99 protein-coding genes and 2 tRNA genes (2 of these 101 running past the window's edge) are annotated in these 115343 nt (G+C 42.4%); 51 read left to right on the forward strand and 50 right to left on the reverse strand.

Annotation, left to right across the window (positions count from 1 at the left end):
• The 27 genes from AB8P51_RS11105 to AB8P51_RS11235 all read left to right on the forward strand — a co-directional run.
• A protein-coding gene (locus AB8P51_RS11105; RefSeq protein WP_369748902.1) for an NAD(P)-binding protein crosses the window boundary here: on the forward strand, positions 1-846 show its 3' portion. Its footprint begins 798 nt before the window's first position; only the last 846 of its 1644 coding nucleotides appear in the window; its start codon lies beyond the left edge, outside the window; it ends in the stop codon at positions 844-846.
• A gap of 2 nt (positions 847-848) precedes the next feature.
• On the forward strand, positions 849-4421 hold the full coding sequence (gene nifJ, locus AB8P51_RS11110) for a pyruvate:ferredoxin (flavodoxin) oxidoreductase (RefSeq protein ID WP_369748903.1): 3573 nt from the start codon (positions 849-851) through the stop codon (positions 4419-4421).
• 27 nt (positions 4422-4448) lie between these two features.
• Positions 4449-4613, forward strand: a complete 165-nt coding sequence (locus AB8P51_RS11115; RefSeq protein ID WP_369748904.1) for a hypothetical protein — start codon at positions 4449-4451, stop codon at positions 4611-4613.
• A 95-nt stretch (positions 4614-4708) separates the two neighbouring features.
• Positions 4709-7135, forward strand: a complete 2427-nt coding sequence (ppsA, locus tag AB8P51_RS11120; protein ID WP_369748905.1) for a phosphoenolpyruvate synthase — start codon at positions 4709-4711, stop codon at positions 7133-7135.
• A complete protein-coding gene (locus AB8P51_RS11125) occupies positions 7125-8279 on the forward strand; it encodes an NAD(P)/FAD-dependent oxidoreductase (protein WP_369748906.1) in 1155 nt (384 codons plus the stop codon). The genes ppsA and AB8P51_RS11125 overlap by 11 nt, the downstream gene beginning before the upstream one ends.
• A gap of 46 nt (positions 8280-8325) precedes the next feature.
• A complete protein-coding gene (locus tag AB8P51_RS11130; protein ID WP_369748907.1) occupies positions 8326-9378 on the forward strand; it encodes a pesticidal protein Cry7Aa in 1053 nt (350 codons plus the stop codon).
• Positions 9365-11689 (forward strand): glycosyltransferase, encoded by a 2325-nt coding sequence (locus tag AB8P51_RS11135; protein ID WP_369748908.1) that lies wholly within the window; start codon positions 9365-9367, stop codon positions 11687-11689. Before AB8P51_RS11130 ends, AB8P51_RS11135 begins: the two co-directional genes overlap by 14 nt.
• Before the next feature lie 63 nt (positions 11690-11752).
• Positions 11753-13027, forward strand: a complete 1275-nt coding sequence (locus tag AB8P51_RS11140; protein ID WP_369748909.1) for an MgtC/SapB family protein — start codon at positions 11753-11755, stop codon at positions 13025-13027.
• Positions 13028-13031: 4 nt separating this feature from the next.
• Complete coding sequence (locus tag AB8P51_RS11145; RefSeq protein WP_099543691.1) at positions 13032-14045, forward strand: 2-hydroxyacid dehydrogenase; 1014 nt, start codon at positions 13032-13034, stop codon at positions 14043-14045.
• A gap of 30 nt (positions 14046-14075) precedes the next feature.
• Positions 14076-14906, forward strand: coding sequence for a universal stress protein (locus tag AB8P51_RS11150; protein WP_369748910.1), 831 nt, complete (start codon positions 14076-14078; stop codon positions 14904-14906).
• 14 nt (positions 14907-14920) lie between these two features.
• On the forward strand, positions 14921-15475 hold the full coding sequence (locus tag AB8P51_RS11155; RefSeq protein ID WP_369748911.1) for an ion channel: 555 nt from the start codon (positions 14921-14923) through the stop codon (positions 15473-15475).
• Entirely contained in the window at positions 15468-16307 is an 840-nt protein-coding gene (locus tag AB8P51_RS11160; protein ID WP_369748912.1) for an ATP cone domain-containing protein, read from the forward strand. Before AB8P51_RS11155 ends, AB8P51_RS11160 begins: the two co-directional genes overlap by 8 nt.
• 38 nt (positions 16308-16345) lie before the next feature.
• On the forward strand, positions 16346-16600 hold the full coding sequence (locus AB8P51_RS11165; protein ID WP_369748913.1) for a hypothetical protein: 255 nt from the start codon (positions 16346-16348) through the stop codon (positions 16598-16600).
• 198 nt (positions 16601-16798) lie between these two features.
• Entirely contained in the window at positions 16799-18175 is a 1377-nt protein-coding gene (locus AB8P51_RS11170) for an MBL fold metallo-hydrolase RNA specificity domain-containing protein (RefSeq protein WP_369748914.1), read from the forward strand.
• A 20-nt stretch (positions 18176-18195) separates the two neighbouring features.
• A complete protein-coding gene (locus AB8P51_RS11175; RefSeq protein ID WP_369748915.1) occupies positions 18196-19698 on the forward strand; it encodes a thymidine phosphorylase family protein in 1503 nt (500 codons plus the stop codon).
• A gap of 7 nt (positions 19699-19705) precedes the next feature.
• The gene (locus tag AB8P51_RS11180) at positions 19706-20599 is read left to right on the forward strand and encodes a ribose-phosphate pyrophosphokinase (protein WP_369748916.1); all 894 of its coding nucleotides are present in this window, start codon (positions 19706-19708) and stop codon (positions 20597-20599) included.
• Positions 20596-21240, forward strand: coding sequence for a hypothetical protein (locus tag AB8P51_RS11185; protein ID WP_099543713.1), 645 nt, complete (start codon positions 20596-20598; stop codon positions 21238-21240). The genes AB8P51_RS11180 and AB8P51_RS11185 overlap by 4 nt, the downstream gene beginning before the upstream one ends.
• 7 nt (positions 21241-21247) lie before the next feature.
• Positions 21248-21541, forward strand: a complete 294-nt coding sequence (locus tag AB8P51_RS11190; RefSeq protein ID WP_369748917.1) for a phosphoribosylpyrophosphate synthetase — start codon at positions 21248-21250, stop codon at positions 21539-21541.
• 113 nt (positions 21542-21654) lie between these two features.
• Positions 21655-22422 carry an outer membrane lipoprotein-sorting protein gene (locus AB8P51_RS11195; protein ID WP_203583834.1) on the forward strand — a complete coding sequence of 256 codons (768 nt, stop codon included), beginning with the start codon at positions 21655-21657 and terminating at the stop codon, positions 22420-22422.
• Positions 22423-23634, forward strand: coding sequence for an FtsX-like permease family protein (locus tag AB8P51_RS11200; protein WP_119648638.1), 1212 nt, complete (start codon positions 22423-22425; stop codon positions 23632-23634).
• A gap of 100 nt (positions 23635-23734) precedes the next feature.
• Positions 23735-24964, forward strand: a complete 1230-nt coding sequence (locus tag AB8P51_RS11205; protein WP_129759431.1) for an FtsX-like permease family protein — start codon at positions 23735-23737, stop codon at positions 24962-24964.
• 11 nt (positions 24965-24975) lie between these two features.
• Positions 24976-25686 (forward strand): ABC transporter ATP-binding protein, encoded by a 711-nt coding sequence (locus tag AB8P51_RS11210; RefSeq protein ID WP_119648640.1) that lies wholly within the window; start codon positions 24976-24978, stop codon positions 25684-25686.
• On the forward strand, positions 25683-26825 hold the full coding sequence (locus AB8P51_RS11215) for a hypothetical protein (protein WP_119648641.1): 1143 nt from the start codon (positions 25683-25685) through the stop codon (positions 26823-26825). The genes AB8P51_RS11210 and AB8P51_RS11215 overlap by 4 nt, the downstream gene beginning before the upstream one ends.
• A 36-nt stretch (positions 26826-26861) precedes the next feature.
• Positions 26862-29012, forward strand: coding sequence for a copper-translocating P-type ATPase (locus AB8P51_RS11220; RefSeq protein ID WP_369748918.1), 2151 nt, complete (start codon positions 26862-26864; stop codon positions 29010-29012).
• Positions 29012-30220: an MFS transporter gene (locus tag AB8P51_RS11225; protein WP_369748919.1), complete on the forward strand. Its 1209-nt coding sequence runs from the start codon at positions 29012-29014 to the stop codon at positions 30218-30220. The genes AB8P51_RS11220 and AB8P51_RS11225 overlap by 1 nt, the downstream gene beginning before the upstream one ends.
• 2 nt (positions 30221-30222) lie before the next feature.
• Complete coding sequence (locus tag AB8P51_RS11230; protein WP_369748920.1) at positions 30223-31413, forward strand: phosphatidylserine/phosphatidylglycerophosphate/cardiolipin synthase family protein; 1191 nt, start codon at positions 30223-30225, stop codon at positions 31411-31413.
• 60 nt (positions 31414-31473) lie between these two features.
• A complete protein-coding gene (locus AB8P51_RS11235) occupies positions 31474-31998 on the forward strand; it encodes a hypothetical protein (RefSeq protein WP_369748921.1) in 525 nt (174 codons plus the stop codon).
• 102 nt (positions 31999-32100) lie between these two features.
• Here the strand turns inward: AB8P51_RS11235 and AB8P51_RS11240 are convergent, their stop codons facing one another.
• The 20 genes from AB8P51_RS11240 to AB8P51_RS11335 all read right to left on the reverse strand — a co-directional run bounded on the left by AB8P51_RS11240 (position 32101) and on the right by AB8P51_RS11335 (position 53273).
• The gene (locus tag AB8P51_RS11240; RefSeq protein WP_369748922.1) at positions 32101-32820 is read right to left on the reverse strand and encodes a hypothetical protein; all 720 of its coding nucleotides are present in this window, start codon (positions 32818-32820) and stop codon (positions 32101-32103) included.
• Between the two features lie 439 nt (positions 32821-33259).
• Complete coding sequence (locus AB8P51_RS11245) at positions 33260-33745, reverse strand: heavy-metal-associated domain-containing protein (protein ID WP_369748923.1); 486 nt, start codon at positions 33743-33745, stop codon at positions 33260-33262.
• A 29-nt stretch (positions 33746-33774) separates the two neighbouring features.
• On the reverse strand, positions 33775-34644 hold the full coding sequence (locus AB8P51_RS11250) for a hypothetical protein (protein ID WP_369748924.1): 870 nt from the start codon (positions 34642-34644) through the stop codon (positions 33775-33777).
• Positions 34645-34659: 15 nt separating this feature from the next.
• Positions 34660-34932: a thioredoxin family protein gene (locus AB8P51_RS11255; RefSeq protein WP_369748925.1), complete on the reverse strand. Its 273-nt coding sequence runs from the start codon at positions 34930-34932 to the stop codon at positions 34660-34662.
• Positions 34933-35089: 157 nt separating this feature from the next.
• Entirely contained in the window at positions 35090-35452 is a 363-nt protein-coding gene (locus tag AB8P51_RS11260; RefSeq protein WP_369748926.1) for a metal-sensitive transcriptional regulator, read from the reverse strand.
• Between the two features lie 66 nt (positions 35453-35518).
• A complete protein-coding gene (locus AB8P51_RS11265) occupies positions 35519-35728 on the reverse strand; it encodes a GDCCVxC domain-containing (seleno)protein (protein WP_369748927.1) in 210 nt (69 codons plus the stop codon).
• Between the two features lie 9 nt (positions 35729-35737).
• The gene (locus tag AB8P51_RS11270; RefSeq protein ID WP_369748928.1) at positions 35738-37084 is read right to left on the reverse strand and encodes an NAD(P)/FAD-dependent oxidoreductase; all 1347 of its coding nucleotides are present in this window, start codon (positions 37082-37084) and stop codon (positions 35738-35740) included.
• Positions 37085-37708 (reverse strand): mercuric transport protein MerTP, encoded by a 624-nt coding sequence (merTP, locus tag AB8P51_RS11275; protein ID WP_369748929.1) that lies wholly within the window; start codon positions 37706-37708, stop codon positions 37085-37087. It lies immediately after the preceding gene.
• A 12-nt stretch (positions 37709-37720) separates the two neighbouring features.
• Entirely contained in the window at positions 37721-38092 is a 372-nt protein-coding gene (locus AB8P51_RS11280) for an ArsR/SmtB family transcription factor (protein ID WP_369748930.1), read from the reverse strand.
• Positions 38093-38246: 154 nt separating this feature from the next.
• Complete coding sequence (locus AB8P51_RS11285) at positions 38247-39461, reverse strand: hypothetical protein (protein WP_369748931.1); 1215 nt, start codon at positions 39459-39461, stop codon at positions 38247-38249.
• On the reverse strand, positions 39451-39891 hold the full coding sequence (locus tag AB8P51_RS11290; protein WP_369748932.1) for a ubiquinol-cytochrome c reductase iron-sulfur subunit: 441 nt from the start codon (positions 39889-39891) through the stop codon (positions 39451-39453). Before AB8P51_RS11290 ends, AB8P51_RS11285 begins: the two co-directional genes overlap by 11 nt.
• Positions 39892-41091: a di-heme oxidoredictase family protein gene (locus tag AB8P51_RS11295; protein WP_369748933.1), complete on the reverse strand. Its 1200-nt coding sequence runs from the start codon at positions 41089-41091 to the stop codon at positions 39892-39894. It abuts the gene before it with no gap.
• A 194-nt stretch (positions 41092-41285) separates the two neighbouring features.
• A complete protein-coding gene (locus AB8P51_RS11300; protein WP_369748934.1) occupies positions 41286-43250 on the reverse strand; it encodes a heavy metal translocating P-type ATPase in 1965 nt (654 codons plus the stop codon).
• A 44-nt stretch (positions 43251-43294) separates the two neighbouring features.
• A complete protein-coding gene (locus AB8P51_RS11305; RefSeq protein ID WP_369748935.1) occupies positions 43295-43711 on the reverse strand; it encodes a Fur family transcriptional regulator in 417 nt (138 codons plus the stop codon).
• A 6-nt stretch (positions 43712-43717) separates the two neighbouring features.
• A complete protein-coding gene (locus AB8P51_RS11310) occupies positions 43718-44914 on the reverse strand; it encodes an efflux RND transporter periplasmic adaptor subunit (protein WP_369748936.1) in 1197 nt (398 codons plus the stop codon).
• Positions 44915-44917: 3 nt separating this feature from the next.
• Positions 44918-49279, reverse strand: a complete 4362-nt coding sequence (locus AB8P51_RS11315) for a CusA/CzcA family heavy metal efflux RND transporter (protein WP_369748937.1) — start codon at positions 49277-49279, stop codon at positions 44918-44920.
• Positions 49280-49404: 125 nt separating this feature from the next.
• A complete protein-coding gene (locus AB8P51_RS11320; RefSeq protein ID WP_369748938.1) occupies positions 49405-49713 on the reverse strand; it encodes a DUF6660 family protein in 309 nt (102 codons plus the stop codon).
• Between the two features lie 845 nt (positions 49714-50558).
• Positions 50559-50948 (reverse strand): nuclear transport factor 2 family protein, encoded by a 390-nt coding sequence (locus AB8P51_RS11325; protein ID WP_369748939.1) that lies wholly within the window; start codon positions 50946-50948, stop codon positions 50559-50561.
• Between the two features lie 9 nt (positions 50949-50957).
• Positions 50958-52079 (reverse strand): hypothetical protein, encoded by a 1122-nt coding sequence (locus AB8P51_RS11330; protein ID WP_369748940.1) that lies wholly within the window; start codon positions 52077-52079, stop codon positions 50958-50960.
• A 336-nt stretch (positions 52080-52415) separates the two neighbouring features.
• Positions 52416-53273, reverse strand: a complete 858-nt coding sequence (locus AB8P51_RS11335; RefSeq protein ID WP_369748941.1) for a sugar phosphate isomerase/epimerase family protein — start codon at positions 53271-53273, stop codon at positions 52416-52418.
• 187 nt (positions 53274-53460) lie between these two features.
• Here AB8P51_RS11335 and AB8P51_RS11340 point away from each other — a divergent pair, with 187 nt between their 5' ends.
• From AB8P51_RS11340 to AB8P51_RS11350, 3 genes are all read left to right on the forward strand, one after another.
• The gene (locus AB8P51_RS11340; RefSeq protein ID WP_369748942.1) at positions 53461-53934 is read left to right on the forward strand and encodes a hypothetical protein; all 474 of its coding nucleotides are present in this window, start codon (positions 53461-53463) and stop codon (positions 53932-53934) included.
• Positions 53935-54068: 134 nt separating this feature from the next.
• The gene (locus tag AB8P51_RS11345) at positions 54069-54632 is read left to right on the forward strand and encodes a YeeE/YedE family protein (protein ID WP_369748943.1); all 564 of its coding nucleotides are present in this window, start codon (positions 54069-54071) and stop codon (positions 54630-54632) included.
• Positions 54629-55042, forward strand: a complete 414-nt coding sequence (locus tag AB8P51_RS11350; RefSeq protein ID WP_369748944.1) for a DUF6691 family protein — start codon at positions 54629-54631, stop codon at positions 55040-55042. Before AB8P51_RS11345 ends, AB8P51_RS11350 begins: the two co-directional genes overlap by 4 nt.
• Before the next feature lie 25 nt (positions 55043-55067).
• Here the strand turns inward: AB8P51_RS11350 and AB8P51_RS11355 are convergent, their stop codons facing one another.
• The 9 genes from AB8P51_RS11355 to AB8P51_RS11395 form a co-directional block, all read right to left on the reverse strand.
• A complete protein-coding gene (locus AB8P51_RS11355) occupies positions 55068-58541 on the reverse strand; it encodes a hypothetical protein (RefSeq protein ID WP_369748945.1) in 3474 nt (1157 codons plus the stop codon).
• A gap of 79 nt (positions 58542-58620) precedes the next feature.
• Positions 58621-59931, reverse strand: coding sequence for a glycoside hydrolase family 2 TIM barrel-domain containing protein (locus AB8P51_RS11360; RefSeq protein ID WP_369748946.1), 1311 nt, complete (start codon positions 59929-59931; stop codon positions 58621-58623).
• A gap of 8 nt (positions 59932-59939) precedes the next feature.
• Positions 59940-61454: a sugar porter family MFS transporter gene (locus AB8P51_RS11365; protein ID WP_369748947.1), complete on the reverse strand. Its 1515-nt coding sequence runs from the start codon at positions 61452-61454 to the stop codon at positions 59940-59942.
• Positions 61455-61585: 131 nt separating this feature from the next.
• On the reverse strand, positions 61586-61840 hold the full coding sequence (locus AB8P51_RS11370) for a hypothetical protein (RefSeq protein ID WP_369748948.1): 255 nt from the start codon (positions 61838-61840) through the stop codon (positions 61586-61588).
• Positions 61841-62120: 280 nt separating this feature from the next.
• On the reverse strand, positions 62121-62396 hold the full coding sequence (locus AB8P51_RS11375; protein WP_369748949.1) for an ATP-dependent Clp protease adaptor ClpS: 276 nt from the start codon (positions 62394-62396) through the stop codon (positions 62121-62123).
• 114 nt (positions 62397-62510) lie between these two features.
• Positions 62511-63347, reverse strand: coding sequence for a 50S ribosomal protein L11 methyltransferase (gene prmA / locus AB8P51_RS11380; protein WP_369748950.1), 837 nt, complete (start codon positions 63345-63347; stop codon positions 62511-62513).
• Between the two features lies 1 nt (position 63348).
• A complete protein-coding gene (gene tpiA, locus AB8P51_RS11385; protein WP_369748951.1) occupies positions 63349-64101 on the reverse strand; it encodes a triose-phosphate isomerase in 753 nt (250 codons plus the stop codon).
• Positions 64102-64116: 15 nt separating this feature from the next.
• Positions 64117-65778, reverse strand: a complete 1662-nt coding sequence (locus tag AB8P51_RS11390; RefSeq protein WP_369748952.1) for a BT_3928 family protein — start codon at positions 65776-65778, stop codon at positions 64117-64119.
• 17 nt (positions 65779-65795) lie between these two features.
• Positions 65796-66341, reverse strand: coding sequence for a DUF1599 domain-containing protein (locus AB8P51_RS11395; protein WP_369748953.1), 546 nt, complete (start codon positions 66339-66341; stop codon positions 65796-65798).
• A 110-nt stretch (positions 66342-66451) separates the two neighbouring features.
• Here AB8P51_RS11395 and folP point away from each other — a divergent pair, with 110 nt between their 5' ends.
• From folP to AB8P51_RS11410, 3 genes are read left to right on the forward strand one after another with little or no spacing between them, the layout of a single operon-like run.
• Positions 66452-67285 (forward strand): dihydropteroate synthase, encoded by an 834-nt coding sequence (folP, locus tag AB8P51_RS11400; RefSeq protein ID WP_369749157.1) that lies wholly within the window; start codon positions 66452-66454, stop codon positions 67283-67285.
• Positions 67286-67328: 43 nt separating this feature from the next.
• Entirely contained in the window at positions 67329-68114 is a 786-nt protein-coding gene (cdaA, locus tag AB8P51_RS11405) for a diadenylate cyclase CdaA (RefSeq protein ID WP_369748954.1), read from the forward strand.
• A 1-nt stretch (position 68115) separates the two neighbouring features.
• Entirely contained in the window at positions 68116-68883 is a 768-nt protein-coding gene (locus tag AB8P51_RS11410) for a DUF3667 domain-containing protein (RefSeq protein WP_369748955.1), read from the forward strand.
• Positions 68884-68897: 14 nt separating this feature from the next.
• Here AB8P51_RS11410 and AB8P51_RS11415 read toward each other — a convergent pair whose 3' ends face one another.
• Both AB8P51_RS11415 and truA read right to left on the reverse strand, forming a co-directional pair.
• Positions 68898-70664 (reverse strand): ABC transporter ATP-binding protein, encoded by a 1767-nt coding sequence (locus AB8P51_RS11415; protein WP_369748956.1) that lies wholly within the window; start codon positions 70662-70664, stop codon positions 68898-68900.
• Positions 70657-71409 carry a tRNA pseudouridine(38-40) synthase TruA gene (gene truA / locus AB8P51_RS11420; RefSeq protein WP_369748957.1) on the reverse strand — a complete coding sequence of 251 codons (753 nt, stop codon included), beginning with the start codon at positions 71407-71409 and terminating at the stop codon, positions 70657-70659. Before truA ends, AB8P51_RS11415 begins: the two co-directional genes overlap by 8 nt.
• 41 nt (positions 71410-71450) lie before the next feature.
• Here truA and AB8P51_RS11425 point away from each other — a divergent pair, with 41 nt between their 5' ends.
• Positions 71451-71945 carry a metallophosphoesterase gene (locus AB8P51_RS11425; protein WP_369748958.1) on the forward strand — a complete coding sequence of 165 codons (495 nt, stop codon included), beginning with the start codon at positions 71451-71453 and terminating at the stop codon, positions 71943-71945.
• A gap of 119 nt (positions 71946-72064) precedes the next feature.
• On the opposite strand, the gene AB8P51_RS11430 is transcribed toward AB8P51_RS11425, so the two are convergent.
• Positions 72065-72475: a DUF4293 domain-containing protein gene (locus tag AB8P51_RS11430; protein WP_369748959.1), complete on the reverse strand. Its 411-nt coding sequence runs from the start codon at positions 72473-72475 to the stop codon at positions 72065-72067.
• A gap of 190 nt (positions 72476-72665) precedes the next feature.
• Between AB8P51_RS11430 and rho the strand changes: the two genes are divergently transcribed.
• Positions 72666-74285, forward strand: coding sequence for a transcription termination factor Rho (gene rho, locus AB8P51_RS11435; protein ID WP_369748960.1), 1620 nt, complete (start codon positions 72666-72668; stop codon positions 74283-74285).
• A gap of 136 nt (positions 74286-74421) precedes the next feature.
• On the opposite strand, the gene rpsT is transcribed toward rho, so the two are convergent.
• The 4 genes from rpsT to proS form a co-directional block, all read right to left on the reverse strand.
• Positions 74422-74673: a 30S ribosomal protein S20 gene (rpsT, locus tag AB8P51_RS11440; RefSeq protein WP_369748961.1), complete on the reverse strand. Its 252-nt coding sequence runs from the start codon at positions 74671-74673 to the stop codon at positions 74422-74424.
• Between the two features lie 48 nt (positions 74674-74721).
• Positions 74722-74793: transfer RNA gene (locus AB8P51_RS11445), tRNA-Glu, on the reverse strand.
• Between the two features lie 48 nt (positions 74794-74841).
• Positions 74842-74913, reverse strand: a tRNA-Glu gene (locus tag AB8P51_RS11450).
• A gap of 82 nt (positions 74914-74995) precedes the next feature.
• On the reverse strand, positions 74996-76471 hold the full coding sequence (proS, locus tag AB8P51_RS11455; protein ID WP_369748962.1) for a proline--tRNA ligase: 1476 nt from the start codon (positions 76469-76471) through the stop codon (positions 74996-74998).
• Between the two features lie 95 nt (positions 76472-76566).
• On the opposite strand from proS, the gene AB8P51_RS11460 reads away from it, so the two are divergent.
• Positions 76567-77946 (forward strand): hypothetical protein, encoded by a 1380-nt coding sequence (locus AB8P51_RS11460; protein WP_369748963.1) that lies wholly within the window; start codon positions 76567-76569, stop codon positions 77944-77946.
• 33 nt (positions 77947-77979) lie between these two features.
• On the forward strand, positions 77980-79488 hold the full coding sequence (locus AB8P51_RS11465) for an OmpP1/FadL family transporter (RefSeq protein ID WP_369748964.1): 1509 nt from the start codon (positions 77980-77982) through the stop codon (positions 79486-79488).
• A gap of 48 nt (positions 79489-79536) precedes the next feature.
• Here the strand turns inward: AB8P51_RS11465 and AB8P51_RS11470 are convergent, their stop codons facing one another.
• The gene (locus AB8P51_RS11470) at positions 79537-80949 is read right to left on the reverse strand and encodes a T9SS type B sorting domain-containing protein (protein ID WP_369748965.1); all 1413 of its coding nucleotides are present in this window, start codon (positions 80947-80949) and stop codon (positions 79537-79539) included.
• 128 nt (positions 80950-81077) lie between these two features.
• Positions 81078-82883 carry a T9SS type B sorting domain-containing protein gene (locus AB8P51_RS11475; RefSeq protein ID WP_369748966.1) on the reverse strand — a complete coding sequence of 602 codons (1806 nt, stop codon included), beginning with the start codon at positions 82881-82883 and terminating at the stop codon, positions 81078-81080.
• 139 nt (positions 82884-83022) lie between these two features.
• Between AB8P51_RS11475 and folE the strand changes: the two genes are divergently transcribed.
• The 5 genes from folE (at position 83023) to AB8P51_RS11500 (ending at position 86987) form a co-directional block, all read left to right on the forward strand.
• The gene (gene folE, locus AB8P51_RS11480; protein WP_369748967.1) at positions 83023-83703 is read left to right on the forward strand and encodes a GTP cyclohydrolase I FolE; all 681 of its coding nucleotides are present in this window, start codon (positions 83023-83025) and stop codon (positions 83701-83703) included.
• A gap of 15 nt (positions 83704-83718) precedes the next feature.
• The gene (gene cysS / locus AB8P51_RS11485) at positions 83719-85200 is read left to right on the forward strand and encodes a cysteine--tRNA ligase (RefSeq protein WP_369748968.1); all 1482 of its coding nucleotides are present in this window, start codon (positions 83719-83721) and stop codon (positions 85198-85200) included.
• Complete coding sequence (gene yidD / locus AB8P51_RS11490; RefSeq protein WP_369748969.1) at positions 85197-85418, forward strand: membrane protein insertion efficiency factor YidD; 222 nt, start codon at positions 85197-85199, stop codon at positions 85416-85418. Before cysS ends, yidD begins: the two co-directional genes overlap by 4 nt.
• A 106-nt stretch (positions 85419-85524) precedes the next feature.
• Entirely contained in the window at positions 85525-86481 is a 957-nt protein-coding gene (lgt, locus tag AB8P51_RS11495; protein ID WP_369748970.1) for a prolipoprotein diacylglyceryl transferase, read from the forward strand.
• An 11-nt stretch (positions 86482-86492) separates the two neighbouring features.
• Entirely contained in the window at positions 86493-86987 is a 495-nt protein-coding gene (locus AB8P51_RS11500; protein ID WP_369748971.1) for a DUF192 domain-containing protein, read from the forward strand.
• 71 nt (positions 86988-87058) lie between these two features.
• Here the strand turns inward: AB8P51_RS11500 and AB8P51_RS11505 are convergent, their stop codons facing one another.
• A complete protein-coding gene (locus tag AB8P51_RS11505; protein WP_369748972.1) occupies positions 87059-87535 on the reverse strand; it encodes a hypothetical protein in 477 nt (158 codons plus the stop codon).
• Between the two features lie 95 nt (positions 87536-87630).
• Entirely contained in the window at positions 87631-88707 is a 1077-nt protein-coding gene (locus tag AB8P51_RS11510) for a hypothetical protein (RefSeq protein ID WP_369748973.1), read from the reverse strand.
• A 117-nt stretch (positions 88708-88824) separates the two neighbouring features.
• Between AB8P51_RS11510 and AB8P51_RS11515 the strand changes: the two genes are divergently transcribed.
• The 5 genes from AB8P51_RS11515 (at position 88825) to AB8P51_RS11535 (ending at position 94584) form a co-directional block, all read left to right on the forward strand.
• Positions 88825-89349 carry an RNA polymerase sigma factor gene (locus AB8P51_RS11515; protein ID WP_369748974.1) on the forward strand — a complete coding sequence of 175 codons (525 nt, stop codon included), beginning with the start codon at positions 88825-88827 and terminating at the stop codon, positions 89347-89349.
• A 47-nt stretch (positions 89350-89396) separates the two neighbouring features.
• Entirely contained in the window at positions 89397-90308 is a 912-nt protein-coding gene (locus tag AB8P51_RS11520; protein WP_369748975.1) for a FecR family protein, read from the forward strand.
• Entirely contained in the window at positions 90298-92808 is a 2511-nt protein-coding gene (locus tag AB8P51_RS11525) for a TonB-dependent receptor plug domain-containing protein (RefSeq protein WP_369748976.1), read from the forward strand. The genes AB8P51_RS11520 and AB8P51_RS11525 overlap by 11 nt, the downstream gene beginning before the upstream one ends.
• A 121-nt stretch (positions 92809-92929) precedes the next feature.
• Positions 92930-94168 (forward strand): ATP-binding cassette domain-containing protein, encoded by a 1239-nt coding sequence (locus AB8P51_RS11530; protein WP_369748977.1) that lies wholly within the window; start codon positions 92930-92932, stop codon positions 94166-94168.
• Between the two features lie 38 nt (positions 94169-94206).
• Positions 94207-94584 carry a hypothetical protein gene (locus AB8P51_RS11535; protein ID WP_369748978.1) on the forward strand — a complete coding sequence of 126 codons (378 nt, stop codon included), beginning with the start codon at positions 94207-94209 and terminating at the stop codon, positions 94582-94584.
• A 61-nt stretch (positions 94585-94645) separates the two neighbouring features.
• On the opposite strand, the gene secDF is transcribed toward AB8P51_RS11535, so the two are convergent.
• Positions 94646-97597 carry a protein translocase subunit SecDF gene (secDF, locus tag AB8P51_RS11540; protein WP_369748979.1) on the reverse strand — a complete coding sequence of 984 codons (2952 nt, stop codon included), beginning with the start codon at positions 97595-97597 and terminating at the stop codon, positions 94646-94648.
• Positions 97598-97791: 194 nt separating this feature from the next.
• The gene (mdh, locus tag AB8P51_RS11545) at positions 97792-98718 is read right to left on the reverse strand and encodes a malate dehydrogenase (RefSeq protein ID WP_369748980.1); all 927 of its coding nucleotides are present in this window, start codon (positions 98716-98718) and stop codon (positions 97792-97794) included.
• Between the two features lie 312 nt (positions 98719-99030).
• On the opposite strand from mdh, the gene AB8P51_RS11550 reads away from it, so the two are divergent.
• Positions 99031-99402: a hypothetical protein gene (locus AB8P51_RS11550; RefSeq protein WP_369748981.1), complete on the forward strand. Its 372-nt coding sequence runs from the start codon at positions 99031-99033 to the stop codon at positions 99400-99402.
• A gap of 81 nt (positions 99403-99483) precedes the next feature.
• Here the strand turns inward: AB8P51_RS11550 and AB8P51_RS11555 are convergent, their stop codons facing one another.
• Together AB8P51_RS11555 and gyrB are read right to left on the reverse strand one after the other, a co-directional pair.
• Entirely contained in the window at positions 99484-100497 is a 1014-nt protein-coding gene (locus tag AB8P51_RS11555; protein ID WP_369748982.1) for a DUF6588 family protein, read from the reverse strand.
• Between the two features lie 72 nt (positions 100498-100569).
• Positions 100570-102507 (reverse strand): DNA topoisomerase (ATP-hydrolyzing) subunit B, encoded by a 1938-nt coding sequence (gene gyrB / locus AB8P51_RS11560; RefSeq protein ID WP_369748983.1) that lies wholly within the window; start codon positions 102505-102507, stop codon positions 100570-100572.
• Positions 102508-102834: 327 nt separating this feature from the next.
• Here gyrB and AB8P51_RS11565 point away from each other — a divergent pair, with 327 nt between their 5' ends.
• A complete protein-coding gene (locus AB8P51_RS11565) occupies positions 102835-104280 on the forward strand; it encodes a DASS family sodium-coupled anion symporter (protein WP_369748984.1) in 1446 nt (481 codons plus the stop codon).
• 88 nt (positions 104281-104368) lie between these two features.
• Here AB8P51_RS11565 and asnB read toward each other — a convergent pair whose 3' ends face one another.
• The gene (asnB, locus tag AB8P51_RS11570) at positions 104369-106039 is read right to left on the reverse strand and encodes an asparagine synthase B (protein ID WP_369748985.1); all 1671 of its coding nucleotides are present in this window, start codon (positions 106037-106039) and stop codon (positions 104369-104371) included.
• A gap of 240 nt (positions 106040-106279) precedes the next feature.
• On the opposite strand from asnB, the gene AB8P51_RS11575 reads away from it, so the two are divergent.
• Positions 106280-106825, forward strand: coding sequence for a DUF2911 domain-containing protein (locus tag AB8P51_RS11575; protein WP_369748986.1), 546 nt, complete (start codon positions 106280-106282; stop codon positions 106823-106825).
• 57 nt (positions 106826-106882) lie between these two features.
• Here AB8P51_RS11575 and AB8P51_RS11580 read toward each other — a convergent pair whose 3' ends face one another.
• Positions 106883-108505, reverse strand: coding sequence for an amidohydrolase (locus AB8P51_RS11580; RefSeq protein ID WP_369748987.1), 1623 nt, complete (start codon positions 108503-108505; stop codon positions 106883-106885).
• A gap of 96 nt (positions 108506-108601) precedes the next feature.
• On the reverse strand, positions 108602-109363 hold the full coding sequence (locus tag AB8P51_RS11585; protein ID WP_369748988.1) for an NYN domain-containing protein: 762 nt from the start codon (positions 109361-109363) through the stop codon (positions 108602-108604).
• Between the two features lie 159 nt (positions 109364-109522).
• Here AB8P51_RS11585 and AB8P51_RS11590 point away from each other — a divergent pair, with 159 nt between their 5' ends.
• Positions 109523-110320 carry an NIPSNAP family protein gene (locus tag AB8P51_RS11590; RefSeq protein WP_369748989.1) on the forward strand — a complete coding sequence of 266 codons (798 nt, stop codon included), beginning with the start codon at positions 109523-109525 and terminating at the stop codon, positions 110318-110320.
• A gap of 6 nt (positions 110321-110326) precedes the next feature.
• Here AB8P51_RS11590 and AB8P51_RS11595 read toward each other — a convergent pair whose 3' ends face one another.
• From AB8P51_RS11595 to AB8P51_RS11605, 3 genes are all read right to left on the reverse strand, one after another.
• Positions 110327-111436 carry an OmpA family protein gene (locus AB8P51_RS11595; RefSeq protein WP_369748990.1) on the reverse strand — a complete coding sequence of 370 codons (1110 nt, stop codon included), beginning with the start codon at positions 111434-111436 and terminating at the stop codon, positions 110327-110329.
• Positions 111437-111591: 155 nt separating this feature from the next.
• Positions 111592-113340: a TonB-dependent receptor gene (locus AB8P51_RS11600; protein WP_369748991.1), complete on the reverse strand. Its 1749-nt coding sequence runs from the start codon at positions 113338-113340 to the stop codon at positions 111592-111594.
• 15 nt (positions 113341-113355) lie between these two features.
• Positions 113356-115343, reverse strand: the 3' portion of a protein-coding gene (locus AB8P51_RS11605; protein ID WP_369748992.1) for a tetratricopeptide repeat protein. Its footprint extends 1033 nt past the window's final position; 1988 of the gene's 3021 nt are visible here — the last part of the coding sequence; its start codon lies off the right edge, out of view — the gene reads right to left on this strand; its stop codon occupies positions 113356-113358.

Consider the following 115343-nt stretch of genomic DNA (forward strand, 5'->3'; position numbering starts at 1 on the left):
GCCATGGATGCCGCAAGAACGGCAAAGCGGATGGGAGCATCCGAGGCGACCATAATCTACAGACGCGACCGTAAGCACATGACTGCCCATGATTTTGAAGCTCAAGAAGCGATCGAAGAAGGTGTAAAGATTAACTGGCTGCGCACCATAAAAGCGATGGATGAGGACACATTCACCGTTGAGGTCATGCGGTTGGTAGATGGCCGCCCCGTGGGCACAGGGCAATTCGAAACCCTGGAAGCAGACACCCTCATACTAGCCGTGGGACAGGATACCGACACGGGTTTCTTAAAAAAGGTGCCCGGCATTGGGTTCAAGGAAGATGGAACGGTCATCGTTGGTCCGGATATGATGACCGGCTGTGAAGGTGTCTTTGCCGGAGGCGATATGGTTCCAAGTGAGCGTAGCGTTACGGTGGCGATAGGGCATGGCAAGAAAGCGGCGCGTTATATTGACGGCTTTTTGCGGGGAACACCCTACCAAAAACCTTCCAAACACCCGGTGGTGGGGTATGAACGGTTGCACCTTTGGTATAAAACAAATGCTCCACAAAAGGAACAGGCCATACTCCCTGTCGAAAAGCGGGTGGAAGGATTTGATGAGATAAAGGCAGGCCTGAGTAAAGAAGAAGCGTTGTTTGAATCACAACGCTGCCTCTCCTGTGGCAATTGCTTTGAGTGCGATGGCTGCTATGGTGCCTGCCCCGAAGATGCCATAATCAAATTGGGGCCAGGCAACGGGTATCAGTATAACTTCGATCGTTGCACCGGCTGCGCGATATGTTATGAGCAGTGCCCTTGTCACGCCATAGAAATGATTCCCGAACCAAAAAACATAGATCTGTGATTATGAAGGAGCAAACAAAAATGGTGACCATTGACGGCAATGAAGCCGTAGCATATGTGGCCTACCGCGTTAATGAGGTATGTGCCATCTACCCAATTACCCCGGCCTCCCCCATGGCCGAACACACCGATGAATGGTCCGCTGCAGGGGTGAAAAATATTTGGGGCAATATACCCGATGTTGTTGAGATGCAAAGCGAAGGAGGGGCTGCCGCTACCGTTCATGGGGCCTTGCAGACAGGGTCGTTGGCCACCACCTTTACAGCCTCACAGGGATTGATGCTCATGTTGCCCAATATGTACAAGATCGCGGGGGAACTCACCGCTACGGTCTTTCATGTGGCGGCTCGTTCCCTCGCCGCCCAGGCATTGTCTATCTTCGGTGACCACAGCGACGTAATGGCCGCAAGGACAACCGGATTTACCATGATTACCTCGGCTTCCGTCCAGGAAGCACATGACATGGCTCTTATCTGCCAGGCGGCAACACTAAAATCGAGGATACCTATTATGCACTTTTTCGACGGGTTCCGTACTTCCCATGAAGTGAACAAGATCAACCTTCTCACGGACGGGCAGATTAGAGCCATGATCGATGATAAATTGGTTTATGCCCACAGACAACGTGGTCTAAACCCCGATAAACCCTTTATCCGTGGTACTGCGCAAAATCCCGATGTGTACTTTCAAGCCAGGGAAACCGTTAATCCTTATTATTCAAGGATACCGGAAATTGTTCAAAAAACAATGGACGATTTTGGCCATCTTACCGGTAGGAATTACAAACTTTATCAATACTATGGCGATGCCGATGCAGAAAGGATCATCGTCATCATGGCTTCCGGGGCGGAAGTAGTTAGAGAAACGGTTATAAAGCTGACCGAAACAGGGGAAAAAGTGGGAGTGGTACAGATCCGGCTCTACCGTCCTTTTTCCGCCAAACATTTCCTGGAAGTGCTTCCGGAAACCGTAAAAAAAATAGCCGTACTGGATCGCACCAAGGAACCCGGCAGCATTGGCGAACCCTTTTATCAGGATGTGCTAACCATTATGGCGGAAGCGTACCGTCTTGGAAATATTAGCATGTTCCCACAAATTGTAGGAGGCCGTTACGGGCTTTCTTCCAAAGAGTTTACCCCCGGTATGGCTAAAGGCGTTTTTGATGAATTGAAAAAAGCTTCTCCTAAAAATAGTTTTACAGTGGGTATCATTGACGATGTTTCACATAGCAGTATAGCATACGACCCTGCATACGATATCATTCCCGAAGGAACCATCAGTGCCATATTCTTCGGGCTGGGATCTGATGGAACTGTAGGTGCTAATAAGAACAGTATTAAGATTATTGGGGAAGGAACGGGTTTATACGCTCAGGGTTACTTTGTATATGACTCCAAAAAATCCGGAACGCAAACGGTTTCCCATCTGCGGTTTGGTCCCGAGCCCCTTCCGGCCCCCTATCTTATCCGCAAGGCAAACTTTCTTGCCTGCCATAAATTTACGTATATCGGGAAGGTACAAATGCTTCGCATCGCCGGACAGGGAGCCACTTTTTTATTGAACAGTCCTTATGGAGTTGACGAAGTTTGGGATCACCTCCCATTGCCGGTCCAGGAACAGATTGTAGAAAAGAAGTTGAAATTTTATGTCATTGATGGATCGGGTGTGGCGCAAGCTTCTGGGCTGGGTACGAAAATCAACACTATTATGCAGGCTTGTTTTTTTGCGCTTTCCGGAATATTGCCAAAAGGGGAAGCAATAGAAAGGATAAAAAATTCGATAAGAAAAACCTATGGCAAGAAAGGAAAAGCCGTTGTTGAGCAGAATTTCCGTGTGGTGGATGCCACCCTGGAAAATTTGCATGAAGTAAAAGTCCCGGCAAGGGCCACAGGCGACATTCCGCTTCCTCCAACGGTACCGGCCGAAGCGCCTGAATTTGTTCAGCAGGTCACCGCTATGATGATGCGAGGCGATGGCGATGAACTGCCAGTGAGTAAACTCCCGGTAGATGGCACTTACCCCAGTGCTACCACTCGCTGGGAAAAACGCAACTTATCCGATCTCGTTGCGCAGTGGGAGAAAGATATATGTATCCAGTGTGGCAACTGTAGTTTTGTGTGCCCGCACAGCGTTATCCGTTCTAAATTTTATAACAAGGAATATCTGGAACAGGCACCGGAGGAATTTCCGTCTGCGACCATCAATGCCCGCGGATTCCCTGAAACACGCTATACCCTACAGGTATACGTGGAAGATTGTACCGGTTGCAACCTCTGTGTGGAAGTGTGTCCGGTTACCGACCCGGATGATGAAAGCACCAAGGCCATCAACCTCAGACCAAGGAAACCCATACTGCAAAAGGAAAGGGAGAACATCCAATTCTTTGAAAGCCTTCCCATGAATGACCGTGACAAAGTAGATTTCTCTTCCGTACGGGGTACCCAATTTCTTGAACCACTGTTCGAGTTTTCCGGGGCCTGTGCCGGTTGTGGTGAAACGCCATATATAAAAGTGCTCACTCAGTTGTTCGGTGACCGTCTCATCGTGGCCAATGCCACGGGCTGCTCTTCTATTTATGGGGGCAACCAGCCCACAACGCCCTGGGCGACTAATAAAGAAGGCCGGGGACCTGCCTGGTCCAATTCCTTGTTCGAGGACAATGCCGAATTCGGCCTGGGAATGAGAATAACGGCCGATAACCACCTGGCTATGGCAAGAGGGCTGGTACAGTACTTGAGCACTGAATTAGGCGAAGAATTGGCAGACCAGCTACTTGACAATGACCAACTCTATGAATCGGAAATAAGCAAGCAAAGCGAAAGGGTTGCCGTTCTTAAAAAAAAATTGACCCTAATGGATAAGGACGAGGCTAAAATGCTACTGTCTGTGGCAGATCATCTGGTAAGAAGAAGCGTATGGTTGGTGGGGGGTGATGGTTGGGCATACGACATAGGGTCCGGAGGGTTGGATCATGTCCTTTCCACGGGCAGGAATGTAAATGTACTGGTTTTGGATACCGAAGTCTATTCCAATACGGGCGGGCAGATGTCCAAAGCTACCCCGACGGCCGCTACCGCCAAATTTGCCGCTGCCGGTAAGAAAGTGGGCAAGAAGGACCTGGCCCTACAGGCTATTTCCTACGGCAATGTGTATGTGGCGCAGGTAGCCATGGGTGCCAACCCACAGCAAACCCTCTTGGCCATGCGCGAGGCGGAAGCCTATCCCGGTCCTTCGATCATATTGGCGTACAGTCAATGTATCGCGCACGGCATAGATATGCAAAAAGGAATGACCCAGCAAAAACTGGCGGTGGATTGCGGACATTGGCCCTTGCTGCGTTACAATCCCACGTTGAGAAAAATGGGCAAAAGCCCTTTTGTCCTGGATTCCCCCACCCCCACCATAAAATTAAAGGAGTATGCCTACAATGAACTGCGCTATAGGATTTTGACCCGTACCAATCCCGAAGAGGCTGAACGCCTTATGAAAGCCGCCCAGGAACTGGTAGATCTACGGTGGAAAACCTATGTGGATATGTCGGGATGGGGCGCCAAGGAATTTAACCCCGTAATGTAACCGAAATACTACTTAAAAGCATAAAATATGAAAGGGAACAAATTAGAAATACAAAGCTTACTGGAAACGGCGAATATAGGGATAAACGGTAGTCGCCCATTGGATTTTGGGATCAAGGATGAACGACTGTACAAAAAATTGCTGATAAAGGGTTCACCGGGATTGGGCGAGGTCTATATGGACAGTAGGTGAAATGTGGATGCCCTTGACAAGTTTTTCCATCGTGTCTTAGGCTCCGGACTCGACAAGAAATAAACCATAATATTGAATGCCTTAAAGAAGATAATATGAAAACATACATCAAATACTTCGACGAGATAGGGATAAACGATATTCCACAGGTAGGGGGGAAAAACGCTTCCCTAGGTGAAATGTATCAAAATCTATCAAGTAAGGGTATTGCGGTCCCAAATGGTTTCGCTATTACATCTGATGCCTATTGGGATTTCCTTGACCATAACGATTTTAGGAGTCAATTAAGTACAATACTTTCCTTTCTTGATACCGACAACTTCTCCAATTTACAGGAGGTTGGTAAAAAGTGTAGACAATTGATGCTAAGTGGTTTATTTCATCAAAAATTGGAAGATAAAATCAAAGAGGGCTACGAATATCTAACGAATCAAAATGGAGAGAATATTTCTTTTGCGGCCCGCAGCAGTGCCACCGCCGAAGACCTCCCCAATGCCAGTTTCGCAGGTCAGCAGGAGTCATATTTGAATGTGCGTGGCATTGAAAATTTGCTAAAAGCATGTCATCGCTGCTATGCCTCGCTTTTTACCGATCGGGCCATTAAATACCGTATCGATAATGGCTTTGACTATAACAAAGTGGCCCTTTCTGTCGGGGTACAATTGATGGTGCGTTCTGATAAAGCCTGCTCAGGTGTGATGTTCTCACTTGATCCCGATACCGGCTTTGAAAAAGTGGCTTTGGTTGCCGGTGCTTGGGGTTTGGGTGAAAACGTAGTACAGGGAAGCGTAAACACCGATGAGTTTTTGGTGTTCAAGCCTTTTATAGGTAAGGTTAGGCAAGCCATTATTTCCCGAAAGTTGGGCACCAAGGAAAAGACGATGATCTACTCTAGGAAATCGGTACATGATATCGTAAGACCGGAAGAAGCCATCATTAACACAAACACTCCCCTGGATCAACAACAGAGATTTATATTAAGCGATGACGAAGTGACCCAACTGGCAGAATGGGCAGTGCTAATTGAGCAATATTATAAAAGGCACATGGATATAGAATGGGCAAAAGACGGTACGAGTGGCAAGCTCTTTATTGTGCAGGCCAGACCCGAAACGGTACATAGCCAAAAGGCAAAAAAGACATCATTTAAAGAATATACGATTAAAGAAAAAGGCAAACTTATTTGTAAGGGAATTGGCCTTGGCAATAGTATTATTTCAGGAAGGGCAAGGTTGCTGAGATCCCCATCCGAGATGGACAAGCTGGCAAAGGGTGAGATACTCATAACCGGCAGAACCGACCCAGATTGGGACCCCATTTTGAAAAAAGCAGGTGCCATCATAACGGACCAAGGAGGAAGAACCTCACATGCGGCCATTGTTGCGCGTGAAGTTGGCACAACCGCTATTGTGGGTTCTGGTAATGCTACCCGGACGATAAAGGACGGACAGCTTATTACGGTATCCACAGCCGAAGGCAATACAGGCTATGTTTATGTGGGCGAGGCAAGCTGGGATGAAACGGAAATTGACCTTTCTCGGATCGAAGTACCTCAAACTGACGTGATGCTCATTCTGGGTCATCCCGATATGGCCTTTAAATATGCTGTTCTTCCCAACAAGGGTATAGGTCTGATGCGTATGGAGTTCATAATCAATAATGCCATTCAGATACACCCTATGGCACTGCGCCATTTCGAAAAAATAACCGATAAGGAGGTGCGACGGCAGATAGAAGGCCTAACGCATCATTATATAGACAAGCCGGATTATTTCATCCATCGGCTCGCTGAAGCAACGGCCAACATCGCAGCAGCATTCTATCCTAAAGATGTGATTGTAAGAATGAGCGATTTTAAATCCAACGAATACGCCAACCTGATCGGGGGGCATCCGTTTGAACCCAAAGAACAAAACCCAATGATCGGATTTAGGGGTGCTTCGCGCTATTACCACCCATTGTATAGTGAAGCGTTCGAAATGGAATGCGAAGCCATGAAAATGGTCCGGGAAGATATGGGTTTGACCAATGTTAAATTGATGCTGCCTTTTGTAAGGAATGTAGCCGAAGCCAAAAAGGTCATCAAACTGATGGCTAAAAAGGGATTAAAACGAGGCGTTGACGGACTGCAACTGTATATGATGGTAGAAATACCGAGCAATGCTCTGTTGGCCGAGGAATTTTCCAAATATTTCGACGGGTTTTCCATAGGCTCCAATGATCTTACGCAACTTACTTTGGGAGCCGACCGTGATTCAGAATTGTTGAGCGAAGTGTTCGACCCTTTTGACCCGGCCGTCATGCAACTGATTAAAATGGCCATTGAAAAGGCGAATAAACATGGAGTGAAAATAGGTTTATGCGGACAGGCACCCAGTGATTATCCTGAATACGCTAAATTTTTGGTGGAATGTGGCATTGATAGTATTTCATTTAACCCCGATGCACTGTTAAAAGGCATTGAGAATATAAACGCAGCAGAAAGGAACCAGTTAAAACAAAACATAAATAATGAAGTCTAAACCCGTAAATATCATTGGAGCAGGTCCTGCAGGTTTAGTGGCGGCAATCACCCTTGCAAAAAATAACTACAAGGTGACTGTTCATGAAATGAAAACAAATGTAGGCACACGTTTTAATGGTGATTTTCAGGGTATAGATAACTGGTCAACCCAAGAAGACGCAAAAGAGTTCCTGGAATCAATAGGTGTGTCTATAAACTTCAGGTTTGCGCCTTACAGTAATGGGGAATATTTTGATGCCTCGGCGAAAAAACACAAGATTAAAACCTCGCGTCCTTTATTTTATTTGGTAGAACGTGGCATAAATGAATGGTCCCTGGACCAAGGATTAAAAAGACAAGCTTTAGAAGCTGGGGTTCATATAAAATGGGGTTCACGCATAAAAAAAGTACCTGATGGACAAGTCATTATTGGTACAGGACCCAAGGCGGCCGATGCCATTGCTAAAGGCATTGTTTTTGAAACTAATCATAAAAATTACTATGCGGGTTTTTTAGACGATGATATGGCACCTCAGGCTTATGCCTATCTATTGGTAGATGAAGGCAGAGCCACATTTGCAACCTGTATGTTCAAATCATTTACAAATGCACAGGAATTTTTTGAACGTGCCTTGAAGCGGCTTCATGAAACCGTGGATATTGACATTATCAACCCCAAGGAGTTTGGTGGGTATGTCAACTTCTTCTTCAACAAGACGTTAACCAAAGACAACCGGATTTATTACGTAGGGGAAAATGCAGGATTCCAGGATGCTTTGTGGGGTTTTGGTATGCGCTATGCGATGCATTCCGGATATTTGGCAGCCCAAAGTATTATTGAAGGCAGCTCCTATCCCGATCTTTGTAAAACACACATTCAGCCTAAAATGGAAATTGGGTTAATAAACCGATGGATGTTTACCAGATTGGGTAATAAAGGGTATGGCAAAGTACTTAAAATGATTTCAGAAAAAGAAGACCTCATCCCTATTATGGTTAAAAAATACAGCCACTATGGCATAGGCAACCGCATCCTGTTACCCTTTGTAAAACTGTGGTTTCGCCCCAGATTAAAAGACAAACAGTGCATGCACAAAAACTGTTCGTGTTTATGGTGTAAACACGGCAAGCATGAGGCGATGGAAACTGAAATAGATTGCTAAAAGTATTACATGAATACAATGACTCATTTTTAAATCACTTTCAATTATGATAACAATAGAAAAACAAGGCATACTATTAAGTCCAACCCAATTGGAATTTGAAAACAATGGGGTTTTAAACCCTGGTATATATCAGCAAAATGGAGACGTACACATTTTTTACAGAGCTGTGGAAGATGGCAACTATTCTACCATTGGATATGCCAAAACCAATGAGCATTTAGATCTCATAGAAAGGAAATCAAGCCCGTTAATAACTCGTGATTTTGATTATGAAAAACATGGTGTGGAAGATGCTCGTATTGTTAAAATTGAAGATATCTATTATTTAACTTATACAGCTTATGACGGCATCAATGCCATGGGTGCTTTGGCAACTTCAAAAGACCTGAAACATTTTGAGAAAAAGGGGATAATCACACCGTTCATTACCTACAATGAATATAAATACCATTTGGAGCATTGTAATCAGGAAAGATTGAATCCTAAGTATTATTATTACTACAACTTGTTTGCACAAATTGGATTGGTAGATGAAAAACATAGGTATCTGAGGGATAAGGACATTGTCTTATTCCCAAAAAAAATCAATGGTAAATTTGTAATGCTCCATCGTATATGGCCAGGAATACAAATAGTACATTTTGAAAAATGGGAAGACCTTACCAAAGAGTTTTGGGAAGATCATATAAAGAACCTTCATGATCATATCCTCATGGATCCCCTATTTGATTTTGAAGTGAATTATCTCGGTGCCGGATGCCCTCCCATACAAACAAAAGATGGTTGGCTGATGATATACCACGGAGTTTGTGAAACCCCCGTTGGAAAGACCTATCACGCCGCCGCTGCATTACTGGATATTGATGACCCCTCAAAAGTAATTGGACGATTGCCCTATCCCCTATTTTCCCCGGTAGAGGAGTGGGAACTGAAAGGTGTAGTAAACCACGTGGTGTTCCCAACAGGTACGGCATTGTTCGGGGACGACCTCCATATCTATTATGGAGCGGCCGACAAGCATACGGCTGTAGCCAAAGTAAGGCTGAAAGCATTATTAAATGAATTAAAAAAACAGCTATATCATGAAAAATCATAAAATTTTATTCGTTTGCTCATATCCTCCACGCGAGTGCGGAATTGCTACTTTTTCACAAGATTTAATCAGATCCCTAAAAAAAGGCTTTGGTGCTACCATGCAAATCGAGGTATGTGCACTAGAAAATGAGTGCTGCGACGCTAATGATTATCCAGAAGAAGTTACATATAAAATAGATGCCCAAGAGTTAAGTTCTTATTTCAAAGTTGCAAATAAGTTAAATGAAAGGGACGATATTGGAATGGTTTGTGTACAACACGAGTTTGGGTTGTTTGGAGGTAACTACGGTAGCCATTTAGTGGCTTTCCTTCTTAAGTTAGACATCCCAATCTCCTGTGTGTTTCATACGGTTCTTCCCAATCCTGATAAAAAAAGAACTAAAATAATGCAGGCGTTGGATGACCTGAGTGAAAAGCTGATTGTTCTTACCAATAAATCCGCAGAAATACTAGTAAGTGATTATCACATTGATACTAACAAAATAGCTGTCATACCCCATGGCACCCATATTGTACTATGGAAAGAAAAACAACGGCTTAAAAATAGATATGGCTTTCAAAATAAAAATGTGCTCTCCACATTTGGTTTATTAAGTGAGAATAAAAATATAGAAACAGCACTTCGTGCATTGCCAAAAATACTCCAAAAATTCCCTAACACAGTTTATCTGGTTTTAGGCAAAACACATCCTGAAATACTAAAGAGAGAAGGCGAAACATATAGAAATGCGCTTTTAACAATAGTCGATGATTTAGATATTAAAGACCATGTCATTTTTATAAACGAATATTTGGAACTTACCAGGTTGTTGGAATACCTATCCTTATCCGATGTTTACTTATTCTCATCTAAAGATCCCAACCAAGCCGTTAGCGGCACTTTTGCTTATGCCATGAGTTGCGGAAACCCCGTTATATCAACACCTATTCCCCATTCCAAAGAATGTCTTGATCCCAGTACTGGTATTTTATTGAATGATTTTGAAGATCCCATAGAAATTAGCGACGCTGTTATCGATTTGCTGGAACAACCGTTCATAGCAACATCAATGGGGAAAAATGCCTTTATTAAAATGCGTGCTTTTAGTTGGGAAAATGTAGCCATTTCCTATTCCGATATTTTTCAGGATTATTTGCAAGACAGTAATTCTTTGGATTTTAGTTTGCCACCCATAAAAACAGACCATATTGAAGACATGACCACTGACTTTGGGATGCTTCAATTTTCGAATTTTAGTGAACCAGACACGTCTTTTGGTTATACCCTTGATGATAACGCGAGGGCGTTAATAGCGATGCTTATGTATTATAAGAAAAAAAGAAATGACAAAGTCCTGAGACTCATTGAAATTTATATGGACTTTATTGTGTTTTGCCAACAGGACGATGGATTGTTCTATAATTATGTGGATTATGAAGAGCAATTTACCAATCAGAATACCGAAGTAAACCTAGAAGATTCCAATGGCAGAGCCATTTGGGCACTTGGCTATGTGTTGTCTGATACGGAAAACCTACCCAAAAGTTTAGTAGCCAAAGCAGAAAACTGTTTTAAGAACGTCATACAAAATGTAGCAGATTTTAATTCCCCACGAGCCATTGGCTTTATATTAAAAGGACTTTATTATTATCAAGAAAATGAGCCTAATACCCAATATAATCAGTTAGCAGATACATTGGCCGAAGAGCTCTTGCGCATTTTTAATATTACCAGTGATAAAAAATGGGAATGGTTTGAAGATTATCTGACCTATGCCAATAGTATATTACCTGAAGCACTTTTATATGCGTGGCTTATCACAAAAAATAAAAAATACAAGGACGTTGCCGAAACTACTTTTGACTTTTTATTGTCACAATATTTTATGAAAGGACAAATTAAAGTCATTTCTAATGACGGATGGTTTCACAAAAGAAACAAACGTACCTTTCATGGTGAACAACCCATTGAGGTGGCTTATACCATTCTTTCATTGGACCTGTTCTACAGAGTTACCCACAAAAAGAAATACGCCAAGCAATTACATACCGCGTTTAGTTGGTTTTTAGGTAATAACCATCTCAAGCAAATTATGTATAACCCTGTAAATGGTGCTTGTTATGATGGCCTTGAAGTAGAAAATATAAATATAAATCAAGGTGCGGAATCCAGCTTGTGCTACTTATTGGCACGTTTAATTATTGAAGATTACCCTTTGGAGGTGGGTCTTAAAGAAACTAAATCAGATTTAAAGTTAAAAGAAGGAATTGGTTTTAAGACATTGTCAAAGAGATCGTCCAAGAAAAGCGCATTGCTAAAAGCTTCAAAGTAGAACGTAATATATCAAACAACGTGTGCTTTTAATACAGCAAAGTAAAAAAATGAATAGCTATTTATGGTAGAGACTCTAAAAAATATAAACCCATTTATCCTTGGATTACTTATTAGTCTGGGTATAGGCCTCATCCTGGGGCTGGAACGTGAATACGATAAATTGAAGGAAGAACAAGGTTTTGCAGGGATAAGAACATTCCCTATTGTGGCAATCATTGGTTTTATATTAGGCAACCTTACCGCAGCTTATACACCTTGGTTGGTCATTATTATTTCGGCAGCATTTCTTTTGTTTTTGTCCTTGAGTCATCTTTCCATAGTCCAAAAACACCTAATGACTGGGATAACCACCAATATGGCATTGTTTGCTACGTTAATTTTAGGTGTTATGGTTGCAAATCATTTACATAAAGAAGCAGTTGCCACCGCAGTTATAGTGGTTACTCTGTTATCGTTAAAAACCACCTTCAATACATTCATTAAGAATATTACTTCAGAAGAGCTTTTTGCCTTTATAAAGTTTTCAATTATTGCGCTTCTTATTTTGCCTTTCTTACCAAATCAAGACTATGGACCCGAAGGTTTATTAAACCCTTTTGAGATTGGAGCAATTATAGTGATTGTTTCTTTTCTGAACTTTATTGGCTACTTTCTTGTAAAATATGTAGGTTCTAAACGTGGTATTTTGCTCACCGCGATTTTAGGCGGATTGATTTCAAGTACCGCTGTTTCTTGGATATATGCTTCCCGAAGTAAGGAATCGCCAGAACTTTCAAAACAATATGCTTCAGGTATCATTATAGCTTCTGCCATAATGTTTCCCAGACTCGCTATTTTGGCCTATATTTTCAATAGAGCCATACTTTCCTATTTAGTTGTTCCATTTACCATTCTTACCCTTATCTGCTTGATAAGCGCATTGGTATTTATTAAAAAGAATACAGATGTCCCAAAAACAGCTATCAACCTAGGTAATCCACTTAATATTTGGAATGCCCTTGGGTTTGGTGGTATTTATGTGGCTATTCTGTTTGCCGTTTTTTATGGAAACCAATTTTTTGGCGAAAGCGGTCTATACTATTCGGCACTCATTGCAGGATTGGCAGACACCGATGCCATTACAATTAGTATGGCAAAATTTGGGTCTTTAGAAGAAAAACTCGCATTGGCAACCAATGTCATCATAACAGCAACCATAAGCAATATGATTGTAAAGTTGGGTATAACCTATTTCAAAGGCTCCAAAAAAACGGGAAAACTCGTGATGCTAATTTTTGGAACTGTTGTCGTTGTGGGTATAGCATATATATTAATACAGTTAGGAATTCAAAAATAAAATAATGAAAACAACCATATTCAGCACGCATAAATTTGAAGAACCTTATCTGGTAAAGGCAAATAATGGCGCTCACCAATTAAAATTATTGGAAAGCCGTTTGACCGAAGAAACAGCTGTTCTCGCAACAGGCTCTGAAGCCATAAGCCTATTTACAAGTGATGATGCCTCGGAGAAGGTACTTGAAAAGTTAAGTGCCTTAGGGGTAAAATATATCGCGCTGCGTACGGCAGGCTTCAATCACGTTGATATAGAAAAGGCTGCCGAATTGAATATAAAAGTGGCTCGTGTCCCAGCCTATTCACCGTATGCCATTGCAGAGCATGCTATGGCTTTAATACTCGCACTTAACCGAAAACTGATTAAAGCACACAACAGGGTACGTGACCAGAATTTTTCTTTAAACGGACTCACCGGTTTCGACTTAAACGGAAAAACTGTAGGTGTCATAGGAACAGGGAAAATAGGCGCTGTATTGGTTAAAATACTACATGGTTTTGGCTGTAATATCCTTGTACAAGATGTGGTTGAAGATAAAAACCTCATCAATTCATATGGTGTTCGCTATACAGATTGTGAGACCATCTGCAAACAGGCAGATATCATAAGTCTGCATGTTCCACTTACCCCATCAACAAAGCATTTAATTGATAAAAAATACATTGCACTTATGAAAACTGGTGTCATGCTTATCAATACAAGTCGTGGAGGACTGGTCGATACCAAAGCGGTTATCGAAGGCTTAAAGTCTAAAAAAATTGGCTATTTCGGCATCGATGTGTATGAGGAGGAAGAAGGGTTATTTTTTGAAGACCATTCAGATGAAATTTTGCAAGATGATGTCATTGCCCGTTTGATGACCTTCAACAATGTTCTGATAACAAGCCACCAAGCCTTCTTGACCGATACCGCTTTGACCAATATTGCGGATACCACTATCTACAATTTGGATTGTTTTGAAAAAGGCATGGACTCTGGAAATGAAGTTACCATTCAAAATCCTCGAAATATACCATAGAACTTATATGAACCTATAAACTATATCACCATGAAAAATATACTTGTACCTACCGACTTTTCCGACAACTGTAATAAGGCAGCTGAGTTGGGCATTAAAATGGCCAAGCTCTACGATGCCGAAATCCATTTTTTCCATTTGATGCAGACCCCGGTGGATTGGGTAAAACTGGATAAGCAAAAAGAGAAAAGGTACCCTGAGACGCTAAAACAAATTGGCACGGCCAAGTCAAAATTGCGGGCGTTGGAGAAAATGGCAGAAAAAGAAAATTTAAAATGCCTGACATTTTTGGAATACCATGTGGACAGGAAGAACATTTTAAGACATTCGGGGCATTTTAAACATGACTTTATCATTACCGGAAGCAGTGGGACAAAAGGAATCGTCCGTGAACTTCTTGGAAGCGATGTGGAACAATTGGTCAGAAAATCCAATGTTCCGGTCATCGTGGTAAAGGAAGATGAAGTGACGTTTCCCTTCAAGGATATTGTCTTTGTATCTGATTTCATAGAAGATGTAAGCGAGGCTTTTAAAGAAGTACTGTCCATCGCAGAAAAGTGTAGGGGCAAAATACATCTCCTTCGTATCAACACCGAATCGGACAACAATAGTATTGCTTTGGGATTGAAACCGATTACCAACTTCCTGGAAAAATTTCCAGACCTCCAAGACTATTCCATGAATGTATACAACGAAATGAATGTGGAAACCGGAATAAATACCTACCTAAAAAACAATGAGGCAAACCTCATTGCTATGTGTACCCATGGAAGTACAGGTTTTTTGGGATTGTTCTCCAAAAGTATTGCTGAGGGGGTAACCAATCACTCTTCACTTCCGGTAATGACATTTCGTATTTAAAACAGTTCAATAACATGTCAGATAACATGAATAAAATACAGGAAAAACCCTTTATTAAAGCATTGTTCGGAAAAACGGTCCTGCCTGTGTTCACAATTATTGGAATCAGCTTGTTGTACGTAGCCTTGATGTCCACGATAGATCACAGCTCTTGGCCATTTCATATCATCATAGCTGTTGCGGCCTTGGGAAAAACTATTGTGATTACCCTGACCACCTTGAAAAAACTATCCGACCTGATAACAATTTGTCACTCCATAAAACGATTACTCTGGGTTTTTGGATTAATACTAATGATCAGTGTGTTTTCTTTTGCTACGGATTATACCTGTCTTTATCAATTCGATCATATGGCATTTGAAGGTATGTCCGTTCATTCAAATTCATATGTGTATAATCTGTTCCACTTTTTTTACTTCAGTGTAATTACTTTTTCAACAGTTGGATATGGGGATATTGCCCCAATTTCCGAAGCGGCCAGATTCGTGGTCATGCTCGAAATATTTTTGAGCTTTTTCTTGGTCGTTTTCGCATTTGCCAACATAAAAAAAATACACCTCAATGAATAGCATAGAAGTAATAAAAGCAAATGGGGAGAAAGTACCCTTTCAAGTAGAAAAATTGATACGCTCTTTGAAAAGATCAGGTGCCGATAGCAAAATAGTTGAGCAAATCATTCAGGATATTGAAAATACGCTTTATGATGGAATCAGCACCAAAAAGATCTATCAATTAGCTTTTAAAATGCTTAAGAGCAGAGCTAGGGTAAGTGCCTCAAAGTACAAGCTGAAAAAAGCCCTGATGGAATTAGGGCCTTCAGGCTATCCCTTTGAAAAATTTGTGGGCAAGGTGTTTGACCATGAAGGTTTTGACACAAAAGTCGGGGTAATCGTACAAGGCAACTGTGTACAGCATGAAGTGGACGTGATTGCCCAGAAAGATAATAAACACTATATGATAGAGTGCAAATACCATAGTGATCAGGGAAGGTTCTGCAATGTAAAGATTCCGCTATACATCCATTCACGATTTCTGGATGTAGAAAAACAATGGCAAAAACAACAAGGCCATGAAACCAAGTTTCATCATGGCGGTGTCTATACCAATACCCGTTTTACGAGCGATGCCATCCAATATGGCGCCTGTGCAGGTTTGATGATGACGAGTTGGGACTATCCTAAAGGAAACGGTTTGAAGGAACGAATAGACAGACTCGGCCTACATCCCTTAACCTCTTTGACCACATTGACCAAAGCGGAAAAATCTGAATTATTGGATGAAGGCATTGTGCTCTGCAAGGAAATTAATGAAAACCCATCACTATTGGAGCAAATAGGTATTCCCAAACAAAGACAAAAAAACATTCTCAAAGATTCGGAAGAATTATGTACAACACATTAAAATAATTAAACATTTAGTAATCTTAAAAAATAATACAGATGAAAACAAAAGAATTGCAAAAACAGAAGAGTATCGAGTTAGAGCCATTTTATCAAGCAATGGAAGACAATCCATTGTTGCTGGAAGAAGCCTTTGAAATTCTCTTGGAGATGGTCAATTCAGAACCCAAATCCGCTAAGAAACTAGCCCTTCTTATCAAAGAGGACTTTCACGATTTGTATAAGGAAATAGAAGCATTATGCAAATCGAACCAAGACAAAGGAAACATGCCTTCCTGCTGTGGGGGACTCTAGTAACAGACAAATAAAAGGCCTCAACAACTGGCAGTATCCATTGAACAGGTCTATAACTCTGCCAAGACGTAGGTTAGTGAATGCAGTGATAAGTAAAGTTAGTAATAATACAATATGATGTTGGGTTTGGATACAAGTAGTAAAAGGAATTTAAGAGATTTACCAGCATTGTACAGTCAGCATTAACGAATAAAAGTAATGGACACAGATACAATAAAAATTCATTTTTTAGGTGCGGCGGGAACCGTTACCGGCTCCAAATATCTTCTGGATACAGGGGACAGAAAAATACTTGTGGATTGCGGTCTATTTCAGGGCCTCAAAGAACTACGCCTAAAAAATTGGGAATACCCGCCTGTCAACGTCAACGACATTGATGCCATATTGCTTACCCACGGGCACATGGACCATACGGGTTATTTGCCACGCTTGGTAAAACAAGGTTTCAAAGGGCCAATTTATGGCACCTACCCCACTTTGGACATCGCCAAAATTATATTGAACGATAGTGCCAAAATACAGGAACAGGAGGCCGAACGAGCCAATAAAGAAGGTTATTCAAAGCACAATCCTGCAAAACCCTTATATGATTTGAAGGATGTTGAAAAGACCATTCCGTATTTCAAGGGAGTACCACCTGGCCAGTGGATGCCTTTGTTGAAAAACGTAAAAGCAAGATTTCAGTATAACGGACATATTCTCGGGGCAACCTATATTGAATTGGACGTGCAGGGTAAACGATTTGTCTTTTCGGGCGATATTGGCAGAACAAACGATTTGCTATTATATCCCCCAATAAAACCAAAAAGGGCCGATATACTTTTTATGGAATCAACGTATGGCGGCAGGTTACATCCCGAAGAAAAAGAGGCCATCCCTCTTATAGAAAAATTGGTCAACGAAACCATTTCAAGGGGCGGAAGCCTTTTTATACCAAGTTTTTCGGTTGAACGCGCCCAATTGATGATGCTTATTTTTTGGAGGTTACTCAAGGAGAACAAAATCCCCAAAGTACAAATGATTATGGATAGTCCAATGGGTGCCAACGTATTGGAACTGTTTCATAGAACTCGGGATTGGCACAGATTGGAAGACAACGAATGTGACGAAATGTGCTCACACTTTACAGTTGTTAGCAGTTATCGTGAAACAATGGAATTAAGAACAGATAACAAACCAAAAATCGTGATTGCAGGAAGCGGAATGCTCACAGGCGGAAGAATGCTAAACTATCTTGAAACACAGGCACAAAATCCAAATAACACCTTACTTTTTGTAGGCTATCAAGCTGAAGGCACTCGTGGCAGAAAATTATTGGAAGGTGAAAAAGAATTAAAAGTATATGGAAAATGGGTGCCGTTTAAAATGCAAGTAGCAGAAATTGAAGGGCTTTCGGCACACGCAGACCACGCAGAGCTTATGGACTGGATGGACAATATAAAAAACAAACCCGAACGTATTTTCATTGTACACGGTGAAAAAGAGAGTGCAGAAGCATTGCAAAAAGGCATCAAGGAAACTTATGGGTGGGATGCAGAAATTCCGCAATTATACACCATCGAAGAAATAGAATAAATCACATCAATCAATAAAATATGGACACACACTCAAACATATTAAAATACAAACATCTCGGAATCTATACCCAAAACGAAAATGTAGTGTATATGCGCGAAGATTGCCACGTCTGTATTTCAGAAGGGTTTGAGGCACTTACCCGAATAAGAATATCCAATGCAAATACATCAATCGTAGCAAGTCTTAATGTCCTGAATTCTGATATTCTGTTGCCTAATGAAATCGGACTATCAGATGCTGCCGCGAAAAAACTCAATGTTTCCCCAAACGATACATTATATGTTTCCCATTTAGAGCCTATTGAATCCTTAAGCCACGTCAGGGCAAAAATCTATAACAAAAAACTGGATTATAAGGCCTATAACAACATCATAACCGATATCGTGGAAGGCGATTATTCCAACATCCACCTTTCGGCATTTATTACTGCCTGTGCTGGCGACCGAATGGATATTGATGAGATATCCGACCTAACGAAAGCAATGATTGCTTCCGGAAAGCAACTGAACTGGAACAAGGATATCGTGGTCGACAAACATTGCATCGGCGGATTGCCTGGCAATAGGACAACACCATTGGTAGTTGCCATTGTTGCCGCGTATGGTCTTACTATGCCAAAAACATCCTCACGGGCAATCACTTCGCCAGCCGGCACAGCAGATACAATGGAAGTACTGACCAATGTTACGCTCTCTTCCGAGGAAATAAAGACCGTAGTAGAAAAAGAAGGCGGATGTTTTGTTTGGGGAGGCACAGCGCAGTTAAGTCCTGCCGATGATGTGCTGATTAAAATAGAAAAAGCCTTGGATATTGATAGCGAAGGGCAACTCATCGCTTCAGTACTCTCTAAAAAAGCTGCGGCAGGTTCCACACACGTGGTCATTGATATTCCCGTGGGAGAAACCGCGAAGGTTCGTAGTACCGAAATGGCAGAAAAACTAAAAAATCATATGGAAACCGTTGGAAAGGCTGTTGGGCTGAATGTGAAAGTAGTTAGTACAGATGGCACACAGCCCGTTGGAAGAGGCATTGGCCCCACTTTAGAAGCCATCGATATACTAAAAGTTTTGAAAAATGAGGCAGATGCACCTAAAGACTTAACAGAAAGAGCATTGCTTTTAGCCGCTGAACTATTAGAACTTTCTGGAAAAGTAGAAAATGGAAAGGGACAGGAAACCGCACATAAAATTCTCAAATCTGGAAAAGCATATGAAAAATTCATAGCCATTTGTAAGGCGCAAGGTCAATTTTCAAAACCAGTTTTAGCACCTTATAAAATTGAAATTAATGCTGAAAAGTCAGGCGTTTTGCAACGAATTGATAACCGTAAAATTGCAAAACTGGCCAAGCTTTCTGGAGCACCACAATCTAAATCGGCAGGGATTCTTCTAAATGTGCATTTGGGAGAACTAATCGAAGAGAACCAATTGCTCTATACCATATATGCTGAATCCAAAGGCGAACTCAACTATGCATTGGAATATAAAAACAACCATAACGACATCATAACTATAATTTAAACACACTATGAAAACAATATTATTTAGCCTTCCGGGAAATGAAGAACTCACAGAACTAATGGCTACAAAAATGGATGCTGAAGTGGGCAAAGCCACTTTGCGTAATTTTCCAGATGGGGAATCGTACACACGCATATTGTCTGATGTTAAAGATAAATGTGTGGTACTGGTATGCACCTTGCACGAACCAGACGAGAAACTGTTGCCGCTCTACTTTTTAAGCCATACTGCCAAATCATTAGGCGCTATGTGCACCTGTTTGGTGGCACCCTATTTGGCATATATGCGTCAGGACAAAGTGTTTCACGAGGGGGAAGGGGTTACCTCTTCTTATTTCGGGAAATTGATTTCAGGATTTGCAGATAGCATCACTACTATTGACCCGCATTTGCATAGAATAAGTTCTTTGGGCGAGGTATACGATATTCCAAATAGGGTCATCCGTGCCGCGGATGCCATCTCCAAATACATCAAGGAAAATATACACAATCCTGTACTGATTGGCCCTGATTCCGAAAGCGAGCAATGGGTCTCCGATGTGGCAAAAAAAGCAGGGGTTCCGTTTACCGTATTACAAAAGGTTCGTCATGGCGACAGAGATGTTGAAGTTTCCGTACCCGATGTAGAAAAATATAAAGAATCCACCCCGGTTTTGGTGGATGATATTATATCTACGGCCCGGACTATGATAGAAACCACGGAACATTTGAAAAATGCCGGAATGAAGCCAGCGATATGCATTGGTATCCATGCTGTTTTTTCCGAAAATGCCTATCAAAATTTATTGGATTCCGGAGTGGAAAAAATAGTGACGTGCAATACCATCCCGCATCCTTCAAATGCTATTGATTTAAGTGATATAATGGCAAAAGAAGTGAAAAAATTAATGCATCATATATGAGAAAACAAAGTTTCATAGTACTATTTATCTTATTCAGCATCACAATGAATGGACAAACTGAAATGCTCATTGGGCAGATTTCAGGTAGAGTTGTCGTTCGAGAAAATTTTAATGAAGATGGTGCTTTTATAAACAAACAAACATTCGAAGCCGGTGAAACCATAAAGAAAAATGGCTATTATGAAATTAAGGTGGTTACGGAATTGTTTGATAAAGACAAAAAATCCACCGATAAATATACAACGACCTATCGATGTAAGCCAGATGAAGCCAGTGTAATGGTAATGGCGTTTCCGTTTTCAAACCCAAAATCAAAAGAGACCGAAATTAATACCACCTCTAAAAAATTTAAAGAGTTCTACGATTTGGACAGCCTTGAAGATATAGAGTTGGAAATGAGCTTTGATTCGGGCTTGTTGAATTTTTTTGGTTCAAAAAGCGTCATAAAGATTTACGACCGAACATTAGAGGGCAACAAAACCAACATTAATTCAAAAATAAATATTAAGGCCTATGCCTGGGGAATTCGCATTAAACAACTCAACTATACCGTCAACGAAAAATTAAACGGGAATGGTTTATTGACCTTTCAGAAATTTACAGAAGAAGACAATAGTTATTTTACAATGACTTATAAATAGAACGAAAATGAACAACTACGACACACTTTCAGAAGCGATAAACGATTTACAGGGAAAAGGCTATACATACGATTTTAACCTAAAACCTGAATGTTTGGAATGTGCTTCGCTCAAAATAGAAATACGTCCCGAAGATTTTCAGGTAGAGGAAGTGTACCGTTTTGAAGGAATGAGCAGTACCGATGACAATAGCGTTCTCTATGCCATTTCATCAAAAAATGGAATTAAGGGCCTTCTGGTGGATGCCTATGGCGTATATGCTGAAAACATTTCAGAAGCAATGAGAAAAAAATTACGATAACATTTAAATAGAACAGTATGAAATCGCCATTAACAACAAGTTTGCGAAAGCAAACACCAATGAAGATATAAGGCGATTCCATATAACCATTGAAAAACAATAAATATCAACATATGAAAACTAAATCATTTATCAAACTTGCTTCCATGGCCACCATTACCCTGTTCCTTATAAGTGGCACAGCCCCTGTCCAGGACAACGCCAGGGATATTATAGAAAAAGCCGACAACAAAAGACTCGGCAAGACCAGTTCCAGCACGATGACCTTAAAGATCATACGGCCCAAATGGACCCGAGAAATAGATTTAAAATTATGGACAAAGGGAAACGATCTTATGATGATTTTAATAACAGGTCCGGCAAGGGACCAGGGAACGGCCTTCCTGAAAAGGGGGGACGAGATCTACAACTGGGTGCCCCGTATAGAGCGCAGTATAAAGCTTCCGCCATCCAGTATGATGCAAAGTTGGATGGGCTCCGATTTTACCAATGACGATCTGGTAAAGCAATCTTCCATGGTCAATGATTACGACCATATACTGATAGGGAAGGAAGAAATAAGCGGCAGGGAAGCCTACAAGATCCTTTTAAAACCCAAAGAGGAAGCCTCCGTGGTCTGGGGAAAGGTGGAAGCCTGGGTAGATGTGGAAGAATCCCTTTTCCTGAAACTGGCCTATTACGATGAAGAAGGGGAACTGGTAAACACCCTGTTGGGCAAGAACATTAAAACAATGGGAGGCCGCACCGTAACCAGCCTTTTGGAGATAACCCCGGCCGATGAACCTGGCAATAAAACCACTTTGGAATATAAATCCATAGCATTTGACCAACCTATGGATGATAATTTTTTCTCTTTAAGAAACCTAAAAAACCTTAAATAAATGATTATTAAACTATCCTGGCGAAACTTATGGAGAAACAGGCGAAGGACCCTGATAACAGTAGCTTCCATAGTTTTCGCAATAATTTTAGCCAATATAATGGACAGCCTGCTACTGGGCCTGAACAAACAGATGGTAGATAGCCTGGTGGGCGTGTACAGCGGGCATTTTCAAATTCAGCAGGAAGGGTATTGGGAGGATAAATCGCTCCACAATTCCTTTGTGCCAAATGACAGCCTGGAAACGGCACTTGAAGGCACGGAAGGAATAAAAGGCTTTTCATACCGCCTGGAATCGGTTGCGCTGGCAGCTACCAATAAGATGACCAAGGGCACATTGGTAATGGGCATAGATCCCGATAAGGAGAAAAATATAACAGGTTTTGATAAAAAGATCATCCAGGGAAACTATCTTGGCGAAACCAACAATCAGGCTTTGGTAGGCAAAGGGTTGGCCGAAAAAATGAATATTTCGGTCGGGGACAGCCTGGTGCTGGTGGGCGAAGGCTATCACGGTGCCAGTGCTGCCGATAAATATGAAGTTTCCGGCATTATAAGGCTGGGCTCCCCGGACCTGGACAACAATATTGTGATACTAAAACTTGAGGATGCCCAATTCTTGTATGGTGCCTATGACAGGGTTACTTCCATCCCGGTCTTTTTGAGGCCAAACCAACCCCAGGAACAGGCTATAGCGAACTTGAAACCTAACCTGAATACTGATTTTATCGTCAAACCCTGGCAGGAAATGTTGCCAATGCTCACCCAGTCCATCGGCCTTATAGACGCGCTACGCGTCATTATAGTAGTGCTACTTTATGTACTTATTAGTTTTAGCATTCTCGGCACCATTATAATGATGGCGCACGAACGGATGACCGAGTTACGAATATTATTGTCCATTGGTATGCGGAAAAAGGTAATGCAGCTTATGGTATTGATCGAAACATTTTTTATGGCACTTTTTGGTGCAGTCCTGGGTTTTTTAGCGAGCTATCCTATTGTTAATTATTTCAAGGTAAATCCCATCCAATTTCGTGGCAAGGTAGCGGACGGTTGGGAATCGTTTGGGATTGACCCCATAATGCCCACTACGGTCGATTTTGGTGTTTTCACAAAACATACCCTGATCATACTTGTCATTTCGATCCTATTGTCAATTTATGCCATACATCAGATTTCAAGTTTAAAGCCTGTGGCATCAAAAAAATAAATATCGACAGATGAAACGAGCATGCTAAAAGCGTTATCACCCAAGGGAATGATTAATAGCGAACCGCATGTGACAGTTAAAAAACAATAAATATAAACACATGAAAACACTTTTAAAAATAGCATGGAGAAATATCTGGAGGAACACGACCCGAAGCCTGGTCGTGGTCATTTCATTGGCAATTGGTATTTGGGCAACGGTTATTATTCTGGCCGTTTCGGATAGTTTGCACATGGAAGCCTTAAAGGATGGTATTGAATATAAGTACGGGCATATACAAATCCAGAACCCCGATTTTATAAAGAACGAAAAATTGACCATAACCATCCCTAACGGGGAAAGAATACTGAAGGAAATTAGAACGGATGATGAAGTAAAAGCCGCCACGGCTCGTACCGAAGTATCAGGTATCATCGCCTCGGCCGGCAATTCTTCCAATGTAATCCTTATAGGTATATTGCCCGGGGCAGAAGAAAAAACCACAATGCTAAAATCAAGGTTGGCTACTGGGGAATACCTTAGCCAGAAGGTAAGGAACCCAATTATCCTTGGCGAAAGGCTGGCCAAAAAACTCAATGTAAAACCAGGGAATAAAGTAGTATTGGGCTTTGAAGGCAAAAGCGGGGAATTGATATCCTCAACGTTCAGGATTACAGGCCTATACAATGCCACCCAAACTAGGGATGAGGAAATGTTAGTTTATGCCGACCTTTATGATGTCACCAAACTGGCAGGAATTGAAGGGCAATACAACAAGATAGTTATTAAGCTCAAAGAACCTGAACAATTAGCCACTTATCTTGCTTTCCTACAGTCAAAATTCAGCCAACCGGATGTATTGGTCCAAGATTGGCGGCAGGCAAATCCTGAATTGGAACTTATCAGCGATATGATTTACCAAATGGATATTATAATGACTATAATTGTGCTTATTGCACTTGCCTTTGGGATAGTAAATACCATGTTGATGTCCATATTGGAACGTTACAAGGAATTGGGGATATTAATGGCCATTGGAATGAACAGGCGGCGTGTATTTACCATGATTGTTGTGGAAACCACCTACCTTTCTATTTTGGGCGGTGCCGTGGGGATGCTTATTGGATTTGTTACCGTTTCAATCCTTAGTTATAACGGTATCAACTTGAGCCTGTTTTCTGAAGCCTTATCAGGTTGGGGTTTTAGTGACGTTGTTTATCCAACATTGGAACCCAGGGTCTATGTGTTGATAACCGTTTTGGTCATCCTTACAGCTGTGCTCACTTCCATCTATCCGGCCGTAAAGGCCTTAATGTTAAAACCTAACGAAGCTATTAGCAAACAAAATTAATACAAAAAGTCATGAATGTCATAGAAACAAAAGACGTAAGCAAGATATACAATCCGGATACCATTCCGGTGTATGCCCTAAATAAGGTAAACCTAAACTTTGAAAAAGGGGAATTTACCGCCATTGTTGGGCCATCGGGCTCGGGCAAGACCACATTACTAAATGTTATCGGTGGTTTGGACGATGCCAGTAACGGTTCGGTAATGATCGATGGCAGCGACATCCTGAAATTATCCGGGGGCAAACTGATCGATTTCAGGTTAAGGCACATCGGCTTTGTCTTTCAGGCCTATAACCTGATACCGGTGCTTTCGGCCAAGGAGAATATCGAGTTTATAATGCTGTTGCAAAACTGGCCTACGAAGAAACGTGAGGACCGAACAAAAGAAATGTTGGAAGCCGTTGGCCTAAAAGATAAATCGGGCTCAAAACCATCACAACTTTCAGGCGGGCAGCAACAAAGGGTCGCCGTGGCCAGGGCCCTGGCTTCCAAACCCCGGTTTGTGCTGGCCGATGAACCCACGGCAAACCTGGATTCAAAATCGGCGGAAAACTTATTGGATATTATGCTGAAATTAAATAAGGAAGAGCATATCACTTTTATTTTTTCAACCCACGACCCACGGGTGATAAAAAGAGCGAGGCGGGTGATAACGCTCGAAGACGGCAAAGTAGTGTCCGACATACAACAAAATACCGAGCAGGCATTAGCAAGGCAATGAAGTTTTACCTCTATACCCTATTATTGATAGTGTTATACAACAGCAAGGCAATGGCGCAGGCCGAAGAAAAGAAATGGGAACTGAACGGTTATGTAAAAGGGCTCCAGGCCACTTCCTTTACGGATCTGGATTCCATTACCACCAACTCCCTGCTCCATAACCGGCTCAACTTCAGGTGGTATCCGTCCGATAGTTGGAAAGTTGGCATTGAAGTAAGGAACAGGCTGTTTGTGGGGGACCAAATTACGGCCAATCCGTTGTTGACCGGGATTGAGGACGATGGGATAATCGACCTCTCGGCCAATATTGTGGAAAAAAAGGATGTTCTCTTAAACACAACCCTGGACCGTTTTTGGGCACAATGGCAGGGTACCAGTTGGCAGGTTACTTTGGGTAGGCAAAGGGTGAATTGGGGCGTGGACAGGATATTCAACCCCAACGACATTTTCAACGCCTATTCTTTTATTGATTTCGATTATGAGGAACGGCCGGGCAGCGATGCCCTGCGAGTACAGTATTTTAAGGATACGGACTATACATTGGATATGGCGGTAAAGATCACCGATGACCCGGATGAACTGATTGCCGCGGCACTGTACAAGTTCAATAAATGGAATTACGATATACAATTGCTCGGAGGGATCTATAAACGCGATATTGTGGCCGGGGCCGGATGGGCGGGAAATATCAGGAACGCGGGACTTAAGACGGAACTCTCTTATTTTAGGAATTACCAAAACTTTGCCGGGGATTCCGGAACGTTTATTTCTTCGGTCTCGGTGGACTATGCCCTTCCAAATTCGCTGTACCTGTATGGGGCGTATTTTTACAATTCATCCGGGGCGAATCAAAATGCCATTGAAAATTTGGTTTCAATAAATCTGGATGTAAAAAACCTGTCTCCTTTTACGCACAACCTTTTTGCCCAGCTATCCTATGAATTCAGTGCCATAACAAACGTAGCAATGAACATTCTGTATTCCCCCGCCGATAATGCGGTTTTTATAAACCCGTCCCTGAATATCATAATGGGCGAACAATTTGATTTGTCCATTATTTCACAGAGTTTGTTTGGAAATACAAATAATTTTGATTTATTGTTCAATACAATATATACCCGTTTAAAATGGAATTTTTAAAAAATAGAATAATACAGAAAACTTAATTTAATAAACATGGAAAACCACAAAGATCACAAGGACAAAAAAATGGACCATTCTAAGATGAACCACGATAAAGAAGACCACTCGAACCTGCCTGCCGACAAGGCAGGAATGAATCATGACAAAAAAGACCATTCAAACCTGCCTGCCGGCGAGGCAGGGATGGACCATTCCAGTCATGACGGCAATGCACCAATGGGAATGGCGGGACACGACCACCATAAAATGATGGTTGCGGATTTTAGAAAACGGTTTTGGGTATCATTGGTAATTACCATCCCAATTCTGTTCTTCTCACCAATGATCCAGGAATTTTTTGGTTATGATTTTCGACTTCCCGGTAATCCTTATTACCTATTTGCACTCTCTTCGTTTGTTTATTTCTGGGGTGCTTGGCCATTTTTAAAAGGATTTTATGGTGAAATGAAAACCAAAGGTGCTGGTATGATGACGCTAATATCCATGGCCATTAGTGTTGCTTATTTTTATAGCACTGCAACCGTTTTCGGACTCAAGGGCGAAGACTTCTTTTGGGAATTAAGTACCCTTATCGTTATTATGCTTTTGGGGCATTGGATAGAAATGAAGAGTGTTTTAGGAGCATCAAAAGCCTTACAATTATTGGTAAGCATGTTACCTTCAGAGGCACATAAAGTCGTTGGAGATACCATTCAAGATGTAAAGTTGGACGACCTTATAAAAGATGATATCATCTTAATTAAACCAGGTGAAAAAATTCCAGCAGATGGTGTGATAACTGAAGGTTCTAGCTACCTTAATGAATCTATGCTTACCGGAGAATCCAAACCTGTTAAAAAAGAACTGGATGATAAGGTTATTGGTGGTGCTATAAACGGCAATAGCACCTTAAAAGTCAAGGTAGAGCATACCGGAAAAGACAGCTATCTTAGCAAAGTAATAAAGATGGTTGACGAAGCGCAACGCACCAAGTCCAAGATGCAAAACCTATCTGATAGGGCTGCAAAATGGTTAACTTATATTGCTTTAGCTATTGGATTTGGAACACTTGCAGTTTGGTTAATTTTAGGCTTTCCATTTGTGTATGCTTTAGAACGTATGGTAACCGTTATGGTTATTGCTTGTCCACACGCATTGGGTCTTGCTATTCCTTTGGTAGTGGCAATTTCAACTGCAGTTTCAGCTCAAAATGGATTGTTAATCCGGAATAGAACAGCCTTTGAAGAATCGCGTAAAATATCAGCATTGTTATTCGACAAGACTGGAACTTTGACCAAAGGGGATTTTGGGGTTACTAGAATTGAATCGGTAGATAAGAAGTATTCTTCAGCTGAAGTCTTACGACTGGCAAGTGCCTTGGAGCAAAGCTCAGAACATCCTATTGCTGTAGGTATCATTAAAAAGGTAAAAGCAGATAAGGTGACTATTCCAAAGCCTGAAAAATTTAATTCCATAACTGGAAAAGGTGTCGAGGCCAATGTAGAAGGCAAGGAGATAAAAGTAGTAAGCCCGGGCTATCTGCGTGACGAAAAGATCGCCATTCCTGATGATGCGTATAGCGATGCTGCCGAAACCGTAGTATTTGTGTTGATAGATGGAAAATTAGCAGGTTATATTGCACTCTCTGATGAGATTAGACCAGAATCGGCTGAGGCTATAAAAACCTTTAAAAAGAATAATATCAAAGTATATATGGCAACTGGTGATAATGAGAAAACCGCCAAAGCTGTAAGCGATAAATTAGGATTGGATGGCTATTATGCAGAAGTTTTACCACACCAAAAAGTGGAAATTGTAAAAGACCTACAAGATAAAGGAGAATTTGTTGCCATGACAGGCGATGGTGTAAATGATGCACCTGCATTAGCACAGGCCAATGTTGGCGTTGCTGTAGGTTCTGGTTCTGATATTGCTGCCGAAACAGCCGATATTATTCTGGTCAACAGCAACCCGAAAGACATTGCTAATTTAATTTTGTTTGGCAAAGCCACCTATAATAAGATGATCCAGAACCTGATCTGGGCTACCGGTTATAATGTCGTGGCCATCCCTTTAGCAGCCGGTGTACTATATTCAACTGGATTCGTATTGGGACCAGCCGTAGCTGCTGTATTTATGAGTTTGAGCACGATTATAGTGGCCATTAATGCACAATTATTAAAGCGAAAAATCGGTAAAAAATAATGAACAAGAAAGAAAAGCTCAACAGGATATCTTTAATCCTGTTGAGTTTATTTGTAGTGATGTTGGGTTATGGTATTTTATTGCCAACCCTTCCCTACTATACCGAAAGATTAGCTTTAAAAGACAATCTCGACACCGATTTAATCAACTTCCATATTGGGTTACTTACCAGCATTTATCCTCTATTTCAATTAATTTTTGTAATATTGTGGGGCAGACTTTCCGATAAATATGGTCGTAAGCCCATAATTCTGGTTGGGCTTATCGGGTTTATAACAATGAACCTATTGACCGGTCTGGCAACTTCGCTCACCATGTTGTATGTAGCCCGTATAATCGGAGGAATATTTACCTCTTCGGTAATTCCCGTCAGCAATGCCTATCTAAGTGATATAACCTCGGAAAAGCGCAGGACCAAAATAATGGCGTGGTCAGGGGTCGCAATCAGTTCGGGTGTTATCTTTGGCCCTGTTTTGGGGGGGCTGTTATCACAGACCAACGTGCACTTGAAATATTCTTTTGGCGTATTTCATTTTGACCGATTTTCGGTTCCATTTTTCTTTGCCGCAGTATTGGGTTTGATCGTATTGTTCGTTATTCTAAAATGGTTGAAGAACACGGCAATAGTGACCAAGATCAGAGAAAAAACGATAAAATTTAATTTTACTTTTAGTAATTATTTTATCATACTGTTGCTGCTATCCTTTGTAATGCAATTTGTTGTGACCCTGTTTGAAACCGTATTTTCCATTTATGGCAAGGACGAGCTGGCGTTCAATAGTAGTCAAGTCGGTATTGGCTTTATGCTTTGCGGTTCTGTGATGGCAGTCTTACAGCCTGTTTTTGCTACTTATGGGGAAAAGATAATGACCTCGAAACAGCAAATCACGTTAGGCTTAGTGATTACCGGACTTTCACTTATTGTATTCCCTTTTTTGCGCAATGAGCTATCTGTATATGGTATGATAATACTATTTGCCAGTGGTGGTGCGATGGTAACCCCAAATCTGCTTTCAGCCGTCTCTTTGTTATCTAAGGAAGATACGGGAAGAAACATTTCCATACAAAGCTCCACAAACAGCATTGGACAGATTCTGGGGCCCATTTTGGGGACTTGGTTGCTCGCCGGAGGCTTTTACTATCCTTTTGTCATTGCAGGCTCGGTCGTTTTGGTTGCAATAGGATTGGTTTACTATTTAAGGAAATAGCGATGACGCACAAATCAGCAGAAGATAATATCAAAAAAGTATTGCACGTTGTGGGCCATAATGAAGACTATATCGAGTTGGTCCATTCGGGCAAAGACTATTTTCATCGTTTGGAAAAAATAATTGAAAAGGCGCAAAAGGAAATACATTTACAAACCTACATTTTTGAAAACGATAGTACTGGAAATCGCATAGCTGCTCTACTGAAGAAAGCAGCCCAACGAAAAGTCAAAGTGTATGTCTTACTGGATGCCTATGGCTGTGCTGCGCTTCCAGATAGTTATGTCCATGATTTGGTACAACATGGTATTTCACTACGTTTTTTCTCCCCTTTGTTCTCTTGGAACAATTTTTATCTCGGTAGGCGTATGCATCACAAAGTAGTCGTTGCCGACGGAAAAACAGCACTCATCGGGGGAATCAATATTGCCGATAAATACCACGGCACAACTGAATCGGAGCCTTGGCTAGATTATGCCTTGCAGTTGTATTGTCCAGCTGCAGTAGATTTACAGAATCTGTGCAAGGATTATTTTTTTAAACAACGGAGTTCGAAAAAAGTAAATCCCGTCCTGCATTTGGTGAACAAAGCAAGGGTTGGAATCTTACAAAACGACTGGCTTAAAAGTAAAACCGAAGTCTGTGATGCCTATACTAATGCCATTCTCCATGCCGAAAAAGAGATAGTAATCGTAGGTTCGTATTTTTTACCTGGAAGGCGGATAGCAAAAGCCCTAAAAAAGGCAAGTGAAAAGGGTATAAAAATAATAGTCGTATTGGCTGGGGTTAGTGATGTACCGTTGGTACACAAAGCGGCTACCTATTTATACTCATCCTTTCTTCAACACGACATTCAGGTATATGAGTGGAACAGGTCAGTGCTACACGGCAAGGCGGCTGTAGTGGATAAGAAATGGGCGACCATAGGCTCATTTAATCTGAACAGTCTTAGTTGTTATGGCAGTATCGAAATGAACGTTGAGGTATATTCGTCCGATTTTGCGGAAATTCTGAGACTCGATTTTGACAAAGTGATAAATGAATGCAGTGAAGTTACCAATACCACGCTAAAACAGTCTAACAAGGGGTTCAATAGGATTGCACACTGGTTCTCTTATCAGACCATTAGGACAACCATACTATCCCTGACTTTTTTGCCACACCTAAGGTTTTTAGAGAAATTCCGACTATAGTGGTCAATATTCTTTTTATTATCGGAAATGAAGGTAGAATAAATAAGTAACTTTAAGTTCATGTCATATATTAAACTAAAACGCACACTTTTTGTGTTGTCTCTATATTTAATGACTTTATCCGCTTGCGACAGGAATGACGGAAATTCTTCCATAGAATCCGCTAATCTATCATTTACGGCTGATAATTTAGAAGGAGATTGGAAAAGAACGGCACAATATATTGGTCAAATAAATGACTCATTAGGAGTTTTAGTACCAAAAGAGGATTCGTTTGCACAATTCGAGTATTGCCGAAAAGATGATATTATCCGCTATATAAAAGGAAATCAGCAAGAAGAAAATGTTTATTTCTGGGGAATTGGGGAAATTGCATGCCATAGCCAGATAGCCAACTCCTTTCTTGAAATAGGTACTTGGGACTTAAATGAATCCGGGAAACTCACCCACTCATATTTGGATGTTAACGAGCCCTTTATGGTGGTTAAATTAAGGAGTCAGCAACTGCAGGTTAGAAGGGAATCGGGAGTGGAATCAGCCGAAGGTACAATCTATGAGTTCACAGAATATATACGTGCTAGATAAAATTATTTGCATCGGTCGAGCCATTAAATTAAAAGGAGAAGCTAAATAGGGGCCATCTTTTTCTTAGCACTCCATCTCAAACCTCGAATCAACAGAAACAAGTCACCTCTTTTGATAGACCGAAATGGAATTCTCCTTAAAATTTGTAATGTATAGATATTCCATATCCAATAAAACATCCGTAGGATAATTTATCCCTTCTTCCAAAACTTGAAACAGTTGCCCATCATAGCCATAAATCAAAACACGATCGTTCTCTTGATCTGTTACCGCTATTTCCTGACTATTCAAAGCAATACCAGAGGCCACGTTTATTTGGTCATTTAGACCAATCGTCTTTAAGTGTTTTCCACCAAAACCAAAGACCTGAACCCTGTGGTTATAGGCATCCGCTACATATACTTTCGCCTCTTTTAGCTTAACATCTATTGGATAGTACAGTTCGCCCTCCTTGTGGCCCTGCTTGCCAATGGTAAAACTTTCATTCGGTGTCTGTACTAGAATCCGATGATTGTAAAAATCCGCTATTAGAATACTATCCCCATATACCGAAACACCGGCCGGGGCCTGTGGTCGTTTATTGATTTTCAAGGGGCGGGAGTTTCCCATTTTATATTGCCAGATGGTGTCGGTCAAAAATTCGGGGATATATAGTGCTCCCTTGTCAAAATGTATGTTCATTGGCCGTTGGATACCGGTGATTGAATCTAATACCTGCCCATTCATGGCAATTTTATATAAACGAAAATGATCAGGATCCGAAAACCAAATGGTTTCCCCGTCCTTGGCCAATGCCAAGGGACGGGATTCTATGGGTAGCATAATTTTCCTTTCGAAATGCCATTGTTTTTTAACCTTTTTACAACTAGATATGACAAGAAGCAAAAAAACAACGGGGAAGATGTACACCTTTCTAAAATTCATACCAAAAATTTACTATCATAGAAATTAAAACCAGGGATGTAATTATCCATAGAGACCAGGAGTTGATACCACGATTGATTTTACCATCTTGGCACGATTTCCTCCGGCAAAGCCTCTTCGAACCTTCAAAATTTTTATAGTGTGCGACTCCAAGGCTGCCAACCGAAAATAGGGTCAGATAGATCTCAGCGGGGTGTACCCATTGAAAACCTCTACTTATAAATCCCAATCCGGCCACCACCGAAAGCAATGCGGGAATGAAACAACACATCAAGGGAAGAACGGCAGCAAGCAAACTGGAGCTCAATAACATTTTGACGAAAGACTTCATAAAAACTTATTTGACTTTTGTGAGTATTATGGCCCATCGGCCCGAAAGGTTTCCATCCTCCTCATCTTCTACCGTACCACTTACAGTTGCCATTCCAGGAGTCAATGCTTGCACTAGTTCAGTCGGTGAATGCTGCGATATATCAAATAGCTCTTGGCCGGTTTCAATTACCCACAGCCCGTTTTCCTTCTTCACGGTTCCTGAAATGGTGATTTGGGCTTTCTTTGCTGAAAATCCATTTTTTTTCACTTCTTCCTGAATGTCTTGTAATGTGAGTTTATTTTCAGTTGCCAGTTCCAAGTAGGCCTTCCCGTCGTTAAGACTTACACGAACATATTTAAGACCTTCCATCTTTTTCAACCCCCGCTCCAGGCCATAGGCACAAGGGGCACAATCCATTCCATATACTTCTTGGTCAACTTTGGTGATCTGTGCATGCGATGTGCCGATACCAAATAACCCAATTATTGCCAACATTGTAATATCCTTCATTTTTTTGCTCTTTTAGATTTTGTCTTTATTTATAACCAGTAACTTAAATTTATCGCTATCCGATAGTTTTCCTTTATGGTTCCTGGTGTCAAATCCTGTACAACCGGAAACAAAGCCCCGAACGATACTCCCCAGGCCCCGTACAGTCCCAAAAATGATGGGCCTGCCAAAACCTTCGTACTCCGCGAACCGGAATAATCCTGTTGCCCCGAATATTTATTATTACCCGGGAATTCGACCAGCGATTCGATGAAGATGCGCCAATCAGGTTTCGGGTAATCGCCCATAAAAATATTGGGGCGATATCCTACCACCGCACTTGCGTAGGGTAAGTCGCCCAGCTGTTCGTTGTTTTTTTTGAAATAGTACTGATATCCTCCCCCTATCCAAGCATACCATATGCGGGAGGCATAGCCCGTTGAAACGGCGGCGTGTACCGAGTTGCCCACATTGACCTGCCCACGCTCGTTATCAGTCGGAGCGGAAACGCCCACAATGGCGGTGGACTCGAAACGCTTGCCCACTCCGAATGCATTGGAAAAGAAACGGTACCAAAGTGATGCCTCGATATCGCCGTTGGCAGGCATATTGCTGTTTCCCCGTGTTCTTGGGGCATTGTCATGGCGTTCGATCATTGTAGGGGTTGTCAAATTTACCTGTAGATCTTCCGTAATACCATAGGAGAACAAGTAGCGTAGCATATACGAAGTTTCGTTTTCCGTACCTAGGCTCATACCGGCCACGTTCAAATCGACACCACCCTTTGCAAGGGTCGGTGTCTGCAGGCCGTAAAGCGGCCCGTGGCCCTGGGCCATCGCTGTTCCCGCTATAAGCAATAACCCTATTGTTGCCGAATACTTGATATTTCTTGATAGCGATATAAATTTTTTGAAGCACATGGTTATCTAGGTATTTTATAAAGATTGCCCTATTCCGGCTTCCATCAATTTTTCCTTGGAAATCGCTGAATCCTTACAGCATTCGAGCAATTTTCCATTTACTGCCACGGCAGGTATTTTGTTGACCCCGTATTCGTTCATCTTGGTAAGACACGTCTTATCATCGCATTGTTTTACCAAATCGTATGTTGTTACTTCACATTCATCACAGGCCAGTTCCTCAATCATTTTAACCACTGGGTCACATACGGGGCAGTTGGCTGTAAAGACTTCTACTTGACGTTTCATAATCTCTTTTTTTTTATTAATATTTCATTTATAATGGCTTATCAATTAAGCACGGTACAAAGGTAGGTGGGTGCCTGGGGTGGTCTCCAAATAATATTTCAAAAAAAAATGACCCATAGTTTTGGGCCATCAAACGGGGGTTGTTTTTTCGCGAGTTCTATTCTTCGTTAAAGTCTTCCAATTTGGATTTGAGCATGGCAATTTCTTTCATTTTGTCGGTAAGACTGTCCAGCTCCAAATCAGGGAACTGTTTCCGTATAAATTCAATACGGTCTTCATTACCACAATCTCCAGGACAAGCTTCCACGGTTTCTGAAATCTTGATTGCCAAGGCTTTTCTGTAAGTTTCGTCCAGTAACAGGAAATGGGCCTTGTCCAAACCCTTTTGTGCTGCTTTGAACTGTATCAGTATCTTTTCAGGGTCGGTATCCTCGTCCAGCATTTTAATGAGGCCGCTAAGTTGCCCATTGATACTTTGTAACCTTGTTTTTATGTCCTTACTTAAATCCCGTGGTATCATTGATTAAAATTTTATTGCAATGTAAGTATGCTCGTAGGGTGGTCTCCAAATATTTTTCCAATTTTATTAGCAACATTTTAAACCTTCCTGAATAGGTGGACAGGCCACAGTTCCGTAAGAACAGAATACGCAGCAATGGCCTTCTTTTGGTTTTAGTATTTGTTTGCAATTATCACATTCATAAAAGAATTGACAGGCCGTGGTTGGCATTTCTTCTGCCTTTTTGTGGCCGCATTCAGGGCAGGTAATCGTGGATTTTAATATAGTAGTTTCCATAAATAATAGTTAGAGCATATAGGTTAGGTCGAATGCCATTGTAGGGTATGAAAATATCATTGTCCTTAAATCGCTTATGGTCATCTTGGCCTTTATCGCCATTGCAAAAAGATTTATTGTTTCTTCACAGTAAGGTCCAATAAGATGCGCGCCCAAAATGGTATTGTTATTTTTATCGACGATTGTTTTAAAGGCATACTCATCCACATTCAGGCGTCTCGCATTGAACCAATTATCCACTTTTTCAAAATTGACATTGACATCATATCCCTTTTCTTTGGCTTCATCTTCCAATAGGCCAACGGTTGCCATAGTGGGCAAAGTAAAAACCACGGAAGGCATTGGGGGATAATTGACTTTTTTCTGGTTCCCCTTGATGATATTTGAAGCCACGACGTGTCCTTCCAATACAGCTACGGGTGTTAGGGGCAATCCTCTTGAATTCGCTGCATCGCCAGCTGCATATATGTTCGCGTTCGATGTGCTCTGAAGGTATTCGTTGACCTCTATGCCCTTTTTTGAGAAGGATATACCTGCTTTTTCCAATTCTAAATCAAAAATGGCTGGGGGACGACCAGCGGAATTAAATACTGCTGCCGATTTGTAATTAGTTTCCTTTCCGTTTGAAATTCCTGTGGTTATGTAGTTGCCATCTTTACGTTCAATTTTAGAGACTTCGGTTTCAAGAACAAGCTTGATACCTAAATTACGTGTGGCAGCGACCAAATGTTTTACAATATCCCGGTCAAAGTTTTCCAACGGACGTTTACCTCGATGTACTATCGTTACCTCGGCACCGGAACGTGCGGCAATATGAGCGAATTCAAAAGCAATATATCCACCACCGATGAAAAGCAAGGATTCTGGTAATTCCTTTAGGTTTAGGAAATCCGTACTCGTTTGAGCAAGCTGTCCGTCATCAAAGTCTAAAACTTTTGGTTTTGAACCTGACGCAATTACAACTTTATCAGCTTGAATGGTCTCGTCACCTACACTTAAGGTATTTTCATTTATAAACGTAGCGGAACTGTGAAAGGTATCTATGCCGTTCTTCTCATACCCTTTTTCTATTTTCTTCGGCATTTCATCGACAAAGGTCTGTTTGAACACAATTATATCCTTCCAGTTGATATCAAGAATGGTATCAATGCCTTTCCCTTTAAGTCTTTTAGCAAAGTCGCGTACTTCCGTGGCACCGATAATCACTTTTTTTGGGTCACAGCCTCGTAGGGCACAGGTGCCACCATAAGGCAGTTCATCTGTAATGCCCACCGAAAGACCTTTTGAAGCGCATTTATTGGCGATTGTCATACCTGACATACCCGAACCAATAATGAAAACATCATATTTTTTCATCTACTTATTTTCTTTAGTGGTTTTCTCGACAACTTTAAAGCCGGTGCTTTCTATAGCTTTTCGGATTGCAGGCAAACCGGTTTTGGTCTTGTCAAATTCCACTATGGTATTGGCATTTTCGTAGCTGGCTTTGACCGAAATAATTCCATCCAGCTTATTGACTTCGTTTTCTACGTGTGCCTCACAGCCTGCACAGGTCATTCCAGCGACTTCAAAAGTCTGCTTTTCGATATTGGATTGAGAGACATAGACGATATCCTTGGTGGGTTGTGCATAAAAAAGGTTGGAATAGTACGGGAAGGCCAGCATCAATGCGGCGAATAGTGTTACTATCAATAAGAACCGTGTGGATTGCCAAAATGATGGTTTCGAATCATCTTCACAGGCGCAATCTATTTCTTCCTGTGTTTTCGGTCGTAGTTTCTGATACCAGGCAAACACCAAGACAATAATGGTCAAGCCGATAAGGTAGGGTCTAAATGGCTCGACCCAAGAAAAGGTAGATGCAATTCCGCTTGTTCCAGCAATTAATGCCAAGACAGGGGTTATACAACATATTGATGCTGCAACTGCGGTAAAAATGCCGGTATAGGCCGCGGTGTTTAAGGTTTTATTCGGTGCCATAATGTAAACTTTCTAAGCTGTTTTCTTTCTTGCTGAAATTGAATTGAAAATTCCATTCAAAACATTGTCCTCACTCTTTACCAGCGAATAATATAATGTTTGCCCCTCACGTCTCGATAAAATAATTCCTGCATCCTTCATTTTACGGATATGTTGGGATACGGCAGGAACACTCATTTCAAGAATGTCAGCAATATCGCAAGGGCAAAGTTCTTTTTCTATGTTCAAAAGAAATAGAATTTTTAACCGTACCTCACTTCCTGCCAGCGCCAGAATTTTGCTCATCGACTTAAAACTGTCCGAAGAATTCTCAATGGTTTCCTTGCAACGGGATATTTGCTTCTTGTCTGCTTCGTTCCGTGTACAAATTATTTCCAAGCTCATCTATTTTGATTTGAAGTGGCAACAAATATATCATTATTAAATTATTTAAGCAAATACTTAAATATATTTTGTTGTTACACTTGAATACATTGTTCAAGCGCGATATGACTGCTTTGAAATCAGGCGGATTTAAGTTGATAAATAGGATATCACTTTAAAAATAGGTGCTGATCCCAAAATACCATGTTGCAGTTTTTGAGGCAGGATTGTTTAAAATATCCTGCTGCCATTGGTATCGATAGTTAATCCTTAGAACGGTCTGGGGTGACGGCCTGAAGCTCAAGGCAGGGGTCAAAGCGAATAGGTCATCGCCAATATCCGTATTGGTCTGGGCAAACCTGCCGATATTGTAATCCACATAATCCGTCCTGAGCGAAAGGTTCAATATCGCATCTTCCCAATCCAATATTTTCGTTTTTAACACCGGTTGGATAATGTCGACAAAAAAGCCCGCCTGTTGATTTCCAAATTGCTGTGTGAAGGTATCCGGTACCCCTATCCAAATGTAGGCCATCTCACCTACGAGCCTTGTTCCGGTTTTGTTGATGGTCGTATTTAGGTCTAAAGCCAGTACATCGACCCGCCTTGATTCAGTGTCAACTTGAAGTCCATCTATTTCTTCCCTGTTGTATGTGCCTCCCATATAAGAGATGCCCAGTTCTCCTACTTTACGATGTTTAATTGCCAATTTTCCATTTAAGAGCGGGCTCCCACTAAAATTATCTTCAAATCGCGCAGAATTTTCCTTGACAGCCACTAAAGAAGTCCTTTCTTCTTCGTTATTGATAATGCTAGTGTCAAAACCATTGGTTAGATACGCTTCATATCCCAAAGTCCAATCTCCCTTATACGTCTTTCCATATATGCCAAATCCGGCATTGGAGAAAGTGGCGGGCAACAAATTGGTGCTAACATCCGGTCGCTCCACGAATTCCCATTTCGGACCGTCATGATTTTGATTAAATGAGCCGATGGGATTCAATACAATTCCACCTCGAAGATTGAGCAAGGGATGTAAGGCGATATCCATTGAGGCAAATTCGATGGCGATTTCCTCGGTTCCGTTTTCAAATTCCAACTCAGTCAAAAACTTAATGCGCTTCGATATGGATGCCGAAACGAAAAGAGTCAATCTCCTGGCCTGAAAAGATAACCCTTCTGACAATCCATCCTTAATGCTATAGATTGAGTTCGCCTCCAGATAACCACCTAGATTGACAGGAAATTTGTCGAAAGTCAAAAATGGGCGGTCATAGACTGCATCCATATTCATTGATGCCTTGATACTGTCTTTATCGCTGATTTGGGCGCTGATGGTCGAAACGCAAATATTCAATAAGAAAAGGGCAGTGTATATTTTAGGAGACATGTATATAGATATGTTCATTATCGGTTGTTATTGGGAATGACTTCAGGTTTTCTTCCGCGGGCCCTTGCATAACCTGACCCAAGCGGTCAAATTCACTGCCATGACATGGACAGTTATATATGCCCCCGCCAATGTTGAGTTCACAGCCTCTATGGGTACATTGCATTAAACTGGCAGTAAAGCCTTGGTTCGGAGTTTTGAATACGCCGATGGGATATTGCATGGAACCGCTCTGAATGACCACAAAATCGCGTTCATTTTGTTTTCCTCCTTTTATCTGTTTAAACTCACCTTTTGATATTCTCAACATTCCCTCTTCCTCAGCGAAGGACGCATAGTATAGGCCAGCACAGCTGTGGAGCAAAAAGGAGGAAGCCGGGAGAGCTGTGGTTAGATATCCCAAACGTTTGATGAAATCTTTCCTGCGCATTTATAGGGAGTTAATGAATTGTACCAATTGTGACTTTTCTTCTGGCGTTAATGAGAGGTACTGAGCCTTTGAATTATTTGCCTCACCGCCATGCATTTCTATAGCTTCCTCAATACTTGAAGCCCTTCCGTCATGTAACAGGAATATTTGTCCGCCTTGGGAATTGGCGGACAGGCCGATTCCCCATAGCGGTGGAGTTCTCCATTCAGAAGTCTCAACGTTGCCCTCTGTGAATCCATCATCAAGACCAGGGCCCATATCATGTAACAATAAATCCGAATAGGGATGGAATTCCTTAAAGGACAAAGATTCAATGGGAGAAAACCCTGTTGTCAGGGTCGGTGTGTGACAAGCTGCACATTGTATGGATTGGAAAAGCTCTTTTCCGGCTATAACATCCGGATCTGTCTGGTTTCTAGGAATAGGAGCTTTAAGAGTTTTAAGGTAAAATACCACGTCATTCAAAGTCTGGGTACTTATCTCTGGATCTTCTTCAAGACCGCTGAAGGGGTCAATGGGATCAAAAAGAGAGGTTATGCCTATATCTTGATTATACGCACCTACGGTCTGGTGCAACAAATCATAGCTATTGGCCTTCTTACCAAACCTGAAGATGTAATTGTCTCCAAGTGAAACACTATTTTCCCGGATTTCAGTGAATTCAGGAGGAATATTATAGTGGGGCCTTCCGCTAATTCCATCTCCATCCTCATCCATTGGGTCGGCCAAGGCCAGAATATCCCCATCAGGAACTGCATCCAACAGGCCCAATCCAGTGACTGCAGGGGCCACCAAAATAGAAAAGGGCACACCATCGGGCACGGTTTCAGGCTCAAAACCTGGTATGGCCTTATTTTGAATTTGGTTCCTGCCATCGCCGATAGTTGGCATTGAGGGTAGGACCACATCATTGTTGCCAAACCTGATAAGTTGGTTGAAAGGATGGCCCTTGCCATCCCCTGAATGGCAGCTAACGCAGCTAGTCCCGACAAATAATGGGCCAAGGCCATTTTCAACGGTAAAGACGTCATCGTTAAAAGCTATGTCGCCAGCTAAAAACCGTTTTTGCTCGCTTATGGACAGGCCATCGATAGGTCCATCCAACAGCTCAAATTCCATAGGTTCCTCGGGTCCCAATTTTTCACAGCCACAAAGCAGAAGTAAAGAGATCCCAATAAAAATATAAATTATTTTAGACATTACTATAAAAATATATATACGAATATAATTATATTTTTAGATAAGTCTAAATATTTCTATGTAATTCACAGAGCAAAACTTATGGAATCTTTGGAAGTTCTGCGTTAGTGGATTATGCAATTAATATATTTTATTAGATACTATCAGTTGTCCCGAATGAAAAAATGATTTCTTTATTTAGATTTAGTATGACCTTAATCCCACGTCATCCGCTGCAACCGAACCGCATTGAAAATTGCCAAAAGTGCAACCCCCACGTCGGCAAAAACGGCTTCCCACATCGTGGCCAGGCCACCTGCACCTAGAATGAGTACTATTACTTTTACTCCGAAGGCCAAACCAATATTCTGCCAGACAATTCGTCGCGTTGAACGACCAATTTTAATCGCTATTGCAATCTTGCTCGGTTGGTCGGTCTGTATGATAACATCGGCTGTTTCAATGGCAACGTCGCTACCCAAACCACCCATCGCAATACCCACGCCACTTGCTGCTAAAACTGGTGCATCGTTTATGCCATCGCCGATAAATGCGACTTTTGTTTCAGGTTGTTTTTTAAGCTCTTCGACTTCATTCAGTTTATCTTCGGGTAACAACCCACCTTTTGCCCAATCGATGTTTAATTCTTTTGCAACCTGTTGTGTAATTGAGTCCTTATCACCTGATAGCATTATAATCTTGGAAATTCCGGCATCCCTAATCTGTTTAATGGCTTGGTGCGCATCATCCTTTAGTTCATCTGCAATGGTTACATAACCTGCAAACTTTCCATCAATGGACACCATAACAATTGATTCTACAATACCATCTGTTGCCGAAGGGACTTCTATATTGTTTGAGGTCATCAAAGCTTTGTTTCCTACAAGCACCGTCTTCCCGTTGACCGTTCCTTTCAAACCCTTTCCGGCAACCTCTGAAACATCAGTAGCCTCATAATCCGAACCGTCAGCTTTATATTCGAGAATCGCTTTTGCAATAGGATGTGTGGATTGTTCTTCCATCGCCATCAGGTACTTCATAAATTCGGCTTCCTCAAATGTAATTGAATTGATTATCTTGATTCTAAAAACCCCTTTGGTTACAGTTCCGGTCTTATCCATTACGACCGTGTCCACTTGCGTCATTGTATCTAGAAAGGATGCACCCTTAAACAGAATACCGTTTCGCGATGCCGCACCCAATCCGCCGAAATAACCCAGGGGAATGGAAATGACCAGCGCACAAGGGCACGAAATAACGAGAAATATCAATGCTCGATATAGCCAATCCCTAAATACATAATCATCCACAAAAGAGGAGGGCAGAAACGTCAGGCCGATTGCCAAGAATACAACGATAGGCGTATAAATCCGCGCAAATTTTCTAATAAACAATTCCGTCTTTGATTTTCTGGCAGTTGCATTCTGTACCATTTCCAGAATTCGTGCAATGGAACTGTCCTTAAATTCCTTAGTAGTCTCGATTTCGATTACCCTATCGAGATTAATACTACCTGCAAAAACAGTATCGCCTTTAGCAATAGTATCAGGTTTGCTTTCGCCTGTCAAGGCAGCAGTATTAAAAGAACCCTTTTCGGAAAGCAGAATGCCATCAAGTGGAACTTTTTCACCTACACGTACCTGTATCTTTTCGCCAATCTCAACAGTCTCGGGATTTACTGAAACAATATCGCCATCACGATATACCAATGCCTCGTTCGGACGGACATCAAGTAACGCTTTGATGGTTCCTTTTGCCCGGTTGACCGCTGAACTTTGGAACAGTTCGCCCACGGCATAGAACAGCATCACGGCCACACCTTCCGGATATTCCCCAATGGCGAATGCTCCCAGAGTGGCAATCGACATCAAGAAAAACTCGGTAAAGAAATCGCCTTTTTTGATGCTGTTCCAACCTTCCCTGATAACTGGAAATCCTACCGGAATATAGGCCACCGTATACCATACGATCCTGATCCATCCTTTGAAAAAGGGGAATGCCTCAACGTAATCTATGGCAATCCCTGCAATCAGCATCACAAAGCTGAAAATAGATGGCAAATAGGTTCTAAAATTTGATGCTTTTTCAGGATTGCCATGGTTATACCCGTCCTCGTGTGTATGTTCGCCCTGATGTTTTTTTGGGTCTATGTCCCGTAGGTTTACTTTTTTCTTTTTCATAATTTTTGCAATGTCATCCTATTTTTGATGCAACGGAAGTGCATTTATTGTCCACTACACTTTTCGCAAATACCTTTGATGACCAAATTCGCATCTTCAGCTATATACCCTTCCGGCAAATTTATATGAGGGATTTTATGTTCTGTCAAACACATCGTTTCATCACAGTTATCACAATGAAAGTGCAAGTGTAGATCTTGTTCTAGTTCACAATTACAACCTGGTTCGCACAGGGCATATTTTGAAATATTGGTGCCATCATCTATTTGGTGTACGATGCCTTTTTCCTCAAAGGTTTTCAGAGTTCGATACAAGGTAGTTCTGTCCGATTTCGCAAAAGCGTTCTCGATATCCGCAAGCGCGACCGCGATGTCCTTTTCGGCCATATACTTATAGATCAATATGCGCATTGCCGTTGGGCGAACCTTTTTATCTTTTAGTAATTTTTCTATTTCGTTCATAAGTATTTAATCATCGTTTTCGTTCTCCCCTTTTTTCATTTCGGCCATAAGGTAATAGGCATTGTTGAATGCGAATTTTGTCTTGGGTTCCACGGATTCCAAAAAATCAATGGCTACCCAATCCCCGTTGTTTGTGCCAGTCACTATTTCCAAGGGCTTGAAATGCCATGCCCCATCTTCTTTTTCCGCAGTAAAAACAAAGGATTTTTCGCCATCCTTGGCAATCGCACTTTCCGGCAAGGCCATGGTTCGGGTATTGTCTATTTCGATACGTCCCCTGATGTACATACCGGGAATCAGATCGCCCTCTTTGTTCTCTATCTCGGCGTGAACGTGTATCGCCTTAGGATCTTTTTCAAAAGTCTTGCTGACCGAATAGATTTCGGCTGTCAGTTCCTTTCCGGGAATGGACTGCACATTGAAACGTACCGTTTGGCCTTCCCTGACCTTGTCCACATCCTTTTCAAAGACCATCAAATCGGCATGGACATGGTGCGTATTGACGATTTCGAAAAGGTCGGTTTGCGGTTCTACGTACTGCCCCGTTTTTACTTCCACGCTCTGCACGAAACCTTCAATGGGACTTTGCAAACTTATCCGCTGATAAATCGTACCGTCTCGAACTCCGGAAGTATTGATGTTAAACTGTTTTAATTGAGCTTCAAGTCCATTGACCATGGCCTTGGAAGCCTGATAATCCGCCTCGGCCTTTTGGAAGTTCATCCCCGAACCGACCCCGGCCTCATAAAGCCTTTTTTGGCGATCGTATTCCTTTTGCAAAAACTGGCTATTGCTGTACGCATTTAGATAATCGGTCTGCTTCTGGATGATATTGGGATGCGAGAGATAGGCCACCGTTTGGCCTTTATTGACCTTATCGCCCTCGATAACCTCGATAGAAACTACGTTTGCACCCACTACGGAAGTAATGGTGGCTTCGTTCTGTGGGGGTACTTCCAACTGCCCATTGGCCTCTATATAGCCGCTCATGTTTCTTTGTGCCAGCGTATCGATCCTCATCTGCAACGCGTCGTATTGTTTTTCCGTCAGCATAACTTCGTCGCCTTCGTTTTCCACGTGCCGCATTGCCGATTCCGAATCTTGGCTTTTGGGGGCGTTTTTTTCTTTGGAATCCCCACAGGCCGATAGGCCCAAGAGCAATCCCATCGAGACCAGTACTGTATGTTTTATTATATTTTTCATCGTTTATAAGGTATAATATTGAAGTTCGAATACGGATTTCAAGTAATTGTCAAGTGCTTCCAAAGCGTCCATTTCGGTCTGTATGGCATCCCGTATGATCTGGGTAAAAGCCGCATAGTCCACCGCACCTTCGGTATAGGCGAAAAGCGCGCCTTTTCGCTGTTCCTTGGCGAGCGGTATGGCCTCGTCCCGATAGAACCGCCAAGAGCTTCGCCATTTTTGATAGGTCCGCAATGCCTGTGCGTACTCGGATCGCAGTTGTTTTTCCTTGAAAGCGGTATTGGTTTCGGCAATTTCCCTTTCGAGTTTTGCTGCCTTTTTACGCCCTCGTTCGGGACCCGAGAACAGCGGAACAGATACACCTGCCTGATAGGTGTAAAAGCCGCTATCGCCATTTACCTTTTGAAGTCCGCCCTGAAGGTTGAGTTTGGGCAACAGATCGGCACGTGCGGCATTTAGCTCCGCTTCGGTTTCCGATAGGCGCAGTTGCGAGAGCATCAGGCCTGGATGTTCCTCCAACTCGAAATCTGTTTCCAGGACCGTAAGTCCGCTTTCGTTCAATTCGTCGGGAACGGAGTAGACCGTTTCGGAGACCAACCACAGGTTCAGGCGTTGCAGGGCAATTGCAAAGTCGCTTTCAGCCTGTCGTAGTCTATTGCGAATCTGCAAAGCCTGATTTTTGGCCGAAGCGAATTCTAATCGCGATATGGCCTCGACTTCGAGATTGAGTTCAATGGCGGTCGAGAACCTTTGGTAGATAGAATCCAGTTCCTTGTACAAAAGGAGTTTTTGCTTTGCCTGATAGGTTTCCGACCAGGCTTTTTTCACTTCCCTTTCCACTTGAAGTTCAGACAGGCCATAGGCTGCTTCAGCAAGCTGTACCCGCTGTTTTTGCAATCGTTTTTTTGCACCGATGCCGAACAAATCAATATTCTGTTGGCCCAACCCGACCGTCGTATAAACGCCCTGACCCCCGTTGACCTCCTCCCCGCCCGTAAAAACTTGGGTGTTTCCGAAATCGTAAGCGTTCGCTTTTAGGGCGGCCTGTTTGTCGATTTCAAGACGGTTGGTCTTCAGCAACGGATAATTCTTCTTGGAAATTGCTACGGCCTGTTCCAAAGTAACGCTTGGTAATGAATCCTGCTGTATACCCTGTGCGCCCATCATGCCTGAAGTAAACAATAAGCACACGACCGCGGTTGCCGTAATCCATTTTTTCTTGACCTTAAACGTCGCCGATCGCTTCTCCACCCATTGGTACAATATGGGAAGTATGAACAGGGTCAATAGAGTGGATGTTATCAAGCCGCCGATGACCACCGTTGCCAAGGGTCTTTGCACTTCCGCTCCGGCCGATGCGGAAATGGCCATGGGAAGAAAACCTAAAATATCGGTAAAAGCCGTTAACATTATGGGGCGTATCCTACGTTTTGTACCTTCCATGATACGGTCTTTAAGGTTGGTCACACCTTCGTCCTTCAGCTCGTTGAGTCCGCTGATCATGACGAGGCCGTTGAGTACTGCTACCCCAAAGAGCACGATAAATCCGACCCCTGCGGAAATACTAAAGGGCATATCGCGCAGCCATAGGGCAAAAACCCCGCCTATGGTCGCCATTGGGATGGCGAGATAGATCATAAACGTCTGGGGAAGGGATTTAAGCGCAAAATAGATGAGGATAAAAATAAGTAGCAACGCTATTGGAACGACTGTTTGCAGTTTCTTGCTGGCACGTTCTAAATTTTCAAAAGCCCCACCATAGCGAATGAAGTACCCGGATGGAAGCTCAAGTTGCGCATCCAGTTTTTCCTTGATTTCATTGACCAACGATTCTACGTCACGCCCCCTGACGTTCACGCCTACATACGTCCTTCGGTTGGTGTTGTCGCGGCTTATCTGCATCGGTCCCGGCCGGTATTCGATGGTTGCGAGTTCACGCAGGGGAATTTGACTGCCATTGGGCAAATTGATGAACAGGTTGCGCACATCGTCTATATCCCTACGGTTGGCCTCGGTCAGCCTGACCACCATATCGAAGCGTTTTTCGCCTTCAAAAATGACACCTGCGCTTTTTCCCGCAAAGGCCATTTGCACTGCAATGTTCAGCTGGCTGATACTGACCCCGTACTGCGCGATTTTGCTACGGTCATATAGAATGGTCATTTGGGGCAGTCCGGTCGTAGCTTCGGCCCGCATATCGCCTATACCGGGCGTACCTGCGATGATTTTGGTAACTTCCTCGGCTTTCGCTGCAAGTATATCGATATCCTCTCCATAGATTTTTATGGCCACGTCCTCGCGGATACCTTCCAACAGTTCATTGAAACGCATCTCGATGGGCTGCGTAAACTCATAATTCACTCCCGGAACGATACTCACGGCTTCCTTCATTTTCTCGATGAGTTCATCTTTGTTATCGGCACTTGTCCATTCATCCTTTGGTTTGAGTATCACGAACACATCCGCGAAATCAAAGGGCATGGGGTCGGTGGGTACTTCGGCCACACCGATTCGGCTTACTATCTTCTCCACTTCGGGAAAATCGGCCTTTACGATGCGTTCGATTTTCGTGGTGGTCTCGATGGTTTCCGTTAGGGAACTTCCCGGTTGAAGGATAGCGTGAAAGGCAATGTCGCCCTCGTCCAATTGCGGGATGAATTCGCCCCCCATTCGGGTAAATGTAAAAACGGCCAGCGCAAAAATCCCCAATGCAACTACTACGACCATTTTACTTTTATGAAGTGATTTCATCAGCAATGGTTCGTATTTGCGTTCTATCCAATGCACAAACCTATCGCCATAGGATGCTTTAGCGGATTTTGGTGCCTTAATGAACAGGGCGGACATCATCGGAACGTAGGTCAAACAGAGTACCATCGCCCCTAACATGGCAAATATGAACGTTAATGCCATCGGCTGGAACATCTTGCCCTCGACCCCTTCTAGGGCAAGGATGGGAAGGAAAACGATCAGTATGATGAGCTGCCCGAAAAAAGCGGCGTTCATCATTTTTTTGGATGCGTTGGCCGCTATTCCATCCTTTTCTTTCTTTGGTATTTCCAGCGCGGTATTCCCGTTTTCGGCTTTCTTTTTCCTTGCGTAACCGTACATCATGAAAACGGTGCTTTCGACAATAATGACCGCCCCGTCCACGATGATACCGAAGTCGATGGCCCCCAGACTCATCAGGTTTGCCCATACATCAAAAACGTTCATCAGGATAAAAGCGAACAACAGGGCCAGCGGGATCGTAGATGCCACTATAAGACCCCCGCGCCAATTGCCCAATAGGAACACTAACACGAAAATCACGATAAGGGCACCTTCGATAAGGTTGTTCCTGACCGTTCCGGTCGTTTTGGCAATAAGTTTGCTTCTGTCGAGCAAAGGTTCGATACGAACTCCTTCCGGCAGGGATTTCTGTATTTGTTCCATTCTTCCTTTGACATTTTCTATAACTTCATTGGAGTTTGCACCTTTGAGCATCATGACCAATCCGCCGACTACCTCGCCCTGTCCGTCCTGGGTCAATGCACCATAGCGAACCGCGGCACCATATTGAACGGTGGCCACATCATTGATGGTAATGGGTACCCCGTTGCTGTTCTTGATGACGATTTTTTTGATGTCATCGAGGTTGCGGGCCAGACCTTCGCCACGGATGAAATTGGCCTTACGGTTCTTTTCTATGTAGGCACCACCCGTATTCTGGTTGTTCAGTTCGAGGGCTTCGAAAACATCGCCGATGGTAAGGTCAATAGCCTTCAATTCATTGGGGTCGATAGCCACTTCGAACTGTTTTATCTTGCCGCCGATGGCATTGATTTCTACCACCCCCGGCACCATCGCCATCTGGCGTTGCACGATCCAATCCTGCATAGTCCGAAGATCCGTGATGGAATAATTTTCCTTAAAATCGGGTTCTACCTTCAGGGTATATTGATAGATTTCCCCCAAGCCTGTTGTAATGGGGCCCATAGATGGTTGGCCAAGACCCTCGGGAATCTGCTCCCTCACTTCGGTCAGCTTTTCGGAAACCAATTGCCTGGGAAGGTAAGTACCCATATCATCATCGAACACGATGGTAACTACCGAAAGCCCAAAGCGCGAAATCGAACGGATTTCCTTGACATTGGGAAGATTGCTCATTGCGATCTCTACGGGATAGGTCACGAACTGTTCGATATCCTCGGTTCCTAAATTGGGCGATTGCGTGATGACCTGCACCTGATTGTTGGTAATGTCTGGCACGGCATCAATGGGTACTTGGGTCATACTCCATATCCCTCCGCCAACAAGGGTAAGTGTGAGCAGACCGATAATGAATTTGTTATTGATCGAGAAATCAATGATTTTATTGATCATGGATAAGTATGTTAATTCAGTTTAAAGTAGCGTCAGGTGCATTGGCCAAATTGCAATACACGATATTGATATATCCTAAAAAGGAATACATCTAAACAGGATATAGCTATCCTATAAAAACTGAATTAAACCTGCGGGGGCTGAAAGAGGGAAAGAGAAATATCTTTGCCTGCCCTATCAAAATGGACAAAGTTGGCTTGAGAAATTAATGGTTGCAATGGTTCAAATAAAGCAAGTCCGAAATTGATAGTGTGAGCGTGGCAACAATGGCACTGGCAGAAAGGCGAGCACAATTCACAGTCCTGATCGTGGTCTCCATCAAAATCAACTGTAATGACAACCTGGGAATCATCATTAACGTTTCCTGCATCGCTACAAGGCAACACATTGAGAGCCAAGAAGTAAATCGACAGTATGGTTGCCAAAAGTTTCACGAAGCAAAGGTAAAAAGATTTTTGTGCAACTAGGTTGCAAAGAACAGCTTTGCGGTAGTTCAATAAAAGGAACGATCTTCAGGACAATAACTAAAAGCAATTTCCTCAGTTGAATACTATTTCATAAATTCACGTTGAAAGTCAAATGACACCATTTTCATTTAAATAGACTGTCAACAATTCGGTCAACATATTTTGCAAGGCCTTTTAAACACCTAAGGACTCTGCTGATTTAAATTTAAGTTTGAATCCTGTCGAGGTCACTACAAGCAGAAAGTCCATTACGCAAGTAATGGATTTTTTCATTTATGAAAAACCTGAAACGCAGTTTCAAAGGTTGAGAATAAAGGGAAAAGTCATGGCAGAGCCATGGACTTTCTATTTGCAAAGGGGAACGCAAAGGAAGTGCATCAGCAAATCCTGTCGAGGTCACTTAAGAATGAAAAGCTCACCTAAAGGTGGGCTTTTTTCGTCTGAACGAGGTGGCAAGCTCGCTTGCCGATCGAGGTGAAGGCGGAAAAAGCAGCCAGCCGGAGGCTGGAGGCTTTTCATTTAGACTACGGAGCTTTATCAGGAACATTTTGCAAAGCGAAATGAATCCTGTCGAGGTCACGAATGAATCGAAAAAAGTTTCAAGATTTAGCGAGTTCCAAGAAAAGGAGCTCGCTTCTTTTTTGGAACAAAGCGAAAGATTGTTTTTCGATTCTCAACGCGGATTTCAAAGGATCACGAGAAAAGGGAGTCATCCTGTCGAGGTCACATCAAGCAAGAAACCGCACTCAAGGAGTGCGGTTTCTTTATTTGCATTATCCGGTACAATCTCTTTGCTTTTCAAATTCAATGTTTTATTGATTCAAAAAAGTAGCAGTATGTTTCACAGGGATATCCCAGGCTTCTTTAATCTTACCTTCTATTATACACCAGATTACAACAGCCTCAATCTTCATTTTTTTGCCTGCTAATAACATACTGTCCTTCACATGTGTTATGATCAATTTATCTCCTAAAGGCATTATAGAAATAGGCTTTACCTTAAAGGACCTACTAGTTCTTCCAGCTATTTCTTTAAAGAATTTTATTAGGCCAGAAAGGCCGTAATAATCTCCTTCCATCTCAGGTAGTTCAGGGTTAATATAGTGCCATACGAAATCTTCGGCTAACACCTCAGCCACAGTATTCGGATCAGCAGGGTTGAACCTCTTTAAAATACTGATATTTGGATGTTCCTTAATCATAGTAAAATTTTATACCAGCTGTTTTTTAGGATGAAGAACATTTAATGTCAGTGCCCCATATGTGATTGATATTAAAATGACAGAGAACAAGATACCTGCATATGGAATCATTGTGATCACCCTCAATACGACTGTAATTAATAATGCTAAAAATGTAATGCTCCAAAAACTCCAATTCTTTCCTTTTCTATATCTCAAATAGTATACTGCCAGCAAAGCAGCCACCAAATGACCAAACAATATGCTAAACACAAAAACTGCGGCTGCAAAGAGTCCTAGCGGAATACCTATTGCCAAAACAAACAAAAGGAGTATCGCCAGTGGAATTCCCAGTAGATAAATCAACCCGAATCCAAAGCTTTTTAGTAAGCTTTGTTCTAAGTCGTCAACAGCGTTTGAAAATGCATTTCTGAATAATGCATGAAACACCAGGATGGCTAAAAATGAAGACAAGATATACGTTATCCACGATTTAACTGATTTTGTCCCGATAGTCGTTAGAGATAATTGCGAATTATCTTCAGCAAGTTCTTCATTAAATTGGGCTTCGGTATTGACAAGGGCGTTGTTAAAATCTATTTCCTCATCGCTATGCCAATATTCAACTTCTTTATAAAATTTGGCATTAGTCCCAAGTGTAATATCTTCTCCTATTATAACTGAGCTTTCTCTTATAGTTGCGTCAATAAGAACATCCGTTCCTTTGATTTCAAGCTTTCCAAGAACTTCCCCCCGTACTTCAATATTTCCTCCATAACATTTGAGATTTCCCTGAATTACAGCATTTTCAGTAAGGATAACTTCTCCGCCAAAAACAACTAAATCATCCCCTATTTCTGAGTCAATAGTGGCTCTACCTACAGCTAAACGCGCATCATCTGCAACATAGCCGTTGAGAAACAATTCTCCCGCAGCAGCTGTTAAGTCGCCATTAATAGAGTCATTAATTGTTAAATTCCCCCCCGCTATGACCAAGTCTCCCTGTATAACGGCGTCAATCTTGATAGTTTCTCCTGCGCGATACGTATCATCGGGCTGCGTCTTATTGATTAAAATTTCACCTTCATTTACGGTTTGGCTGAAAGAAAGCACTGAGCACAATGCAACAAACAAAAAAGTAATAGTTTTCATAAGTACCGTTTTTATAATTCCAAGAGTAAATCTATTGGATATCAGCTGTTTAGCAAATGATCTTGGTCATAAAGCATAACTTTTTGTCGTGAATAAGAGGCGAATTCATTCCCTAAAACTATTTGATGATATAAGAGCGGGTTAATTAGGGCAAAGAAGAAGAATTGGTAATCGTCATTATCTGAAGTAATGACACATTTGCCATCAGATGGAGGATAAAGAAGAAATCAGTTATTATCAAATAAAAAACCGCACTTATTGAGTGCGGTTTTATTTTCATTACAAGCTCCAATTAGGATGACAGGTGTCTTGTCGATTAATTAAAGGCATTTTGTTCTACTCAAACCCGATCTCTTTTAAGGCGTCATGGCTAATTTGAATGGCATCTAATGGTTTGAGGCCATCAAATGTCATATCCTGTTCCACAAAGTAATATTTCATTCCGGACAGTTCCTTTTGGGCTAAAATTCGATTAAAATCGATCGAACCCTTTCCCACCGGGGCAAAACGCCCTTGTTCATCCATATCCTTTACGTGCCAGGCTTTGAATCGACCAGGATATTTTTCAAAATAGGCCACCGGATCGGCACCAGCCTTAGTAACCCAGAACAAATCCATCTGAAAATTCACGTATTCCGGATCTGTATTTTCAAGCATATAGTCGATTGGAACCACTCCATCTTCATCTTCCATAAATTCAAAATCGTGATTGTGGTAAAGTAATTTTAATCCGGCTTTATTTGCCTTTTTTCCCATTTCATTGATGATCTCCGTCAGATTCACTGCACCACCTGTCATGCCCAGGGAATTAGTACTGTTATCATATGTAAAAAGGCCCATAGGAGGTACGGGAACCACAAAATATTCAAACCCGGCAGCTTTTACGTCGGCCATCATCTGCTCCGCATTTTCCAATGTAACTGATCCCTGGTGGGTACTTACGGGGTTCAGACCCAATTCCTGAAGTAATGATTTAAAGTCGGTTGGCGTCATCCCATAAAACTTTCCGTCCTCATATCCGGCTGCTTCGATATTTATATAACCCGCATCAGCCACAGCCTTAAGAGTTTCTCTTACGTCGACTTTCATATCTTCTCTTACCGTATACAAAGCAAGTCCTCCAAAGGAATCTTTTTTTTCGGTTTGACAAGACATTGTAAATAGTAGTGCAATTAAAAATACTTTGATTTTCATGTATTGAAGTTTTAGTCAAATAAATAATCGACCTTCTGTTATCTATTAACCCGATAAAAATAAACGCCGCCCTCCAAATATAAGAATTCCATAAGGACAAAACCTTTAGAGGAACGAACCACTCTTTAGCTCCCTCATTCGCACTAAAATGAACTATATTGGTACCTTTGTAATAAATTCATTTGCTATGAAGAACAAATCTTTTTTTACTGTTTTAGTTTTAGTTTTACTCTTCTCCTGCTCTAAGGATTCCTCCAACCCCGAACCCAAAATCTCTCAGGATCAGCTCGATGCGATCACCGGACTTTATAATCTCTCGGAATACAATGTAAGTCCGGCACAAGACCTCAACAACGATGATGTCCTTTCTCAAGACCTGATGGCAGAACTCGACTGTCTCAGTGCCAGCATCATCCTGCGGGAAGACCTGAGCTATAGCAAGTTTGCCATGCAATTGAATATCAGCCCCATAACAAACGATCAATACGCCATATCCTGCAGTTTTAATCAGTCTACCACCGGCAGCTGGGATCTGGTAAACGGACAGATCGTACTGTCTGAAGAAACAGAAAATTCATATTCCCTTGATGGCTCTGTGCTAACGCTCTCTCAAGGTAAAACTCTGCCCGATTTTCAATCGCAGGTGTTTGTAAAACAGTAGATTTCATTCTTCACAGTAGATTTCATTCTTCTCTGAACAGATCAATGAAGCTAATCACAAACTTCTGATGGGAATTGTAACAAGGATTACATTGAAAGGGGTACTTTGATGTATCTTTGCACAAAATTTTATGCATGGAATTCTTACTTAAACCCTGGCCGTGGTATGTTTCCGGTCCGCTGATCTCCCTGGTCATGATCGTACTGATATACTTCGGCAAAACCTTTGGTATGTCTAGCAACCTGCGCACCCTTTGTACCATGGGTGGTGCAGATAATTTTGCCTCCTTCTTTAAATTCGACTGGAAATCTCAGATCTGGAACCTTACCGTTGTACTGGGAGCAGTTATTGGAGGGTTTATCGCGGTTAATTTCCTCTCTGATGGTTCGGCTATCGCCCTGAACCCAGAAACTATTGCAAATCTCGATTCGCTCGGATTCGAAAATGCAGGGGCTTCCCTCCTGCCCCCTGAATTGTACGACTGGAGTTCGGCACTGACATTAAAGGGATCACTTATACTGATTGGTGGGGGTATTCTTGTTGGATTCGGTACCAGATATGCCGGCGGGTGTACCTCAGGACACGCAATAACCGGTTTAAGTAACCTCCAGTGGCCATCTTTGGTCGCTGTAATCGGATTCTTTATAGGCGGACTTATCATGGTTCATTTCTTATTCCCATTAATCTTTACCGCATGAAATTATTGAAATTCTTATTGGTCGGAGTATTCTTCGGCATTGTCCTAGTAAAATCTGAAGCCGTTTCCTGGTACAGGATCTATGAAATGTTTCAGTTTCAATCCTTTCATATGTACGGGATCATAGGTTCAGCTATTGCAGTTGGAGTGGCGGCCATATGGCTTATTAAAAAATCTCATCTCAATAGTATAGAAGGCCGACCTATCGAAATCCCCGCAAAGGACAAAAGTATCGCCAGATATATCCTCGGAGGTACTATTTTCGGACTTGGCTGGGGCCTTGCCGGTGCCTGCCCCGGACCAATGTATATCCTTGTAGGTACGGGTGTGATGACTATGTTTTTCGTAATCGGTGGTGCAATACTCGGCACATTTCTATACGGTTTGCTGCGCGATAAATTGCCGCACTAAGCTTTCTCCGTACTGATTGGCAATACTACATTGGCACCATTTCTTTCGGAAGGCTGACATCGATCCGTATAATTTCTCCTGAACGCTGAAAGATCTTATTGCTCATCTCTGTATCGAGGGTAAGGCCCTCTTTCTTTTCAGAATCACCGTTCCTGAAATAGAGTGCCATCCCTTCCTCTGATCCGAAATTATAGACCACAGGAATCTGGCAATAGGTAAACCCTAAACTATCCGGACTAAGGCTAAGAACTCGCTCCTCCCCCAGCAGATCTACATAGGCAAATTCTGCTTCTTCTTTAAGGATTTCCTCTTTTTCGATTAAGCCCGTACCAAAGGAGAGTTTTCCATTTTGAACACTTACTCCCAATTCTGCTAAACGACTGAGGATATCTTCTTTAACCTGCCCTGTCATCCCAGGTTGTTGCGCCCCTTTGGTTGCAGGGGTGTGTGAATATGGGTCCGTTGGGAACGCTCCGTAAACCTCGGGCGACTTGTGTACCCCTATCCCTTCGTTGATCTCGTGATAATGCTCCATCAAAGCTTTTACAACCACATCTGATGTCCCTTCTGCCATTGCACGTCTGCTGCATTCCATAACTGCCAATAATAGTTTAGAGACCATATGCCAGTAAATAGAACCCAGTCCTTCGTAGCCAAAGAAAGTTCCTGACCTTCCTGTAAACGATTTGTGATCAAATACTTCTTCAAAAATATCAAGTATCAACTCCCTCTCAGTTTCCAACAGGGATGAATACTCACCATCAGCGAGAACGTCTAAAGCCTTACTGACATCATTGGCGTTGTGGAAATTTCCATTGAAATGATAGTTTCCATTAACATCCTTTTCTATTAAAGACTTATTTCCTGTTTCCAAAAGTTGAGTCAGCAAGCGGGAATCCTTCACTCGAGCTGCAGGGATTACATTTTTAACCATGAATCCCGGTAAATCCTTGTTGGGATAGAGTATATAGCTGTTCTGGTCCGGTCTGTATAACTCACTTTTCCTCAGGCTGTCGAGAAGTTTCAACACCTCTTCGGCCTTCAGGTATCCGGCACTGAGTACGGCAACCTGCCCCTCTAGCATCACGCTCAGATAATCAACAGAAGTACCTTCCCCAGGTGCAACGCTAATCAGGTTGTATGAGTGGTATAAATTGTCTTCCCGTTTATTTGCATCGATAGAATGTTCAAGAAAGGGTAATACAGTTTCTGTAAAACGCAAGAGTTCATTTTTTGACAGACTGACTTTCTTCCCGCTGTACCCCGATTTGTATATTTGTTCGCGATAATTACTTCCAGCAGTTCCCAGGCCTTTCATAATTTTTAACCGTTCATTATCCGTAATTGACCTTTTAAGTACAGCACGGTTTTCTTCAAGGACCTGTTCAACTCTTGTCATAAAATCTGCGATCTCTGTTGAGATTTCAACCTTTTCGGTTTCAACGGTTTCTATAATTTCCCTGAACTTCACCATGAATCTCCTGAGATAATAGAGGGTCACCATAGAAACACCGTTACCCACCAGAGCGTTATTGGCATCATTCCATTCGGGGCGCTGAGTGTTGAGCCAGATTCCCGCCTCGGGGACAAAATTCGAGCATTTTGCAAGCAGGGTTGCCAAAAGTTTTTCCACAAGATTGACATGGATAATTTTTCCATCCTGCCCGGTCAGCAGGGCACCATCTGCCCCAATATTATTCCGGGCTTCATTGATTTTGCCGTCCAGCTTATGATCAAAATCAATGGTATCCTTAGGATTCGCAACAATATCCTGATATCCTTTTATCTTATAAGGCACATTGGCGTATACAAAAAGATGTTCATTCCAGTAATTTCCAAGCCTTGAAGGATAATAATCCTCTATGAATTCGAGGAATTTTAAAAGGTATATAATCTGATGATCTCCCCAGTATCCAATGTAAGACCAGGGGTCATCGGGTTCAATCACTTCCCAGTCGAACCCACTTTTTGTAACCCGGTAAGGATTATAACCGTCAAAGGTGGAAGCGTTAAGGAACTTGTGGATCATCCCGTCGATAAAATCGGGATAGGAGTGTGCAAGCGCCTCCCAATTCTGGAAGATATCCCGCCAGTTTCCTTCGTAATCAAGGATCTTAGATCCGTCTATTTCACTTCGTGTATTAATAGAAAATCGATTCCAAGGCCTGCTGGGATCCCCGTGTCTCCGGCTGAACTTAAGAGGGAGGTACTCTAAGCACAGGCGCTTAAAGTCGGGATTTCCACTCTTGTGAGCAAGCTCTCTTAAATCATACACATCAAAGACCTCCGAAAGCTGCTCCAATTCCTGGGAAAAGGCTTTAAAGACCTCTTTATTGGCCTGTTGCAAATAGGTATTGAAATCTGATTTCTCAATGCGGTAGTCAGAATCAAAAATACCCCCTCTCATGATATTGTAGAGGACATTGGCATAATGCCTTGAAGTCTGTAGCTTATCACGACTACATTGGAAACCGTCAGCGGCTCCGGCCAGTTCTTTTAATTTTCTGGTTCCTTCTGAAATATCTCCCAGGACTTCTTTTTTTAAAGTATCGGGCTTTTCTAACTTTTTACTTAAGGCAGCTATATCTGTGGCGGTCTGGTTGACATTAGCTGCAATCATCCATTCCAGGGTCTGCTTTGGTTTTATTGTAGTTTTGGAGAAAGTGAAATACGCCCCTTTTTCTGCTTTTATATCGGTTTCCTGATGGGGGTCCTTCCCTTCCCGAAAATGGTCTAACTGGAGGGAAGACAACAGATAAGCGGCCTTTGGCATTCCCATAGACCAAACAACATTGGCCTTTAATGCCTCACTAGGCTCGGCCTTATCCACAATGATGGCACTGAGGGCATAGATCCCTAGACCTGCATGAGGTATTAATTCACTCCTTTTATATGCATCAACGAGATTACTGCGGGTATTCTGCATCTCGGTTGTAACCCCATAGGGAACAATATTCTGAAGGCCATCCAATAGGGAAATCTCAACATCAGACCCATTTGTGTTCAGAAGGCTGGCCCTTTTGACAAATCCGTAAACATTACTTGAATTCCACTGATATCGGAAGACAAGACCCAGGTCTTCATTGATCTCTTCAAATATCACCTTATTGCCAAAGGTATTCTTATAGAGGTTTCTGGTTAGCTGATAAATACCCTCATATCGATCTGAAAAGGGCTCCCACAGAACTTCTCCATCTGCTGTCTTTACACGCATGATCGTCTTACTCCCCGTAACTTCGATGGATTCGGTAATCTTATCATCAGTATAATATGGGAATAAAGCAAACTCACTATTCTTTCTCCCGGCCGTAAGTCCGCCATTACTCGAAAGGAACATCCAGTGATTGGAATCACTTACAATGCTCATAAAGAACGGGCGCATTTGATCACTATTCGTGATCATGTAGAAATCCTCACCATCAATTTCAACAAGCTTGCCTTGGATATCCTTCTTAGTTTCCCGCAAAATACATGTACCTATTTTTAGCTGCTTTTCCATATGTTCATCTGACTTTCATTAAAAAAAGCCTCTCAAAATTGTCCTTTTTGTAGAGGCTTAAATGGGTAATGATCCATTCTTATTCCACCAAAAATGGAATGTTTGCTGCTGCTGAATGGTTGTTACCATCAGTGGCATATACAAATAATCTATATGCACCTTTCTTTGGTGCTTTCATCAATACTGTATTCTCTTTTTCGACCATAAATAATCCTTGTACCGCTTTAGGTCGTTCTTCATAATCGCCTCCTTCACCCAGATCTGTACTTTCTGGTAGTACTTCCCATTTATAGGATATAGCATCATTTTCAGGATCAGTAGAAACAATGGTAGCTACATATTGTTTATCTGTTGTTAAGGTCACGTTTTCGTATGCAGTTTTTCCATTCAGGATAAAAGAGTCTATTTGTGGTGTCCTGTTCTCAGGCCATTCACCATTCCAGATATAATGCATTACATCTACAGACTCTGTTTCCTGTCCATCTTCCAGAAATATGCCATACCAGGTTGGGGTACGCTCCTGCTTGTTACCCCACAGGAAAACATAAGACCCAATACATTGGACCGAGTCGGCTTCTATTCCACCTTTATATCGCTTTAAATAATTAGCTGCCTTTAGGGTACTGTACTCTTCTATAGGTGCTCCCCAGGAAGTTGTGGGTACTTCCCAATGACCTGTGGCGCCCCATTCGGTAACCATATAAGGTCCATCCCAACCAAATTCACGAATAAGATTGGGTAGGTCTGGTAGGTCCCCATACATTTGAACCGCGAGGATATCCAGATCAGGGCAACGCTCTTTGATCAAGTTAATTTCCTTAGCTGAAACTCCGGCCAGACTAGTTGTCGTTAAATGGTTAGGATCCATCTCATGAATCATTTCTGAAATATCATTGACAGCATCCCATACTTTTGGGTTGGTATAATGTAAATTTAGTTCATTCCCAATACCCCAGATCATTAGCGCAGGATGATCCTTTAATGCTAAAACCTGCCGTTTTATATCCTCCAATTGATCTTTTACCTGTTGAGGATCATCATAATCGAAACCATGTCTTTCTCTTCCCACCTCAATTCCCATGGTAACCATGAGTCCATTTTTATATGCATCATCCAATACTTCATTGGCTGATTTCTCGCCGTTTTCTGTTCTCCAGGTTCTAAACGAATTTGCACCGTGATTTGCTAGTGCCTCAACATTACCAAACTCTAATCCGGCTCCCTTTATATAAAATGGTTCTTGATTTACTATCAATTCAAATTTACCGTCATTTTTACGGATCTCAACTTTCGCTGGTCCGGTATTTATTTCATTATCAACTGTTTTTTTCGGCCTGTTCTTACAAGCAAATAGAACGCATAACAAAGCTATTACAACAATACGATTCATGCTTAATCTTATTTTCTTATTAGTAATTCCTCTACTTCTTCCAGGGTTTTTCCTTTGGTCTCTATAACAAACTTATATACAAATAAAAGGGCACAGAACGATAATACAGCATAGAGTGCAAAGGTTATTGTAGGACCAAGATTAGATAGTTCCCATGGAAAAACCTGGGTCACAGAAAAGCTTACCAGAGAATTAAAAAATCCGACTACAGAAATCGCAATACCCTTAATTTTAGATGGGAAAATCTCCGAAATTAGTGCCCACATTACCGGTCCAAGTGAAATGGCAAAAGAGGCCACATACAACAATATTGCAATAAGGACCAATGTGGCATTAATCTGTATAAAATTGGTGATCTGATTTCTTTTAAAATCCAGGAACTGAGTCTCGTTTAAACGTTTTTGTACCGATTCAAATAATTCGGCCTGACCACTAAACGAGCTGCCATTGAGATCAGTTAAAGCCAACTTTAATTCCTGGTCAGAAACTTTTTCCAAAGTGGTCTCATTAAAATCATAGGTAGCAGAATTGAATGCATAGGTTGCCATCAGCAATGCTATTGTCATAAATGTAGTTCCAATGAGTAATAAGGGTTTTCTTCCTAATTTATCTATAAGCCAAATAGCTACCAAGGTAAAGACAAGATTTGTTAGGCCCACCACTATAGCCTGTAAGAACGAGCTATCTGTACTTCCTCCAGCCTGTTCAAAGATCGTAGGGGCGTAATAAAAGATAGCGTTGATCCCTGTTATTTGCTGGAAAAATGCTATCCCCAGCGCAATGATCATTATGGTGGCGTATTTACATTTAAATATGTCAGAGAGTCTTCCTTTCTCTTCTTTTTTAGCAATACCCCGTTGAATTTCCTGAATAGTATATTCAGCGTATTCTTCTCCGCCAATCTTCATCAATATCTTTCTGGCTAATTCAACCTTGTTTAATTTTTGGATAAGCCATCTCGGGCTTTTAGGTACAGTCCATAATGAGAGGAAATAAATCAGAGCCGGTATTGCTTCAACGCCTAACATCCAACGCCAGCTTTCATCTCCATAATTGATAAGGAAATAGTTAGAGAAATAGGCAACCGAAATACCTATTACAATATTTAACTGATTAAAAGACACCAAACTTCCTCTGAGTTTTGGTGGTGCAATTTCGGCTATGTATATCGGTGCAATAAGGATTGCTCCTCCAATCCCAACACCTCCAATGATCCTTGCAATGATAAACTCTGTATATCCTGTTGCCAAGGCAGACCAGGTCGCAGAAATTGTAAATAAAGCAGCAACAACAATTAGTGTATTCTTCCTTCCAAATTTATCTGCAATGGGCCCAGCCAATAAATTTCCGGCCATAGCGCCAAAAATGACACAACCTACTGAGAAACCTAGCATCCATTCGGTCATTTCAAAATAGATGGTAATACCTTTAACGGCTCCTGAGATTACTGCACTGTCAAATCCCAGTAGAAATCCACCCAGGGCAACAATCAGACTAATCAGGACCGTATAGGACCTATTCATTTTGATTTCTTGTGATTTTGATTCCATAAAAAGAGTTTCGTTGGTTAGTATCTAAAAATAAGGTAAAAAAAAGTCAGTAATAAAAACCAACCTTTTTTTTAAAAGCTAATAAGCTAAAATCAAAACAATTGTTATTGATAAACTCTTATATAATCTACTTCCATACTCGATTGTGTAAAGGCCCGATCTATTGCGCCTCCATAAGAACCTTCCATGGCAATATTCATTATTAAAGAAAAATCTTTATTACAAGATAAACTTGCCATATTACTAACTGAACCATTGACTTCGTTATCCAGTAAGAATATGATCTCGCTTATTTCATTGTCGAGGCCAAGCCAAATGTTTTGATCTTCGTCCTCATAAATTGCTAGAACGGTATTCATAAGTTAACCGTTTCTTTGATTGATATTTTTAATAAGTTCAGCTGTAAAAGATAGATGAAATATTTCGTTAGAAATAGTTCCGATCATAAATGAGCCTTCCCTCATTTGATAGAAATCTCCATGTTCCGTAAGAAACAGATTTCCTTCAGTTGTTTTTAAGACACTGGTTATAATATTTTCAAGGCGAGTACTGTTAAACCTACTCTCAAAAAGGTATTATTTATAAGGTTGATCCGGGTCTCTGAACGGATAACGGCAAGAAAGTAATAATATGCTGCTCTCAGACCAACTCGGCATTCAAACCTGCCTGTAACAATTTGCTACAACGTGGTTTTAAATCATCGTATTCTCCTGTTTTTACGGTACATTTCCCGTTGTAATGAACGATAAGAGAACATTGTTCCGCCTGTTCCGGGGTATGGTCGCAAACACCAATAAGAGTTTCGATAACGTGATCAAAAGTATTCACATCATCATTAAACAGGACGATCTCGTGTTGTTTTACTGTGACTTCTTCTAGAAGCAGCTCTTCTGAAAATTTTTCTTTTTGTCCCATAGCGAAGAATTTTTACTAATATAGTAATTTTTCCGACTTTACATTCCGTATGGAATTTTACTAAGTTCCATTTGTTTTAAAGCTTTGCGGGCTGTTCAGGATCTTATTTTAAAGTTAGTCTTTTTGATAAAGAATAGCCATCCAGGAATTCTTTTCTTGCTGTGATTTTAGCCGTAGTCCGGCCTCCAGGCACTTCCGGTTTATCATTTCTGAATCTGCTTTATAAAACCCGCTTAGCAGTAATTGCCCTTTTTCTTCCAAATGGTCTGAATAGGAAGGAATATCAGACAACAAAATATTCCTGTTAATATTGGCGAGAATCAGGTCGTATTTCTTTTCCGGAATAGCCTTCACATCCCCTTCGAGAACCAGAATCTGTTCCTGGTTGTTCCTTTTTACGTTTTCCAGGGAATTGACATAACTCCAGTGATCGATATCTATGGCATCTACAGATCCGGCACCCTTCATTGCAGACAGTATAGCCAAAACAGCCGTCCCGCAACCCATATCGAGTACAGAATTACCCTTGAGGTCCATGTCCAGAATAAATTTTAGCATTAAATAAGTGGTTTCATGGTGCCCGGTACCAAAACTCATCTTAGGTTCGATCACAATATCAAAGGACACTTCTTCTTTTGCATGGAATGGGGCCCTAACCCTGCATCTGGTGTCTATCTCAATGGGATCAAAATGTGTCTCCCACTTTTTATTCCAGTTTTCTGCCGGGATTTCGCGGGATTGGTAATGAATTTGAAAAGCGGGGTTGTCCAAAAGGCTGATCTGCCCAAGCAGTTCTTCCTGCCATTCGGCCTTGCGGACATAAGCTTTCAGGCCAGTCTCAGTTTCTTCAAAACTTTCGAAGGGTAATTCTGCCAGTTCCGCAAGAAGGATTTCAATACCCGGTACTACCGGATCTATTTCAAAATTGTATTCCAGGTAGACCCTACTCATCTTATTGGGCTGCAGCAACGATGGCAGCAAAATCTGTTGCAACCAGAGAAGCACCTCCAATTAGTCCGCCATCCACATCTTCCTTTGAAAAGATCTCTTTTGCATTGCCGGGCTTAACACTCCCCCCGTAGAGGATGGTTACATCCTGAGCTATTTCATTGTTATAGGCTTCTGCGATAGTCTTGCGGATAAAAGCGTGCATTTCCTGTGCCTGTTCTGGTGATGCAGTTTCCCCTGTACCTATAGCCCAAACGGGCTCATAAGCCAGGACGATATTTTTCCAGGAATCGCCATCGAGGTGGAACAGGCCATTTTTCAACTGACTCCCCACTACTTTAAAATGATCTCCACTTTTCCGATCCTGTAATTCCTCCCCGAAACAGAAAATGATCCGTATTCCCGCTTTGAGGGCGGCATCGACTTTTTTGGCCAGAAGCGCATCGTCTTCCCCAAAATAAGCCCTTCGCTCCGAATGGCCCAGAATCACGGTATTTATTCCTATTGACTGAAGCATGTCTGCAGAGATCTCACCCGTGTAGGCCCCGCTTTCGGCAAAGTGCATATTCTGGGCAACCACTTCGATAAATGAACCATCCAGTTTTGTAACGGCTTCTGCCAAATTCACAAATGTGGGGGCGATCATCACTTCGGCAGCAGATGGGGTAACAGCCGACATTAACTCCTCGATCAGCTGGGCCGTATCTGCCCTGTTCTTATTCATTTTCCAGTTTCCGGCTACAATTTTATTTCTCATTTTAGTTATGGTTTTTTATTTATTCATGCCTTCTAATATCCATTCCATTGCTTCAGGGCCATATTCATTTTCATAGTGCCAATCCGGTCCAAAAAGATCCATAGCATATTTTTCAATTGTTGTTCCAAAACCAGCTTTTTTACGCCTTTCATTAACATTATCCGGATCTTCAATTGGCCAGAAAACATTACTGCCATCTGCCAGAGTCACTCCTTGGGTTCCATATATCTGAGGTTGCTTCTGGTTCATCAATGATCTGTCTAACATCATTGCATACAGCCTGAATGGTAATTCTCCTGTAAGTGCAGCTATTTCAATTTGCGGTAAAAATTCGTCTATCCTATCAGAATGCTGAATGACATACCAGGCTGCTTTCCCTGCTTTATCACCCACCAGACTCTTTCCGGGATATCCATATACTTGTATAATTGAATCTACAAATTGAATATTACTCTGATCAATCTCCATTTGACGAGACCAAGTTGAAGGATCAAAAGAAGCCCTGTATTTCTGATCAAGTATCATTATACTATCTAATTGAACCTGAAGTGAGCTAATGTACCTTTCTTCATCAGAGAGGTTCTTCAATTCCAAATCTTCGAAGTCATTGTAATGAAGTTTTTGAATAATTGTCCCCTCCTTTACTCGCAGAATTCCGGGATTAGAGCGTACAATTGTTTTTAAAGTCGTTTCGTCCGTAAAATAATAGGGAAATAGAAGTCCGTATTCACTTTTTAGTGCTTCAGTCCACTCTTCGGAAGAGGCAGACATTCCAATTACAGAATAGCCCATCACAAGAGCTGAATCTGTAATTTTTTTGATCTGTTTAAAAGCTTCCCGATGTGTCTTTTGCAAATCATAGGAGATCACCATCAATAAATTTTTTCTTTTGAGAATAGATCCTGCCAAATCAATTCCGTTCTTTTCTATTGTAAAATCATGGATGGGGGGTTCATACCCCTTCTGGATTTCCTTGGTCTCCACTTCAATAAACTCCCCGTCAACAGTGGGGTACTCCCCCTGGGTCACAATGGTTGTCCTCTCCCCATCCACATCGAAAGTCCAGGCATATTCAAAGATTGCCTTAGGGGCATCAGCAGGGACACTCATGCCTTCTGAAATGTTTGCTCCTATCTTGTAAGGTCTGAAATCGATAGAGGGCAAATGGTTGATCACCTGGTTGACGAACAATACGCAGGCCAGGAGAGAAACAAGGAGAATAGCTATTGAAGTTTTTGCTTTAAAAACCGGCTGGATGTATTTTTTACCGTAGAATAAAAGCAGGATGAGGATTAAAAGTACCACATCTTTGGTAAAGGATTCCCAGGGAGTGAGTTTTACCGCATCTCCAAAACACCCACAGTCTGTAACCTTATTGAAGTAGGCCGAGTAAAAAGTGAGGAAAGTAAAGAACACAATCATCCCCAGTAAACTCCACAAGGTGATCCTCTTCTGGTAACCGAGTAAAAGTAAAACCCCCAGAACTACCTCAAAAATAACAAGGAAGATCGCCAGGGCCAGGGCATAAGGCGTAAAGAAGGGCAGGTCGAGCACGGCCGGACTGAAATACTCTTCCAGTTTAAAGGAAAAGCCTACGGGGTCATTGAGTTTGATAAGGCCCGAAAGGATAAACAACACCCCGACGAAAATTCTTGAAATCGTGACAATAATCTTCATAGTTCGCATTTATAGTATCAGGCAGTTTCCTCTTCCAGATGGATCATGGCGAAGACCGCATAATTGATAATATCCTGATAATTGGCACCAATGCCTTCACTTACCAGGGTTACTCCTTTGTTATCTTCAATTTGTTTTACCCTCAGTAATTTCTGAAGGATAAGATCGGTTAATGAGCTTACCCGCATCTCACGCCAAGCTTCACCGTAATCGTGGTTTTTATCCTCCATCAGTTTCTTGGTGGCAGCGGCGTATTTGTCATAAAGATCGGAGGCTTGTGAAAGGCTAAGGTCGGGTTGTTCCACCACCCCTTTCTCGATCTGTATTAAGGCCATGATAGAATAATTGATAATCCCAATAAATTCTGAACGTTCATCCTCGTCTACTTTTCTCACCTCTTTCTCCTGCAGGCTTCTGATCCGTTGGGCTTTGATAAATATCTGGTCTGTAAGGGAAGGTAGTCTCAGGATTCGCCAGGCAGAACCGTAATCCTTCATTTTTTTTACGAACAACTCCCTGCACCGTTCTATTATGGCATCGTATTGTTCAGAAGTATGCTGCATATCCTTCTATTTTGCGTACATTTCGTTCGAAATACTGTCGGCCTCAAAGGTCGTAGTTTAATCTAAATCGGCAAAATGAATTCTCGCAGATCAAAGGCTGCCCTCCAATGATGACATTAAACTGCAAAGGAACCTTAATAGACCTCACAAAACCCAGGGTAATGGGCGTCTTAAACTTAACTCCCGATTCCTTCTACGACGGGGGGAGGTACAAAGAAGAAAAGAGCATTCTCTCACAAACTGAAAAAATGCTTCAGGAAGGAGCTACGTTTATCGATGTCGGAGCTTATAGTTCACGTCCCGGTGCAAAGGATATTCCGGTAAAAGAGGAGCTAAATCGTATTGTTCCTGTAGTAAAACTCCTGATAAAAAACTTCCCAGAAATCCTGATCAGTACAGACACTTTCAGAAGTGAAGTAGCAAGACAATGCCTGGAAGAAGGGGCTGCTCTTGTCAATGATATCTCCGCGGGTAAACTCGATCCTCATATGATGGAAACGGTGGCTGAAGCAAGAGTGCCTTATATTATGATGCATATGCAGGGAACACCACAGACTATGAAGGAGAAGAATACGTATAAAGACCTGTTAGAAGACATACGTTTTTACTTCTCTGAAAGAATTGCGACCGCCAAGACCTTTGGCATCCACGATATAGTTATTGATCCCGGTTTTGGTTTTGCCAAGAATATCAGTCAGAATTTCGAGCTGCTACGGAAGTTTGCACTTTTGAAGACATTTGGCGTTCCTGTTCTTGCCGGACTCAGCAGAAAGTCGATGATCTACAAAGTCTTGGGTATTTCGCCAGACGAAGCCCTAAACGGCACTACGGCTCTAAATATGATCGCCTTGCAGGGAGGGGCTAATTTACTGAGAGTACACGATGTTAAAGAAGCAATGGAATGTATCAGCCTTTATAATCAACTTAACGCACCGACATCATAGCTGCGAATAGACTATTTTTTCTAATTTTACAAAAACGACTGGATTGGACTTTCTAAATTTTCTGGATTTTAAGATTACAGACCTGTTAGACATCCTTCTTGTCGCCATCCTTCTTTACTATATCTATAAATTAGTCCGGGGTACTGCCGCGGTAAATATCTTTCTGGGAATTGTTTTTGTGTGGGCTTTCTGGAAATTCACCCAGCTTCTAGGGATGAAGATGATCAGTAGTGTGGTAGGCGGATTTATGCAGGTAGGACTGATCGCATTAATTGTTGTGTTCCAGCAGGAGATAAGGAAATTCCTGCTGATGATCGGCTCAACAAATCTGGCCAACAAACGCACTTTAGGAAAACGCTTTAGTTGGCTTAAGCAGGATGGGATTATTCCTGATCTGAATATTGGAGTAGTGCTCGAGGCCGCTGAAAAAATGTCTAAGAGCAGAACCGGGGCTATCCTTGTCATTGAACGCAACAATTCCCTTGATTTTATCAAATCTTCAGGCGATAAAATGAATGCGGAGGTTAATCTCCCTCTGCTCGAAAGTATCTTCTTTAAGAACAGTCCGCTTCACGATGGGGCTGCCATCCTGAGGGGAAATCGCATTATAGCTACCCGGGTAATACTCCCCTTGTCTCAGGAGCGAAATATCCCTTTGAGATTCGGACTGCGCCACAGGGCTGCTATAGGAATCACTGAAAAAACAGATGCCCTTGCCCTTGTGATCAGTGAAGAGACCGGAAGTATTTCGTATATCAAAAACGGGGAATTCATTATGTATAAAGACATTAAAGAACTGGAAACTCTTCTGAAAAAAGACCTTCAATAAAATGAATTGCAAGAATTGCCAGATACAGTTACAAACTGATGAAAACTTTTGCCATAGTTGCGGTGCAAAAGTTATGCGCAACCGACTTACTTTCAAAAATTTATGGAATGATTTTAAAGAAAGAGTCTTAAATCTGGACAACAATTTTTTCCGGACATTTAAAGATCTTTTCTTCAGGCCTCATCTTGTAGTTGATGGTTATATTTCCGGGGTTAGGAAAAAGTATATGGATCCCATCAGCTATATGGGTATTGCCCTTACTTTATCGGGACTTCTCTTGTTTTTACTTCGGAAGTACTTCTTAGATAAAATTAATTTTGATTTGCCATTTGATAACTTCGATCCTGAATTAGCACGAAAAATGATGCTGGTTTCTATGGATTTCAACTCCTTCCTTTTCTTACTCTATATCCCCGTCGTTACTCTGGTCGGATGGGTAGTCTACAATAGGAAAAGTTATCTTTTGTCAGAATATCTAGTTCAGGGTACTTATAGTTTGGGCCATTATAGCATTTTCACAACACCAGTTACTCTGATTATTCTCCTACTGGCTCCGGATTATTATTTCGACCTGTCTTTCCCTATCATTGCTTTGATGGCATTGTATGCCATATATGTAGCTTCAAAAATCCATGGTTTCTATTGGCTTAGGACCCTACTTTTTTTCTTTGGTTTTGGTCTGGGATTTTTTGCTCTGGGCATCCTTTTGAATATAATTTTTCTGCTATCCGGTGTAATAACATTGGAAGATTATATGCCAAAGGGATAAAAAAAAGAAACAACTTAAGCCACTTCTTCCGCCAGGAACTGGGCTTCGTAGAGTTTGCTGTAATACCCACCTTTCTTAAGGAGTTCCTTATGCGTACCGATCTCTACGATCTGTCCGGCATCCATTACAATGATCTTGTCTGCCTTCTTTATGGTAGCCAGGCGATGAGCGATGATGATGGAGGTTCGGCCTTCTGTGATCTTGTCTGTAGCCTTTTGTATCAGTTTTTCTGTGTAAGTATCCACGGAGGATGTAGCCTCGTCTAGCACAAGAATACTGGGATTGATGACATAGGCCCTGAGGAAAGCGATAAGCTGACGCTGCCCGCTTGACAACATCGTTCCTCTTTCCTTTACGTTATAGTCGTACCCTTCTGGTAGTGAGTTGATAAATTCGTGAACCCCAATACGTTCTGCTGCCTCTTCTATGGTCGCTTTGGAGATGGACTCATCTTTTAGGGTAATATTATTCGCAATCGTATCGGCAAACAGAAAAACATCCTGTAGTACAATGGCAATATTCTTTCGCAAGGAGGCCAGCGTAAAATCTCGGATATCAATCCCATCGACGCTGATGCAACCGCTGTTGATCTCGTAAAATCGGTTGAGCAGGTTGATGATGGTTGATTTCCCCGCCCCTGTAGCGCCCACGATGGCTACGGTTTCTCCGGCCTTGACATCGAAAGAAATCCCATGTAATACTTCTTCGTCTTCGAGGTATCCGAATCGTACATCCTTAAAACTTATGTCTCCGGCTACCGGAGTTTTCTGTACGGTGCCATCATCCTGAATTCTGCTATCCGTATCCAGTATCTTAAATACCCGGTTGGCAGCAACCATTCCCATCTGAAGGGTGTTGAATTTATCCGCAATTTGCCTCAATGGCCTGAAAAGCATTTCTATATAGAGAATAAAGGCAAAAATGGTTCCGGCGATGTCTACATCGATATTCGCGATATTCTGAAGTCCACCATACCAGACTACCAGACCTATGGCAATAGAGGTAACGATCTCTGCTACTGGAAAAAAGAAAGAATTATACCAGACCGTCTTCAGCCAGGCATTCTGGTGTTTTTCATTGATCTCCCTGAATTTGTCACTTTCAATTTTTTCCCGGGTGAATAATTGGACGATCTTCATCCCTGTTAGACGTTCCTGCACAAAGGAATTGAGGTTAGAAACCTGTGCCCTGACTTCAATAAAGGTGACTTTCATGGCCTTTTGAAAGAGGCGCGTTGCGTATAGGATAATGGGGAGTATGGCAAATACGAGTAACGACAACCTCCAGTTCATCCAGAGCATCATACTGGCTGCGGCAAGCATCTTGAGCAAGTCGGATACGATGGTGAAAAATCCCTGACTAAAGATCTCACCTATCCTTTGCATATCGGCAACTGCTCTGGTCACCAAAACACCAATGGAAGAATTGTCGAAATACTTCATCCTGAATCCCAGCATCCTTTTAAACAACAGAATCCTGATATCCTTAATTACCGACTCTCCAAGCCAGTTGGCGTAATAGTTAAACAGCAGTTGAAATACTACCTGTCCTACAAGTACACCAAGCATGGCAAAGGATAAAACCAACAACTTATCCATATCCCTTACATTGATGGCGTCATCGATAATATTCCTTAGAATGTAGGGAGTAAGGACAGCAAAAAAAGTAAGTAGGATACCCGCTAAAGCAACACCGTAAAAAGTGAGTCTGTACGGCCTTGTCTGGGCGAGTAATCGTTTAAATAAATTATAGTCAAAGGCTTTGCCTGTTTCCTTATCCATGTAGTTGAAATAGGGTATCGGGATATCTAATCTTCATCAAATATAACCCTTTTGCAGGCACTGAAACGCCGGCTTCCCCCCTGTCTTTGCTTTTTATAATACTATTAACATTCTCAACTGTAGATTTCCCAAGACCCACATCAAGCAAGGTGCCTACTACAGCCCTGACCATATTCCTCAGAAAGCGGTCTGCGGTAATGGTAAAAATCAGGGTGTCGCCTTCTCTTCTCCAGTTTGCTTCTTTTAGGCGACAGACATATGTCTTTACATCTGTATTTGATTTTGAAAAGCATTCGAAATCGCTGTGCTTCAACAACTCCGCTGATGCAAGATTCATCGCTTCTATATCAAGGGGAAGGTGAATGTAATGGGCCCAATCTGAGGAAAAAGGATCTTTTCGCAGGACCACTCGGTATTCATAAGTACGTTCAAGGGCATCGAATCGTGCATGGGCTTTTGGTAACACCTCCCTGATTTCGCGAACAGCAATATCCTCTGGAAGAAAAGCATTGAGTCTGTGCACCAATTCAGCCGATTCCAGTTTATTGTCGATATCAAAGTGAGCAAAAAGTTGCCTTGCATGCACCCCGGCATCGGTCCTACCCGCTCCTACTAGTTGCACCTCTGCCCTTAGCAGTGTAGATATGGCCTCTTCCATAGTCTGCTGAATACTCCGAGCTTTGGGCTGTCTTTGCCATCCGTGATAAGCTTTTCCGTTATATGAAAATTCAATAAAATATCTCAAGGTGAAATCCTATTTTTGTCTGGCACAAATATACCCCTTTCATGACCAAAATCTTATTGCTTTCAGACACCCATGGGTATTTAGATGATTCAATTCTTAAATATGTCGGGCAAGCTGATGAAGTCTGGCATGCCGGAGATATAGGCACCATAGAAGTTGCAGATAAGCTGGCTGCAATAAGACCATTAAAAGCTGTGCATGGAAATATTGACAATGCGATGATACAGGGCGAATATCCCTTAGATCAGCGTTTTTTTTGTGAAGAGGTTGATGTGTGGATCACGCACATCGGAGGTTATCCCAACCGATATAGTCCCCGGATTAAACAACAGATCGCTAAAAATCCTCCTAAATTATTTATCAGCGGTCATTCTCATATTCTTAAGGTAATGTGGGACAAAAAGCTGAATTTACTACATATGAACCCAGGAGCTTGTGGAAAGCAGGGTTTTCATCAGATGAGAACCATGCTCCGCTTTGAAATAGATAAAAAGGAAATACAGAAACTGGAAGTAATAGAGCTCGGTAAGCGCTGAAGAAGGTGAAGTTTCCTATAAATTAAAATAACATTGGGCTCGTCCAATCGATACAAAAAACAAAAAACCCCGGTATGGCAACCGGGGTTTCACGCACTAATACTACTAAGATGTTAGGTTTAACGTAAGCGGTCAACAGATTTTACAAGATCCTCATCCTTTTTGATAGCCCTGTTGGCCAGGACCAGAAAAACGATAGAAAATACAGGAATCAACATCCCAATACCCTTCTCAGAGACCAAAGTCTCTCCGGATAAGTTTAGCGACCGGTAAACGAAAAATCCCAGTAAAAAAAGATTAAGTATCATATTTAGTCGGTTCAGAACAAACTGGCTTTTCCTATCCCTGTACCTGAAAATAGCCAGAGCTGCCAGCACAGCCGAACCGTAAAAAGCTATCGAAATCGCGATTTCATTCTTTGCAAAAACTACAATTCCCTGAGCATCAGTCCACAATGCAACCCAAAATGGCAGAACCGCTCCCAGAAGGATTACGGCAACCATATAAAGAGTCTGAATACGTTGAATCATTGTGACATTGTTAGTTCGCGCTGCAAAAATAAAGGTCTTTTTAAAAATTAAAGGCGAATTAATGAAAATATTTTGTAATTTTACCATGTTATACTTGATAGTACTTACCCACTGGGATCTCATTCCCATGTAAACCCAAGTAACAAATACTTCAAAATTTTATAACCACGTTTAACTTATTCAAAACTCAATGTTTGAGATTTCCGATTTAAAGGCAATGAAGCTACCTGAGCTTCAGAAGATTGCCGAAACTCTAAAAGTTCCAAAATACAAGAGTCTAAAAAAATTAGATCTTGTTTATCAAATCCTGGATCTGCAGGCCAGTAACCCAAAGATGGTTAAAGAGACCGCAGAAGTGGTAGAAGGTTCTGCCCCAAAGGCCCGTTCAAGAGAACGAAGCCCTAAACCAAGACCTAAAAATAGTAGGAATGATGGTTCCCCTGATGCGAAAGATACCAGACCTGCTCAGAAACAAAGAGAACCCATAACCAAGGACAAAGGGGAAGAAACGGTAAAAAAAGAACACCCGAAAAAAGAACATCCCCGAAAGGAACATCCAAAAAAAGAACATTCTGCGAACACTTCCAAGGCGCAGGGTGCACCTAAAAAGCATCACCAGAATAACGGACAGGATAAAAAGTCGAGCAACTACGACAAAGACCTGAAAAACAAATACAAGCAACCTGAGTACGAATTTGACAGCATCATAGCAAGTGAAGGTGTTCTTGACATCATGCAGGATGGGTATGGATTCCTCAGGTCTTCTGACTACAATTATCTATCATCTCCTGATGATATTTATGTATCCCAGTCGCAGATCCGACTTTTCGGCTTAAAGACAGGAGATACAGTATTGGGTAATGTAAGGCCCCCAAAAGAAGGGGAAAAGTATTTCCCATTAATTAAGGTGAATAAAATCAATGGACAGGATCCCCAGGTAGTTCGCGACAGAGTTGCCTTTGAACACCTTACCCCTCTCTTCCCAAAAGAAAAATTTAAGCTTGCTGAAAGGCAAAGCAACATTTCAACGAGGATCATCGATTTGTTCTCCCCTATAGGTAAAGGACAAAGAGGAATGATTGTTTCCCAACCCAAGACGGGAAAAACCATGTTATTAAAGGATGTTGCGAACGCTATTGCGGCAAACCATCCGGAGGTATATCAGATCATCCTACTAATAGATGAACGACCTGAAGAGGTTACGGATATGCAGCGGAATGTACGAGGCGAAGTGGTAGCTTCTACCTTTGACAAAGAAGCCACGGAACACGTAAGAGTAGCTAATATTGTACTCGAGAAGGCAAAACGACTTGTTGAATGCGGGCATGATGTAGTGATACTGCTCGATTCTATCACTCGATTGGCCAGAGCATACAACACGGTTCAGCCGGCTTCCGGAAAGGTATTAAGTGGAGGTGTTGACGCCAATGCCCTACACAAACCTAAGCGTTTCTTTGGAGCAGCCAGGAATATCGAGAACGGGGGATCGCTTACGATCATTGCGACGGCACTTACAGAAACCGGTTCCAAGATGGATGAGGTAATCTTTGAAGAGTTCAAGGGAACAGGGAATATGGAACTGCAGTTAGATAGGCGAATCAGCAACAGGAGAATCTTCCCTGCTATCGATCTAATCTCTTCTTCAACAAGAAGGGACGACCTGTTACTAGACGAAAATACTATCCAGAGGATGTGGATCATGCGAAAGTATCTGGCCGATATGAACCCTATTGAGGCCATGGAATTTATGGAGCAGCGTATCAAACAGACCAAAAACAATGAAGAATTCCTGATGACCATGAGTCAGTAAGGAAATCTTCCAGATATAAAATCCCGGAACGCGGCATAATGTGTTCCGGGATTTTTTTTGCCTGCAAACGGATATTTAGAAAACAAAAAACCCGGCAAAAGGCCGGGTTTTTATCAAAATATTATTAGTGACTAGCTTATAAGGTAGCTACCATTTTCGTAAGCTTACTCTTAAGGTTGGCCGCTTTATTATCGTGAATGATGTTTCTCTTAGCCAGTTTATCGATCATACTGATCACTGAAGGCAATAAGGCATTCGCCTTTTTCTTATCTGTTTCACTTCGTAACTTCTTGATTGCGTTACGAGTGGTTTTGTGCTGATACCTGTTACGCAGGCGCACTGCTTCGTTCCTTCTGATTCTCTTTAATGCCGACTTGTGATTTGCCATCTTTCTATTAATTATATTTTTTATCTGCCTTTTCCGACAGTCTACCTGTAGCCCGTAGGGGAATCGAACCCCTGTTACCAGGATGAAAACCTGGCGTCCTAACCCCTAGACGAACGGGCCAAATTAATAACCCTAATCCTGCTTTTTCCAAAGCACGATCAATTTTAGTAGCCCGTAGGGGAATCGAACCCCTGTTACCAGGATGAAAACCTGGCGTCCTAACCCCTAGACGAACGGGCCAAAGCTTAGTGCAATTGCGGATGCAAAAATACAATTATTTTTTACTACCGCAACCCCCTCTCATTATTTTTTAATAGGCTGTTTAATAGGCCTTAGCGAAGAGTACTCTTTGTTGGCTTGGCTTACCGGTGACCATACAACTCCCTTCCTCCTTCTTGTCACCCAGAGGGATACAGCGAATGGTGGCTTTCGTCTCTTCTTTTATTTTTTCTTCAGTTGCTGCGGTTCCGTCCCAATGAGCGAGGAAGAATCCGCCTTTAGATTCAAGAAGTTGCTTAAACTCCTCATAAGAATCTACCGGGGTAATATGCTCCTCCCTGTAGTTAAGAGCTTTTTTGTATATGTTCTCCTGTATATCACGCAGCAGCTTTTCAATGTGACTTACTATTCCCGAAGCTCCCACGGTCTCCTTTTCAAGGGTATCCCGCCGTGCAACTTCATAAGTGTCATTCTCCAGATCACGCTGCCCGATTGCAAGACGAACCGGCACTCCCTTTAATTCGTATTCATTGAATTTAAATCCGGGCTTATGTGTATCCCTATTATCGAACTTTACTGAAATCCCTTTAGACCTCAGCTCTTTTACCAGAGGCAATACCTTTTCAGAGATGATCTCTAATTGTTCCAACCCTTTGTAGATAGGTATAATTGCCACCTGTATGGGAGCCAGTTTTGGGGGTAGTACCAGTCCGTTATCATCACTGTGCGTCATGATGAGGGCACCCACTAGTCGGGTAGAAACGCCCCAGGAAGTAGCCCATACGTAATCCTGTTTCCCCTCTTTGTTAGCAAATTTTACGTCAAATGCCTTGGCAAAATTCTGCCCAAGGAAATGAGAAGTCCCGGCCTGCAGGGCTTTTCCATCCTGCATCAGGGCTTCTATGCAATAGGTTTCCACAGCCCCGGCAAAGCGTTCTCCTTCAGTTTTTGTGCCCTTAATCACCGGTACAGCCATATGCTCTTCTGCAAATTCCGAATAGATATCCAGTATGGTCTCAGCCTCTTTTACGGCTTCATCTTTGGTAGCATGAGCTGTATGTCCTTCCTGCCATAAAAATTCAGCGGTTCTTAAAAAAAGACGTGTACGCATTTCCCAGCGCACCACATTGGCCCATTGGTTGATTAGCAGTGGTAGATCTCTGTAGGATTGAATCCAGCGTCTGTAGGTATCCCAGATAATTGTTTCAGAGGTAGGGCGTACAATGAGTTCTTCTTCCAGCTTCGCCTCAGGATCAACCACTATACCACTCCCGTCCTCGGCATTCTTGAGCCTGTAATGTGTAACTACAGCACATTCCTTGGCAAAACCTTCTACATGACTGGCTTCTTTACTGAGATACGATTTTGGGATAAAAATGGGAAAATAGGCATTCTCATGACCTGTTTCCTTAAACATCTTATCCAATCCCGCCTGCATTTTTTCCCAGATAGCGAAGCCATATGGTTTGATCACCATACAACCCCTCACACCAGAATTTTCAGCCAGATCAGCCTTTACTACGAGCTCGTTATACCACTTGGAATAATCCTCGGATCGCGTCGTTAATTTTTTTCCCATCTTATGTACTTTGGCACAAAACTTGTATCAATTATCAAGAATAGTTGGGCAAAACTAACTATTTTTAATATGTTCAACAATATAAATTTATACTCATGATAGATTCCTTACCCCGACCAAAAACCATCAATATGATTGTCCTGGGTCTTCTAGGCTTTGGGATGGTCTCCTGTGGATCGTATCAGCAGGCATCGTATTACGATAATGACGGAATATACCCTTCCGGAGTTGAAAGACAAACAGTCTACACTACTCCGAGAACTACAGTTCAGAAAGCACCAAAGCAGAACGAAGATGGTATCTACGGAGATTACTTCGGGCGTAAGGCTGAGGAAATCGACGATTTCATGGAAAATGAGATCTTTACGGATGTTGATGAATACTACAGTGGGGTAGAGAATGACAGTCTCGATTTTATAGAGAATGAGAATTATTTTGACAATAATAACACCTATGCCGGAAATCCCGGGTGGGGAGATAATCCAACCAATATTTCCATTAATTTTAACGACAACTGGGGCTGGAACCCGATTTGGGCAGACCCATTCTGGGGCGCTAGTGGCTGGTACTACGGTGGTTTATACAGTCCGTGGAGATGGAGAAATTCTTGGGGCTGGGGCTGGAATTACGGCTGGGGTGGCGGCTGGAACAACTGGGGCTGGGGAGGCTTTGGCTGGAATAACTGGGGCTGGGGTGGTGCCTGGGCCTGGAATTACGGTTGGGGAGGATGGAACAACTGGGGCTGGAATGGATACAATCGCTTTGGATATCCCTACTACGGCTATAACAGATTTGGACGTGGTTATAACCAATACGCCTTTAACAACTCCCGTAGAGGATATTACAACAGGAATACTATTACTTCAAATTCATTAAGGGGAAGGTCTAACCTTAACACCCGAAGTGGAAGTACACGTTTGAGAAATAACAGTGGCAGATCGAATATTTCATCACGAAGTACAGCTCGCAGATCCTCTGCTTACAGGGGAGGAACCACAGCGAGACGTTCTGTAAGTACAGACGCTATCAGCAGAAACAGGAGTTACCGAACAAGCAGGAGCTCCCGGGTTTCCCCGAACTACAACCGTAGTTCTGCACAAAACAGATACAGCGGAAATTCTGCATCAAGAAGTAATATTTATCGAAGAAGCAGTGGAAATGTAACGAGACCTTCATCTAGATCTTACAGGTCTTCCGGGTCCCAGCAGCGATCTTCAGGCTACAGATCTTCAAGCACAAGGAGTTCACGGAGCAATGGTGCTTACAGAAGCTCTGGATCCTCCAGAAGTTCTAGGAGTTCTGGTAACTACCGAAGTTCAGGAAGCAGCAGTCGCAGCTCCGGAAGCTACAGGAGTTCAAGTAGTGGACGATCCTCCAGTGGGAGTGTAAGAAGCAGTTCCAGTGGAAGTAGCAGATCATCCGGCAGATCTTCTGGTGGCAGATCATCAGGAAGCAGGGGCGGAAGAAACCAATAATCCTTTTACGTTCAATAAATAAAAGACAGGACAATGAAAAAATTTCTAACGTTCATTACGGGTTTGTTATGCCTTACCGCAACGGCTCAGAACATTGATGACGTACTCAGGTACAGTACAGAGAATCTACAGGGAACGGCCCGTTTTCAAGGAATGGCCGGCGCTTTTGGGGCCCTGGGTGGCGATATGTCGGCATTAAACATTAACCCTGCCGGATCCTCCGTTTTTGCCAATAGTCTCTTTACTATTACCGGAGCAAATTATCACCAGAACAACGAATCTACCTATTTTGGTTCTTTAGGTTCCGAGGTGCGTAATTCTTTAGACATCAATCAATTGGGAGGCGTATTTGTCTTTAATAGTAGAAATTCTAACTCCCCCTGGCAGAAAATAGCCCTGGCGATTAATTATGATATGGCCAGGAATTTCGACAACGAAGTCTATACCTTCGGGAACAGTAATCAGGGGATAGACAATTACTTCCTGAACTTTGCGAATGGAGTGCCTTTTGGCCCACTTCAGATACAGGATGGGGAATTCATTGAAGAAGCCTATCTCGATATCGGTGCCAACCTGGGATTCAGGGAGCAACAGGCCTTTTTAGGATACTATGGAGGAATTATTGATCCGGTAGATGAATCGGATAATAACAATACGGCCTATGTTTCTAATGCCCAATATAATACAGTTGATCAGGAATATTTTAAAAGGACCAACGGGTATAACAGCAAACTCACCATGAATTTCTCAGGGCAATATCAACAAAACCTGTTTATAGGGGCCTCCCTGAATTTTCACACCGTTTTTTACGATCAGTATACCGAATTTACAGAAACAGGATATGACGCCGGTTCTGAGATTCAATTCGTGAATTTTGATAACTACCTGCGTACCGAAGGCTCCGGTTTTTCCTTTAGCCTCGGAGCTATTGCCCTCTTAAATGAAAACGTTCGCCTGGGAGGTAGTTACCAATCACCTACCTGGTACCGACTTCTGGATGACACTTCTCAGCGGATCAATTCAGATTTGGCAGATTCTGAGATTGGGTTTATCGATTTTAATGTGGTGAATCTATTTGAAGAATACACCATAAAAACCCCTTCAAAACTCACCGGGAGCCTGGCAATTGTTTTCGGACCCCAGGGATTACTGAGTTTTGATTACGGCCACCAGGATATGTCCCAGGCAGAATTAAGGCCTTTGTCTGATCCCAGCTTTAGTGATGAAAACAGCTTTATAGCAGCTCAATTGGGCGTAGTGAATACATATAGAATCGGGGGAGAATACAGAATCGATAACGTGAGCCTCCGGGGAGGTTATCGTTTTGAAAGTAGTCCCTATGTCGACGGAGTGACCATTGGTGATCTTGAGGCAGTCTCTTTCGGACTAGGCTTTAATTTTGGCGGAAGCAGACTCGACCTGGCTTTTAGCAGATCCGAACAAAATGCTCAGTCGCAATTGTTTTCTACTGGATTCCCTTCTCCTTCTTTAGTAAACAATATCAATACAAACATCTTATTGGGCTATACGCTCAACCTCTAAGAAATTGTATAATTGAAATAAGAAAGAGCCGGTGGAAGCCGGCTTTTTTTATCGAACCAGGGAAAAGTGTGTCCTGATGGTATTTGCCACTACTATCCCCTGTTCATCGCGAGAATAATCCAGCCGGAACCAATAATCAGAAGAAGGCATAGGTCGGCCATTGAACGTACCATCCCATCCAATAGTTGTTTCATCCAGTTGCTTTAGCAACTTTCCGTAACGGTCAAAGATGAAGACTACAGGGTCTGTGAGGGTCTCAATTCCAAGAATATTCCAGGCGTCGTGAATACCGTCCCCGTTAGGAGTAAAGAATTTGGGGTAACCTACTACCAGAAATGGAATAGGATTGGTAGTACCACAGCCGTTTTTGTCATTTATAATTACCGTGTTCTCACCCGGAGGGACATCGTAAAAAATAGCTGAATCCTGGAAATCTCCCCCATTGATAGCGTATTCATAGCTGCCGTTTCCGTCTACGATTATTTCAATATTGTTGCTATCCGAAAGATCATCGAGGATAACCACTTCCTGTAAAACAGGAGTGCCGTAAAATGTGATCAGGATGTCATCAGTAATGGTGGTAGCCAGATTGGTAATGATTTCAACAAAATAGCGCCCTGAATTTGGGCTTGTAACAGTATATGTGGTCTCTGCAGGCCCTGAAGCCAATACCTGGTCTATAACCCCGTCATCTTCGTAATCTACGCTCCAGGTGACATTGGCAATATCCGGTCCGGCAGGCGAATTCAGTGCACTCAGTACTATATCGGGGTCGCCCTCACAGGCCACAATATCCAGACCCAGGAATTCATCTCTCAAAGTACAATCGAGAGCAGTATTCTGGTCCTGATCTACCGAATACCCTGTAAAGGTCAGAGAAAAAGGTTCCGGATCCCCGTCAAAATTGGTATTAAAATTATTGATCAGAAGGTAATAGATCTCACCCTCTTCCACAATGAGCCATTCATCGTAGGTATTCTGACTGCCGGTAAGGTTCGGAGCACCTTCCTGACCATTTTCGGGATTTACTCCGATCCCGGTAAAATTGGTGTCATTAACCTCATAATTACATCGTATAGGCTGGGCAGTTCCATTACTGATACTCCCACAATCCGCATCAGGCCCGTATAAGGCAAAATCCCATTCAGCCGTTACTGTTCCACTGGTTCCCGGAAGGGCTTCAATATCGAATCCGATCTGCCCCCGTGTTCCTGCCCGGAATACGTACCAGGAAGTGTTGTTCTCGATATTTGCAGAACTTACACTACCCTTTTCCAGACACCCACTCTGCCTGATTACATCAGGATCAAAATCGTCTATATCCCCTCCCCCGTCGGCAAACGAGAGGATAGGAGCATCGGCGCACACAGGGATAGCACTTCGGCAATCCGGAGAATTCTGAGCAAACAGGCCAACGGTGCAAAAAAAGACAAGAGCCGTATACCAAAGGTATTTTTGCATAGAAATGGGGCTATTTAACGAGGGTTAAACAGTATGTATAACTGGGAGGGGGGAAATTTAGTATAATTTCATCCTACTTTTTTGACTCTTAATCGATGAACGGATGGTCTTAGTTACCCGTATGGGAATTATCGTCTTAATGAGAAGTGATTGTTGATGTACCTGGCTTCCACCCGTTGGTTACTGTCGTCCAGAAAAGAAATCTTAAACCAATAATCCGTGGAAGGGACAGGGGCACCGTTGTAAGTTCCATCCCATCCGAGATAATCCTCTTCCATAACTGCAAGTAGTTTTCCGTACCTGTCAAAAATCTGTACTACGGGTTCCCTCAGTGTTTCAATACCCACGATTTGCCAGAAATCGTTTGATCCGTCACCGTTGGGAGTAAAAAAGGTAGCAAAACCCACCACAATAATATTGTCTGTTACCGTGCCACATCCATTAAGGTCGTTGATGGTAACTGTATGCATACCCGGACTTACTTCCCTAAAAACAGGGGAAGATTGAAACGGCCCTGTGTCTAGTTGATACTCAAAGTTTCCAGGTACATTATTTACAATTTCTACGGTATTTGCGGTCTGAAGATCATCGATCAGGACCTCAGAAATTACAGGGGGTACGGATACCGATACACTCACTGTCCTGCTGGCCGAGCAATTCAAACCTGCGGTAGTATTGGTTACTGTGAGGGTGTAGTTACCAGCCTGTGTGACCGAAATACCGGGAGTTGTCTCCCCGCTATCCCAGGAATATGTGTATTGGGCGTTCGGAAATAACTCGCCTATGATCTCACCGGCTGTATTTTCACAAATAAAGACTTCATCCTCAAAAGTGAGCACAGGAGTCACTACTCCTTCCAAAATAAACTGTTCAGAAGCATCGTAACATCTTGGATTCTCAAGACTTGATACTCTTACATAGATCGTTTCATTCCCCGAATTTATGGTGTGTAATTTTGGAAGGGGATTCAGGCCATTATCTGCATCCGAAAAGGTGGAGTGATAACTTACCAGATGTGTTGCAGGATCTTGTGGACCCAGGGCTTCAGTGTCCTTTACTTCCAGGTTGAATGTTCCGTTTTCCACGCATAGGGCTTCATCTGCAAGAGGATGGGTGACGGGGGCTACAGAAAATGCCACCTGTACGTCACTAATAATATCGGGGGGTGCCGGCATACTAACTCTTACCCTGTACATGGCGGAGCTATTTACAGACAATGTGGGCGATACTTCACCGGCCAGAACCTGATAACCACTTCCCGTATCGCTATACCAGGTGTAGCCGAGGGCATTGGTTGTTGTTGCGTCCAGAGTGACAGTTTCGTTATCGCAGGCTGCAACGGGAGCGCCGAGCAGGTTATTGATTATAGAACAATCAAGTGCATCATTTGGGTTTGTAACAAAGATCTGGCCCGAAAACTGGATAGAAAACCCTGAATTACTGTTGCTGAAATTGTTAATCAGGAGATAGTAATCCTCGCCTGGTGCTACCTGTATCCAGTCTTCGTATTGCACATTGCCGGTGTTTCCTGTAGGGTCTTCCCCTACGCCCATATAGGCATCTTCATCCCCGTTATCAAAAAAATTACATCGGATAGGGTCCCCCAGCGCTGCACAGCTCGAAGACCTGTAGAGGGCGAAATCCCAATCCTCGGAGGTGTCGAAGCCAATGTTAAATCCAAGCTGACCCGATGCACTGGTCCTGAATCTGTACCAGGCCGAATTGGATTCGATAAATCCTGTTATGGTAGGTTCCAGACATCCGGAGTTAGGCGCATTGTTAAAATCGTCGGTTCCATAGCCTGAGGTCCCCCCATTAACAGGAGTGTTATTGCAAATGGGAATCGCATTAAGGCAATCGTCAGCAACCTGAGCAGCTGCGTTGTTCAGTATAAAAACAAAGAAAATACAAAGAAGACCCAGAGGTATTCTCATGAATGACTAAGGTTTACATGTAAATCCCTAAAATAAAGGAGCTGTCACCTTAACACTAATTTATGTTGTGTATAGGCCGTAACGGCGCATAAAGTGCCATTTTATGTATATCTTTGCCCTTTGTTTAAGACCCGATTTAATGAAAATAAAGAGTTCTTTGGAAGATCATTTTGAGTCTGTTGGGGAAGATCACAGTTCTTCAGCTGAAGACACCCCCTTAAGACCTGATGCCTTTGTCCTGTCTGATGAAGAGAAAATTGAGCGCATAGAAGACAGTGTAAGAGACATTATGTTAACCCTTGGCCTCGACCTGGACGATGACAGTCTGAAAGGAACCCCGAGGCGCGTGGCAAAAATGTATGTGGAAGAAGTGTTCAGTGGCTTACATCCCAAAAGAAAGCCCAAAGCATCGACCTTTAAAAACAAGTACAAGTATGGAGAAATGCTGGTGGAGAAGAATATCACTGTATATTCTACCTGTGAGCACCACATGCTTCCTATAGTAGGGAAAGCCCATATTGCGTATTTATCTGCCGGAACCGTGGTTGGCCTTTCCAAAATGAACAGGATCGTTGATTACTTTGCAAAAAGACCACAGGTTCAGGAACGGATGAATATTCAGATTGTTCGGGAACTTCAAAAAGTGCTGGGAACTGAGGACGTCGCTTGTGTGATAGACGCCAAGCATCTGTGTGTTAATTCAAGGGGAATACGGGATGTGGACAGCAGTACAGTGACCGCAGAATACGGTGGCCGATTTAAGGAAGAGGCCATACGCAAGGAATTTTTGGAATACATTAATCTGGATACGACCTTTTAACCTCCGGGCATCCTAATGGCGAAGTATCAGGAACAAGAACTTAGAATTTACAATTCCCTTTCGGGGAAAAAAGAGAAATTCATCCCCATCAATGAAGGTCATGTAGGCATGTATGTATGTGGTCCCACTGTGTACAGCAATGTACATCTGGGAAATTGCCGTACGTTTATGTCTTTTGACATGATCTTTCGTTATCTCAAACACCTCGATTACAAGGTCAGATATGTCCGGAATATAACCGATGCAGGTCACCTGGAAGACGATGCAGATGAAGGGGAAGATAAGATCGCCAAAAAGGCCCGACTGGAACAGATTGAGCCTATGGAAGTTGTTCAGAGATATACAGTTGACTTCCATAACATTCTGCAGAAATTTAACTTTCTTCCTCCAAGTATTGAGCCTACAGCAACGGGGCATATCATTGAACAGATTGAAATCATCAAGGAAATCCTTGAAAATGGATATGCCTATGAGATCAACGGATCGGTTTATTTCGACGTTGTAAAATTTAATGAAACACATGAATACGGGAAGTTAAGCGGGCGAAAACTGGAGGATATGATCAGTAATACCCGTGAGCTAACCGCCCAGGATGAAAAGCGAAATCCTCAGGATTTTGCCCTCTGGAAAAAGGCAGAACCACAGCACATTATGCGATGGCCTTCCCCCTGGGGGGATGGATTTCCGGGATGGCATCTGGAATGTACAGCGATGAGTACAAAGTACCTTGGGGAAACCTTCGACATCCACGGAGGTGGTATGGACCTCAAATTTCCTCATCACGAATGTGAGATCGCTCAATCTGAGGCATCACATGGCAACTCCCCCGTAAAATATTGGTTGCATGCCAATATGCTGACCATGAATGGGAAGAAAATGGCAAAATCTACGGGGAATAACATTTTACCAAATGAGATTTTTTCCGGGGAAAACGACATATTAAGCAAACCTTTTGCGCCTTCGGTGGTTCGTTTTTTTATGATGCAGGCACATTATACCAGCATCCTGGATCTCAGTAACGAGGCCTTGCTGGCGTCTGAAAAAGGCTATCACAGATTGATGGACGCCTTGAGTCTGATCGATGGTTTAACAAGTTCGAATACATCAGGTATAGATATGCCGGCCTGGAGACAGAAGTGCTATGACGCGATGAATGACGACTTCAATACTCCGGTTTTGATTGCCGTATTGTTTGAAGGCGTGAAATTTATCAATCTGATTAAAGAGGGTAAAGCACAAGTTTCCGAGACCGACCTTAAGATTCTCTCCGAAACCATGAACCAATTTGTGTTTGATGTCCTTGGACTGGAATCTACTACACAGCTTACTGCATCTTCTGACAAACTGGGTGGAGTGGTAGCTCTGCTGATTCAACTGCGCAATGAAGCCAGGGCCAATAAGGATTTTGCCACTTCGGATAAGATCAGAGATGAATTGGCCGATATGGGGATTCAACTCATGGACGGAAAAGAAGGTACTACCTTTAGTATCACATGAAAAAAATACTCATAGCCCCATTTGTTTTCCTGGTACGCGGGTATCAATTATTGATCTCGCCCTATTTACCCTCCAGTTGCCGATATTCCCCAACCTGCTCCCAGTACACTCTTGAAGCCCTCAGAAAACACGGCTTGTTCAAAGGTGGTTGGTTATCTATAAAGCGAATTTTTAGTTGCCATCCCTGGGGTGGAAGTGGTTATGATCCTGTTCCGTAAAACGTTTGTGATTTTCTCTGGAAGATTGTTTTTTCTGTGAGAAGCATCGATAATCTATTTTGCTCTCTTCGTATTTCCTTATCTTAGTCGCTTAAAAAAATATCCTATGCATTTCCTAGGTTTTATCTGGAATCCTGCTGACACACTTTTTAAGATCGGATTTCTCCAGATCAAGTATTACAACCTGCTGTGGATCATAGCCTTTGCTTTAGGCTGGTTCATTATGAAGAGAATCTTCCTCAAGGAGAAAAAAACAGTTCAGGAACTCGACTCCCTTTTTATCTATACCGTAATTGCTACCATGTTGGGAGCGCGTCTGGGTCATGTTATTTTTTACGACTGGCCGTATTACTCCAATCATTTGCTCGAGATACTGCTCCCGATTAGAGAAAGGGCAGGAAGCAGCTTATTTGGTCTTATCAATGGATATGAGTTTACGGGTTTCACCGGTTTGGCTAGCCATGGGGCGGCTATCGGAATTATCATAGGCATGTACCTTTATACCCGAAAACACAAAGGCTTTAAAATGCTCTGGATCCTCGATCGGGTTGTCATTCCTGTTGCCATAGGGGCCTTTTGCGTTCGCCTGGGCAACTTCTTCAATTCAGAGATCAATGGGAAAATAGTGGAGAAATCTTTCCTTTTCGCCACCAAATTTGTTCGCGACAGTGATGATATGCCGGCGTCCTCCGCCATGAGGATCACTAAGGAAAAAACGGTCAATGCTGCTTATAAAGCGCTGGAGAACAACCCCCAGTTTTCGGAATATCTGGAAGCCATCCCATACAGGCACCCAGCACAACTCTACGAAGGGATTTGCTATATCTTTGTTTTCCTTATCCTGCATTTCCTCTATTGGAAGACAGAGAAAAAAAACCATCCCGGTTATCTTTTTGGCTTGTTTCTGGTCCTGCTGTGGACGATCCGATTTTTCGTGGAATACGTCAAGAAAAGTCAGGGTGGATTTGAGGAATCCCTGGGACTTCTTTCAACAGGGCAGTGGCTGAGTATTCCTTTTATCCTCATCGGGCTGTTCTTTATGTTTAAACCCAGAAGAGCGTAAAAGGATTCGCGATGAAAAGAGTTTTTTATTTCCTCCTGATTTTTACCGCAGTATTATTTATCTCCGGAAGCTGCAAGCAAGAGGCTAAAAAGTCAGTCAGTACAGCACCTGTTACCTTTACCAAAGAAGGGACACTGTCCGTCTACAGGGCAGAGTCGGATACCCTCCTGGCTGAGCTCGACATAGAGATTGCCGAGAGTGATTATGAGACACAAACCGGACTCATGTACCGGGAGAGTATGGAACAGAATCAGGGTATGTTATTTATTTTCCCTGAAGAGGCATATCACAGTTTCTATATGAAAAATACCCGTTTCCCGCTTGATATTATTTATATCGATAAAGATCTGATGGTAACCAGCATTGTGAAAGATGCACAACCCATGAATGAAGCGGGATTACCTTCCGAAGTTCCGGTAATGTATGTACTTGAAGTAAATGCCGGACTTGCAGATCATTGGAAACTTTCTAAAGGAGATTCGATTTCTTATATAAGAATTAATTAAAAACTGCCCCAAAGAGGGGCAGTTCATATCACAGCATCACAAGTAAGATAGTTGGGGCAAAAAAGAAGTTCTTAGTTTTTCTCGAAAGTAAGAGTATCCGTTCCTCCATTTCCTCCACTGATATCAATAAGTTCAATTCGGGTAGAAGACCTGGAAACAATATCCCAGTCGTCAGAAAGTTCTTCAAAATCGGGGGGTGCAGAAAAGAAAATATTAAAATCAATATCATCCATACTGTCGTAATCGTCATCATCTGAGCTGTCATCACTGGTTATCGACCATGTTCCGGTTATCATCGTACTTCCGTTTACGGCATCCAGACTCCCATCGGCATTAAAAGTGAAGGAGTAACCCGTATAATCACTGGTTTCATCAGTACCCGAATCCACATAGCTTGTAATACTCCAGCTTCCTGAGATTACCAAGTTGGAAACTGCCTGAACAGATTCTGAACTTGTTTGCATTTCTTCATCACTGTTATCAGAGGAACATGCATTGAGGACAATGGCCAGCCCCATTAAAGTGAAGTAAATAAAAGACTTTTTCATAGTTATTAAAGTTTAAGTGTTATTGTGATAAAAAAGGCAATGATCCCTACTGTTCTCGCTCCCTTTACAAATCAGGATCATTGCCGGGTATTCTCTTAAGGATTACAGGAACTCCTGAATTCCAGTTCATCGTCATTTGGCAGGCGAAGGTCTACTTCGAGTTCATCTCCATCCTGATCGAGTTCATGCAACATCCAGTCGTCATTGAAATCAGGCAAATCAGGAATATTGATAGTCACAGTAATCGCATTTTCAGATCCACTAGCCGACCAGGTTCCCGGAAAGCTTTCTGTGCTTGTATCAGCAGTTAAGGTACCGTCGCTGAGGAAAGTGAAGGTATAGCCTACATATTGCTCATCGAGGTCCATGTCATTACGTTCAAAATCCTTCACATACCAGCCATCACATCCGGTAATAAAATCGGAAAGTTGTTCTGTGGTACAATTGTCACAATCATCATCGTTGTAGTCGTAATCATCATCTTCATCACAATCATCCTTGGCGTCATCAATGACATCTTCGAGCTGGTCCAGATTCGCCACAGATACTTCGGTGCCGTCAGACAGCACAAGTGTAATTGGAAACTCCACATTTACTATTAAATCCTCATCGAGTTCTTCCAGGAAGAAATACAGATCCTCATCACTAGAAATAGTAATTGTATCAATTAATTCATTATTCGTATCAAATACAGAAACGGTAATAGGATAGGCGATATCGATACATTCAATATCATCATCGAATTCGTTTTCCCCTTCACAGTCATCGGCATAATTCTCAAATTCCTCTACGGAATTGATCGCTACTTCACTAAAGTCATTGAGAATTATAGTAATTGGGAATTCTATTTCAATGGTATCGTCATCATCATCAAATTCATCCAGAATATCCTCTACGGTATCGAGATCTTCTTCTGAATTAACAGTGATTTCCATTCCGTTAACTACAACTGTAAATGGAAATTCGAGGGAAAAGCAATTGGCCTGGTCTACGATGTTATCGTCTGAACCATCGTTCATCGCCGTCCTTTGCATTAAGTTTGCCACGGCAGAGTTGGCTTTGAGAACCTCGTCCTGAGGTCCTTCAATAAGGACTGATTCTTCCTCCCGGCATGAGGTTAAAAGCAGGGGGACGAACATTAATACGGTTAATAGTTTCAATACATTTTGCATAGCATACTAAGATTTAAATTAAACTGTTTACTAATAAAACAACTATGCAATCCTTTCTCCTGAAAAAAAACTTAAAATTTTAATTTCTACATTTAACGTATTAATAAGAGTTATGTTTTGAGCGAAGAGCTAAATCAAGATATCTGCGAAGAGGATACCTATAAACATCTTTACGATTCATACGCCACTGAACTGCACAACTACCTGTACTACAAATTTGGTGAAAGCTGCAATCCCAATGACAAGACCCAGGATGCCTTTATTAAGTTATGGGAAAACTGTAAAAAGGTACTCTTTTCCAAAGCCAGGGGTTTTCTTTATAAAGTAGCGAACAATATGGTTCTCAACGACCTGAAACATCGCAAAGTGGTGTTGCGTTACCAGAAAGAGAAACCCATTGATCGCACTAATGAAAATCCGGAATTTCTTATGGAAGAGGAGCAGTATTTTAAAAAATACCAGCAGACGCTGGCTAAACTTACAGAAGAACAGCGTGTAGCCTTTATGCTCAACAAAGTGGAGGGAAAAAAACACGAAGAGATTGCTCAATTATTAGGAGTTACACGAAAAGTTGTTGAATACCGAATTTATTCAGCATTTAAGGTGCTTAAAGAGGAATTGGAAAATTTTCGGATAAAATAATCAGGAAAAACGGCGATAAGGTTGTTATATAGATAGGTAAAAGAAATATGGATCAGAATTCCTTATTAGAAAAGTGGTTGAATAACAGTCTTTCTGAGGCTGAAATGGAAACATTTCAGAAATCGGAGGACTATTCTTTTTACCAAAAGCTAATAGCTGATGCATCCTCTTTTAAGGCTTCCCATTTCTCGCAATTATCCAATTTTGAATCGCTCAAACAACGTCTTCCTGAAAAAGAAGTCATTGTAAGAAAGTTGAATCCCACAAGGTGGATCTTAAGAATAGCCAGTGTTTTTGTTCTGGGTTTTGCTTTGTTTTATTTTTTCCAATTCAAACCTGAGGTAAAAATTGAAACCCTGGCCGGTCAAAAAACCACTGTTGAGTTACCCGATGCATCCCTGGTTACTCTTAACGCCGTTTCTGAAATCACCTATTCTGCTAAAAAGTGGAAAAACAACAGATCGTTAACGCTAAAAGGAGAGGCTTTCTTCGATGTTGCCAAAGGGGCCAGGTTCGATGTGATCACTGACAAAGGATCGGTTTCAGTTTTGGGCACAGAATTTAATGTCAGACAGAGAGAAGAAAACTTTGAAGTGATTTGCTTCGAAGGGATTGTGAAGGTAGTTTCCGGAAATTTTACCGAAGAATTAAGAGCCGGGGAAAGACTGAGACTACATAAAGGCGAATTGATCAGGAGTAAATCTGCAATGGAAAGTCCACAATGGAATTCTGGGGTAAGCGACTTTATAGAATCTCCATTTATTGAAGTAATAGAAGAACTCGAAAGGCAGTATAATGTAGAAATAATCCTGAATGAAGTCTCCGGGGAAAGTCTCTTTACAGGAGGCTTTGTACACAATGATCTAGAAAATGCCCTGCGTTCTGTTACGGAACCCTTTGGCCTTAGCTTCAGTATTTCGGAAAACCAGCTGGTGACAATAAGCAAACGTGAAAATTAAGTGGTCTTCAATACTTGTAGTCCTGCTCTTGTGGTTCGGTACCACCGGATACTCTCAGGAAACAGATGACACCCTGCCTCTGCAGCAAGTACTCGAAGATATCACCAGTTCTCACGGATATCGCTTTAACTACGGCACAGCAACCATTAGAGATATTGAGGTAGTACCCCCGGATATACAATGGCCCATTGACAAAATTCTCAACTATCTCTCAGATCAAACCGGACTACTCTATTCTGAATTACCCAATAAATTCATTTCCATTCAAAAACCCGTAAAAACTATTTGTGGTTATATTAAAGACCGGAATACTGGTAAAACCCTTTCTTCTGCAACCGTTCAAAGCAGCCTTGGATCTGCCATATCGGACGAAAATGGATATTTTGAACTCGATATCAATGGAATATCAGATTTGATTTCTGTTCGATTTATAGGTTATCGAAATCATGAGGCTCCTACGGGTAAATCTGATTCGGCACCTTGCCTCAACATTCTTCTGATTCCCCAACAACTGGAACTTCAGGAAATTGTTTTGTACGACTTCCTAATCAAAGGAATAGACCAGCTCGACGATGGATCCTATCTTATAGATTTTGACCGCTTCAGTATTCTACCCGGTTTAATCGAGACGGATGTACTACAGGCCGTACAGGCTTTCCCCGGTATACAAAGTGTCAATGAGACTGTATCCGATATCAATATCAGGGGAGGGACTAACGATCAGAACCTACTGTTATGGGATGGGATTAAAATGTATCAATCAGGGCATTTTTTCGGCTTGATCTCTATGTTCAACCCCATGATCACCCAAAAAGTTGCACTGCGGAAGAACGGTACTCCGGCCTTTATGACAGATGGTGTTTCCGGTACCATTTCAATGGAAACTTCAAATGAGATCAATGAGAAATTCAGTGGTTCCCTGGGTATGAATTTTATAGATGTCAGCGGTTTTGTCGATACCCCACTTGGAAATAACTCTTCCCTTCAGGTAGCTGGCAGAAAAGCAATTAATGATTTTGTTGAAAGTCCGACCTATACAGAGTATTTCTCAAGAATTTCACAGGATACTGAGGTTGAAAACAATACTATCAATGTGGTTAATTCTGATAAAACCTTTGATTTTTACGACACCTCCTTAAGATGGCTATGGCATCCTTCCTCCAGGGATCGGGTTCGATTAAATTTTATCCTTGCCAGAAATGAACTCGTCTTTAATGAAAATACGGATATTGATAATGCACCTGTTACACGGGAAAGCAGCCTTATTCAGGGAACGATTGCAGGAGGTTTTAACTACCGGCGACAATGGTCTGAAAAAGTTAGTACGGAGCTCGACCTATACAATACCGACTACAATCTGAAAGCTATTAATGCCAATATTGAGGCAGATCAACGCTTTCTTCAGGAAAATAAGGTTTCTGAAACGGCAGCCAGAATCAATACAACGATCCGCCTGACCAACCTATTGCACTGGATATCAGGGTATCAATTCACTGAGACCAAAGTAACCAATCTTGACGATATTGACGACCCTGTTTTTAGAAGACTGGAGGGAAATGTCCTCCGTGTGCACAGTGGTTTCACATCTCTTGGGCTTTTTTCTGAAAACAGAACTACCAGTGCACGTCTTGGACTTCGATTTAATTACCTGGACAAATTTGATCGCAAATTATATGAGCCAAGACTGAGTATTAATCACCGCTTTGCAAAATGGTTTAACATTGAAATTCTGGGCGAGTCTAAAAATCAGTATACCTCTCAGGTGATCAACTTTCAAAATGATTTTTTAGGTATTGAAAAACGGCGCTGGCAGTTGTCTGATGAAATTGAAATTCCCGTCATAACAAGTAATCAGGCGTCCGCAGGTCTGAGTTTTAACAGATCAGGCTGGTTGGCGAATATCGTGGGCTTTTATAAAGAAGTGGATGGAATTACGGCCCAAAGTCAGGGATTTCAGAATCAATATGAATTCACCAAAGCCCAGGGAAGCTATACCGCTACAGGAATGGATGTATTAGTTCGCAAACAATTTAAAGACATAAATACATGGCTGAGCTATTCCTATCTGGACGCTGAGTATAATTTTACGGAGCTGCCAGAAAGAGTTTTTCCCAGTAATTATGATATCACCCATAGCCTGACCTTCGGCCTAGCCTATCAAAATGATCATTTGCGTCTTGCTGCGGGATGGAACTGGCGCACAGGTAAACCCACAACTCAACCTGACGACACTACTCCCGTAGTAAATAATACCGTGAATTTTCAAGCCAGTAATTCAGATCGTTTTCAGGATTATATGCGTGTCGATTTATCTGCTTTATATGCCTTTACCCCAGGTTCCGGGACAAAAGCCCAGATAGGGTTTTCTGTTTGGAATCTGTTAAATCGGGAAAATACAGTTAGCAGATTTTACCGGCCTAATAGCCTTGATGAAGCTAATGCCTTTTCACAAAACTCCCTGGGTATTACCCCCAATGCCGTATTCAAACTAAGCTTTTAAAGTGTAAAATTGGTGAAGATCAGCGGAGAATGACACAACTTAAAACACTCCCTTTTTCCTCATCACCTATATTTGCATTTATTATTTATCATAATTCGCAAAACTGAAAATTAGGTCAACCATGCTCCATTGGGCAATTTTTACAGAGAATTCAACCCGGATAACCAGCTTGGTGGATAAGTTGCTCAACGGACCACTGCCCGAAGGTTTCGAGTCACTAGAGGACAAGAAAGGTGCCCTTTTCTCCACTGCCGAAATTCAGAAATGGATGGATGAGGAGCGAAGACACGATCGTAAAATACTGACCAGAAACCAAGCTCAAAGCCTTCAGTCCATGTCGAGCGGGGAACGTAAAAAAGCACTTTTTACGCATATTTTATCTGAAAAGCCTGAATACCTTATCCTGGATAACCCTTTTGAAAACCTCGATCAGTCTGCACGAGCGGAGTTATTAATGAAGATTAATGACTTATCCCAAACAACCAGTCTTATCCAGATCCTGAGTCGTATAGATGATCTACTACCTCAAATTAGCAAGTACGCCTTATGGCAAGATCAGGAACTTCAATGGACAAGTGAAATTCCGATAAACTCCGCGACCAGTTCAGAAGAGAAGGAATTTTTTCAATATGATCTGCCCAGATCCTTCCAAAGTAATTCTTATCAACAAGAGAATTTGGTAGAATTAAAGAATGTCTCTGTTGCTTTTAAGGACAAGGCGGTACTCAAGAATATATCATGGAAGATATCAAGGGGAGATTTTTGGGAGTTAAGGGGAGCCAATGGCAGTGGAAAGACCACTTTATTGTCTTTAATCACAGGTGACAGCCCCAAGGCATACGGGCAAGACATTATGCTTTTCGGCCAGAAAAAAGGAAGCGGAGAAAGTGTGTGGGATATTAAAAAGCATATCGGCTACATCACCCCTGCCCTCACCGACAGTTTCAGAGGATACCACAGCCTGGAAAATATGCTGATCTCCGGCCTGGTAGATTCTATCGGACTCTACACCCGCCCCACGGAACAACAAAAAAGTCTGGCCAGAGACTGGCTCAGATTACTGGGTCTCGGAAATCACAAGGACACATACTTTCACGATCTGAGTAAAGGACAACAAAGACTGATCATGTGCGCCAGGGCCATGATTAAACAACCGCTATTGTTGATTCTCGATGAGCCCACTGCCGACCTCGATGACCAGGCAGCCAAATTGGTGGTACATCTGGTCAACAAATTGGGAAAAGAAAGTACAGTAGCTATCGTTTTTGTCTCTCACAGAAGAGAACCAGGTTTGAGACCTAAATCAATTATGGAATTGATTCCTACAAATCAGGGGTCAATTGCTAAAATTTTGTCGTAATCTCTTATTTTACTATTTTAAAGAAATTTCGTTCAAATATGCCTTACACATTAGAATATCGTGTTCTTCCTAAATACCTTGAAGTGCACATTAAGGGCACCTTACTACCCGGAAAGGAGTTAAAGGAAGCTGTAGAACGATGGTCCAAAGTAGCGGAGCTTTGTAAGCAAGAGGATAGAAATTTAATTTTAGCCCTTATCGATCTGGAAGGTCAGCATTCTACTAGTTCCAAGTTCAACCTGGTGGATGCAGCTTCCACCTTTGGATGGCAACCCGACTATAAATTATCAGTGGTAGTAAAAACGGACAAGCAATTTCAACACCTGTCTTTTACAGAAACAGTGATGACTAATCTGGGATATGAAATGAAACTCTTCACGAATAAACGGGAGGCCAGGAAATGGTTGTTGACCTGATATTTTTGAATATATAGAATAATTAAAAAACCGCTCAGTGAGCGGTTTTTTAATTCAAAACTTAATTCTTTCTCGTGATCTTCTCTTTTAGTGTGTCGAACATCACCGGGGTAGCAATGAATAATGATGAATAAGTACCCACAATGATACCTACTATCATGGCAAACATAAAGCCCCTGAGGGTTTCGCCTCCAAAAATAAAGATAGACAACAGTACCACTAAGGTAGTTAAAGAGGTATTCAGTGTCCTGCTCAAAGTACTGTTCAGGGCCTCATTGATGTTGATACCTGCATTAAATCCTTTTTCAGCTACAATCTCCCGGATCCGGTCGAATACAACCACCGTATCATTCAGAGAGTAACCAATTACGGTTAGTATGGCTGCAATAAAAGCCTGATCTATTTCCATGCTAAAAGGCATGAAGGGACTAAAGAAAGAAAAGACCCCTAATACGATAAGTACATCATGGAATACAGCCGCAACCGCACCCAGAGAGAATTGCCATTTCCTGAATCGCAAGAGAATGTAAAGAAATACTACAGCCAGGGAGCCAAAGACTGCCCATACTGCGTTCTTTTTAATATCATCGGCAATGGTAGGTCCGACCTTTCTGTACTTCATTACCCCGATATCCTCGTTGGTTCCCCCGGGAACAAAATCCTCATACGAAGCTCCGTCAGGAAAATATTTTTGAAGTGTAGTGAACAATATTCCTAAAATCTCATCATCTACTTCGGTTCCCTGCACGTCTACCTTGTATTTGGTGGTAACCATAATCTGATTGGCATCCCCAAAGGTTTTGGCACTGGCGCTTCCCAGGGCAGCGGTAAGGTCGGCAGTTATTTCCGAGGGACTAACAGGGTCCACAAATCGGATCTGATAGTTCCGCCCTCCTACAAAGTCGACCCCCTGATCTAAACCACGGGTAGTTAGAGAAACGATTCCTGAGATCACAATGATCCCTGAGATGACATAGGCAATCTTCCTTTTACTCAAGAAATTGATGTTCATATTGGTGAACAGATTCTTAGTAATAGCCGTTGAGAAGGTAAGTGTTCTCCCTTTTCCTGAGATATACCAATCCACAAGGAGTCTGGTAATAAATATGGCAGTAAAAAGAGAGGTAAGGATACCGATGATCAGGGTGGTGGCAAAACCTTTAATTGGTCCTGATCCAAAAACCAGGAGTATCAATGCTGTTAAACCTGTAGTGATATTGGCATCGAGAATGGATGACAAAGCATTGTTAAATCCGTCGTTAATCGCCTGGCCTTTGCCTTTGCCTTTTTGTAGTTCTTCCTTGATCCTCTCAAAGATGAGTACGTTTGCATCAACCGACATACCTATGGTTAATACAATACCTGCAATACCGGGTAAGGTAAGAACAGCCCCCAAGCTTGCCAGTACACCAAAGATGAGCACGATGTTAAATACCAAGGCTATATCAGCAAAAATACCTGCCTTCCCGTAGTAAAACAGCATCCAGATCAATACAAATATCATAGCGATCAGGAAAGAGGTAAAACCACTATCTATGGCTTCCTGCCCTAAGGAGGGGCCTACAACAAATGAGTCGATTATTTCAGCAGAAGCCGGTAACTTACCAGCCCGCAGTACATTGGCAATATCTTTAGTTTCATTAACGGTGAAGGTACCTGTGATTTCTGAACTACCTCCAGAAATTCCTCCTACCTGGGAAACTCCTGGTGCAGTATAGACCTTGTTGTCGAGAACGATGGCAATACCTGTATTATTCAGATTAGCCTCATTGGTGAGTTTTTCCCATTCCTTGGCACCGCGCACGTTCATATCCATTCCTACAGCAGGCCGGTTAAACTGGTCGAACTGGTCCCTGGCATCACTCACAACATCACCACTAATACGAGGGAGTGCGTCTCTATTCGATTTTAAGGCAAACAGAGAAGCCACCTCAGAATCCTGTGATGGACGTTCCCATAAAAATTTAGTGAATTGTACTTCTGAAGGGAGTAACCTTCTTATTTCGGGCATACGCAGCCAGGAACCGATTTCTGCGGTATCCTTTACTGCAGCGACCCCTATGGCAAAGCCCGGGCCGTTTAATTGTAGTTTCTCAAAAAGCGGGTTGCGCTCTGCGGTGAGGTCAAGGGAGTCCTGAGCCACATCCGAAAGCAGCGTATCTATCTCTGAAGCTTCTTTAACCTGTTCATCTGAAGTATCCTCCACCAGGGTTTTGAGCCTTTCATTTGCCTGAATAAAGAAGTTGATCAAACTCTGATTTCCCGGCTCGTAGGTCTCCCAGAATTCGAGCTGGGCCGTACTTGAAAGCAGGTCCTGAGCTCTGGCTATATCTCTTGCTCCTGGTAACTCTACCAGTATTCTTCCAGAAGTACCTTCACGTTGGATATTGGGCTGGGTGACCCCAAAACCATCAATACGTTCCCTCAGAACTTCAAAGGCAGAAACAATCGACTCGTCTATTTTCCTCCTGATAATCGGTTTCACCTGATCATCGGTCATCTGGAAATTAATCTCATCACTCAGGGCCTTATTTGCAAAGATATCAGGCGATGCCAGCTTGGTGTCACCCTTGATGTTATCAAAGGCATCAAAGAATAAGTCGAGGTAGGTATCGTCGCTGCTTTTTGAAGCAAGGTCAGCATCGGCCAGTGCCTTGTTAAAAACAGGGTTTTTAGTATTGTCTGCCAACCCTTTGAGGATATCCTTTACAGAAATCTGCAGCGTAACATTGATTCCACCTTTAAGGTCGAGCCCTTTATTAAGCTCCTTCTTTTTGGCATCTTTGTAGGAGGTGAATCCCAATACCGGATTATCCCCTATAGAATCAAGGTATCTGGCTTCCAGGGCTTCACGCTCTGCAACATAATCGTCTACGGTTGAAGGGATCTTTGCGGCGGCAAAAGATTCCGCCTCGTCCTCTAGTTTACTTGTAATGAAAGTGTAAGAAAGTTGATAAATACTTACAATCCCGAACAAAAAAGCAAAAAGCTTAATCAGTCCTTTATTCTGCATCTGAGTTTTGAATTAATTGATGGTATCCGTAAATAGCGTGCAAATATATCATTTCCAAGAGGAACTGACAATTTATTTAAATGATTTATAGGCGAAATACAGCCCTTTGTCAAAGATGAGTAAGACACCGGATAGGCCATAAAAAAAAGCGCTCCCGGGGAGGGAACGCTGTTTCTAATTCTGTGTTCTGCCCCTTAAACCTGTAAAAGGCCGTTGGTTTTTCTAACACCTTCGGCACTTGACTGCATTTTATCTTTTTCTGTCTGATCAAGTTCAATTTCAACAATCTTTTCGATCCCGTTTTTCCCGAGAATCACAGGTACTCCGATACAGATATCCTCAAGGTCATACTCTCCGTTCAGGAAAGTTGAACATGGGAAGAGCTTTTTCAGATCGCAGGCAATGGCCTGAACCAGTCCGGAAACGGCTGCACCCGGAGCATACCAGGCACTTGTTCCTAATAATTTTGTTAAAGTGGCACCCCCTACTTTGGTGTCTTCAACCACCTGAGCTAATCGATCAGCGGAAAGGAACTCGGAAACTTTTACACTGTTCCTGGTCGCGTGTCTTGCCAAAGGAACCATGCCAGTATCGCTATGTCCTCCGATCACCATACCATCCACATCCGATATAGGGGCTCCAAGGGCTTCTGCCAATCTGTATTTAAATCGTGCACTATCAAGAGCTCCGCCCATCCCGATGATTCGTTCTTTCGGGAGACCTGTAACCTTGTGTACCAGGTAAGTCATAGTGTCCATTGGATTACTCACAACAATCAGGATTACATTCGGCGAGTGCTCAATCAGGCTGGTGGCAACTGTTTTTACAATTCCCGCGTTGATCCCTATTAATTCTTCTCTCGTCATTCCCGGTTTCCTTGGAATCCCTGAGGTAATCACGGCAATATCACTTCCCGCAGTTTTTGAATAATCGCTTGTTGTTCCCGTAATTTTGGTGTCAAAACCGTTGAGGGAGGCAGTTTGCATCAGATCCATAGCCTTTCCTTCAGCAAATCCCTCCTTTATATCAAGAAGTACGACCTCCGAGGCAAAATCTTTAATAGCAATGTACTCTGCGCAACTTGCACCAACGGCACCCGCACCAACAACTGTAATTTTCATATTTGTGTTTTTTAGCTTGTTTTCAACTCTACGAATTAGCCGTAAACGCCTTATTTTACTGGACTTGTTTGTCGACTAAAAAGCGTAGCAAAAATAGGAAATTCTCTTGTACTAGACCGTCAGAAAGCAAGGATTATTTTTAATGATTTAAATTTTCTGATTAACATTCAAAGTGCTTTTTTTTAGATAGGGGGTGGTGACGTTCATCGAATTTATAGGTATGGAAGGTGCTGTTCGTCGAAAAATGGCAATACAGGCTTACTTTGGGGCGTTAGCTTCCTGCAACAGATCCCAAATCTAAAAACCTACATTTTGAAAAAGCTATTTTCCCTCATGGCTATTATCACCATTATTTCGGTGAGTAATTGTACCCGAATCCCCGAAAACAATGATCCCATAATCGGGATTTGGTCAAAAGTCGAATTTGCTGAAAACTCCGAAACCGGAAGGCAAACATATCGGCAAGAATGGATTTTCAACGACGTTTATCTGGGTCGATATCATTCTTACGATGGAAATCAGTTAACGGTTAAAACAGATTTTAGCTGGACACAGGACAAAGGCGTATACACTATTTCCTACCCGGGAACGGATATGCCCGCGCATCAGGTGAGCATGAAAAATTCGGACGAAGGAACAGTACTGGAGGATGTTCAGGGTAACATTCTTGCGCTCAAAGAATAAAGTATCCCCTGCTTTTTTTTATAAATGCAAAACAGCCTTCCGATTGGAAGGCTGTTTTATTTTGTATTCAACTATTTTTTTCTACCTGAAACCGAAGCTCAGACCAAAAGAAAAGTTATTGAATTCCGCTAAGGTATAATCAGCATGTAATCTGAAAAAGCCCAGCTTGAGTTTTGTACCCACGTTGGCTGTTACGCCGCTGGCATCTTTGTTTAAAGTAAAGGGATCTGTATAAGTTTCCTGAAATGGCCCTGATTGCACATCGTATGTACCGAGGATAGCTGTTTCAGATTTACCTGACAGATACCCCAGGCTACCGTAAAAATTGATTACCGGAAGCTTGGTTGAGACCACAGCCTGAAAAACCCAGGTATTGATCTTTGCATCAATTTTCTGATCAGAACCGGCAATGATACTGGTATCTGTAAAATCATAGGTACCGTTAATATGGGTATAACCAATAACACCGGAGATAGCTATAGGTAATATCTTATCCGCAGGCAGGTGCTTCGTAAATTCATGCTGAATCCCTACCCCATATAGACTAACAGCAACGTCGTCTGTATCTATTTTGGGAAGGAATCGGGCCTTGAGTTCAGTTCCTTTGATTAAGCCAACACTTCCCTGAATAAATCCCGAGGGGATAAAGTTGATATCCTCAGCGGCCAAACCAGAAGGGAGATCAAACTCTTCTCTGGAAGTTACACCGGGGGCAACTTCGGCCTCCACGAATACCCTCACACCTTCTATTTCTCCTAAAGCTGAAGAAACAGTTTTAGTGGTACTACCATCAACAAACTGAAGGTTTTGGTAGTCGGCTGTGTTCAGAACAAAGGTCTTTTTATCTTCCTTGTTTTTAAATCCGGTTATGTTCCCAATAACGGAAATTTCAAAGCCACCCAGGGGCTTGGCATCACCGGTATTGAACCAGGATCCGGATATACTGTAAATAGCCCCTTCTGATACAGGAGCGAGATAGTCGTTCATAAAGGTTTCAGCATCCTCCACCCCGGCTGCAAAAAGATCATTGACATCAGATTGTGCCTGAACGGTCAGTACACAAAATCCCATCATAGCAAGCAATAGATTTTTCATATCGATTAAATTTTGCCTAAAACTAAAAAACTCGCACCTGGGGTACGAGTTTTTGTTGTGTAATGCTCTTTTTTATGCATCAATGTTGGCATAAACCGCATTTTTCTCGATAAACTCCCTTCTGGGAGGTACTTCATCCCCCATCAACATGGAGAATATTCTGTCTGATTCTGTAGCATTGTCAATGGTGACCTGCCTTAGCGTCCTGAACTGAGGATTCATTGTGGTATCCCAAAGCTGTTCCGCATTCATCTCCCCGAGACCTTTGTACCGCTGTATGCTTACTCCGCCTTTATAGCTTTCTGCTATTTCGTCTCGTTCCTTATCATTCCAGGCATAGTTCTTCTTACTTCCTTTTTTCACAAGGTACAGAGGCGGGGTAGCTATGTAAACGTGGCCTGCCTCTATCAATTCCCTCATATAACGGAAGAAGAAGGTTAGGATCAGTGTTTCAATATGACTTCCATCCACATCAGCATCACACATGATAATTACCTTGTGGTAGCGGAGTTTTTCAAGATTCAAAGCCTTGCTGTCCTCTTCGGTTCCAATGGTAACACCCAGGGCAGTATAAATATTCTTAATCTCTTCATTCTCGAATACTTTGTGCTGCATGGCTTTCTCCACATTGAGGATTTTTCCCCTCAATGGCAGAATGGCCTGGAATTTACGATCCCGACCCTGTTTGGCCGTTCCCCCTGCGGAATCTCCCTCCACCAGGAATACTTCGCATAGGGCTGGGTCCTGTTCCGAGCAATCGGATAATTTTCCCGGCAACCCGCCTCCTGACATCACATTCTTCCGCTGAACCATTTCACGGGCCTTGGTAGCCGCATGACGGGCCTGAGCCGCAAGAATTACCTTCTGTACTATTATTTTGGCATCATCCGGGTTCTCTTCAAGATAGTTGGTCAGCATTTCTGATACTGCCTGACTAACCGCTGAGGATACTTCCCTGTTTCCCAGCTTTGTCTTGGTCTGACCTTCAAACTGAGGCTCCGCAACCTTTACAGAAACAATCGCGGTAAGGCCTTCCCGGAAGTCATCCCCCTGAATCTCAAATTTCAGTTTATCGAGCATTCCTGAAGCATCGGCATACTTCTTTAAGGTGGTCGTAAGCCCCCTTCGGAAACCCGATAAATGGGTTCCTCCTTCATGAGTGTTGATATTGTTCACATAGGAGTGAAGGTTTTCCGTATATCCGGTATTGTATACCATTGCTACTTCCACAGGGATATCGTTCTTTTCCCCTTCCATGGCAATGATATTCTGAATGAGGGATTCACGGTTCCCGTCGAGAAATCGGATAAATTCCTTCAGACCCTCTTCAGAATGGAAGACATCTGATACAAATTCGCCATCCTTATCTTTCTGCCTACGATCTGTTATGGTAATAGTAATCCCTTTATTCAGGTAGGCCAGTTCGCGCATTCTGTTCGAGAGCGTCTCATAACTGAATTCAATGGTCTGAGTGAAAATTTGCTCATCGGGATGAAAGGTTACCTCCGTCCCCCTGTCTTTAGTGGTGCCGGTACTTTTTACCGGATAAAGTGCTTTCCCTCTTTCGTATTCCTGTTCCCAGGTCTTTCCATCCCGGAAAACGGTAGCCTTAAGAGTGTTGGAGAGTGCGTTTACAACAGATACACCTACCCCGTGCAATCCACCGGAAACTTTGTATGAATCTTTGTCAAACTTCCCTCCGGCTCCAATCTTTGTCATGACAACCTCCAGGGCGGAAACACCTTCCTTTTTGTGGAGGTCCACGGGGATTCCCCGTCCATTATCCCTTACAGAAACGGAATTATCCTCGTTAATAATTACACTGATGGTATCACAATGACCTCCCATGGCCTCATCGATAGAGTTATCCACTACTTCATAAACCAGGTGGTGCAAGCCTCTTACGCCTACATCTCCAATATACATTGAAGGGCGCATTCTTACATGTTCTATCCCTTCAAGGGCCTGAATACTATCCGCTGAATATTTATTTTTCTTCTCTTCGCTCATAAAATCGATTAAAGTTTCTTTGTTGTTCAGGTTCTTATCGAACCATTCTTCACTAAAAGCAAAAACAATCCTGAAAGTTTCAAAATCTGATGGATTTATCTTCTTTAAAACCCCTTGGACTGTCTAAAATATTGCAATCTTACAAATATAAAGAAAAGCCCGTGAAATATAGGGATGAGGCAAGGTATAAGCTATGAAGTTATTAACATTTTAACAACAATTTACGACCATTTTAAGCGAGGTGTAAAAAATTAATTTTATATGATAATTATTAGGTTTTATTCCTGCATCTCAGATTAATTTTACACCTAATTAAAACTGCAGATCATGAGCGATTCCAGAGGTGTTTCTCTGAAACTGATGTCACATATTCAAAAGGTCGTCGATGTGCAAAGCAGGGTCATCTATTTCCTGCTTTGTATTATTTTTTCCTTTGGCCTTACCTATGCGATGTACGAACCTGGTCTTGATCAGGCACAGATCTATGTCCTTTTTCTCCTTTTTCTGGCCATCGGCCTATGGGTTACCGAAGCCATTCCGCCCTTTGCGGTTGGTCTGATGGTTTTTGGTTTTCTCATTTTTGCTATGAACAGCCATTATTCGGAGGTAGATCCGGATAATGTTCGCTCGCATTATATAGGTTACATTAATTCCTGGTCGAGCAGTGTAATCTGGTTGATGCTCGGCGGCTTTTTTATAGCCGAAGCTATGAGCAAGACCCAATTAGACAAAGTAGTTTTCCGGATAAGTATATCGCGGATGGGAACATCGCCTACTATGGTTCTCCTGGGACTGATGCTTACCACCTCCCTTTTCTCAATGATCATGTCTAATACGGCCACTACGGCTATGATGGTTGCTTCCGTATTGCCATTTCTTAATACCATTGACAAAAATGCGCCTATGTCCAAGGCTATTCTAATTGGCATAGCCGGGGCAGCAACTATCGGAGGGATGGGGACACTAATTGGATCACCTCCAAACGCCATCGCCGTTGAGGCTTTGAATAACCATGGTATCGACATTGGCTTCCTTGAATGGATGGTGATTGGTTTCCCCCTTGCTTTGATTCTTACGGTTTTGTTCTGGTATCTGCTTACCAGGAAATACATTGCCAAACAAGATAAAATTATAATCGCCATAGACGAGGATGTAACTCAGACCGATGATGAATCCTATCGGTTTGAAAAAATTAAAAAGCGTATCGTGATTGGGGTGCTGTGCCTCACCCTCCTTTTATGGTTAACCGAGAAATTGCATGGTATCCCGGCATCTGTAGTTTCCCTGCTCCCCATCATCCTACTGACGATGACAGGAATTGTCACAGCCGATGACGTTCGAAAACTCCCCTGGGATACCCTGATGCTCGTTGCGGGCGGACTGGCCCTGGGCTTGTCAATCAAAGAAACGGGACTTGCAGATTTTTACGTGGAAAAAATCGCACAATTCGATCTTAATTTTATCATCCTGGTGCTATTATTTGCCTTTTTAACAGTCTTTATGTCGAACGTGATGAGCAATACGGCTACAGCCACCGTTTTGATCCCACTGGGGATCATTCTTACCTATCAGAATCCCATTGTTCTGCCTCTGGTTATTGGACTATGCGCTTCAACAGCTTTGTTCCTGCCCATTTCAACTCCTCCCAATGCCATTGCTTACAGTACGGGACGACTTGAGCAAAAAGACTTCAGGTATGGCGGACTTTTATTGGGAATACTAGGTCCCCTGATCATTTGTGCCATCGTCTTAATCACCTTTGTATTCTTGTAAGGTATGGGCCAGACCGAAATCAAAGAAGCACCCTTTGGGGTGCTTCCTGCAAATTCAATACAAAACCTGATTCAATCATTGATCAGTTTCATTTAACATAGGCATCCTCATGCACCTGTGCCACGGCCCTTCCTGAGGGGTCGTTCATATTTTTAAATGCTTCATCCCATTCCAGGGCGATTTTAGTGCTACAGGCCACAGAAGCTTCCTGAGGCACGCACAACGCCGCAGCATCAGAGGGGAAATGCGACTCAAAGATGGAACGATAGTAAAATTCTTCCTTCGAAGAAGGGGTCTGAATCGGGAAACGAAATTTTGCATTGGCCAATTGCTCATCACTAATTTCTTTTGCAACCATTTCCTTTAGCGTATCAATCCAGCTATATCCTACCCCATCCGAAAATTGTTCTTTCTGTCTCCAGGCAACACTTTCGGGCAGATAGGATTCGAAAGCCTTTCGCACTACCCATTTTTCCATGCGTTCCCCATTGATCATTTTGTCTTTGGGATTGATCCGCATAGCGACATCCATGAATTCTTTGTCGAGGAAGGGAACTCTTCCCTCAATACCCCAGGCTGCCAGGGATTTATTTGCCCTGAGACAATCGTACATATGAAGTTTATCGAGTTTCCTAACGGTCTCTTCGTGGAATTCCTTTGCATTTGGTGCCTTGTGAAAGTAAAGATAGCCCCCGAATAATTCATCGGCTCCTTCCCCTGATAAAACCATCTTAATTCCCATGGATTTGATCACTCTGGCCATCAGGTACATAGGGGTAGAAGCCCTTATTGTAGTGATGTCATAGGTTTCCAGGTTGTAAATGACATCCTTAATGGCATCTAATCCTTCCTGGATCGTGAATTTAATTTCGTGGTGTACGGTACCGATCTGGTCTGCCACCTTTCTGGCCGCCGCAAGGTCGGGCGAGCCATCGAGTCCGACCGAAAAAGAATGTAGCTGAGGCCACCATGCCTCCGTGGTATCGTCAGATTCAATCCTCTTCTGTGCGAATTTTTTGGCAATGGCCGATGTGACAGAAGAATCCAATCCGCCGGATAAAAGAACACCATATGGCACATCCGACATCAATTGACGATGTACTGCTGCCTCCAGGGCTTCGCGAATTTCTTCAATACTGGTTTGGTTGTCTTTAACGGCATCGAATTCCATCCAATCGCGCGAATACCATCGTTTTAATTCCCCGTCATCACTGTGCAGGTAATGCCCGGGAGGAAATAATTCGATCTTGGTGCATGTCCCTTCAAGCGCTTTTAATTCTGAGGCAACATAGAAAGTACCGTTCTTGTCCCATCCCATGTACAAAGGGATAATTCCCATATGATCCCGGGCCACAAAATAGGAGTCATTTACAGAATCGTAAATCGCAAACCCGAAGATACCATTCATCTCATCGAGAAAGGCAGGACCTTTTTTCTGATACAAGGCTAAGATCACCTCACAATCCGATTCGGTTCTGAACTGATACTTTCCTTCAAATTGCTTCCTTAACTCACGATGATTATAAATTTCACCATTGGCCGCCAAAACAAGTGTCCCGTCTGGACTAAGCAAGGGTTGCTTGCCCGAGGCCGGGTCAACTATCGCCAGTCGTTCATGAGCAAGGATAGCCTTGTCATCTGAATAAATACCGCTCCAATCCGGACCGCGATGCCTGACCTTTTTGGACATTTCCAATAACTGAGGCCTTAACACTTCACTACTTTCCTTAATATCAAAGGCACAAACAATTCCGCACATACTATTCTACATTAGATTTAGATAGGCAAAGATGAAGCAATACTTTTAATTATAAAATATAAGAAGGGTAAATAGTTTCAATTCATAACTTAAAACGTATTTTTTACTACTATTTAACATGTATTCATCTCTAATGAATTACTTTACCCTAAAATTGTAAGATGTGAAAATTTTAACGACTCTTTATAAAAATGCGACGTTTGAAGCCATTAGCTTTGAAGGAACTAAAAATCGATACTTATGAAAAATTTACTTACACTTACTTTAATGGTATGCGCCCTGGTATTTTCAGGTAATGCCATTGCACAGGATTTTAGCGGAATGGATAAAAGCCCGATGGACATGGCTTCTTTTCCCTCAGATTACAAAAATTCTGACAAGGCTGTCAGAGTGATCTACAGCAGACCTCAACTTAAAGGCCGTTCTCTCGACGACCTCGCTCCGGCGGGCAAGGTGTGGAGAACGGGTGCCAACGAAGCGGCAGAAATCACATTCTACAAAGGTGCTACCATTGGTGGTCAAAAAGTTGATGCGGGTACATATTCGCTCTTTACCGTTCCCGGAGAAGACGGATGGACAGTCATCCTTAATAAAAACCTGAATCAGTGGGGATCATATTTCTACGATGATTCCGGAGATGTTGCAAGAGTTAAAGGGATGGTATCCAACGCATCCGATTCACTGGAGGCATTTTCGATGACTTTCAAAGAAGTTGATAACGGTGTTCACCTTATTATGGGCTGGGGAACCACCCGTGTTGCAGTACCTATTTCTTTTGTAATGTAAAATCAAATAAAGAATTAAAAAGCCGAAGCGGACTGCTTCGGCTTTTTTTATTCTCGCCTATTTCATTTGAACCCCATTTATAATGACTTTTTCCGCCTCCAGATCGGGGATTTTTTCCAGTGGTATTTCCATTATGTCCTCACTTAAGATGACGAAATCGGCCACTTTTCCTACTTCCAGACTTCCTTTCTCATCTTCTTCAAAATTTGAGTAGGCTGCCCACAGGGTCATTCCTTTCAGGGTTTCTTCCCTCGATAAGGCATCGTTCATCTGAAAGCCTCCTTCCGGATACCCCTCTAAGTCTTTCCTTGCCACTGCGGCATAGAAGGTGAGGAACGGACTTACTTTCTCCACCGGGAAATCGGTTCCCAGGGCCACCATCCCGGCCTTGTCCAGCAATGTTTTAAAGGCATATGCTCCTATCACCCTTTCTGGCCCCAACCTGTCTTCTGCCCAGTACATATCACTTGTTGCATGAGTGGGTTGGATTGATGGAATTATTCCTTCTTTAAAATAATCAAAGTCTTCAGCAGAAATAACCTGTGCATGTTCAATTTTCCAGCGCCTGTCGTCTTTCCCAGCAAGTGCCTTTTTGTACGCCCTTAGGACTGCGATATTAGCTGAATCTCCTATCGCATGAGTATTCATCTGGTAATCGGAAGCTGCAATACGCATGGCCAATGCTTCAATATCTTGCACAGGAGTAACCATGGCTCCGAAATGCCCTGGCTGGTCTGAATAGGGCTCCCTTAAAGCAGCTCCCCTTGAACCCAATGCCCCATCTCCATAGACTTTTACCGATCGTACATTGAGTCGGTCTGTCTTTACAATTCCTTTCTTAAGGAAGTGATCTACATTTTCAGGAGAGTTGCTCACCATGGCATATACCCTTATCGATAATTCTCCTTCCTGCTGCAGGCTGTCTATGAGCTCTATGGTACCTTTCATGAGTCCGGCATCATTTACTGTGGTAAGGCCATACTCCAGACAGAGTTCTTCCGCATCTTTCAATGCCTTTATGTTCATTTCCCTTGTTGGGGGAGGGATTATTTTGTCGATCATGGCCATGGGGTTATCTACCAGTACCCCGCTAATCTTTCCATTCTTTTTGATGATCTCACCTCCCTGAACTGTAGTTGCTTCGGTAATCCCTGCTAAGTCAAGTGCTTTTTGATTCACTAGATATGCATGCCCGTCAACTCTTTCAAGGGCCACAGGGATATCAGGAAAAAGCGCATCCAGCTCTTCTTTGGTTGGAAATTCTTTTACTTCCCAGTCGTTCTGGTCCCATCCCCTGCCCTGGATGAAGTTCGAAGGATTCTGGTCCTGAAATTCTTTTACCCGCTCCAATACTTCTTCATAGCTACCGGTTCCCACCAAATCTACTTTTAATTGGTTCAGGCCTAAACCGTAAAAATGACAATGTGCATCTATGAGTCCGGGTATAACCGTTTTCCCACCGGCATCGATGACTTTATCCCCCTGGTACTTTCCCTGTATTTCTTCATTAGTACCTACAGCGATGATCTTACCCCCACTAACCGCCAGGGCTTCAGCCGTATCAAAAGATTCATTTACGGTATAAATGTGGGCATTGATCAGCAGTAAGTCTGCCGGTTCGCCTGCAGTCTCGCAGGCAAATAATGCTGCCAAGCAGGCGAAGAAAAGTACTTTTTTCATAAGGTGATAATTTGGAATCAGATTAGGAACCCGATTGAATTAAGCAGACCAAAAATAATGAAATCAGGTCAATCCGAATGTGAATAGGGGTCCGAACTATTTTCTGGGACCTTTCCCTTTTTTCTCCCTGATCTTTACATAGATAAGCTTCTTCCTCCCTTTGGCATCTTCTCGCCTGTCTATTTCGAATTCTCCCAGGGCACTAATCAGGGGTGTAAGTTTCTGATACCCGTAATTCCTGGAGTCGAAATTGGGTTGTTTTTTCTGCAGCAGACTACCTACGTCTCCCAAAAAGGCCCAGCCGTCATCATCAGCCACATCATCTACTGTATCTGTTATCAACTGAATATCTTTCCGGGTAATTTTATCTACACCACTCTTTTTATCAGCCTTGCTGCCTTCAGAATCCACCGAGCTTTCCTCCGATTGCTTTTTCAGGATCTCGATATAGATAAATTTATCACAGGCCACGATAAACGGATTGGGTGTTTTTTTCTCCCCGATCCCAAATACCTGCATTCCTGCTTCCCTCAATCGTGTGGCAAGGCGGGTAAAATCGCTGTCACTGCTCACCAGGCAAAACCCATTGACCTTCCCGGAATACAGAATATCCATGGCATCGATGATCATGGCCGAATCGGTTGCATTTTTACCGGCTGTGTAACCGTACTGTTGGATGGGGGTAATAGCGTTCTCCAATAAAACATTCTTCCATTTTCCCAGACGTGGGTTGGTCCAGTCGCCATAAATTCTTTTAATAGTGGGATTACCATACTTAGCAATCTCTTCCATCATTTCCTTTACATAGGCTGATGGGATATTATCTCCATCTATCAGCACAGCTAAATTTATATCCATATTTTAATTTTAGTAAAGGTCGGTATTCTATTCTTAATTCCCCTTGTGGTTAAAATAATATCCGGACATAGGATAAATTGATGTTTAAGACAGGAAATCCGGATTTATAGGAATTACTCTTCAATTCAATTAAGTTTGATAGCATTCAAACATTCGGTCATGTCAAAATTAAATCTCGGAGTTTTAATCTTCGCAATTATATCCTTGCTATTTTTTTCTCAGTGTAAATTAAACAAGGAAAGTGTACTTATCCAGGATCTTTTTGAGCTTCGGATCTATAAGTTCGAAAATAAAACTCAGGAAGCAAAAATGGAGGAATTTCTCGAAAAAGCATTTATTCCGGCAATGAAAAGAAATAACATCCAGAATATAGGGGTGTTCAAACATCTGCCAGAGTATCAGGACAGCCTGAAACAGATCTTTGTTCTATACCCCATTCAGGCTTCTAGTCAGTTCGGACAAATATCAGAAACCATATATCAGGATTCTATCTTGCAAAAAGAAGGTGATATTTATATCAACACCCCATATAACGCCCCTCTATTTGAAAGACAGGAATTAATCCTGCTTAAACCATTTAAGGGAATGCCTTTTCTACGCCCGTCATCCCTCAAGGATGATAGAAGTGATCGTGTTTATGAGCTTAGAAGCTATGAATCTCCTTCTTATTCATTGTTGAGAAACAAAATAGAGATGTTTAATGAGGGAGGGGAAATTGAACTTTTTGAAGAACTTGGATTCAATGCCGTCTTCTATGCTGAAGTACTTGCAGGATCCCGGATGCCGAATCTTATGTATATGACCACCTTTAAAAATATGGAATCCAGGGATACATTGTGGAAGTCTTTTTTTGAAAGCCCACAGTGGAAAGTATTGGTCGATGATCCCTACTATGCTAACAATGTCAGTAAAGTGGACATATTTTTTCTTACTCCTACACCTTATTCTGATTATTGAGGACGTTTACTCCATCTTGGTGAGAATAAATTCCACCCGCCTGTTTTTTTGTCTTCCATCCGGGGTAGTATTATCAGCAACGGGAAGGCTTCCACCATGCCCTTTCCATGAAATTCGCTCTGGAGAAAGACCTAACTCTGTAAAATAGTTCACCACTGCCTTACATCGGTTCCCCGATAATTTCATGTTGTAGGCCGGAAGGCCGATAGTATCTGTATGCCCATGGATAATAATATGCAGACTGGGATCTTCTACCAGAAAATCATAGGTATTTTTCAGGTAAACCTTCGCTGAATCGAGGAGCAGGTATTCATCGAAATCGAATAGTACATGCTGGAAAAGGTGAGGTGTATTAAGACTTGGAGGACCGTCCGTTGGTTGCTCAGCAGCCAAAGTATTGGTGGCCTTTGTGTTATTTGAAATAAGGGAAACCATATCCACATAGTAATAGGCTCCCTGTTTGGCACCTTTTTTAATTAGAAATTTGCGGGTTCTGGCGTTGCTTTTAAAGTTTCCCAGGGTCATATACTCTTCATTCCCTTTCGCGATATACGTAGTTGAGACCAGCATCCACTCCTTTTTGTCATTCGCAAAATGCGAGTAGCCTATTTCCAAATAAGAAAACTTATTGCCAGTATCTGAGAATAAATGCTTTTTGGACATTTCCTTCTTAATCTCAAAATTGAATGGTTTATCTGAAAATACAACCCCGAATTCGTTGATTGCAAAGTCTGATCGTTCTGCCAGGCTTACAAAAAAACTCAATTCGTAAACTTCATCTTTAATCAGAGGTGTAGTCAGTTTAGCCTGCATGTATTCCCGGTAATCGTTTGGCGCATAGAGATAAAAGCCGGCATATCCCTGGCCAAAATCGGCGATCTGGGTACCATTGAAATTCTTTGGGGTGCCCATAGCCTCACTACAGGCGTGAAAATAATCAGTAGAACCCAGAGAGGGTGTGCTCCAGCCTATCACATCAGAATTAAAATTCCCGAGTTTTTCCGGACAGGATGTATGCTCTTCAAAACTGGGATTCACTACCAGGTTTTGGGCACCGCAAATCCACAGGCCAAAAAGGACCATACAAACACTGGTAAAATATCTCAACTTACGCATGGGCAGGGTTTCCCGTTTATCGTCCTGATAAATTTAAGGAAAGTGGACTTTTAAAAGCCCCTGGGACCTACTCGCTTCGTTAAAGGGTTAAGAAATTAGGCTATATCACGTGGAAATTAAAGAGAATTTTACCTAAAATAGGGTTATTTAAATGTCTAGAAATCAAATTTATAAGTGGCTCCTGCCAGTATTTGAAAACTCTGAACCCTGAAATTAGCCCAGCGCTGGTAGTCATTATTGGCGAGGTTACTGGCTTTGGCAAAGATGGAAAGCTGATCACTCAGGCGATAACCTACGTGTGCATTAGCGTCGATATAGGCATCGAGGGTGATTATGTTTGCCGGAAAATCTGAAGGCTGAGCATTAGGAATAACTACGGCACTGAGATCCTCCCGTTCTCCAACATAAAAAATATTTGCCCCCATAAACCAATTTTCATCCAACTGATAGTCCATAAATAAGGACCCCTCTAAATTGGGAAGGTTCCATGCCGGGTTGTCGGTTTCGGTATCGTATTCTGAAACTGAGGCGTTGATCCCGAGGCTGAAATTCCGGTTGACATCAAGATTGAGCTCCCCAAAAATGCCAAGCGTCTTCACGTCGTCATAAAACAATTCAAATGAATTGCCGTAGGTATAGCCCTTTTCATCATCCCGGAAATCATTTTGGGGATTTAACTTGAATAACGGCTTTCTATTTTCTGCCTTATAGGATCCTCTGACATTATAGCTCAGGTTAGGGAAGAGCTGCCCCTTAAATCCAAGTTCAGCATTGTATTGCTGATCTGTAGGCTGAATAACCAGGGTAGGCGAAACAAAGGGGTTTTCCTCCACAAAATCGGCATAAGAATTCTGACGCAATTCTCCATTAACTCCTCCATAAACAATTACTACCTCATCCAGCAATCTGTAAGAGGCAGTCACCTGGGGGTAGATATAGAAGTTTCCCTCGCTGTTCTCCATGTCCATCCCATAAACCAGATTGGCCCCCAGGCGAATATGCAATTCGTCCTTCTCAATTAAGATAGACGGACTGAGGCCCACCTGAAACTGAGAATACGCTATACCTTCCGCGTTTGCGGTATTATTGACATCAGCATTGGCAAACTCACCTTCCACATAATCTGTTTTAAAGCCCAGCATAAAGGATTCCTGACTCAATGGAAAATCAAGGCTAGTAAGCAGGCTAGCCCTGTTTTCTCCTGATTCTACCTCATCCCAGAATCTTTTAAGGCTCAGTTCACCCTTGCTAAAAACGGCATCCTCCTGTCTGAAACTGGCCCCTACATCAGCATTATAATACTGTTGTTGTTCATCAATTCCAGCAATGGTAGCCTCATCAAAAACCCCTTCAGGAAGTCCGTACCAATTGTAGAGTTTATGTCCTCCGCCCAGGGATATTCCCCAGTCTCCATCGCGACCTCTATTAGAATAGGCAGCATTTATATCGGTGTTGTAGAAATCTGTCTCCAGAGGCGTAAAATCCAGGTCGCCTCTTGAGGAGAAATGATTGACCCCAACATCAATTCTTTGTTTCCCACGATCGAAATCCCTACTCGTATATACATCGAGGAGGGCATTGTTATAATTTCCTAAACCCATTGAAACAGACGAATTGTAAAGTTTTTCTGGAGTTGCTTTCTGAACAGTAGCGGCAGTCCCCTTTGCAGGTACAAAAGTGGAGGCAACAGGCACTGAAAATATACTGTATTTGATCTCTTTTTTAGCTTGTATTATGGAGTCGATGAGAACGGGCACCGACTTAATTTTAAACGCGTCAGAGACCGTTGGCGAATACGGTTTTACAACGGTGACCGTTTCAGTTCCCAGATCCTTTTCCTGAGCTAAAACACCCAGGGTAGAGCCGAAAAGAATACCTAATATTATTATAAACTTCCTTGACATAATTGTGAGCGTTGTTTAATTCTCCCCTGTGTTTACAGAAGCATTTTTCTCAGCCTCCTTGGTTTTTATCTCCGCCAGTTCCTCCCTGGCTTTGGATTCTATTTCAGGAAACTGAGTGAAATTTGAGATAACACTTTCCAGGATGTAGGTTGCCTGAAAAGCATCCCCAAGGGCATAAAAGTTCTGGGCCATTATAATCAATCCTTTACCTCCCCATTCTTTATAAATAGCATATTCCCTAGCTAGTTTCTGGACGGCAATATTGCTTTCTTCCAGGGCCCCGCGCTTTTGTTTGAAATAGGCTTCAAAATACAAGGCTTCTGCAGCGAGCGACCCTGAAGCTATCTTCTGTACTTTCGCATAAGCCTCTTCTGCAGTTTCCTCGTCATCTGTTTTCATGGCAGATCTGGCGATCATGATCTGTGCATCACTCTTTATCCTGTCATCTATGCCAGGGGAGTTCATCACCTTATTGGCATACTCCAGTGTTTTTTCATAATTCTTTTGATCGTAGTATGCCTTCATCAGATTCTGCCTGGCATACGTCCTGTTTTGCGTAATGTCAGCAGAATTCTCCAGCTGGATCAGGTATTCCATCGCGGTAGCGTAGGCCTCTTTTGCAAGCAGGAGTTCACAAACACGAGTCAATGCCTGTTCCTTATAGTCACTTCCTCCCCTGTCGGCCACATATTTAAAGGAATTCAATGCCTTTTCCTGATTCCCCTCGGAAAACTGCAACTGGGCATATTTAAAATGTGCATCTACAATGTGTAACCCGGAAGGAAATTCCGAGATATAATTTGCATAACCTTTTATGGCGGCAGAGGTACGCCCTTCAAGGGCCTGTTTTTCTGCAGATTCATAGGTGGCATTATCAAGATCAGCATCTGATACCTCAACAAAATCGAGATTTCTTACCCAGGCCGCATATTCATTTACCCTGCCCATATCCATATAGACCAATTTTGCCGTGTTCACTGCCTGAATTGCTTCCTGAGAGTTGGGATATTTGTCGACCACCGAGCCGAATTTAGACAGGGCTTCTTCATTGCGATTGGCATTGTAATGAACCAACCCCTGCCGCAGAAGTGCCTGAGGTACCAGTTTACTACCTGGATAAGAATCCACCAGGTCGGCAAACGCATTTAGTCCTTCCTGGTCTCTGTTTTCCCTGATATAGGAATTCCCCAGTTCAAAAAGAACATCATCTTTTAATGTTGAGGCGGGATAGGCAGTTAAAAACGCATTGAGTTCAGACAGTTTCGTGGAATTCCGCCCCATAAATCCGTAGCTAACAGCTTTCTGGAATGCAGCATAATCCTTTTCTCTGCCATTACCGGAAATATAGTCGTTATAGGCACCAATGGCACTGTCGTATCTGCTTGTAACAAAATAACAATCCCCAAGCCTTACCTGGGCATCCTGAGCTTTTTCATTCCCTCTGGAACCTGATTTATAACTCCTGAAATACGGTATAGCCGAATTGTAATCCTTTAACTTAAAATAGGAATACCCCAAATTGTAATCCAGGTCTTTAAATTCTTCTGTTCTGGAGGCAACCGGACTTTGTTGGAAGCGGATATATTCTACCAGAGCCTCGTCAAAACGGTTGAGCAAATAACTGGCTTCGCCCTTCCAGTATCGAGACCTTGCCGTAAAAACAGCATCAGCATCACTTTTAATAGCCCTGTTTAAAACATCGACCGTTTCAGCATAATCTCCCTCGAGAAATAATTCCATTCCCCGGAAAAAAGCTACTTTCTGGTAGGTCGCTTTATTGGCGTAATTCCTGTTCCCTTCTAGTAAGTCAAGTGCACCTTTAAAATTTCTTGAGGTGAGGTAAGAGTCCACCAGTAAGTCCTGTATTTCAGGGACATATGTGTCTTTAGGATATCGATCAAGATAGGTTGAAAGAACCTGCGTCACAGGCTCATAGGCATTCCCGATCTCATAACTGAGTCGGGCGTAATTGAGCAGGGCGTCTTTTTCTATTTCAGGAGAAA

The organism is Muriicola sp. SD30, assembly GCF_041205185.1.
In the GTDB taxonomy this organism is placed as follows: Bacteria; Bacteroidota; Bacteroidia; order Flavobacteriales; family Flavobacteriaceae; genus Muriicola.

Bases quoted from the DNA above. Each gene is read 5' to 3' on its own strand.
- nifJ (WP_369748903.1), top strand. From the start codon at position 849: ATGAAGGAGCAAACAAAAATGGTGACCATTGACGGCAATGAAGCCGTA.
- AB8P51_RS11115 (WP_369748904.1), top strand. From the start codon at position 4,449: ATGAAAGGGAACAAATTAGAAATACAAAGCTTACTGGAAACGGCGAAT.
- ppsA (WP_369748905.1), top strand. From the start codon at position 4,709: ATGAAAACATACATCAAATACTTCGACGAGATAGGGATAAACGATATT.
- AB8P51_RS11125 (WP_369748906.1), top strand. From the start codon at position 7,125: ATGAAGTCTAAACCCGTAAATATCATTGGAGCAGGTCCTGCAGGTTTA.
- AB8P51_RS11130 (WP_369748907.1), top strand. From the start codon at position 8,326: ATGATAACAATAGAAAAACAAGGCATACTATTAAGTCCAACCCAATTG.
- AB8P51_RS11135 (WP_369748908.1), top strand. From the start codon at position 9,365: ATGAAAAATCATAAAATTTTATTCGTTTGCTCATATCCTCCACGCGAG.
- AB8P51_RS11140 (WP_369748909.1), top strand. From the start codon at position 11,753: ATGGTAGAGACTCTAAAAAATATAAACCCATTTATCCTTGGATTACTT.
- AB8P51_RS11145 (WP_099543691.1), top strand. From the start codon at position 13,032: ATGAAAACAACCATATTCAGCACGCATAAATTTGAAGAACCTTATCTG.
- AB8P51_RS11150 (WP_369748910.1), top strand. From the start codon at position 14,076: ATGAAAAATATACTTGTACCTACCGACTTTTCCGACAACTGTAATAAG.
- AB8P51_RS11155 (WP_369748911.1), top strand. From the start codon at position 14,921: ATGTCAGATAACATGAATAAAATACAGGAAAAACCCTTTATTAAAGCA.
- AB8P51_RS11160 (WP_369748912.1), top strand. From the start codon at position 15,468: ATGAATAGCATAGAAGTAATAAAAGCAAATGGGGAGAAAGTACCCTTT.
- AB8P51_RS11165 (WP_369748913.1), top strand. From the start codon at position 16,346: ATGAAAACAAAAGAATTGCAAAAACAGAAGAGTATCGAGTTAGAGCCA.
- AB8P51_RS11170 (WP_369748914.1), top strand. From the start codon at position 16,799: ATGGACACAGATACAATAAAAATTCATTTTTTAGGTGCGGCGGGAACC.
- AB8P51_RS11175 (WP_369748915.1), top strand. From the start codon at position 18,196: ATGGACACACACTCAAACATATTAAAATACAAACATCTCGGAATCTAT.
- AB8P51_RS11180 (WP_369748916.1), top strand. From the start codon at position 19,706: ATGAAAACAATATTATTTAGCCTTCCGGGAAATGAAGAACTCACAGAA.
- AB8P51_RS11185 (WP_099543713.1), top strand. From the start codon at position 20,596: ATGAGAAAACAAAGTTTCATAGTACTATTTATCTTATTCAGCATCACA.
- AB8P51_RS11190 (WP_369748917.1), top strand. From the start codon at position 21,248: ATGAACAACTACGACACACTTTCAGAAGCGATAAACGATTTACAGGGA.
- AB8P51_RS11195 (WP_203583834.1), top strand. From the start codon at position 21,655: ATGAAAACTAAATCATTTATCAAACTTGCTTCCATGGCCACCATTACC.
- AB8P51_RS11200 (WP_119648638.1), top strand. From the start codon at position 22,423: ATGATTATTAAACTATCCTGGCGAAACTTATGGAGAAACAGGCGAAGG.
- AB8P51_RS11205 (WP_129759431.1), top strand. From the start codon at position 23,735: ATGAAAACACTTTTAAAAATAGCATGGAGAAATATCTGGAGGAACACG.
- AB8P51_RS11210 (WP_119648640.1), top strand. From the start codon at position 24,976: ATGAATGTCATAGAAACAAAAGACGTAAGCAAGATATACAATCCGGAT.
- AB8P51_RS11215 (WP_119648641.1), top strand. From the start codon at position 25,683: ATGAAGTTTTACCTCTATACCCTATTATTGATAGTGTTATACAACAGC.
- AB8P51_RS11220 (WP_369748918.1), top strand. From the start codon at position 26,862: ATGGAAAACCACAAAGATCACAAGGACAAAAAAATGGACCATTCTAAG.
- AB8P51_RS11225 (WP_369748919.1), top strand. From the start codon at position 29,012: ATGAACAAGAAAGAAAAGCTCAACAGGATATCTTTAATCCTGTTGAGT.
- AB8P51_RS11230 (WP_369748920.1), top strand. From the start codon at position 30,223: ATGACGCACAAATCAGCAGAAGATAATATCAAAAAAGTATTGCACGTT.
- AB8P51_RS11235 (WP_369748921.1), top strand. From the start codon at position 31,474: ATGTCATATATTAAACTAAAACGCACACTTTTTGTGTTGTCTCTATAT.
- AB8P51_RS11240 (WP_369748922.1), bottom strand. From the start codon at position 32,820: ATGCTACCCATAGAATCCCGTCCCTTGGCATTGGCCAAGGACGGGGAA.
- AB8P51_RS11245 (WP_369748923.1), bottom strand. From the start codon at position 33,745: ATGAAGGATATTACAATGTTGGCAATAATTGGGTTATTTGGTATCGGC.
- AB8P51_RS11250 (WP_369748924.1), bottom strand. From the start codon at position 34,644: ATGTGCTTCAAAAAATTTATATCGCTATCAAGAAATATCAAGTATTCG.
- AB8P51_RS11255 (WP_369748925.1), bottom strand. From the start codon at position 34,932: ATGAAACGTCAAGTAGAAGTCTTTACAGCCAACTGCCCCGTATGTGAC.
- AB8P51_RS11260 (WP_369748926.1), bottom strand. From the start codon at position 35,452: ATGATACCACGGGATTTAAGTAAGGACATAAAAACAAGGTTACAAAGT.
- AB8P51_RS11265 (WP_369748927.1), bottom strand. From the start codon at position 35,728: ATGGAAACTACTATATTAAAATCCACGATTACCTGCCCTGAATGCGGC.
- AB8P51_RS11270 (WP_369748928.1), bottom strand. From the start codon at position 37,084: ATGAAAAAATATGATGTTTTCATTATTGGTTCGGGTATGTCAGGTATG.
- merTP (WP_369748929.1), bottom strand. From the start codon at position 37,708: ATGGCACCGAATAAAACCTTAAACACCGCGGCCTATACCGGCATTTTT.
- AB8P51_RS11280 (WP_369748930.1), bottom strand. From the start codon at position 38,092: ATGAGCTTGGAAATAATTTGTACACGGAACGAAGCAGACAAGAAGCAA.
- AB8P51_RS11285 (WP_369748931.1), bottom strand. From the start codon at position 39,461: ATGTCTCCTAAAATATACACTGCCCTTTTCTTATTGAATATTTGCGTT.
- AB8P51_RS11290 (WP_369748932.1), bottom strand. From the start codon at position 39,891: ATGCGCAGGAAAGATTTCATCAAACGTTTGGGATATCTAACCACAGCT.
- AB8P51_RS11295 (WP_369748933.1), bottom strand. From the start codon at position 41,091: ATGTCTAAAATAATTTATATTTTTATTGGGATCTCTTTACTTCTGCTT.
- AB8P51_RS11300 (WP_369748934.1), bottom strand. From the start codon at position 43,250: ATGAAAAAGAAAAAAGTAAACCTACGGGACATAGACCCAAAAAAACAT.
- AB8P51_RS11305 (WP_369748935.1), bottom strand. From the start codon at position 43,711: ATGAACGAAATAGAAAAATTACTAAAAGATAAAAAGGTTCGCCCAACG.
- AB8P51_RS11310 (WP_369748936.1), bottom strand. From the start codon at position 44,914: ATGAAAAATATAATAAAACATACAGTACTGGTCTCGATGGGATTGCTC.
- AB8P51_RS11315 (WP_369748937.1), bottom strand. From the start codon at position 49,279: ATGATCAATAAAATCATTGATTTCTCGATCAATAACAAATTCATTATC.
- AB8P51_RS11325 (WP_369748939.1), bottom strand. From the start codon at position 50,948: ATGATTAAGGAACATCCAAATATCAGTATTTTAAAGAGGTTCAACCCT.
- AB8P51_RS11330 (WP_369748940.1), bottom strand. From the start codon at position 52,079: ATGAAAACTATTACTTTTTTGTTTGTTGCATTGTGCTCAGTGCTTTCT.
- AB8P51_RS11335 (WP_369748941.1), bottom strand. From the start codon at position 53,273: ATGAAAATCAAAGTATTTTTAATTGCACTACTATTTACAATGTCTTGT.
- AB8P51_RS11340 (WP_369748942.1), top strand. From the start codon at position 53,461: ATGAAGAACAAATCTTTTTTTACTGTTTTAGTTTTAGTTTTACTCTTC.
- AB8P51_RS11345 (WP_369748943.1), top strand. From the start codon at position 54,069: ATGGAATTCTTACTTAAACCCTGGCCGTGGTATGTTTCCGGTCCGCTG.
- AB8P51_RS11350 (WP_369748944.1), top strand. From the start codon at position 54,629: ATGAAATTATTGAAATTCTTATTGGTCGGAGTATTCTTCGGCATTGTC.
- AB8P51_RS11355 (WP_369748945.1), bottom strand. From the start codon at position 58,541: ATGGAAAAGCAGCTAAAAATAGGTACATGTATTTTGCGGGAAACTAAG.
- AB8P51_RS11360 (WP_369748946.1), bottom strand. From the start codon at position 59,931: ATGAATCGTATTGTTGTAATAGCTTTGTTATGCGTTCTATTTGCTTGT.
- AB8P51_RS11365 (WP_369748947.1), bottom strand. From the start codon at position 61,454: ATGAATAGGTCCTATACGGTCCTGATTAGTCTGATTGTTGCCCTGGGT.
- AB8P51_RS11370 (WP_369748948.1), bottom strand. From the start codon at position 61,840: ATGAATACCGTTCTAGCAATTTATGAGGACGAAGATCAAAACATTTGG.
- AB8P51_RS11375 (WP_369748949.1), bottom strand. From the start codon at position 62,396: ATGGGACAAAAAGAAAAATTTTCAGAAGAGCTGCTTCTAGAAGAAGTC.
- prmA (WP_369748950.1), bottom strand. From the start codon at position 63,347: ATGAGTAGGGTCTACCTGGAATACAATTTTGAAATAGATCCGGTAGTA.
- tpiA (WP_369748951.1), bottom strand. From the start codon at position 64,101: ATGAGAAATAAAATTGTAGCCGGAAACTGGAAAATGAATAAGAACAGG.
- AB8P51_RS11390 (WP_369748952.1), bottom strand. From the start codon at position 65,778: ATGAAGATTATTGTCACGATTTCAAGAATTTTCGTCGGGGTGTTGTTT.
- AB8P51_RS11395 (WP_369748953.1), bottom strand. From the start codon at position 66,341: ATGCAGCATACTTCTGAACAATACGATGCCATAATAGAACGGTGCAGG.
- folP (WP_369749157.1), top strand. From the start codon at position 66,452: ATGACATTAAACTGCAAAGGAACCTTAATAGACCTCACAAAACCCAGG.
- AB8P51_RS11410 (WP_369748955.1), top strand. From the start codon at position 68,116: ATGAATTGCAAGAATTGCCAGATACAGTTACAAACTGATGAAAACTTT.
- AB8P51_RS11415 (WP_369748956.1), bottom strand. From the start codon at position 70,664: ATGGATAAGGAAACAGGCAAAGCCTTTGACTATAATTTATTTAAACGA.
- AB8P51_RS11425 (WP_369748958.1), top strand. From the start codon at position 71,451: ATGACCAAAATCTTATTGCTTTCAGACACCCATGGGTATTTAGATGAT.
- AB8P51_RS11430 (WP_369748959.1), bottom strand. From the start codon at position 72,475: ATGATTCAACGTATTCAGACTCTTTATATGGTTGCCGTAATCCTTCTG.
- rho (WP_369748960.1), top strand. From the start codon at position 72,666: ATGTTTGAGATTTCCGATTTAAAGGCAATGAAGCTACCTGAGCTTCAG.
- rpsT (WP_369748961.1), bottom strand. From the start codon at position 74,673: ATGGCAAATCACAAGTCGGCATTAAAGAGAATCAGAAGGAACGAAGCA.
- proS (WP_369748962.1), bottom strand. From the start codon at position 76,471: ATGGGAAAAAAATTAACGACGCGATCCGAGGATTATTCCAAGTGGTAT.
- AB8P51_RS11460 (WP_369748963.1), top strand. From the start codon at position 76,567: ATGATAGATTCCTTACCCCGACCAAAAACCATCAATATGATTGTCCTG.
- AB8P51_RS11465 (WP_369748964.1), top strand. From the start codon at position 77,980: ATGAAAAAATTTCTAACGTTCATTACGGGTTTGTTATGCCTTACCGCA.
- AB8P51_RS11470 (WP_369748965.1), bottom strand. From the start codon at position 80,949: ATGCAAAAATACCTTTGGTATACGGCTCTTGTCTTTTTTTGCACCGTT.
- AB8P51_RS11475 (WP_369748966.1), bottom strand. From the start codon at position 82,883: ATGAGAATACCTCTGGGTCTTCTTTGTATTTTCTTTGTTTTTATACTG.
- folE (WP_369748967.1), top strand. From the start codon at position 83,023: ATGAAAATAAAGAGTTCTTTGGAAGATCATTTTGAGTCTGTTGGGGAA.
- cysS (WP_369748968.1), top strand. From the start codon at position 83,719: ATGGCGAAGTATCAGGAACAAGAACTTAGAATTTACAATTCCCTTTCG.
- yidD (WP_369748969.1), top strand. From the start codon at position 85,197: ATGAAAAAAATACTCATAGCCCCATTTGTTTTCCTGGTACGCGGGTAT.
- lgt (WP_369748970.1), top strand. From the start codon at position 85,525: ATGCATTTCCTAGGTTTTATCTGGAATCCTGCTGACACACTTTTTAAG.
- AB8P51_RS11500 (WP_369748971.1), top strand. From the start codon at position 86,493: ATGAAAAGAGTTTTTTATTTCCTCCTGATTTTTACCGCAGTATTATTT.
- AB8P51_RS11505 (WP_369748972.1), bottom strand. From the start codon at position 87,535: ATGAAAAAGTCTTTTATTTACTTCACTTTAATGGGGCTGGCCATTGTC.
- AB8P51_RS11510 (WP_369748973.1), bottom strand. From the start codon at position 88,707: ATGCAAAATGTATTGAAACTATTAACCGTATTAATGTTCGTCCCCCTG.
- AB8P51_RS11520 (WP_369748975.1), top strand. From the start codon at position 89,397: ATGGATCAGAATTCCTTATTAGAAAAGTGGTTGAATAACAGTCTTTCT.
- AB8P51_RS11530 (WP_369748977.1), top strand. From the start codon at position 92,930: ATGCTCCATTGGGCAATTTTTACAGAGAATTCAACCCGGATAACCAGC.
- AB8P51_RS11535 (WP_369748978.1), top strand. From the start codon at position 94,207: ATGCCTTACACATTAGAATATCGTGTTCTTCCTAAATACCTTGAAGTG.
- secDF (WP_369748979.1), bottom strand. From the start codon at position 97,597: ATGCAGAATAAAGGACTGATTAAGCTTTTTGCTTTTTTGTTCGGGATT.
- mdh (WP_369748980.1), bottom strand. From the start codon at position 98,718: ATGAAAATTACAGTTGTTGGTGCGGGTGCCGTTGGTGCAAGTTGCGCA.
- AB8P51_RS11555 (WP_369748982.1), bottom strand. From the start codon at position 100,497: ATGAAAAATCTATTGCTTGCTATGATGGGATTTTGTGTACTGACCGTT.
- gyrB (WP_369748983.1), bottom strand. From the start codon at position 102,507: ATGAGCGAAGAGAAGAAAAATAAATATTCAGCGGATAGTATTCAGGCC.
- AB8P51_RS11565 (WP_369748984.1), top strand. From the start codon at position 102,835: ATGAGCGATTCCAGAGGTGTTTCTCTGAAACTGATGTCACATATTCAA.
- asnB (WP_369748985.1), bottom strand. From the start codon at position 106,039: ATGTGCGGAATTGTTTGTGCCTTTGATATTAAGGAAAGTAGTGAAGTG.
- AB8P51_RS11575 (WP_369748986.1), top strand. From the start codon at position 106,280: ATGAAAAATTTACTTACACTTACTTTAATGGTATGCGCCCTGGTATTT.
- AB8P51_RS11580 (WP_369748987.1), bottom strand. From the start codon at position 108,505: ATGAAAAAAGTACTTTTCTTCGCCTGCTTGGCAGCATTATTTGCCTGC.
- AB8P51_RS11585 (WP_369748988.1), bottom strand. From the start codon at position 109,363: ATGGATATAAATTTAGCTGTGCTGATAGATGGAGATAATATCCCATCA.
- AB8P51_RS11590 (WP_369748989.1), top strand. From the start codon at position 109,523: ATGTCAAAATTAAATCTCGGAGTTTTAATCTTCGCAATTATATCCTTG.
- AB8P51_RS11595 (WP_369748990.1), bottom strand. From the start codon at position 111,436: ATGCGTAAGTTGAGATATTTTACCAGTGTTTGTATGGTCCTTTTTGGC.
- AB8P51_RS11600 (WP_369748991.1), bottom strand. From the start codon at position 113,340: ATGTCAAGGAAGTTTATAATAATATTAGGTATTCTTTTCGGCTCTACC.